Origin of the sequence: Paenibacillus sp. BIHB 4019, from assembly GCF_002741035.1 — a bacterium.
Taxonomy (GTDB): Bacteria; Bacillota; Bacilli; order Paenibacillales; family Paenibacillaceae; genus Pristimantibacillus.
On sequence record NZ_CP016808.1, the window covers coordinates 345894 to 461236 of the forward strand.

The window sequence follows — 115343 nt, forward strand, 5'->3', positions numbered from 1 at the left end:
TGAGCGTTCGCTTTTACCCTTGAATTTCCCCCTTAAGGGGGTATTCGAAGAAATTCAAGGGTAATGGCGATCGTAAACCAACCTTTTCATGCAACGCAGCCTCTTTTTCATCACCTTCCTAGAACAATGCGTATTCGTCGTTGATTTTTCGAATAATATAGTTGACCGTCATAATCAGGATAAAGCCGAACAACGATTGGTAAAGCCCCGCAGCAGTCGACATCCCAATATCAAACGTTACTTTCAGCGAGCGGTACACATACGTATCCAGAATGTCCGTCGCATCATACAGCACGCCGTTGTTGCCGATTAATTGATAGAACAAGTCGAACTGTCCTTTCATAATGCTGCCGAGAGCGAACAGCAGCAGGACGACGAATGTCGTTTTCAGCATCGGAACCGTAATGTACCAAATCCGTTGAAAAATGTTGGCGCCGTCAATTTTGGCCGCTTCGTAATATTCATCGCTGATGCCTGTAATAGCAGCCAGATAAATAACCATGCTGTAACCGAGGTTTTTCCATAGATAGAACAAAATAATGAGCGGTATCCATACCCAAGGCGTGTTGTATACATCAACCGGCTCAATGCTGAGCTGCTTGAGCAGCGTGTTCAAGAATCCGCTTTCATAGTTGAACAAATTGTACACGATAACGCTCAGGATAACGAAAGATACGAAATAAGGCAAAAACATAACAGATTGCGTCAGCTTCTTGAACCATTTCGATTTAAGCTCGCTTAGCAGAATAGCCAGCGCGATGGCAAGCACATTGCCAAGCCCGATGAAGGCTATATTATAGCCAATCGTATTTAAGGTCAGTTTAGTCAAAATGCCGGATTGCCATAAAAACTTGAAGTTTTCCAGCCCAACGAATTCACTATTGAATAAGCTCGTATTATAATCGAACCTCGTGAAAGCGTAATAGATGCCGACCATCGGTAAATAGGAATTGATGATGAAAAATAAAATCGTCGGCAGCAGCATGAGAAATAAAATGCGGTTGGTGATCAGCTCGTGAAAAAAACCTCTTCTCGTATTCATGCAGGCTATGTCTCCCCTTTCAGCTTTCAGCTTTGCTTTTTCTTTTTTCATTTGTACGATGCGAGCTGCAATTGCCCTCATGCTCACTTGCTCATTTCTAGGCGACTGCTGCTGCTTGCGTCGTTCGTTGTGCCCTCAGTGTATAGCAGGCTCGAAACGCTCAGCTAGAGCAACATCAGGCAATTAGTGAAAAATGCTGCGAAAACACAGGTGAACGAATTGTACCTCTATGCATTTTTCAGCTTTTCACAGGCTGTCCACTAACGCTGCAAGATGTTAAAAACATAGAGAAAAAGCCGCTTTTCCCGGTGTGAACAGGAAAAACGGCTCTTCTATTGCAGCACCGCCTATGTCGATATCTGCAAGATCATGACGCCATATGGTTCGATTGTTACTGCGCCAGACAAGTGTTCACTGGTCAGCAAATCGGTGTATTCTACTTCTCCCAGCTCAAGCTTGGACTCAAAAGGATTATGATTCAGCACGAAAGTGTAAGCTTCCTCCCCTTTTTGACGCTGCGCAAGCTCGACTCCGGCATCCGCCAGGAGCGGTGCCCCGATGCCATGCTTATCGCAAAGCGTCTGCACAAGTCCGCTTAGCAGCTTCTGCTCAGGAACCGTCGCCACATAATAGGCTTCGCCTTCCCCGTAGCGATTGACGGTTAACGCTGGCATCCCCGCATAAAAATCGGACCCATAGCTGCCAAGGGCCTCTGCGCCCTCCAAATGAAGCAAATCGCATAGCAGCTCACACTCATAAGTGCCCCCGGCTATATGCCCAAACTGCTCTCCCACTTCGATTGTGTTGCGCATATCCGGCGTCAAGCTGTCGATTTCTTCGACCCATACGCCAAGCAGCTTTCTTAACGCGCCTGGATAGCCGCCCAGCGTGACTAAATCATTTTCATTGACGATCCCGCTGAAAAAGGTCGTTATAAACGTGCCGCCAGCCTGCACGAACGCTTCGATGCGCTCGGCTACGCCTGGCTTCAGCATATACATGACGGGAGCGACGACGATTTTGTACTTGGAGAAGTCGCTGAGCGGGCTAATGACGTCCATTTGAATGTTTTGGTCGTAAAAAGCTTTATAATAGCGCTGCGCCTGCTCCAAATAGTTCAAGTCCACGCTTGGCCCGCTCGTGATTTCAACCGCATTCCAGTTGTCGATATCAAACAGCAGCGCCGCTTCCGCCTGTACCGTGGCATCCAGCAGCTTGTCGCCAAGCTTCTCCAGCTCGCGCCCCAGCTGCGCGCATTCGCGGAATACGCGCGTATGCTCATGCCCGACATGCTCGATGAGCGCTCCATGATATTTCTCGCAAGCGCCGATCGAGCGGCGCAGCTGGAAGAACATCACCGTGTCGGCGCCATGCGCGACCGCCTGGTAGCTCCACAGCCGCATGACGCCCGGGCGCTTGAGGCTGTTGTAGGGCTGCCAGTTTTGCTGGCTTGGCGTCTGCTCCATCAGCATGAACGGCTTGCCCTGCTTGAGGCCCCGCATATAATCATGGCGCATCGCCACATTGCCCATCGGCTCATTCATTTGCGGATAGCTGTCCCAGGACACGATATCCATCGCATCGCCCCATTTTTGCAAATCAAGGCCGTTGAACAGCCCCCAAATATTTGTCGTAATCGGCAAATCCGGCGTAATACGCTTCAGCTCCTCATACTCACCCTTATAGCAGGCTAGAAGGGAATCGGACATAAACCTTTTATAATCGAGTGCCATCGGCTGAAAATGGCGGTTGTCTCCGTTAAGGTTAGAGGGCGGCACAATATCTTCCCAGTCATACACCGTATGGCCCCAGAAGCTCATGTTCCACTCTGCGTTCAAGCGCTCGGTGGTGCCGAATTTTGCCTGCAGCCAGATACGGAAAGCTTCCGCGCAATGATTGCAATAGCAATGTGTGCCATACTCATTGTTAATATGCCAAATGAGCAGCGCGGGATGCTCTTTGTAGCGCTCGGCTAGCTTCGCCGCAAGAGCACGGGAGAAACGGCGGTATGTCTTGCTATTCGGACAAAAATTAGTACGGGAGCCATGCGTCCGCTTCCGTCCATCTACATCAACCGGCAAAATATCGTCATACTTGCGTGACATCCATGCAGGCTGTGCAGCCGTCGAGGTGGCGAGGCAAGCGTAAATCCCATTTTCAGCAATAAGATCCAGCAGCTTATCCAGCCATTCAAACTGATAGACGTCCTCGGAAGGCTGCAGCTTCGCCCAGCTAAATACCGGAAGCGTGACGACATTAATGCCCGCCTCCTTAAACAAACGCATATCCTCCTGCCAGATCGCCTCTGGCCATTGATCAGGGTTATAGTCACCGCCATACCAAATTTTTGGAAGCTTGGAATGAATCATTTTGTCACTTTCCCTTCGACTTATCCATATTGCACTGCGAATTCGAGGAAAAGTCTAAAGGAAAGCATTAGCTTTGTCATCTGAACGTATTGGTTTTGCCAAAAAGTTCACTCCAGTTCGGTTTGTTCACAGCGATCAGAGCAAGGTCGTTCAATTTTATGCATAGAATACATTGTACGGTTGGCAAAGTGAAGTTTATAATATGAACAGAGATGCATGAGGGATCAGGTGAACAAACTGACATATGCGCATAATCAGGCAACCGATATCTAAACCAATTAGAGACTTATAAAAAGTAAGCGCTTACTAAGAAAAGAGGGGGACAGCTATGAAAGCAAACGCATGGAAAAATAACGGAAAGCTCTACAGCAGGTTTCTGCTCAGCATTACATTATGTATCGTATTGACGCTGCTTATTTCGTCCTTCTTCTATTACCTTGCTTATACAAGACTGGATCTAAAGCAGGCCTATTTATCCGACGTCAGCAGCCTGACCCGAACGAGCCATGAAGTGAATAGCATGACGGAGAGCGCCCAGTCGCTCACCTTCCAGCTGTACCGGACGTTTACGATTTCCAAGCTGCTTTTTTATACGAAGCCTAATATTTATGATGTGACGGCAGCAATGAATGACTTGACCAATTACTTGAGCTCCATGCCGTTTATTGAGTCGATATATGTATACAATTCAGCCAACAATCAATTTTACATTGCCAATCGTTCGGGGCAAAGCGGGATTTTTACCAAGGAGGAAATTTCCGATAAAGGCATTTTACAGACGTTAGACGATTTCCAGACGTATAAGCCGTTTACGCCGATTCCACGCTCCTATGTGCCAGAGGATGCAGACAGTCCAGTATTGCCTGGACAGCCGTCACCCGTACATCATGTATATACTTATTTAGGCTATGATGCGGTCGGTAAAAATCAAACGATTAACTCGGCAGTCATCGTCAATATTTCATCGTCGTGGATTAATAAAGATATTGGAAGCGTCGCGAGCGAGTCACTCGGCAAATCGTTTATTATCGATGATCGCCAGCGCATGCTTTCGCGCGATACACTCGCCCCCAAATCGTTGAATAAGCAAGATAATGATATGCTTTTATCGCAAATTTTCGGACAACAGCAGCCGGGTTATATTGTGGCGCGATTTGACGGACAAAAATCGCTCATTTCCTATACGTCCTCGGATGCGCTCGAATGGCAATATGTTCGCGTCACGCCTTATGGAGAAATTACAGGAAAAGTAAGTGCCATTCGCAATACGACGCTTGCTATTGCCGCCGCGATTTTGGCTATCGGCCTGCTTATTTCCTGGCTGCTGTCACGTATGCTCTACCGCCCGATCCATCATATTATGGATAAAATGAATATGCTCGAAACAGAGCGGCGCAACAGCTCCTATACGATTAGACAAAATATTTTACGCAACTTGCTGGAAGGCGCGCAGCAGTTGCAGACGAAAACCCAGCTCGACAAGCTTGAGCAAAGCGGCATTACGTTTGATTTCACAAACCATTACCGCGTCGTATTAATTAAAATTGATGACCTAGAAGCGCTCAGGGAAACGCGGGGCAATGATCTGCTCGCTTATAAATTTGCCATTATGAACATTAGCTGGGAAATTGGGCTGAAGCATTACCGCGTCGAAACGGTTGATATGAATGAAGACAGCGTTGTGCTCATGCTTGGGCGCCTCGAATCGACGGAGCAGCCGGATGATGAGCTGCTGCGGACGATGCTGCTGCAAATTCAGCATTCGAGCCTGGAATATTTGCGGATAGGCATTTCTATGACGTACAGCCCGGAGGCGAACCAGCCTCAGCAGCTAGCCTCCCTCTATAAGCAGGTGAAGGAAGCTTCGCTGCACCGCTTATTTTATGGGCAGGGCTGCTTGATCTATTCGCAACAGATTATGGAGCTGAAAGCGAAGGAATATAAATTCCCCGTCGATAAGGAGAAAAAACTGACCGATGCGCTGATGGCTTCCAAAAATGTCGATGCCAAGCAGATTTTCGCCTCTATTGTAGAGGAGACGGCTGACTATCCGATTCACGTCGTGCAGCTCGCTATCTCGCATTTAACAATGACGGTCAATACGATTTTGTACACCATTCATAAAAATAACAGTCTAGAGGTCGAAACCGGGCTGAATACGAACATTCCATCACTCGATAAATTCGAGACGGTGGAGGAAATGAACGCCTTATTTTTCACCTTATTTGATGATATTCAGGCTAGGCTTATGGAGAAACGTACGGTTAAGCAAAGCGATCTCATTCGTAAAATCAATGAGCTGATTGAGCGCGACTTCGCGAACTCCAATCTATGCTTGAATTGGATTGCTGAGGAGCTGGATATGTCCTCCATCTATATTAGCCGGGTTTACAAGCAGCAGACGCTGACCGCTGTCGTCGACGTCATTAATCAGGTGCGGCTGGAGCATGCCAAAGATTATTTGGAAAATACGGATTGGTCCGTCGTCGATATCGCCGACAAAAGCGGCTATACGAGCAGCTCTTATTTCCATCGCATGTTCAAGAAAAGCTTCGGCGTCACCCCCGCCGACTATCGCAAAACAAGACTCGCCCAGCATGGCTGAGCGGCATAGGCGAAAACTATAAACTTTATCTCCATTATATATTAGACCAATAAGTGAATTTATCCTATGATGGGTTGTATAGCGCCGAAGGGAGCGAGCAACTTGTCCATCTATGACTTTCAAGTTAAAACGATAAACGGAGATTGGTTGGATTGGTCAGCCTATCAGGGGAAGGTTGTCCTCATTGTTAATACGGCGAGTAAATGCGGTTATTCCAGCCAATTTGCCGCGCTCCAGCAGCTTTACGAAACCCATCACCAACAGGGACTCAAGATACTGGCTTTCCCCTGCAATCAATTTAATGACAAAGAACCAGGCAGCGATGCTGAAGTAAAAGCCTATTGCCAACAAAACTTTGGCATTACGTTTCAAATGCTCAGCAAGGTGGACGTTCGAGGCGAAACGGCTCATCCTTTATTTCACTATTTAGTGAGTGAAGCTCCGTTTCACGGATTTGATATGCAAACCCCGAACGGCAAGTGGCTGGACCAGTTTTTACGTGAAAAATACCCCGATCTGCATGCTGGAGATGGAATTAAGTGGAATTTCTCCAAGTTTCTCATTGATCGCAGCGGTCGAGTCGCAGGCCGTTTTGAGCCGACTGTACTACCGCATGAGCTTGATTCAGCGATAAGTGCTTTGCTTAAAAAAAATGAAAAGCAAGGCATTTAGCTCGTCCATCCGAGCTAAATGCCTTGCTTTTTCACAATCCTTCGACCTTCGAGCCGATCCGTCTATGTACCATCGTTTGATCACTTTGGAATAAACTGATTAATCCAGCCGCCGAAGCTTTTCGGATTTCTCGTTTGAATCAAGACGACGCCTTCGCCACGGAATCGGCACACAACGCCTTCGCCACTTGTAATGCTGGATAACCAGCCGTTAGCAGCCTTCTCGATCCGGTAATCCATATAATCAGGCCATGCAACCAGATGTCCGTTATCAATGATAACTTCCTCGCCTGCAGCAAGCTGCACGGCATGAATCGTGCCGTAGGAGGAAAGAAACACCGTTCCTTTGCCGCTAATTTCAACGATAAAGAAACCTTCGCCTGACAAGAAACCTTTCGCCAGGTTTTGCATCTTCGTGTTAACCTCAATACCCGGCGTCCCAGCCAAGAAACCATCCTTCTGCACATACAGCTTGTACGACCCATCAAGCTCAATCGATTCAATATCGCCAATCGCTGCAGAAGCAAGCAAGGCTTCGCCTGGGCCCCGTGTGGCAGACAGCTCTTGAAAGAAAAACTTCTCGCCGCTCAGCATCCGTCCAAGGCCGCGCATAATGCCGCCATCGAGCGTACCTTTCAGCTCAAGGTTTGGCGACATCGATACCATCGCACCCGACTCTGCTTTAATCGTCTCGCCGCGCTCCAACTGCACCTTCAATAAGGGAAAAGCGCCGCGATATAAAATTTCATGTCTCATTTCAATATATTCCTCCGATCATTCGTACTGCCTCAAGCTTGCCGATGTTGGGCCGCTTTCTAAAAAAGCGGTCCACTCATCATCATGCTGCTAAGAAACTTCAAGGAAGCACCACGCAAATTTAGTATGCTCCATTTTTTCTTCAATAGCTGACGCACGCGAAATAACCGTGACTTAATGGTGCCGACAGGAACCTGTGTTTCTTGGCTAATTTCATCAAGCGACATATCGTAAAAATATCGCTTCACAACCAGCTCCCGATCCTTGTCAGACAGTCCCTTCATCACTTCGGATAGCTCCTCGGACAGCTCCTGCTCCAAATACACATGCTCAGGCCCTTTATCCAAGCTCGGCAGCGTTTCCTTGAGCGGCCATTGCGACATAAAGTAATCCGGCTCTGCATCCAAAGAGACGCTTCGGCGCGTCTTGCGTTTTCTGAGCGTATCAATACATAAATTAATCGTAATTTGAAAAATCCAGGTCGTGAAGTTTTTCGAAGGGTCGAACTTATCGATATTCGTCAAAAGGCGAATAAACGTCTCTTGCAGAACATCTTCGCTTTCCTGACGGCTGCCAAGCATCCTATAAGCAGTTGAAAACAGCCTATCATAATAGACCTTTGTAATTTCCGCGAAAACCAACGGGTCCTTCTCTTTGATCCGAACCGCTAACTGGGAAGCATCCATAATTTCTCTCCAAACTTAAATAGGATAATAGACTTTAACATTGGCATTACCGAATTTTGGCGATATCCTCGCCCGCCCTCTTATACGCCTTCACAAGCTCCTGAATTTGATTAAATTCACTGTCTCCCGGCCCAAGGCCATCCATAAACATTTTCTGCAGCACCGATTTGAAAAGGGTTGTCCGCTCTTCAATGAAGCTGCGTTCCAGCTCCAAAATTTCATCCAGTGTATGGCTGTTAATGAAATCATCCAGCTCGCTTCGCTCCGCGCGGCCGCCGCCCCTATCACCGCCGTAACGCTCACCGCGCAGCCTCTCCGGCTCCGGCATAGGCTCCTCTTCCTCGTAAGGATTCAGATTAACCGAGGAACGAATCGACGATAAAATAATATTTTCTTTCGCGAGCATGATTTGGAACGACTTGTTTTGAAATAAATCGCTCATAACGCTGCGACACAAATCTCGATTTTTAAGTAAGATGCCATCGAAGGGATGAATGGTCCAATTATCATTCGAATAAAATAAATTAAATATAAATTTCTCGCTGCCAAAAACGTATTCTACGTTTATTGTATGTTCATCCAGCATTTCAAATGAAAAATCCAACATTATCGTTCCCTCCATACGAGCAGCAGGCCCGAATTCTTCCGATAAGTCAATTTTACCAAATGATCCGCCATTACGCTAATATTATATAAAATTCGACTCTATTCTCGTTTTCCATAGAACGATAACAATGGCCGCATCTTCCTGTACTACAGAAAATACGGCCCTGCCCACGATTATAATTGGTTATGCTGCTCTAAAATGGCCTCTACCCGTTCGCTGGTGGCAACGATAATCAACGTTACAATCAATAAGCCGAGCGTGCCTACTGCAATCAAAGACAACCATCCTCTCATTCCATCGCTTTTGTTAAGCCTATGAATGAGTGGCGCCATCTATGTGTGTCCTTGCTAAAATAGAACGAGCCTCCTGCTATATTTAGCTGAGCAGCCTGTCTATATCGTTTCCGCCAGCAGCTCCGCTGCTAATGGCCGCTTGCGATTGTCCGCCTGTATCCAAGCCTAGACGCTTCGACATGCTTTGGTTAATTTGTGCCAGCTTCTCCGTATGGGTTTTGCAGGTCGCGATAATGTCGCGATTGGATTTCTCCGATGTGTCGAGCGCTGTAATCAGGTCGGCAATCGCCGTGTTGACAGCCTCCAGCGACATCGCTGGTTTTTTGAGCAGCTCCGCCGACTTTTCCGTTGACGTTTTGAGCAGCTCAGCATTGCGCTTGAACTGGTCTTCAATCGTGCTGTTTACACTCTCGACTGCATTTGCGATTTTTAACTGATCCTCAATAGCGAGCGTGATCATTGCCGAAACCGTAATCAGATTAGACGCTTTATAAATGCTGTTGTTGACCGCATCAATCAGCTTGTCGCTGTTGTCATTGACGATGTCCGTCGCAGCAACTGCCTGATTGAACAGCAATATATCCTCGGTCATCGACTGGATGCGGGTGACGACTTTACGCAAGCCGCGCTCCAGATACGTTTTGCGTTGTTCATTTTCCGGCTTGGCAATTTCCGTTTCGAATAACTCCTTGAGCTTGTTGCCCATGGCGATCTTCTCTTGCAGCGAATAAATTTCCTCAAGCGAGCTGCGCTTGAGCGTACGCATATTCACAATGCTCTCCTCAAGGCCATCCTTGCCGTCACGCAGCCCCTGTACAATCGCATCAATATTCGTCCGCACGGACTGATATTTATAAACGTAATTTTTCACAGGGGACTTGCGGATCAGCTTGCCGATAAAGCCGACGTTTTTACTTTGCTGCAAAGATTCGCATTCATTACGCAGCGACAAAATCAGATTCGATACTTGGCTGGACCCGCCTGACATGAGGGTGGCGACCGGACGTTCCAGCTGCTTAAGTGTCGCGCCCGCACGCTCCTGCGTCTTGGCGCCCAGCTTGCCCATCTCGTCCATTAAGCCATCGAGTGAGAGCGTATCGGCCTGCGCTACCTTCTGAATAATGACGGCCGCTTCCTGGACGGCCTTCTGCTCGTCTTCTTTTTTCAATTGAATCGTTTGTATGGACACTTAAGTTCCCTCCCCACGGATTTTCAATCTAATAGGCCATTAAAACTCCGAGTAGTTGTAGCGTTTGTGAATAACCTCCGCCTTGGTTTGCAGCTCCATCAAATCCTTGTGTTCAATCGTTGCAACAATTTCAGAAATTTTGGTATTAATATCTCTCAGGCCATTTAGCAAAATGCGGCGGTTTTTCGTTTTGGCATCGCCGCTCAGCCTTAAGAAAGGATTGATGACGCTGTTCAGCTCCTTGAGCACCAGCCGTCTGACCGTATGATTAATTTCATCATTATTCAGTTCAGTCAGGAGCGGCAATACTCGGTGCAAACGGAGAAAAAGCGAACAGGACTTTTCCACAATTTCATTGTCCAGCGTATTTTTCTGCCCTTCGGATATAACCATATCCTCCAGCACTTCCAAATACTCCAGCACGGGATCAAATATCGGGCTAATCGCCGGTGCTGGTGCAGATGCAAATGCCCCGCCTCCGCCAGAGGAAGAAGGCTGCACAGCTTCTGGCAGCTGCCCAGGCTCAGAAGAAGCACGGGCTGGCGACGGAATTGCATCGATAATATTGGTTTTGCGCAGCAGCCGCTTCTCATCGAGCACGACACCCACGAGTGTAGCTGCGACTGGAATAAGCACTGTAATAAATTCTGGCAGCAGCCAGCTTGTTGCAGCGGCAATAACAAGTCCGATTGCCGCTCCGATAATCGAGCGTTTTTGAATCACTCTCTCACCCTCCAACCTGCTGTGCCACTCGCTTCTATTCGAATGCTGTCATTCGCATCGGCTGCTCAACGTGGCTCGCCAGTACGCCATACTCAGGCGTCAGCTTGTCCACCTCTCCTCCAAGCGCCAGCTTGACCGCCAGATAAGGAAAGTTGATGCCGCTCAGACAGGAAACATGGAGACCGCCAGACATCCGCGGATTAATCTCCAGAAGCTTGGGCACTCCATTTTTATATTTCATTTGTATATTATAATTGTAAGGGATTTTGTACGTTTCTGAAACCCTTTGGGCAATTTCCAGTAATTCTGGCACATTGTCGAGCAGGCGCAGACGCCCGCCGGCTTTGCGGCGCGGAACTGCAGCAAGCAGCTCGCCGTTCGGCGCAGCTAGGCAATCGATGCTGTATTCAAACCCGTCAAGCAGCTCCATCACCATCAAATCTCCAAACTGCGGGACAGTCGATAAGGTACGGTACACCTCTTCAAACGGCAGCGCGCGTGAAACCGAGCCGAACAAATCCGCCAGCTTGTCGCGCTCATTGTCAATGATGCGGAAGCCTTGTCCACCTTCGCCATCCGTTGGTTTAAAGCAGACGCGATGCCCCTTGGATACCAAATCGTCATAGGCCGCCTTAAACTGCTCTGCCGTTGAAACCACATGATAATCAGGAATGACCATAATGCCGCTCTCGCTCACCGATTCATAAAACTGATCCTTGACCATCAGCTTGCCGAGCAGCTCCTCATCCTGGATAGCGACGACTTTAACGCCTATTTCATCAAAACGCTTGATGCTCTTCACTATATCCAGCATATTCAGTCTTGGGACGAACACATCTATTTTATACCTTAAACAGAAATCAATGCAAAAATCAACATAAGCCTCGCCTTTGACAGAAGGCTCAACCTCCGCCACATCGCAAGCTTGCAGCGACATATGCTTCGGATCGGAATGCGTGCCGTACAGCTCAAAGGCTGCTCCGTCGCTATTGTTACGAATCGCATTCATATAATGATAAGCGACCGAAAACCAGCGGTTGAACCATACTTTTGTTACGTTGCTCATACGTTTGCCTTCCTTTCGACTGCTGCTGCTGTCTTAAATTCAGCCATGACGGTGGACACAAAGTCCAAAATTTGCTGCGAAGCCATAATGCCCGAATGCGTTGTAAACGTGTAAGCCAAATTTCCCGGCTCGCGCTGCTCCTGGCGAAACAGCTCGCCGTGCCTTGGGGCAATCGCATGACTTGCCGCGTCTAGCAGGCACTGGTCCAGCAAGGAATCGCCGGAGGCAGCAACGACCGTCGCTCCAAGCTGCTGCTTCAAATGCAAGAGCGCCGCGCTTTTGCTCACCTCATTTGGCACGAGATAAATTTTGCGTCCTTGTACCGACACTTTCCAGCCAAGCGCCGTAATTCGTTCCACAGCCCGGCTCACCTGCTCGGTTGGCATCCGCTCGCGATCAATGACGTAGGCGAAAAAAAGCTCATCGCAATAACGCTCGCCATGAATCCAATCCGTGCTCGCCACCTCATCGAAGATCGCTTTAATTTCCGACGCCGGAGCCGCACTAGCCGCAATAAGCGTCTGGATATGCGCGCTCCATTCTTCATTCCTTACGCCATTTACCAAAATATTGCCGCCATTGCTCGTGATCGCATAGGTTGGCGCTATATGGTCGCGGAACAGCTCAATTCGGTTGTACTGCTCCATCGTCCGGGTCGTCACTGGAATAAAATGAACCTCCTGTGCAATAGCTTGCAGCAGCGGCAACATTTCCGTCAAAAAATACGACAGCACTTGACCATCCTTCGTTTCTGCGGGCATCACGAGCCCCGAGCCCTCCGCGCCATCCAGTCCCATCGATCTCGTGGAATAAATGAGCGTCTGATCAAGATCACTGGCGAAAATCATACAGCTTCCTCCTCGGCAGAAGCAGCAATATCCGCCTTTTTATTTTTCGGTTTAATAATGCCGCAGCAGGAATACGTCAGTTCAGGAAATACTTCCACTGGAACGCCGCGATCGCTGGCCAGCAGCAAAATATGCTGAAGCCCCTGGTTGTCCAAGCGGTCCACGAGAATCTTCCAAGGCACGCGCCGCAGCAGCACCCGTGTCGTCTCTCCAACGCCCGGCTTCACCAAATTAATATCCTCGATGCCGTAAAGTTTTTGAATCGCTTTAATATCCTTCAGCCCCTGCCAAGTTACCTCAGCCTTCTCGTTCATCAGCTTCACAGCTTCCTGCTTCGCCTGCTGTGAGATTTGGCTGAAATACGCGGATACCGTATCGATGAAATGATTCGACAAATCATCCTTCATCCATTCCTTATAAAACTTCGCCCCGTGAAAATCATCCGGCCCAATGATATCGCCGCGAAGTACCGTGCGGCTCATCAGCCCGGACACGGTAGAATTAAGGCAAGCACTCGGAATGAGGAAATCTTCGCGGGTGCCGAATATGCTTGAGCTGCAGGCAGGATCTGCCAGTACCGCAAGCTCCGCATCCAGCTGGGTGCCGTACTTCTGCTTGAATGTGTTGCAAGCTTCAATCAGCACTTGAGTAATGGCGCCTTTGCCTGTCCAGCCATCCACGAATTGAAGCTTTGCCTCCGGGCCATGCTGCTGCAAAATATAAAGCAGCGCATTTTCATCAATGCCCTTGCCGCGAATGATCGAGATGCTGTAGTGCGGCACATCAAGCCCGCATCGCTCTGCTATGTAGCGCTTCATCAGAATGCCAATTGGCGTCCCCGCTCTCGCTAAAGAAACGAGCACCGTCTGCTTGCCGCTGCGCGCTACTACCTGTTCGGCTACGATGCCAGCAGCCAGTGCTACCCGCTTTGCCGATTCCGTCAATGTCTGGTGAAACAGCTGGATGTATTCCGGCGTCGGCTGGTATTCTACAGGCAGCATTTCCGAATAATGCACACCGGATTGGATCGCTTCCTCGCGATCCTCGGTTCCCCGCTCCAGCTGCACATCACTCAAATCCTTCAATAGAAAAACGACGTCGGACGGCTTATAGCTGCCAAGCGGCTTTGGAGCCCCGATCGGTTTTTGCAACCGTTGTTCAAGCAAGCTTCTGCTCATGCCTTTTCCTCCTTATGACTGCCCATTGATGGACCGCAAATAATGACATTGATTTGCTGGAATCCGCATGCTTGCAGCGCCGACAGCAATGGAGCAAGACGATCCTCCGGCCAGTCGCGCTCTGCAAAAATAAAGCAATCGTCGTATTGCAAGGCACCGACATTATAAAAAAAGTTCCTCACCTGCTCATCTTCCGGCGATGGAAACGCTTGTCCCGATTTAATCGCATAATCTGGCTTGTCAATGGGATGAACCGGGCTTCTCGTCGTTGAGTGGTAGCTTACACCTTGCCCCAGCTCCGCCGCTATTCGCATCGGTATATACATAAACTCGCCTGTGCCTAGGCATAACGTACGCTCACCCGCTCTAAAGCTTCTCAGCTTGGCCCCAGCCTTTGCAATGCTTGCATCCAGCGTCCTATTCTCGCAGGAACGAACGCCGAAGCGCCCCGTTCCTGCCACATAAGGCGAAGCATTCACTGCTCCTGCTGAATCAACCGAGCTGTAGGATGCGAGCTCGAACAGCTCGTCCAAATACACTTTATTCAGGCGACCGCTCGCATGTGTTTCAGCCTGAGTCTGAGCGCTGGCCGCTACCTGCTCGGGCGAGCTGCCTTCCGCCCTAATTGCGCCTTTCATCAGCGACAATACTTCAATCGATACGCCAAGCTCCTGTGCGGCTTCCGCAAAACGCTGCTCATCCGCTTCAGTTCTCCAGTCGAGCAGCGATGCTACTATATATTGTTGACGGGGAAATTGCCTTTGGATATCCCGTATTATGTTCAAGGCTGTTTTACCAGTCGTGAGCTCATCATCGACGAGAACGATCGGCTCGTTACCGTTAAAAAAGGCCGTATCTAAAGCGTAACAGCGATGTGCAACCGCGTGGGAATGCTCCTCTTCAAAGCTAATGAGCGATTCCATCGCCGGAATCTGCTCTCTAGTCGTATGAAGATAGGTACAGTCCTCACTGAACACGCGATACATGCTATGCCCAAGTGCTGTTGCTGTTTCTGCAAAACCGATAAACAGCGCTTGCTCAGGGAGCTTTAGATTAGCTTCAATCACTTGATGATACACCTGCTCTGAACGCCCCGGGTTAGTCAAGCCTTCGATAGCAGCATCCAGCAGTTCATTAGCCAGAGCATGCTGCTGTTCATCCGCAGCGTACCTTTTATAAAGCAGCAGAGACAATGCCGCGCCGCTAAGCAGCGAAGTATAAGGATTAACAGGAAGATGCTTGCCCAGCACTTTGCTGACAAACAGAAAGGCCCGCTTCTTGTTCATGCGCGCTGCCATGGCAAACAGCGTATCCGGGGATAAGCCGAATGGATTTGCTGTTACCGTTACCGATACTTTAAGATCATCTACAATGTTATACGTATGCTTGCTCCTGGCTTGCGAGTAAGGCGATAAAATGTTGTTCTTCATGCAGCACCCCGTATATTTTTGATCTTGCAATTACGCGATTAGCCCAATTCATATGGGGTTTCACTTCATTCATTTTGTTGGCATAATCGCTCTTGAGTACGCCGACATAGCCGTTATGGCTGGCAATAATGCTTTGAGCATCAATATATTCTTCATACGTCACCGCATAGAGCGATTGCACCGGCCGAATATGCGACGGGTGGATAATCGTTTTGCCAATAATGCCGTTTTCCTTGTCCATCATAACTTCGCGCAGCAGGCCATCCGTTTCCGGTGCTGCCGAATGCCGCAGGGGCCACCGCTCTCCTCTTCCAGACAGCTGCTCCGGCTGTAGAGGAAACAATGATGGGACAGGAGCCTGCTTGCTGCTCGAAAAATATTCCCATACGGGTCCCGAGATGACATAAGAGGCGTCCATTCGCCCAAATATATTTATAATATCCGCCATACAATCGCGAACAGGAAGAATATCGTATATGGTCATGGTCTTGCTGCGGCGCAGGCCAAATAAGCTGGAGAAGTCTGTCGCTCCAATACGCACATTGAGCACATAACGCTGATAACGATCGAGAAGCTGCTTAATGGCCAGCAATTCCTCCAGGCGTGTCTCACGATAAATGATAGCAGGCGTTTCTAGTATGGGCAGCCCATAAAGCACCGGCGAGCCAACACTTTGCTGACGGTTAAATGCAGCGATTTGACTAAAAAAGGCTTCGCCATTTGCTGTTGTAAATTTCGGAAAAATAAAGCCGGTAATCAGGCTGATCTTTTCTTCCAGCCGCTCGATCATACGGGCAAGCTGCTGCGCGCTGCGAATGCGAATAAATAGTAGAGGAAGATGATCGCGCGATAACGAACCAATTTTCAAAAAAGAGGATAAACGAAAAATTTGCTGCAGCAGGGACTCCTCTGCCATCTCCACCAAATGGTCGCCAACCGCATCCTCCAGGTCAATGACCATCGTCGTCAAACCTTCATGCTTGCGGTTTAAAATATCTTCGGAAATCGTTGGGCGGGTAGCCGGACAATACAAAGCAGCTCCGACGGCATAAGCGAGAAGTTCCCGCTCCGTCGTATGATCAAATGGGGTAGGTGCCGAGAAGAAAACCGCTTCTTCTTCCTCCCAGGTAAAATAATCAAAGTATCGCATTCCGGTTTCCTCCTGATTCATTCCAGTAATCGACACTGTTCCAATTACTCGGCCCCGATCGCCAAATACGCGATCTACTCATAAAAAAATAATCCCCCCTTTAACCAGGAGGGATTAAGGGATCATTACCCGCATAAACCGCTATTTAAACATGGTCTAGTTGCTGTTTGAAGTACCCTTCTTTTGTTTCATCAGGCTTAGTACGATCGTACCGCCAAACAGAAGGCCAATTAGGCCAAAGAAGTAGAGGTGTGGGATCTCGATATGGAAGGCCCCTAAAATCATTTTAATTGCGATTAACGCAATGAGGAAAAATGCCGTTTTTTCCAGCTCAGGAATTTTCTCAATCAGCTTGAGGAATACTTGGGCCACGCCGCGCATCATCAGAACGCCGAGAATACCGCCAAGGAACAATACCCATACTTCCTTGCTGACGCCAAATGCCGCGATAACGCTATCGATACTGAATGCAATATCCATTAATTCTACAGCGATAACCGTTCTCCAGAACGATTGCCCTTTGTTTTCAACACTGTCTTCGCCGCCGCCCTTGAACAATCCTTTATAAGCGATGTACAAGAGATAAGCCGCACCTAGGAATTTGACGGCTGTGAACGTAACCAAATACGTTCCAAAGCCAATCGCCAGAAACCTGAAAATATATGCGCCCAAAATACCGTAAAACAACGCTCTCTTTTGCTGTTCCTTCGGTAAATGCTTAACCATAACAGCGAGCACGAGCGCATTATCGGCGGACAAAAGTCCTTCCAATATAATCAGTGTTCCTATAATTCCCCAGCTGACAGGGTCGGAGAGGGTATTTACTACTTCATTCCAATTAAAGAAATGTCCGTAGTTCTCCACAATGCTTTGAAAAAAATTCGTTAGCCAGTCCACTTCATTCTAACCTCCATTTTATTTGCTTCCTGCAACCCAGCTGAGACCCCAATCGAAAGCACTATCAAGCTTCCGATGCCCTTCAAAATAACGAACAATCCGCTCAATGCTGAACGTTTCATTGTTCACATTCGTAATCATGGCAATTGCACACATCGCCTGTCCATTGTCGTATTCATCCAGCTTAACGACAATATCCGGGCCGCCTTGCTGGCTAAGCGTAACGACTCCATCAGCCTCGGACCAGCGCGTCACCCCTTTGTAAATAAAGGTGAAGATGAGCAATCGCTTGATTTCCTTAATTTTCTCTCCGTTAATCCGGATATTTTCACCCGTCGTCACTGAGCCTGTCCGATCATCGCCATCCAGCATCACGTATGGCGCTCTGTTCAGGGAACCGAAGCTGTTGCCAAGTGCTTGGATAACGCCTTTGCTGCCATCTTTCAACTCATACATGCAAGCGAGGTCAAGATCAATACCCGTACGTTTGAACAATCCGCCGCCGGCTTTCTGGTTCCAATTGAGGTTAACCAAAATTTCGCCCAAGCCGCCGTTTTGCTTCGTCAAATTAATGACGTCGCCCTTCTTCTTCAGCTCAATTTTGGAAAAATTGATTTTCGGCGCTTCTGAAGTCGGCTGCTGCGACGCAGCAGGAGCAGATGGTGCAGGCGCTGGCGTAGAGCCAGGCCTTGGCGGAATGACAATACGCGACCCATGCGTCTCCTGTGGTTTAGGAGGCGCTGGCGGAATCAGCGGATTCCGTGGTGCAGAAGACGTCTGCGGTGCAGGCGGTACTGGCGGCGCAGGAGGAGGCGTAGGAGCAGCAGGAGCTTTGGGCTCGTCCTTCACTTCAATGCCGTAGCTTCCGCATAAGTCTTTCAGCCCGCCAGAATAGCCGGCCCCAATTGCATTAAATTTCCACTCCTGATTGTACCTGTAAAGCTCGCCGATAACAATTGCATTTTCCACCGAAAAAGGCTCGCGCAGATCATAACGAATGATTTCCTGGCCCGTACTTTCATTCAGAAAACGTATGTATAGGCCGTTTACCCCGCTGAACTGCTGATTCCGTTTTTCCCCATCATAAATGGTCAGCGTAATGGCGATTTTCTCAACTGCAGCGTCGGTACGGGAAAGATCAATCTTGAACTGCTTGCGGTCATTGCCGCCCGGCGATTCGATATAGGATAAGAAAGCGTTCGATGGATTGCCGTAAAACAGCAAATCATTGTCGCTTCGCACCTTGCCGCCTGCAGCTAGCATAAAAGCGGAAGTATCGATTTCGAAGGAGGAAGGGGCTGACCATCCCAGAGCAGCCGTAATCCGGGTCAAACCCGGATTAGACTTGGTTACATCAGCTTTCTGCCCCTTTACGAGCGCTACCGTCATACCTCTAGGCCGTAATTGCGGCAAAGATCGGCTAGACCGCCGGCGAAGCCACTTCCAATCGCCTGGAACTTCCAATCGTTCTCATGACGGTAAAATTCGCAGAATACAACTGCCGTTTCCGTCGAAAATTCTTCGCCAAGGTCAAAACGGAGCACTTCGTTGTTATTCGCCTCATTGACTACTCTTACGAAAGCGCTGCTCACTTGACCGAAGTTTTGTTGGCGAACAGGAGCATCATGAATCGTAACTGTTATGCCGATACGCACGATATGTGCTGGAACCTTGCTGAAGTCGATAATGACTTGCTCATCGTCGCCTTCACCTTCGCCTGTCCGGTTGTCTCCTGTGTGGAATACCGCACCGCCATAAGTTTCTCTATTATTATAGAAAATAAAATCCTCGGCTCCCTTGGCCTTTCCATCAGCATGGAGCAAAAATGCAGAAGCGTCAAGGTCAAATTCGCTGCCGCCTGCATATTTATTCGTATCCCAGCCTAGACCGACAACGACCTTGGTCAACCCCGGATTTGTTTTTGTGAGATCAATACGTTGGCCTTTAGACAAGTTAATAGACATATGATTTCCCCGCTTTCTAGAAGAGTTAGGTTATAGAGGTTGGATAGGTAGAAAAAAAGCTGTAAAGGGGCTGGCCCTCCCCTCCCGCCCTATCGCATGCGAGAAAAAAGGACCTGCCCCTGCTTGTATGCTTTTAAACGTTAGTTCAAGCCGTAGTCGCGAGCCAGTCCGCCCAAGCCGTCTTTATAGCCGCTGCCGATTGCGCTGAACTTCCATTCGCCGCTGTGACGGTACAGTTCGCCGACAACAACGCCCGTTTCGATCGAGAAATCTTCGCCTAGATCGAATTTAATCAATTCTTCGCTGCTTGCTTCATTTACAATGCGGATATATGCATTGGAAACTTGTCCAAAGTTTTGGTTGCGCGCCTCAGCATCGTAGATTGTAATAGCGAAAGCAACTTTTTCTACATTAGCAGGCACAGCCGCCAGTTCTACTTTGATTTGCTCATCGTCTCCGTCGCCTTCGCCCGTGCGGTTGTCGCCTGTATGTACGACGGAACCGTTCTCATTGGAAGTATTGTTGTAGAATACGAAGTTTTTCTCGCCTTCTACTTTACCCGAAGCTGCCAAAAGAAATACCGATACGTCGAGGTCAAATTGGCCGCCGCCGTCATATTTATTCGTATCCCAGCCTAAGCCTACCAAAATTTTGGAAAGCCCTGGGTTTGATTTCGTCAAGTCTACTTTTTGGCCTTTGGATAAGTTAATTGCCATTGTCAAAAACCTCTTTTCATTTGAATGGGATGGGTATTACTTATATCGCGCCGCTAAAACATCAATATGCGGAGCATGGGCTCCTTCACCGATGGCGTTGAATTTCCATTCGCCATTGTGGCGGTAGAGCTCGCCTGTAATCAGGGCGGTCATGCCTGCGTAATTATCCGATAAATTAAACTTTACCAGCTCTTGCATATTATTCGCATTCAAGACCCGGATATAAGCCGAGCGGATCATGCCAAAATCCTGCTTTCTTGCTTCCGCTTCATAAATGTTGACAACGACTAAAATTTTCTCCACATCGGCTGGCACTCTCGCCAAATCGATGCCAATTTGCTCGTCATCGCCATCGCCCTCACCCGTAATGTTATCACCCGAGTGAATGACCGAATTGCAGGCACTTTGCTTATTATAGAAGCAGACGAGGCTTTCGCGGCTTGCCAGCTTTCCGTTAGCATTCAGCATCAGCGCCGAAGCGTCACAGTCAATGTTAGCCGCCTGCTTCCGTCCCATTCCGAAGAAGCTTTTCTTCTCTTGCACCGCTGGGTCCCAGCCAAGACCAACCATAAGCTTGGTAAGACCGGAGGTTCCTTTGGTCAAATCGATTTTCTGTCCCTTAACCAGATTAATACTCATGTTCGAGGTCACCTCCTTCCCACATCAGGCGAAGCAGCTTCGTCATCCGTGGCTTTCGTTTTGATTCTACCTTTTCTACGGATGTAGCGCCCAACAAGTTTCAGAGAATTTTGGCGAATCGTATAAAGATTTTATTAAGGGAAGGATATGCTGGAGTAACATGTCTTTTTTTAAAATAATTGCTTCGCTTTAGCTTCCTGAAGCCATGTCGGAAATTCAATAAGCAGGCTGTCATACAAGTCGTCATCGGAAATTTTATCGAGGTTTTGGACCTTGAGAAAATTCGCATTGTCGATATAACGGCCATCCAGATTGTCCAGCTCGTCCAAGAAATAGAAGCGCTCATTGCCTATGCCTACAAACTGGAAGAATATCCCCAGGCGTGACAAGCCGCGAATCAGCTCGCGCGTCTCCTCTTTGTCGGAGTTGTCCCCATCTGTGAAAAATAGGACATAAACGGGCGGGTCATTTTTAATTTTGGATGCATCAATTTCATATTCCGTCCGGCCGCCCAAACCGAGAAAACCGCCCTTGCGGGTAAGCTTCAGCGCCCCTGGATAATAAAAATCTGCGATCTGCTTCATGACACCCGCATATTGCGTGCCCATCTCAAGCTTATGCTTGCTCGTAATTTCCCGCTCTACGAATTGATAAAAATTCGCTTGATAAATTTCCCCAATTTCATGATTGCTCAGTCCAAAAGCGAATACATCTGCCGCACCGTTATCATCAAAATTCATCGCAAGCGCAAGCGCGCGCTCCGCCGTTTTTTGGATAATGCCGCTTCTGTACAAATTCGTCATCGAACCGGAAATATCGAACACGGCTGCCACGCGAGCAACCTGCCCACCTAGCCCCCGCTTGGTTAAGGAAATCGTTGCTTTCTTCTTCAAATCAATCAAATTGTCTTCCGCTTGCTTCCTTAGATCAATACTCAAAGAGATCCCTCCTTAGCTTGATACTGTTAACTATATCAAATCTAATATAAAATGACAAAAATCCCAAAGTACATTGCTAGTTTTTTGCTTTTTTCGACAAAAATGCATACCCGCTATCATTACCCATTTTTTGCTTCATTAAATCAGCTCAAGCGAATACTTTGCCCCGCGAATGGCGATACAGCTCTTCGTAGTACCCGTGCCGTCTCACCAGCTCTGAATGCGTGCCCTGCTCGGCAATTTCGCCCTTGCGCATCACAATAATGCGATCAGCCTTCATGACGGTAGAAAGGCGGTGGGCAATAATAATCGTCGTCCGTCCTCGCGATACGATCGCAAGCGCCTGCTCCAGCAGCTGCTCGCTATATGAATCCAGATTCGCCGTCGCTTCGTCAAGAATGAGAATTTTCGGCTGAAATACGATAATTCGGGCAAATGAAATCAGCTGCCGCTCGCCGGCAGACAAGCCGCTTCCCCGCTCGGACAGCCGCGTATTATAGCCATCGCTCATCCGCTTGATAATAGCATCTGCCCCAACTAGGCGGCACGCCTCCATAACCGTTTCCTCATCAATGTCCATATCGAACAGCCTCACATTATCCAGCACGCTGCCAGAATAAAGATAGGGCTCCTGTTGAACGAGCCCGACAATGCGGTGCAGCTGCGCTTGCTCGATATCACGTACATCCGTGCCGTCGATCCTCACGCCGCCAGAGCGAACATCGTAGAAACGGCAGAGCAGGCTGATCAGCGAGCTTTTGCCTGCCCCTGTCGTGCCGACGATGCCAATCCGCTCCCCTGGCCGGATATGCAGCGACAAGCCCTGAATAACAGGCGTCCGATCGCCGTAACCAAATACAACATGATCAAATTCAATATCGCCACGTACTTGCGCTTTCGCAAGCGCACGGGGCTTCTCCTTGTTTTCCACCTCTGGCTTAAGCGCAAATATGCCCCAGATGCGAGACACCGCAACCGTTGCCGATTGCAGCGTATTCCACTGCTGCGTAATCGTATTAAGCGGCTGGAAAAACTGGCGGATATACGTTATAAATGCGTAAAGGACGCCGAACTCGATTTGCTTGTCCAGCACCGCCATGCCGCCAAGCCACGTAACGAAAGCAATCGACAGATTACTTAATATATCGAAGGAGCAGCGAAACCATACCTGCGTCTTTACTTCCTTCATATTAGCCCGGAAATAACCTTCATTGCGCTCCGTAAATTCCCGCTGCTGCTCCTTCTCCTGATGAAAAACCTGGATCAGATTCATTCCGGCTAAGTTCTCAGCAGTAAAAGCTATGAGCCGGGAGAGCTGCGTCCGCGCCCGCTGATAGGTCCGGCGCATATAAGAGCGGAAACCGATGGCGATGCCCGCAATAATCGGCAGCAGAAGCAAGCAATAAAGCGCCAGCTGTGCATCCAATTGGAACATCAAAAATATAATGAACACCAGCGTCATGCCATCGCGCAGCACGCTCATCAGCACTTGGCTGAACAGCTGATTCAGCGATTCCGTATCGCTGGAAACGTGGGTAATCAAGCTGCCGCTTGAGGTGCGGTCAAAATAAGACATCGACAGCTTTGAAATGTGCTCGAACAGCTGCTTGCGGACTTTCGCCACAATGCTTTGCCCTGTGTATTGCAGCATATTGTTCTGCAGGTAGGTGAACAGCAGGCTCATAGCTGCTAACCCCAAATACAAGGCTCCTATACCGATAATGGAGCGATATTCCCCCTTGCCCGCCATCAAATGATCATCAATAATCACTTTCACGAGATAGGGCTGGAGCAAATCCGCCGCTATAGCAAGCAGCGTACAGAAGAAGATTAGCGTAAAGCTCCATTTATGGGGTTTAGCAAAGGCGGATAATGCCCGAAATGCCGACATATATTTTATATCTGGCTTCGGCTGGTTTGGACCCATTTGCTGATCAGCCCTCTGGTCAGCCTCCCAATTGCGAATGGAATTAGCCATCTGCTTCTCCCTCCTCCTGAATCGCGCACAGCGATGCGTATAAGCCCGGCTTCGCCGACAGCTCGGCATGGGTTCCTTGCTGCGCAATCGTCCCTGCCTTCATGACGATAATTTGATCGGCATGCTTGATCGCGCTAATTCTATGGGCTACAATAATCGTCGTTTTCCCTTTGCGCATCCTGCGTACCGTATTCATAATTTCCGTCTCGGTTACAGCATCGACAGCGCTGACACTGTCATCCAGGATCATAAGCGGCGCCTGCTTAATAAAGCCTCTCGCAAGACTCGTTCGCTGGCGCTGCCCGCCGGACAGCGTCACCCCGCGTTCCCCAAGCTTCGTCTCGAACTGCTCGGGAAATGCCATAATATTTTCAAAAATTTGCGCCTGCCTTGCCGATTCCTCAACAGCGTCCATTTCACGCCCCCGATCCGAAAAAGCAATATTATCGCGAATGGAGGTGCTGAATAGAAAGCCATCCTGCGGCACGTAGCCAATTTGGCTGCGCAGGCTCTCAAGCGTAATGTCGCGAATATCCGTCCCATCAAAACGAATGGTGCCCATCGGCGCTTCATATGTGCGCAGCAGCAGCTTCATAAGCGTCGTCTTGCCGCTGCCGGTCGCTCCCACGATGCCAATCGTCATGCCGGGCCGAATGTCCAGCTGAATATCGCGCAGTGCTGCTTCGCGAGCCCCCGGGTAAGTAAAAGACAGTCCCGCAACATGAATGCTCTTGCCCTGCAAATCAAGCGAAGCAGCCGCCTTGCTTTCCTGAATATCCGGCGTTTCTGACAGCAGCTCGTTCAGCCGCTCCAATGAGGCCCGCGAGCGCTGCATCGTATTAATCACGGTGCCGATTTGCTGAAGTGGGTTCATGAGCATCCGTATGTAAAGCGTCAATGCTACAAAATGCCCCAGCGACAGCTCGCCATTCACCGTTAAGTAGCCGCCTAACGAAATGGCTATAATTAAAGACAATGCGCCGAGAAAGGGGATAATCGCCTGAAAAATCGAAGATACCCGGACCAGACGAAGCTGGTTGTCCTTGATTTGATCTACGGTTGTGAAAAACCGCTCATTCATTACCGATTCAACAGCAAACTTCTTCGTTACGCGTATGCCCCCGAACTGCTCCTCCGCTGACTCGGTCATCGTAGCGAGCGAGGCCTGCACTTTTTTGGAACGCTGCATAATGACTGGCCCGAATCTCGTTACGATGAACGGAATCAGCAGCAGCGGCACGATGGAAGAGGCGAGCAAAAACAGCGGGATGCCGCTGTAAAGCATCATCGTCACGACGGCGAAAAACAGCGTCACCGCACTGGCCGTCTGATTGACGCCCATCGAGATCGACTCCCTCACCCCGGTGACGTCATTGACGACATAGCTCAGCAGCTTGCCGACGCCATTTTTCGAATAAAAACGTTCGCTTAGTCCGGTAAAATGCACAAACAGCTTGCCGCGCGTCAATCGCTCAAAACGTCTGCCAATGTACATAATGAGAAATTGCGCCACGCAAGCCAGCACAACATAGCTCGCGCCAATGGCGAGCAGCAGCAGGCTATAGTTTTGAATAAGCCCGCTCGATAAACCGTTATTTTGCAGCGCATCCGTAAACCTTCCCAATACCTGCGGGAAGAATACCTGAATGATACTGGATGCGACATGCAGCAGAACGGCAACCGCATACAAAGGCCAGCTTTGTCTTAGAAAATCGACTAAAATCCGCCCTTTTTTCATTCTGCATATCACTCCTTTGCCGGCTAACTATTTACTGCTATAGTATCCATTGTAACAGTTTATTCCCCTTTTGGGTCGAAAATGACGAAAAGACGGCTCGCTTGAGCCGCCTCCGCCCAGCGTTCAGCCTCTGACTGCCGCCTACAGCAGCCCTTTGCGATACAGCACGGTCAGCACGCGATAAAAGTCCAGTGATCCGCCTTCCGGCGTATCGATGACACCAGCAGCTACCGCAGCCGCAACTGCTGCTTTCGCCCATGCTGGCACCGCCATGCTGTGCTTTGCTTCTAATTCGGTTACCCGCTTCACCAGCGCATCAAACTGCTGGCGCTCCGCTTCTGTCATGGGTTCCCCCTCCTCTTCCGGCTTTCCCGGTTCTGGCTCAGGCTCTGGCTCCACTGGATCGCCCAGCAGCACTTTAATTTGCTGCAAAAAGCTTTCCCAACCGCCCGGCCGGCTCCGAAACGTATGCGGACAGTTTTTGCCGCTCCAGTGGTTATGCTGGACGACTGCCGTAATCGGCAGTCCGAGCTGGCGCAGCACCCCGGCAATGAGCGCCGCTGCATTCGCCTCCGCCTTGCTGCGGATGCCATCGGCATTTTCACAAATTTCGATGCCGATTGAGCTGCGGTTGCCCGGCCCATTGCCATCGCCTGCATGCCAGCCATGCTCGGTTACAGGCAAATGCTGCACAACCCTCGTATCATCCACCGTAAAATGCCAGGACACGGGCAAAGCTGCGGCAGCACTGCCTTTTAAATATTTGGCATGCGAAAGCGCATCCGCTCCCTTCGAGCTGTTCGCTGTATCATGTACCGTCACATATTTCGGCCCTTGAATGGCGATGCCGGGCCGATTGTTCCTGCCCGCCGGAATAAAATCCTGTATCCTTTCAGCCATCGTTCACCCTCCCTTCGGGTGCGAGCATCATTCACTCGCTCCTATTAGGAAGTGCAGCAGCACCATAATTGGTTTGTACACCTGCCTGAGGGCGGCAAAAAAAGGCGGGGAGAAGAGTGCTGCTTCACTCTTTTCCCCGCCCCGTTATTCAGCCACAAGCTGGCTCTTTATTTGCCAAGCAATATTTTCGCATATGGCGAGTCGATTGGCAGCATGATGACCGGCTCATTTTTGAGCGTCGTCACATAGCTGTCCAGCGTCCGGTAGAAATTATAGAACGCCGGGTCCTGCCCGTATGCTTTATTATAGATTTTCGCCGCCTGCTGCTCGCCCTCGGCAACGATTTTTTTCGCGTCGGCCTGCGCTTGCGACATCAGCTCGCTTGCGGTACGGTCAGCCTTCGCCGTAATTTTGCGCGACTCCTCATCCCCCTCGGACAAATAACGCGCCGCGATGGATTGACGGTCGGAAATCATCCGATTGTACACGCTCTGCTTATTGCCTTCAGGCAAATCCGTCCGCTTAATGCGCACATCAATTACCTCAACGCCATAATCGTCGCGCTTCAGCGCCTCAGCTACGTCGCGCGTAATTTCATCATTAATATTGCCGCGCTCCGTCTGCTCGCTAATAATATTATCGTAATTGACCTCAGACAGCTTGCGCCGCACCGAATTGTAGACCGCCTCATCAATACGCTGAACGCCAGCGCTTACCGTCTGCGCCGTTTTCAGAAATTGCTCCGGGTTCGTAATGCGCCATACGGTGTAATTGTCCACGATGATCGGCTTCTTATCCTTCGTCAAAATCGACGTTGGATTGCTCTCATACGTCATCTGGTATTTCGGCAATGGCGATACATTTTCGATAAATGGAATTTTCAGCTTGAGGCCCGGCGTTTCGGCAACCCGAACCGCTTCACCAAACTTCAGCACGACCTTGTACTCGCCTTCCTTTACAATGTACATCGAACCTGCGCCAAGAATGACGACGACCACAAGGCTGACTAGCAAAATCAATTGGTTTTTCTTCATGGTGTTACGCCCCCTTCCGCCTGCGGTGCAGGGGTTTGCGAACTGCCAGAGCTGCTGGAAGCGCTTTTGCTGCGAAGCAGCTCATTAAGCGGCAAGTAATTCACCGTATCTCCATTGCTGTTTGTAATGAAAATTTGCGCGTTCGGCAATATTTTTTCCAGCGTCTCAAGGATAAGACGGCTTTGCGTAACGTCCGGATTGTTTTTATATTCGGCAAAAATCGCATTGAACTTCGCCACGTCGCCCTCGGCGTTCAAAATCCGCGACTTTTTCTCTGCCTCGGCATTTTCGAGCAGTGCCTGTGCTTCCCCGCGCGCTTTCGGAATGCGATCGTTTTCATATTTTGCCGCGTTGTTGATCTTTGTGTTTTTCTCCTCGCGGGCATTCGTGACTTCCCGGAACGCTTCCTCTACCTGGCCGCTTGGCGGCTCAATATCCTGGAACTTAATGTCCATAATTTGAATGCCGGTTTGATATTTCGTCTGCAGCTCCAGCAGCTTCTCCCGCACCTTATCCTGAATAACGGTTTTCCCGTCCGTAATCGCGTAGTCGAGCTTCTCTGAACCGATAACCGAACGGATGGAGGAGCTTGCCGCATTGCGCAGGAAGCGCTCCGGATCATCAATATTGTACAAATAATCATGCAAATTGCTTATTTTCCACTGGACGACGGCATCGGCCGATACGATATTTTCATCCCCGGTAATCATAAGCGCTTCGTCGTCAACGGGTGTCACGCTATCGCCATTTTGGCGGTACCCGATATGAATGCGCTGCACCAGCTCAGCTGGCACCGTAACAACTTGCTGAATCGGATATGGAAACTTAAAATGCAGCCCCGCCGTCGATTCCCCCGTATACTGTCCAAATGTCAAAATCGCTGCCCGCTCCTGCTCCTGCACCGTATAAAAAGATGAAAATCCGAGCGTAACGGCTGCGATGCCGATGGCTGCTCCGATGATCGCCTTTTTTACCGTTTTTGGATTAAGCGGCTTCTGGCTTCCTTGCGGTCTGTTTATTTCAGTGTTCAATTAAACCTCTCCCTTCTATTTATATGAACAAAATGAGAACAAACCTAATCTGTTCATACGTGAAGGGAGCCTATTAGGTGACAGTTTTTTCCCATCGATTATAAATCCGCACGACGATGATCTTCACAAGCAAATAAACCGGGATCGCAACCATGATGCCGATGATGCCGCCGAGCGCCCCTGAGACGAGAATAAGCAGCAGCGTTGTAATGGGATGAACGTCCAGCTTCCGCCCATAAATATACGGGGACAAAATGTTGCCTTCAATCTGCTGGGCCAGCATAATGACGACGACAACCCAGATGACGGACGAAGGCTCATCGATAAACGCCACAATCACACAAGGGATAAGCCCCAAAATTTGCCCTATATACGGAATCATGTTCATGAAAGCAATGAGGAGCGCGAGCACTAGCGGATACGGCAAGCCGATTAGAAGGAAGCCGACCAGCACCATCCCGCCAAGCAGCAGGCAAAGCGTAACCCGGCCGACTATAAAGCCGCTCAACGCTTTATCCATCTCCTGAAGTGTCTCTTTTAAACCGTTTTCATACCGACCGGGTACCCGATCCAGCAGCTTATGGACCGCGGCCCGGTCATCCATCAGCATGTAATAAAGCAGCAATGGCGCCGTAGATACGACAATTATAAAATTGGAGAGCACAGAAAAGGCATTTTTCATATAGTCGGTTGCCGATGCAATGCTTTTCGTTAAATAGGGCCCCGCTTTATCCATTAAATCAAAACCTGCAAAATCGAATTTCGACAGATCAATCCCGAACAAGATTTGATTTTTCTGAAGCTGGTCCAGCTGCCTTCGAAAATCATCCGCCAGCTTTGGCAGCTGCTCAAGCAAACCCGTCAGCTGGCGCTGCAATATCGGCCATACGACGATGCCAAGCAGCGTAATGAGCGCAGCCGCAAGCACATATAGAAGCAAAATGCATAGCGGCTTCGGCAGCTTCCAGCAATGCAGGCGCGCGACCAATGGGCGGAGCAAATAATACAAAAATACCGACAGCACAATCGGTACAAAGATGATTTTCAGCGCAAGCATAATCGGGTCAAAAAAGGCGGAGTTGCGCGCAAACAAGTACAAAATAAGCAGCACCAAAATGATGCTGACGAAAAATTGGTTCAATCGGGTTAAACGCATAATAAAGCTTCCCCTCTGTCGCTTAGTCGTGCCTATCATCTATGCTTACCCATTCCCCTGCTCCTGAAACCAATTGACAAGCTTGGCCTGAGCGTTCGGTAAACAGACCGTCTATTGAAAAAGCCGCATTTTTCGCGGCTAAAACAACATGTGAGGTAATGATTATTGCTGGAATCGCTTTCAATCCTTACGATGTGTCCAAGGAGGTTAATTGGAATAAAATACAATTTGAGCGACTACAAAGGAGGAAATACACGTAATGTCCACTATGCTATTTAAGAAAAAGGGGATTAAACCACTCGCCTTCCTGCTCTGCTTTTGTCTCGCGCTTCCTTTTACATCCATGCTCGGCAAAGTTCAGGCGGCTACGCTTTACAGCGCTGATTTTGAAACGGGCACAGCATCCGGCTGGACGTCGACAAGCGGTACATGGTCGGTCGTGCAGGATAGCGGCTCCTACACCTATGCCCAAACAAGCTCCGAAGAGGGCCGAACTTCCGCAGGAAATCAGGCCTGGACGGATTACAGCGTTGAAGCCAAAGTGAAAATTGATAATTTTAATGGAACAAACCGTACTTATGTAGCCGGACGCTACCGGGATGGCAATAATTTTTATGCGGCATCGCTTTATAACAGCGGCAGCGGCAAGCTTGAACTGCGCAAAAAAGTAAGCGGTTCCACAACTACTCTTGCAACCGTCGACTACCCCGTTGCTGCCGGTACATGGTATACGGTTAAACTCACAATGTCTGGTTCAGCAATCACCATGCATGTGAATGGCACGCAGGTGCTGACGGCCGCTGACTCCAGTTTGACCTCCGGCGCTGTTGGTCTCGTCAGCTTTAAGACGGCTGCTAAATTCGACAATGTCATCGTGTCGGATTCGGCATCGACGCCAACGCCAACACCAACAGCGACAGCAACTCCAACTCCTACAACTACAGCAACTCCGACTCCTACAACTACACCAGCACCATCCGCAACACCAGCTACAGGCGATCTATTCGTAGCAGCGAACGGCTCCGCCAGCAACAGCGGCACGATCAGCAGCCCGCTTACGCTTGCAGCAGCACTAACGCAAATTCAACCGGGCAAAACGATCTATATGCGCGGCGGCACCTACGCTTTTTCCGAAACGGTAACGATTGATCGCACGAATAGCGGAAGCTCTGTTAGTGCACGCAAAGGACTTGTCGCATATGGCAGCGAGAAGCCTGTGCTGGACTTTTCCGCACAAGTTTTTGCCTCTACGAACCGCGGTCTGCAAATTAACGGCCATTACTGGTTTGTGAAAGGACTTGAAGTGAAGGGCGCTGGCGATAACGGCATCTACATTGGCGGCAATTACAACCGCATTGAAAATGTAGAAACGCATCATAACCGCGATACGGGTCTCCAGCTTGGACGTTATATATCCACGGTCGGCTACAGCGAATGGCCAGCTTACAATGAAATTATTAATTCTTACTCCCATGACAACTACGATCCGGATAACGGCGAAGATGCAGACGGCTTTGCCGCGAAGCTGACGGTTGGTCCGGGCAATGTTTTCGACGGCTGCATTGCGGCGTATAATGTGGATGATGGCTGGGATCTGTTTGCAAAAACCGAAACCGGAGCCATTGGCGCTGTAACGATTCGCAACAGCATCGCCTATCAAAATGGCCAAACGTCCGATGGCACAACGACATCAGACAGCGATGGAAATGGCTTTAAACTCGGTGGCGACAAAATTGCCGTTAACCACATTGTAGAAAACAACATCGCTTTCCAAAACAAAAAGCATGGCTTCACCTATAACAGCAACCCAGGCTCCATTTCCATGAAAAACAATACTTCGTGGAGCAATGGACAAAGCAATTTCGCTTTTGATTTAGGCACGCACACCTTCACCAACAACTTGAGCTTCAGCGGCAGTTCTAGCGATAAAACTAGCGGCACCGACGTTTCCAATACCAATGTTTGGTGGAAAAGCAATGCTAGCGTGAACGGCAAAGGTCTGCTTGCAAGCGCTGCTGACTTCGTAAGCTTGACCCCAACCGTTACCCGAAATGCAGACGGATCGCCGAATCTTGGCAACTTCCTCAAGCTGGCTACTGGCAGCGATTTAATCGGCTCCGGCACGCCGTCTGGCACAAATATTGGTGCCCGCTAGACATCAATAAGAGCAGGAATTTACGGCCGCCCCTTGCCTGAATGCTTCAAAACCGCTACCATGGTAAGGGTGCATAAGCGAATGCCGCCCCTTGTGGCTCCTTATGTGCGATTAACTTTTTGCCTAAGGAGACTTAACATGTTAAAGCCAGGAAGAAATGATGTATGCCACTGCGGCAGCGGCCGTAAATATAAAAAATGCTGTATCGAGCTTGACCGCGAGGAAGAGCGCCGCTTGGCGGCGGCGCAAGCTTCCGGCGGGCTGCAATCGTACGCGGATATCGAGCGCCTGCTGGATCAAGAGCTCGTGTGGGAAGCACCGTCCTATGGAGAGCTTGCCCGTGAGCTGGCTGGACAAATGAAGGACGGCTACACGCCTGCCCAAATTAGCCTTGCTCTGTTTATGTGGAAAGAGTATACGGATGCGAATAAACCTTCCTTCCGTAAATCCGGCGTTTACTGCGCGGCTTTGGAGTATTTGATTTGCGAAATTCAAAGCATTCCAAGCTCGAAAGCCGAGCTTGCCGAGAAGTACAGCGTATCCGTATCTACTCTATCGAAAAAATGCACCGAGCTGACCAGCTTCTTTATGGAGCAATATGCAGAGCTGCAAGCGGAGCAGCCTGAAGCCGCTGGCGATGCTGAGAACGCGGAGCAGTCGCAGCAGGAAGAGCTTGTGAAGGCATAGGCAAGGGCTGCCGGGTTTCGCCTTAAGCAGCCAGCTTTTTCACTTCTAGCTACGGTTTGCCTATTGCAGCAAAAGAGCCCGCCGCCTTCACATAAATGTGAAAGCAGCAGGCTCTTTTCGTTTGTTTTTTCCATGCACGGGTCTAGTTAATTGCTGGCGTTATTTGATGCTATTGCAGCCACACCTTGGTCTCGCCACCGTCGCTCGAGTATTCAATATACTCCGGGAACGCTTCTATAATAATGTATTCCGGGTCGTGTGGTCCATCAAACCACTGCTTAAAGTTTTCATTCCATAGCTTCTCGCGCAGCTTGTCGTCCGCACATAACTCGGCACGAGCCTGAATTTGAACAATATCGGTAGATGGCTTGCCATCGTATCCGACAAGAATATGAACATTCGGGTTAGCCCGCAGTTCATCTACCTTGCTCGTATCACGATTTGTCGCCAAATATAAGTTAAGCCCATCATGGAAAAGTGCCATATAACGCACCATCGGCTTATCGCCATTTACGGTAGCAAACGAGCAAATATGGTTCGCTTGCAGCACATCAATAATTTCCTGCTCCAATTGTTTTGTTGTATTCGGCATCGGTATCTCTCCTTTAAAGGTTCATCTTTTGCCAGACTTTCTGGCATCGCGCTTGCCATAGATTACCCCTTTTGCCGTTTTTTTAATCGGAGCTCTGTTTTGGTGTTACTCCGGTTTTATGTTTCAGAAAATGATTTATTTTTCTACGGCATCATTTGCCGCAAAGCGGTAAGGCTTCTTGGAATGCCGATTCGCATAGGAAGAAGCGACAATTGCTTCCGGTTTCAGACGAGCTTTCATCCCCATAGCTTCCACACGCAGTACCATTTCCGCCACATAGGCAGCCGTCTTGCTGACAGCCGGATCGGTTCCGGCATCGACGTCAATATACGCTTCAAAGGACGCGCCCTTGTATATAAAAGGAAGCACGATATCCTCCATTTGCGCCCTGCGTTCGCCACCGAAAAACAGCGCGACCTCCTCGCTATATGACGTCTCCAGCGACAGCTTCTCCTTAATGGATTTCAGTTCCCGCGGTATGACGACCTGCCGATAGCAGGCCCATGCCCCTTTGCCTTCACGCTGGATAACGACGCCCGTAATCATCGTCGTATGTCCTGCATGCACCTGGCAGTCGGTACCGATCATGAAATTGTAATTTGCATGTGGATCAAGCGACATAAAACGGACAATGCGATCATGCACCTGCTCCAGATTTAGGCGTCTTTCCGATACATTGTGAAACTCCATGTCGTGAATCAATTGAAGATGTTTTCTTATTTTCATCATCGTCACCTGTAAAGCAATTAGGCTTCTTCCCTTCTTTAGTTGGATTAGTGTGCTTCAAGGGACTCGAACCCTTAGTTGTCCAATGAACAGCGGATTTTAAGTCCGCCGCGTCTGCCAATTCCGCCAGAAGCACAAAGTGATGGTGACGCATGGGGGATTTGAACCCGCCGTATCCACGAGTGAAAGTCGTGTGGCTTAACCGCTTGCCGAATGCGCCTTAATTAATAATTGCTTTAAAACAAGGGGCGCGGGTATCGAACCCGCCTCATTCGGATTTGGACTCCGAATCGCCTGCCTTGGACATGTCCCCCTCTATCGATTGGCTGCCCCTCTTGGAATCGAACCAAGACGCACGGTGTCAAAGACCGTTGCCCTACCGTTAGGCGAAGGGGCATTGTTGGGGAGATTAACCGGACTCGAACCGGTACTTATCAGGACCACAACCTGACGTGTTTGCCTTTTCACCATAATCTCCATGGTGACGCATGGGGGATTCGAACCCGCCGTATCCACGAGTGAAAGTCGTGTGGCTTAGCCGCTTGCCGAATGCGCCTTAATTAAATTACTATTGAATCGAACCAAGAAAAGGAACGTTTGTTCTTATTTTTGCAATAAAAAAACTACTTTCTCCCTCTAGGCTCCGCCTTGCCACCCCGACTTCAGCCTACTTCAGCTAAGTTACGAGAAAACACAAACGGACCACTCACCTAGGGTGCAAGTAGTCTTCACGTATACAGATAGTGACTCAGCGGAATGTATTCTACCCCGCGCTTCAAGATCAGGCTGCCGCTTCTCCCCCTTTGTTCAAGATGGAGCAGTCTGGCTGCGATACGCAAAAACGACGAATATTCGGTTCGATGCAGGCAACATGTAAGTTTTCATTTATCTCTTCTAAAGCTGGATGCTGCTGTTCATCCGCCTGATGCTTAACTGTTCCGCTCTGCACTTGCTCATATTGATGTAAATCAAGCTCCGCTTGCCAATTCATAAGCTGTTCTGCTGCGTTTTTCATTTCCTGCACCTTCCTTTCCTCTTCGTTATTGGTCTCGCAATGGAATCGGCTTGCCGATCTCGCATCACACTTTAACACTTTAACGCTTTAATTTATGTTCGACTTGATGCTTCTCATACTAGCATATCGACTTTTAATAAGTCAACCCTTTTTGTTTCAAAAAATGAAAATTGTTAATTTTATTGATTTTATTACCTTATATTCATGAATACTATACGGAAAATCGAATCATTTTTCGTTATTGAATGATTTTCTCCACCCGAAATATTCCTTTAGAAAATAAAAAAAGGACTACTGCGCAGCGGCAGTAGTCCTTCATCTCCCCTTCAATAACCAACCCATTCAGCGGCTCAGGCGAATACCTGGTTCCCTTCCGGTTGGCGTCGAAAGCATATAGGAGAAAGGCTGCTGCACGGGCTGTTCGCATTTTCGGCCTGCACAAAAAGATGGCTGCTCTGTTCAGAGCCCCACGGTTGTTCAAGCTTGCTATCATGATTGAATAATAAAATGGTTAACATGCGCCGTGCACTTCCTTTCCTTCAATTGATTCAAATGATGCACATTCATAAACATAATAGATACTGCTTATTGAATGACCATTAATTGTTTCCCATCTTATAGCAAATAATCCTGTCTTGTCAACAGCACATCTGCCGCTGACCAGCTAGGCTTGCAAAATCCAAACATCATACGGTCTAATCACTATATCACCAACAAGCGGATGACCAGAAATCCGCTCCGTCAGCTCGCGTTTCAAATGCATGGCCACGGGCTGTGAAGAATAGTTCAACAGCATATAGTAAAGGCCTGCTGCTCCTTGGCGCGACACAACCTCAATCGCTTCCGGAATATGAGCCCATTGCTCCAGCGGATCGGCGATTTGCAGCGAATCAAGCAGCTTGCTCGTGCTCTCGCGTGTAAAGAATGTACCGAAATAAACAACCTTGCCTTTACCTAGCTTTCTGATTGTAACCGCAGGCTGTCCCGCGTAATAATCGTCCATATATGTGGCCGCAATTTCCACGTTGCCAAACGCATCGGCAGCAGGCTCCAGTATTTCGTTAAATACATGGGCTGGACTCTGACCTCCGCCATTTGTGAAGGACAATCCATTCGTCTCGCCCGGGTTCAGCATCGTAAAATCGCTTACGCTCACGCCAGCAAGCTCGCGGAGCACACCTGGAAATGGCTCCATATAAGCCTGATTATGCCTATCCTTATAGCCGCTTCTCGGTCCAAGCACGAGCGTTCCGCCTTGCTCCACATATATACGCAACTTCTCGGCATCTTCCGTGGTCAGCAGTTGTGCATTAACATAAAACAGCAACTCATATTGGCTCAGAGCTTGGGCCTCCGCCAAATTTTGCTTGGATAACATGTCCGCAGCCAAATGACGCTCCGAAAGCGCCAAATAAACCTGCTCTTCGCTATTCCAATAATCAAAGCCAATATAACGCTCTATTTTCACATTGCTATCGTTCGCATAGTCATACATAATGGCTGCTTTCGCCACCACATCAGTACCGATAATAACGTCCTCTAGCATCCGTGTTTCCTTCGCCACCCGCTTCGCTTCCTCCAGCCGCCAATGCGGCTGATCGCCATACAAATTAAGCCCATGCCAGAGCGATTCTGCCCCATAAGGACATGTCCGCCAGCGGAAATAAAGCACGCCGTCTGCGCCATGGGCAATCGACTGCCACGTCCACAGCCGCATCTGCCCGGGCTTTGGCGTCGCCTGCAAATAATCACCCCGGTCGTTGTTCAGCACATTCCCGATCTGCCCGCCCGGTCCCGCCTGCTGCTCCAGTACCGTAAACTTGGAAGACAACCCCCGCACCCTGCTAAGCTGCTTGCCGCTAAGCCGATCCTTATGCGGATATTGCAAATCTGTGCGCATGAGTTGGAACGCCGGATATGAATCATAGGACATAAAATCAACGGTGCGAGCCGTCAGCTCATAATTATCAATATTGCCGAACAATCCATTATGGGTAATGAATTGCTCCTCAGGCAGCAGGCGCTTCAAAATTTCATATTGCAGCTCTGCAAATCGAATCGTTGAGTCCGATGTAAATAAATAAAAATCGAGCAGTTGGCTTGGGCTATGGTAGGTCACCGTTGGCCTTGGCAAATGAATTTGCTCCCACGCATTGTAGGTCTGAGCCCAGAATGCCGTTCCCCAAGCCGCATTCAGCACATCCAAGCTATCCTTGTATTTCTCCTTGCACCACTGACGGAAAGCCTTATGATCGCTCTCAGCAAAGCTGACATCTGAATGGCAGTTCAGCTCATTGTCAATTTGCCAGCCAATGACTGCATCATGCCCTTTGTAACGCTCCGCCATCATCGTGACAATGCCAGCGCAGAGACGCAAATAGATCGGCGCTGTGTAGTTGTAGTGCCTTCTGGAGCCATGCTCCATCCGCACACCGCGAAAATCTACGCGCAGCACCTCGGGATATTTTGTTGTGAGCCACGCCGGGGGCGCATAGGTTGGCGTGCCGAGGATGACTTTAAGCCCTTCAGCAGCAGCCATTTCAATTGCCTCGTCGAACATTTCGAACTGATAGCGGCCTTCTTCCGGCTCCATCACATTCCAAGCGGTTTCGCCCATACGCACGACATTAAAGCCCATTTCCACCATCCGGCGAAAATCCTTCTGCCACATTACACGGTCCCAATGCTCCGGGTAATAGCAAACACCAAGCAAAAACTGTCCGCCTTCGTATTTTTTCTGATCCTTCAACATGACTTTCCTCTCCCCTCATCCTGTAGACACAATTAGGCGGCAGCCAGATCATGCTGGCTGCCGCTCCGCACTACCCTTTTACCGCACCGCCGGTCAAGCCTTTAACCAGCGTTTTTGAACCAAACATAAAAATAATAATGAGCGGCAGCGTGCCCAGCGTCAGACCCAATATACTAGCCGAATAATCGGTTCGGAACATCGTCGATAAATTCGCGATACCCAGCGGCAGCGTGTACAACGACGGCTCGTTTAGCGTAACGAGCGGCAGCAAATAGTTGTTCCATGAGCCGAGAAAAGCAAGCAGCCCCAGTGTGCTGAGCGCAGGCATCAGGAATGGCGTTACGATCCGGAAAAATATCGTCAGCTCGCCACAGCCGTCAATCCGTGCGCTTTCGATGACCTCGGTCGGTACGCTGGATTCACTGAACTGCGTCATGAAAAACACGCCGAACGCATTGTTTAGCGCCGCGAGGAGCAAAGGAATATGCGTATTGTTCAGATGGAAAAACTTCATTTCCATAACAAACGCTATGAGGCCAAGCTGGCCAGGTACCATCATCGTACAAAGAATGACGAGGTACAGCACTCTTTTTCCTGGAAACTTGAATTTGCCGAAGGCATAACCCGTAATGGACGACATGACTACCGAAATGGCAGTAAAAAGTACGGCAACATAAAAGCTGTTCCAGTAATTAAGCAGAAAATCGCCGGACAGCACCGTTTTTAAATTTTGGGTAAAATAGCTGCCGGGCAGCAGGGGAAGCTGCTTAAACAAATCCTCGGAGTAATACGTCCCCATGACGACCATGATGTAGAACGGAAGCAGGAACAGAATCGTTGTCAGAGACAATACGATGATGACGGACCATTTGGATATTCTCATGCTAGCTCTCCTTCCGATTCAGCCATTTGATGCCGGCTAGTGAGAACAAGGCGATAAACAGGAAGGTCGAATACGCGATCGCTGCTCCCTTGCCATATTTAAAGGACGAGCCGTTGAACGCGGCATCGAACATGTACCAGATTGGCGTAAACGCTGAGCCCTCTGGACCGCCGACGAGCGCCGAGCCCGAAGCCCAACCGCTGAACATCAGCATCGGCTCCTCAACGAGCTGCAAGCCCCCGATGATCGAAGTAATAATCAAGAAGAGATTGATTGGTTTAAGCAGCGGAATCGTAATGTGCAAAAATACATCCTTTGGCGAAGCGCCGTCTACAACAGCCGCCTCATAAACCGAAGGCTCCACACTCGCCATGCCCGCGCAATAGAACATAATGAAATAACCTAAGTTTTTCCAAAACATCATTAAAATAATGATCCATCTCGCTGTATCCGGCTCGCCCATCCAGTTGATTTTTTCACTGATGAGGCCAATTTGGACGAGAAAATTGTTCAGCATCCCGCCCTGCCAATCGAATACCATGGCAAAAATGATGCCAATCGCGACCGGAGTCGTCATATAAGGGGTGAAAATGCCCAGACGAAAAAAACCTTTGCGGCGGATAAATTTGCTTTCAATCAGGCTTGCACACAGCATGCCCACAATAATAAGCGCAGGCAAATACGCCACTAAATAAATGAGTACATTACCGAGTGATTTCCAAAAGTAAGTGTCATGCAAAAATAATTGCTTATAGTTGTCCAATCCAACAAAATCATGGTTGCCGAACAAATCCCAGTTCGTAAAGCTGATATACAGCGTGAACAATAGCGGGAACAAGCCGAATACGGCATAGCTTAAAAAATACGGAGCCACAAACAGATACGGCCATTTATGTTTCGTTAATGCTTTCATTCTCTCCCACTTCCTCTCTCTGCTGCCCTAAATGAACGATAACCGGCGAGCTTGTCCGCCGGTTATCCATGTCCGTACTGCTGCTTAAACGAAAAACCTATTTAAACTGGATTTCCGGGTGATTTTTCTGCAATTCCTGCTTCCAGTTCTCAAGCGCCTGCGCTGCGGTATAAGAAGGGTCCTTCGTATACGTCTGCATAGCCAAGGAAGAAGCATTATAAATATCTTGGTCGAATCTCGTATAAGGCTTCGTCTTCATAGCCGGAAGCACTTTTTCTGTCCAGAACAGCCCCAAGTCTTGACCGCCATAATAGGAGTTTGCTCCAGAAGAGAACAACGCTTTATCTTCAAACAACGACTTGAGCGGCACTAATGATTCATCGATTTTCATGTTTAACTCGCCGCCCTCTTTGCTTGCTACAAACCACTCTAAGAACTTCCATGAAATTTCTTTGTTTTTCGAATCTTTCCAAATGCCGAGCGATGTTCCGCCATAGCTGTAAGCGCCGCCTGGCGGAACCATCAGCCCCCATCTGCCATCGCTGCTTTTGTCATTTGGCTCAATAACGAATTTCGGCGTCCAGTTCGCAGCCGGATAGAACAAAACATTGTCTTGCGCATACGACGCGTTCCATGTCGGCGACCACATATCCAGCTTCGCTGTAATATCGGCATTGCGAATATTTTCAAGCGTGGAGAAAATCGATGTTACGCCATTCGTATCCACTTCATCGCCTTTAATGAATTGCTCGGGATATTGCGGATACACAATCGTGTAAGCATCCATCATGCCAGCAAGCATCGCTGTTTTGCCGCCGCTTTTCTCTTTAAGCTCTTTGCCTTTGGCAATGAATGCCTCCCAATTCGGGAACATGGCTGCCAGCTCATCCGGATCATCTGTTCCAAAATATTGCTTCGCCAAATCACGCTTATAAGCCATCGCCCCCGGTGATACCGACCACTCCATCGATACGAGCTGTCCTTTGTCATTTTGCAGCTGAGGCACTACCGCATCAAGCAGCAATGACTTTTCGAAATTGTACGGTGCTCCGCCCAGATCATCGAGAATATTTAGAGCGAACAATGCGCCGCGGAAGCCAGCCTCGCCCCAAATAATATCAGGCAGATCGCCGCCAGCCGCAACGGACGTTTGAATCTTTTTCAAGTAGTCCTTGGCCGCAACCTCTACGAAATTGATTTTAATATTTGGATATTTTTTGCTAAAAGCTTCAACTGTCGGCTCATAAAACGCTTTGTTCCAGCCCCACATCGTAATGGTGCCGGAATCCGCTGCTGCGCCTTCCTGCGCTCCCTTATCCGAGCCGCCGCTGTTTGAGCCACAGCCTGCCAGCAAGGCCAGCACGATAACGAGCGACAGCATCATCGCCCAAGGTTTTTTTCTCATTTTGCTTTGCATGATTGTACTCCCCCATTTGTTATTTCGTAATCTGCTGCTCTCATTGCTTGTTCTAGGGCTCGCGCTGGATTTCGTCCCGATGCCTTAGCACTTCTTCAGTGTATAGGGCGTACAATAGCCACACAACGCAACAAATCGATGGTTTTGTATAAAATCCGATGGTCGACCGACTATATCGAACCTATTGGACTACAACGCTGGATGCTCGCTGGTGAAAGGCAAACGAAGGACTAACTCCGTTCCCGCACGATTCGCACTTCCCATTTCTAGCCCATAGGTCTCTCCACATAAGTAACGGATGCGCTGCTGAATGTTGCGAATACCGATGTTTTTTGTCCCTCTGCCGCTTGCTGCTTGTATAAGCTCCGCATCCTGATCACGTAGCAATCCTTCTAATACCCCCGCATCCATCCCGATGCCATTGTCCGTTACTGCAAGCAGCAGCGTGTCCGCCTCTCGCCTCGCCCCAATTCGAATTAAGCCGCCGCCTTCCATTTCCGACAAACCATGAAAGATTGCATTTTCCACCAATGGCTGCAGCAGGCTCCGTGGAATCCACACCTCAAGCAGCTCTTCCGGGACATCCCACTCCAGCTCAAAGCGCCCCGCATAACGATATTGCTGAATCGTAGCATAATGCTCGATTAATCCCTTTTCTTTGGCAAGTGTCGTATACAGGTCATGCCCGCCGACATGGACGGCATCCTGCATAATGCCGATAAATGACTCCACCATGCTTTCGATTGCCTCAAAGCGACGCTTGCGCGACAAATAAACGACGGTATTCAGCGTGTTGTATATAAAATGGGGATTAATTTGGGCAAAAAGCAGCTCGGCGGACATGCGCCGTTTCCATTTTTCCTGCTCCCGCTGCTCCTCCATTTGCCGTTTAATGCTGTGTGTCATCGATTCGAACCCATTTTTCAAAACCATCAGCTCATCCCCGCTGTTGAAATTAAGCTGCACATTATAATTGCCCAGCGACACCTGCTTCATCGCCCGCGACATCGACGAGATCGGACGTGTCATGCTCGATATAATCGGCGTAAACATGAGGAAGCAAAGCACGATACATATCGCAATGAACACGAAAAAATAAACGCTCGCCGTCTGAATCGAATCATAAAAGCGGTCACGCGAAATAAAGGTAATGATAGACCAATCCGCATTTTGCAAGCTTTTGCTCAAATAAAAGCCCTTCTGCTCTACCTTCTCGGGAAGCGCCTGGCTTGCCTGATCAAAAATAATGGCATGCTCCTCAGCGCCGAAGCCATAGTTTTGCAAAAAGCTCGTTCCGCCGCTCACCCAGGCATAGCGGTCAAAGCTCAGCTCCAAATAATCCAAAATGCTCGTAAAAGCCTCTTGTTTAATATTAAGCAGCAGGATGCCGCCGCCCGCGGATTCATTGACCCGGATAAAAAAGCTGATGACCTGCTTGCCCTCAGATAGCGGGGAATTATGGGGCGCGGTGAAGCCGCTTTTAACGGACGGCTTGATCGCATCCTGGAACCACGGCTTATTCAGCTCTTCCTGGTAATAGGAATCGAAGGAAAGAGAGGACATGAATACTTTGCCGTCCGAGCGGACAATGGCAGAGGAATCTAAATAATCTCTTAGCACATTAAACTTTCGGAGCTGCTGCACGACATCCGAATAAGCGGAAAGCTCGCTGTAAATCGAATCATAGTGCGTCTTGGCAATAAAACGCTGAATCATCTCATCATTCGCCATATTGGCGGAATATTTGCGAATGTCGTCAATGAGCTGATTCATCTGCACCTCAGTCTGCTGTAGATGAATTTCGCCGTCGTGGACCGTTTGCCGCTCCAGCAGCGAATAAAAATACCCGAATGCCAGCAGCCCGCACGCCGTCAAAGATAAAGTGACAATAATAATAACGCTGCCTAAAATTTTATATTTAATTCTGCGCTTCACCTTCGGCTCATCCTTCCTCTACATGTAATCTTTCGGATGCTTGGAGGTTGCCTTCTTGAACACTTGGGAAAAATATTGGCTTGATTTGTAGCCGACCAACTCCGACACCTCATAAATTTTATATTGCCCCCGCTGGAGCAGTTCCTTCGCTTTCTCCATCCGGTATTCGGTTATATAATCCGAGAGGGTCTGTCCCGTCTCTTTCTTGAACACAGCCCGCAAATGAGCGCTGCTAATTTGCAAATGCTGAGAGAGCAGCTCCAGTGACAGCTCAGAATTACTGTAATGCTTTCGCACATACTCCATAGCCTTTAGCACCCAGCGAGAGTAAGCCTGCCTTGCAGCTACAGCTGCCTGAATGAGCTTTAGCATTTCGGCTTTAACCTCTCCGCTGCTGCGTCCTAAAGCATAGCTCATCTCCACTTGGTAACGCCCGCTCAGCTCACGCCCCAGCTCCCGCAAAACATAGCGAAGCGCCTTCTCATCTTGATTTTTCTCAATTTGCTCGTTCCAAAGCTTGTCCAGCTGGCGCGCAGCCTCTTCTGCCTCTCCTTCCGCAAGCGCCTGAAGCACCCTCCTTAACGCCGATTGCAACAGCAGCCCAAATAAAGCCCCCTCGTCTGTGCGCTGCGGAGCTGGCGGAAGCTGAGAATTCGATTGTATTTGAGTCGCTATGATGGCACCCGGAATCTGAAAAACACCGCTCATAGACATTTGGCTCAGCATGCGGAAGCTGCTCTGCAGTGCATTTCGCTCGGTTTGCAGCACCATATACAGATTCGGTCTTGCAGCCTCCTGTTTAAACGCTTGCAGTTGATTTAGCAGCCAACGCGAAAAAATCTGCACCTCATTCCAACAAAATAAATAGCTTTGATGGCTAGGCAGCTTAAGGATAAATACCAGGCCTTCCTCATCAATTGTAAAAGCAGACAGCCACTGCAGCTCCATGCACTGCTCCGCATGCGCATTTTCTATAGCTTTTAGCTGATCATCATCTAGCGGAGGCCGTTCAGGCAGCGTCTCTCCTCCTAACGTGTAAACAGGGGGAGTTTTCATATACAGCATGGCAAGCGAACCTCCCAGCTCCTCCAGATAAGGATGCAGAGCCTCAATGGCATCGATATCGTTCACTTGCTCTTTGCCCAGCACAACATCCGAAATGACACTGCGCTTTGATCGGCTTATCCTCGTGCGCTCTGATTGCAGCTCCTCTTTAATGCGCAGCAGCTCGCCGAGCAGACGGTTCTGGCTTATTTCATGCTTCAGCACATAATTGGCTGCTTTCATTTCCAGAGCCTGCCGCACATAATCAAAATCACGATACGCTGTCAGAAAAAGCAACCGGGTCGCCGGCTCAGCCTCCTGTATTTTCCGTCCCAACGACAGTCCATCCATATGGGGCATCGAAATATCGGTAATGACAATTTGCGGGCGGTGCTTCAAAAAAAGCTCAAGCGCTTTCAAACTGCTTGTCGTTCTTGCGGCAACACGAAAGCCATGCTGCTCCCACGGCACCATTTCATATACATTTTCTAAAGCCAACGGCTCATCATCTACGAGTAATATATCCATTACGTTCACCTTTCTTCTCCAGCTCACGCATACGCGGAGCCTTCCTCATACTTTGCTTACATTCAAACATACTAACGGGATATATTCAAACCGCAATAATGTTTTTTTGCAACCTTTTTTTATTTGTCTCGTCTGATACGGTATAAACGGCAAGAAAAATTTCACATTGAGGTGATGTACAATGAGAATTAAACATAAATTTGTGATGATATCCGCTACTGCCCTGCTGGCGCTGTCTTTTGCTGGCCAAAGCTTCGCGGCTTCCACTCCGTTCACCGACGTCAATCAGTCTTATGTTAAAGATAAAATCGCTTCATTACAGGAAAGGGGAATCGTTAAAGGCGTGAGTAACGACGAGTTTAAACCGGATGCATCCATCACAGCTGCCCAAGGCATTCAATTGATTGTGAATGCACTGAATTTGAATATCGATAACATTAGATTTTTCAAAGCGCCGTTAGCGACCGACTACTTCGCTAAGGCTAGCAATGACGCCTGGTATGCAGACGCTTTAATCATTGCCGCGAATAATGGACTTGAGCTGCCAGCCGATCTCGACCCCGCCAAGCCATGGACAAAAGAGGAGTTTATCCAATATTTGATGAAGGCTGCCGAAGTTACGAACAATCTGCCGCTCATCAACATTAAGCCTTTGGAATTTGCCGATGAAGCCGATCTGGACGTACAGTATCAAGGAGCTGTTCAACGGGCGCTTGTGTTGAAAATCGCGGATCTTGATGCGGAAGGCAAGCTCAATCCAAAGGAGGAAATTTCCCGCGCCGAAGCAGCGGTTTTGACCTATAATGTGCTGGAGTATATTGCTGCGCATCCTGCTCCTGCTCCTGCTCCAGTCGAGCCGGAAACGGGAGCTTCCGAGTAGACGCAAGCCAGCTCCCCGCCTACCAGCCCGTTGTATCATGAATATTAACTAGCAAAACGAATTATTTAAGCAGCCCATTCTTTCAGGAGAAGCGGGCTGCTTTTGCATTTTCTTTTTCAAATAGAAGCCGACTATTATAAGCGTGGAATATTTTTCCGATATACATATAGGGTTTAGACAGCTTTAGGAGGGATAAGGAATGCAGGAGCCCGCTTATAAAATGCCAACGGACGAAGCCGTCCAACAAATGAGCAAAGCGGAAAAAAAGCAATTTTATAAAGATTATTATAACGGACGTTATGCAGCGGTTGGCTATAAACCTACACTCAAACGGCAAATCGCTTATCGGATCGGCGGCAAAAAAGGGCTTTTTATTGCCATTGGTGCCATGATTATATGGTTTTGCATCAGTCAGTCCATCATCGATCGCTTCTCAAAGGAATCCATGATACAAGAACAAATGCTTGAGCTTGAAAAGTCCATTAATTGGTCACAACAGCAGCTTAGCCAATACGAGAGCCGCGTCCAAAACGGGGAGTTGACCAAGCTGGAGCAAAAAAATTACAACGAGCTAATAACTAAATATAATCAGCAGGTCGAGCAATACAATTCGTGGGCTGACGGAATAACGAAGCATTTCTATTTCGATGATTGATCAGCTAGTTGATTCTTTTTCAAACACCAGCAAGTTAAAAAGCCTTGATGCTTCCGCCCCTTATAAAAAGGTGCAGAAACTATCAAGGCTTCTTTTACATGTACATTGTATTAGCAATAAGCCTGCATTCTTCGCAAGGACACAACGGGCTCCAGCGTAATTTCAAAAGCGCGATCCCAAATGAATTTTGGATTATCCTGCTTCAAAACGACACGGGTATATGGAGCAAGCGACCACCTTCCATCACGGATTTGACGGATCGCGCAGGCGGGGGACGCTGAGCCGATGCCGAAAGCCGTTTGCTGGGCAAGAGTTGTCGTATTTGTCTGCATTCGGCCCTGCAAAAGCGCAGTCAACAGCTCAAAGTCGCTGGCGGAATTGAACAGCCGCATATTTTGATCCGCTGTCACATTCGTATATGGCGAGCGCCCGCGAGACTCCGTGCGTACTTCCGCGATTGTAACAACCTTATAATAATAGTCCTTCAGAAAACGCTTGAACAGCAGCGAGCCGTGTGCATCCATAGCCGTATCGAGCACAGCCGCATGCGTCTCCATCGTCAGGCAGGCATAACGTGAATGAGCCATGCCAAGTGCCATGCCGATTTTATTGCCGGCCGTATTCCAGCCGCTATAGCCAAGCAGGCTGCCCGTGTATTTGCTGCCTAGCAGCGCCGTCGTAACGACCGCATTAGCCGCGCCGCCGCCTGTAAAATCAATCACAATCGTCGGCCGCATATTCGCCGCATTTTCAGCCTCACGGCTCACCGCATTACCCGCTTGGTCAACCGCCGTAATCGCAATGATTTCCATATCGCTCTCGCTGCCTTCGCCGCTGTCCACCGCTTCCCCGCCCACAATATCGATATGGCGCAGCAGGTTTTGGTGTACATCCATATATTCATAGGGATTCACAATCGTCCGGCCATCCGGGCCAAAATAACGGATTGCAAAGCGCGGCTTGCCGTTCACACAATATAGTTTTTTTGCCATGCGAGCCAGCAAGGAATGTCCTAATCCATCAGCATCCGGCAAAATAATAGCCCTTTCCGGATTTTGTCCATCTGTGCCGCCCAGCCACTCATTAATCCGCTCTTCCACAAAGGCGATCTCATTCGCCTGAATTCCATCAATATAAGCATCGTCAACGCCAATAGCAACAAAATCGATGTAGCCCTCCCGTGCGAGCTGATCCAGCATGTAATACGTCGTCGTCAATTTATGGCGCTTCGCATTATAATATTGCTCCTTATCCACATAAACGGTATCAGGGAAGTTCGTGCCATCCGGCTGAATATCATAGCCATTCAAAATAGCCAGCAGCTCCGTCTCCGGCTTACGCGGCTTCTGCATGAGCGTACGCGTCTCGGTATAGGCTGGCATCGCCAGACCGTCTACGAAGACGGTAGATGCAAGCCGCATAATCGTATCGAGCACATAAACAGGCTTATACGGATAAGCCTGCTTGACCTCGCGAATGACATCAAGCAGCTCAGCCGTCTGCGAGTCATATGCAGGATACGTGCCTTCAGCAGTAGCGCGCAAGCGCCTGCTCCCAATAAGCCCGCCGTATACAAGCATATCCAGAGAGATAATAAAACCGTCCACCTTGGAAGCATGATGAAAAATAAAACGGCGAATATGCTCCGGCTTGCCGAACGTCGGGCCAGAGGTACCGGTCACAAGCGTTCCGTCTGTCGTCATGTGGGAATCGAGGCGGTTGCGAATATCTCCTACTGGCGGCACAATCACTTGAATACCAGCGGCTTTGCCTTGCAAAATAATATCGTCCAAATTCGCTGGACGGTCGTCGAGCGGAATGTATAATACCTTTTTCATTTCAATCACTCCAACAAATAAGGGTAGGCACTTCTTATTGAAATATCTTGTACCTTCACTTATGTAGGTAACCTTTTCGATAGAATAACAACCATAAAAATATTTTAATTCTTCAGTACCGTTTTCAATCGCCCCGAGAGGACGCTTAAAAAACCGCATCTGAAAGTGCGGCTGTTCCCTTAAGTAGAAGAGCGTGCGCCTTTTGCAGCCTTAATTGCTTTTGGAATTGCGGAAGGCTCATCGCCGTTATTTCCTTTTGCTAAAGCGATCTTGCTTGCAATTGAACAGCCATCTGATGTTAATGTGAATGAGACCCCTGCATAAAGTAGCTACAATTCAAAATGATTCAAGAGTTAAGTAATAAAAATATGATTAAAATACCAATTTTTCATTTTATTTTGTGACTTTTTTGGTCGAAAATGCCCCGAAAAAGCATGTTTCAAAGTTACACATCTTTTTCATTTTAGAGCGACTAATGTAATATCGTGAATCACGATTTTAGAAAATTTAATAATAATAGTGTGAGTATAAAAAACCCTGTTTGCTATGTACTATTTCATAATATAGAAAAATCGAGAGCTGTTGAATAACTCATATTTTGTATAGGAATTTTCTTCTTTTCCATTTTCCTAATTACACTGCTACTTGAAGGAATGGATACTTCAGTCGAATATATAATGATGTGTCAAAGAGCAGTAGAACTTCAAACAGCATGGAATCCAGTGAAAGGAGACTTTTTTACCACAACATCAAGCTATTGTGAAAACTGTCTTGATAAACGAATGTGTAAGGGTTGCGTAGGTATGGCAAACGTATACGTTGTTTCTGGAAGATTTGATTACCATGAATCAATTGGAGGAACACGTTGGTATTTTGGTGGAGGCAATTGTGTTAGAGGTTATGGAAATAGGATAAACAGCACATCTTGTTTTGTTATGAACCGAACTGGAGAATCAGATGGCGACAAAGATTATCAGACCAGTAACATAAAAGATATGATATGGCTTCCGAGGCAGGATCAACTACAAGAATTATTTTGGGATGACCTTACAAAAGAAACAAAAATACATAATTTTATATAATACCTAGATAGTGAGGTTAGTTACAATCCTTGGAATGATTCTTTAGAATCTCTTTGGATTAGTCTATATATGAAAGAGACTCATAATAAAAAGTGGAATGGAATTTCCAATATTAAAGAATGGGAGTTTGAGTAGATAAAATTTGTGTTTTAACAGGAGGAGAGGAGATCGAATGAATAAAGTGAGTCCCAATCAAGGTGGTTGTTGGTTTTGTTCTACAAAGACAGATGATATGGTTTTTGATACTGAATTTGATACTTATCTACATGAAAACTGTCGGAGAAAAGAATTGGAAAACGATCCAGATAATATAGAAGCGCAGATTATGAGCTATTTATTGAAAGATTAAAAAAACAAGTAGTGAGGGGGATTTGTTTGGATGCATATAGGTTATATACGCTTGGCTTATTGGTTAAAAAGAAGGAGAAATTTGAAAAGAAATTAGAAGCACTGTTTGATGATATAAAGGATGAGAACAACCACAGGGTTCGGTGGGTTTATGAAACTAATAAAGAGATGGAAAAATTAGCTGCTGAATTAGCAAATACAATTCATCAAATTGAAATGTTAAACAAATAAAACTCGTCTTTCGTGAGAAATGAGAGGCTCACTAACTATTAAGATGCATTTTTTAATCAATACCTAAGAAAAAAAGCACCATTGCTGGTGCTAATGTTGAACCTAATATTTTACCTAGTTTGAATCGCAAGCCCACTAAAAGAAATAGGTCCAACAACATCAGCTCTCGTATTTGCAGTTTGGTTTTCCGCAGTAACTGTATAAACGTGATTTCCTGCTGATAAATTTTTATCAATTGATTGGAATGTAACAGCATAGTTTTGTTCTGAAGCTGCGGATTCAATACCTACTTTTGTATTGAAAATTTCCTTTCCATCACGGAAAATTCTAAAAAGAATTTGAGCGATGCCAGTGATTCCTTGAACACCGACAGTGGCTACTAGTTCTACTCGATTAGGTTGAGAATTTACGGGGATTTTTAAACGAATTTTTGCGAGAGTAACTCTTTTGGGTGATCGAGGGATAATAAAAGACTTTGATTGATTAAATCTACTTCGGGGTTGAACTGCTTGTTTATCGAGAATACGCGCCAAACTAACCATCTCCTTTGTTCGATATCGTTCAGAATATGCTGAGATTAAGGACAGTGATTGTACTGTTTATCTATGTGCGAGAAGTTTGGTAATTACTATGGAAAAATCCGATAAATCACAGCAGATCAAATTCGTATTATAATCTGAAAAACATAATAGGAGAGTGTTGAAAATGTCTGAAATCAACCCATTAATCAATCTATACGGAAGTGACGCGTTTGATCTAACTTTAAAAGAAATACAGGAATTAGCTACAAATTCAAATATCCCATTCGATAAAAATATGTTGATTTAGGAATCTCTTTCTTAATGATGAAAGCAAATGAAATAGTCGCAGGAAATAAGGCTGGATCTTTGCTTGTTTCTATAGTTCTTCTTTATTAACTCTATGATTTCTTTGAAGTATTGCTCCTCATTATCCTCGATTTTTTTAGCTGATGAATTAAATTGAAGATGAGCTATAACTGAATTACTATGATCAATAATCTTACTCTGCTTGTTTAAAACGAATTTTAGTGTACCGTTATTAAAGAAACATTTATCTGCATAGAGAACTTCTAACGTATCCATAAAGCTTTTAGCTTCGTTATAGCCTTTTTCTCCATGCTCGACACTAATTTGATGAAGGTTGTTACCTACAACAGAAAAGAATTTATCTAATAAATACTCTTGTTTCTTCCTAAACTTTGGAGCAGCCTTCATAATCTTCTTGTTATATAGCTTCTTGCCGTTTTCATCGGTCAATGACAGTATATTGTCCATCTCGTTAAATAGCGGTCTGCACACATTGACTAGATCACCATGCAATGACACAGGAAAAATATTCATCATGTCTTTATAGGTCTTTTTACTAAATGAATACTTAGGGAAATCAATACGTTCATCAATGATGAGTGTATGTCTGCCTTCAGTTAGCAAGCTTCTATTTGCTATGTCAGAACATAGGATTTTGTATCTAGCATGCGTAATTATTATTACATCCGCATTAATCATTTTCCCTCGTCGAACCTTAATTCTTGCCAGTTGTCTTTTGTAATTCCGACTATACTTTGACTCCAGTGATTATTAAGTATTCCATCGTCACCAGCTTTAACTTTTTCAGTTTCAACAACATCTCTGCTAAAAGGCTTAACAATAAGAAACTGCCTATTTACTTTTCCAAAATGTTCATGACCAAATTGAAACCTAACCAAGTAATCATGTATGATCCTATTAGTCTCAACTGACTTACCTAATCCTGCCTCAATATTAATCACTTTAAATGTGTCATTATCTGTTTCATTATGTACAATTTGATTTTCTAAATTATCAATTTTTCAGTGTATGTTTCACCGTATCGATCCTCATAAATCGTGATCCCCATATATTATGAACTCTTTTAATCCTACTTAATTATGGATTTGAATTCAGAGTATTTTCCCATGACTTCTCGTAGTAAAGGAGTATCTTTGAATATGTAAATGTTGCGAGTGACATCTTTAAAATCTGGTTTTTCTGATATCTTATGAAACTTGTTAAACATAAGCCAACCTGCCAATCGTTCCTGTGTAATTACTATAGTATTGTTCAAATCTAATATTTCCTCCATTTGATTTAATATTAGCTACCCACTAACATCGCAGTTAATGGGTATCCTTTTTGATTGCTTACGAGTCTCCACAAGTACACTTTACTTCTCTATGAATTTAATCTATATTTTTGATTTAAGCAGATTTTAGAGATTCAATATAAGACACACTCGCGCCCCAAATGTTATCCAGATCCCCATCGAAATATGAAGACCAATTCTGCACATCCAAATCAATCTTAATTTGCTGTGTTTGAATTATAATTTCTCTTTCAGCTCTCAAGCCCCCAATTTCAAGCAATATAGCCCTTCTGCGTTCTAACCCTTCCTCTATCGCTATATTCCTTAACAAGCGCTATATGCCGTTTACAGATGGCAAATAGCTTGTCACAGTGTTCATCAGACATTATCCAAATAAGACGATTAAATGATAAGGTGGCATCGAGTGATTCTTTGTTCATGATGCTCATAAATCAATACCATTTAGCGGATTGTGCTTATTATTTAATTCCTTCAGCTCAGTAGCAAATAAGTTAACGTACCTCTGAGTCATGGCGAGCTGCCGATGACGGAGCACCTTTTGTAAGCTCAAAACATGATCCCCAGATAATAAATATCGCTTGGCGAAAGTGTGGCGAAAGGTATGAGCCGATAATCGGACATCTTTAAAATTCAGATCCTCTTTAAGTCTTTTGAATATAGACTTGCCAGCATCAGAAGAAAGTTGGCCATTCTTGTCCTCACTCGTGAACACATATTCAGATAATACTCCAAAATGCTGCTTGCAAAAAATTTTGTATTCGGCAAGTTCCTTTATCAGTTTATCTGTAATAGGAACGGATGATTGTTCCCTCTTCTTGCCGAATAAAACTACAGCTCCGTTGACCAGGTCTACATCGTTCCATTTTACGTTTAGCATCTCCCCTAGCCTACAAAGAGGAAAATAATAATGGTGTGGTTTCGGTAGGCATTAAACGAGCGAGAGCGCTCTTTGATGCGTCTGTAGTAGTTCAACATTTGCTTAATGTGATTATCGCTAAAAGTTTGGATTTGAATCTCTTCTTTGACGAACATTAAACCTTTAATCGGATTTGCTTTTGCTTCAATGACCTCTGTTTCCTGAAGGTGGTTAAACATGATCTTAAGGGTATGTAATTTCGAATTACGAGTCGTGGGGTTATTGTTTCGTTCTTTTTGGCAATGCAAGAGGTACGATTTTATTGTGCTCTGCCTAACATCATGAACGTTAACAATTTCATGGACAGACGCGCAATATGCTTGAAACTCATTCAGAGTCAGCAAATATGAGCCAATCGTTTTCGGGGATAAGTTTCGGTACTCTCGATCATCTTTGAAGTCCGAAATAGCAAAACGTAATAGCACGAAAAAACCACTCCCTAATCAGATTTGTGGTCTGATTAGAAAGTGGCTTCATTTATAAGAAACGTGTGAAGGTAATCACACTATCTAAATTCACCTTGATAAAACCGGAAGTTTTAAGTTATGGTGCGGTAGACAGGATTTGAACCTGCACGTCCATTGGACACTACCCCCTCAAGATAGCGTGTCTGCCGTTCCACCACTACCGCACATTTAGGGAAGTCTTACAAGAAAAAATGGTGAGTCATGTAGGATTCGAACCTACGACACCCTGATTAAAAGTCAGGTGCTCTACCAGCTGAGCTAATGACTCGCATTAACAAAAAATAAATGGTGACCCGTAGGGGACTCGAACCCCTGTTACCTCCGTGAAAGGGAGGTGTCTTAACCACTTGACCAACGGGCCTTAATTGTCGCACACAGTGATATTAGGCGTAAAAAAAAGACCGGCATGTTGAACGGCCTTCCGTTACAATCACTTTGAGAAAAATATGGCGGAGAGGAAGGGATTCGAACCCTTGCGGCTGTTACACCCTAACGCTTTAGCAAAGCGCCCCCTTCGGCCTCTTGGGTACCTCCCCATATGTGGCTCCCCGAACAGGACTCGAACCTGTGACAACTCGATTAACAGTCGAGTGCTCTACCAACTGAGCTATCAGGGAATACTTTGTTTTTCTCAGTGTTGCCTGTGAACCGCGGCGACAAGTAATAATTTATCATGTATCTGATTTTAAGTCAAGCGTTTTTAAAAATAATTTTCCGCGACATTTTCCGCACGCATATTTAGCGGGATTTATCCGCCTTTTTCGCATGTATTCCATCCCGCATTCCTTGCATACAAGCTTGTACCGAAATGGCTCTACACGGCGCTCCGGCAGCGATTGGCAGTACCTCGAACCGCCCACCTGAGCAAGCAGCCGCTTAAAATCCTCATCCCGGTGACGATAGCCTCTTTTCAAAATATGCAGATGATAATGGCATAGCTCATGCTTAATTATTTTTTCTGTTTCGTCCGCTCCGAACGTCGATAGTTGATAAGGGCTAATTTCAATATTATGCGACTTCATAAAATATCGTCCGCCCGTTGCTTTCAAACGACCGTTAAAAGTTGCCAGATGTTTGAATGGCCGTCCAAAGCTTTCCAAGGACACCCGCTCCACCCATTGCTGGAGCTCCTCGTCTTTCATCGTCTGCACCATAAATCTTGATTCTCCCTTGTTCATTTGTTCTCTTGCACTCTAGTTTGCCAAATAAAATAACAACCGTAAAGAGGGCCAAAAAAGTGCAGCAAATTCCGATTCGTTTTTCTGGCATTTTTGCAGCCCATACGCTACACTGTCAAGTAGTGATGCACTTTTATGGCACAGCAGCAATAAACGGCTGCATGATGCAGCGAATGTTTTGAGGGGAGAATCCAATCATCTTATGCCAACGATGCGTTTTGTACTAATGAAAAACAATGATCAGGTGTTCTTTGTAGAAATGCCTGATACGCATGCCTATCAATTAAGCGCCCTTAACTTGCGCCTGCACAAGGAGCTGGACAAGCTTACTGCAGAGCAGGTGCCCGCGCTTCCATATGCGATTGCTGAATGTGACCGCGTAGAGCTCCATGACAGCTCGATTCGCATTGCTTCGGGCTTAGACTACATTAACGAGCTGGAACGCGAATTTGCCGCTGTTAAAGAGTCTGCTTACCCGCTTATTGCGCTGCTCACGGAAATTCGTGCGCTGCAAGCTCAGCTTGAGCAATGGTACGAAGATGAAATCGGCTAAATAGGACCTGCACGGACATTCGCCCTTCCCCATATGGTAGTAATACATCAGGGATGACCGGGAGGAGGGCGATCCACAATGCCGCAGTGGCTGTGCAATCAAATGATGCGTGCGTTTCATAAGAAAGATCGCAGGCAAATTAAGCTGCTTAATGAATGCTGGTATTTTTATCGCAGCAAGCAAAGCACCAAGGATACCGACAATAACAACGAATTGACGATTCGCCATTGAGCGTCTTAGTACAGCAATGAAGCCTCCGGCTCCCACTATTTGCAGTGGCTGCCAGAGGCTTCTTCGTTTATGATTATGAATTACATTTTGTTGAAAAATGCAATGTCGTTGATCGGCAGACGCGTACTCGGATGTCCGGTTTTGGAAGCTTTGCCGATTGGCAGCAAAATGTTCAAAGCATAACGCTCTGGAATGTTCAGCAGCGCTCTTACTTTATCGCGATCGTAGCCGCCCATAGGCACAGTGTCATAGCCTTTGGCTTTTGCTACTTGCATAATTTGCATCGATACGAGGCCTGCATCAAATACAGTCACTTCATGCAGACGTTCCTTTGGAATGGATGTGTACAGCTTTTGCGAGTTGGCAGCGAACGATTCGCTCATCTCTTTGGTCATAAGGCCAGCTTCCGCCATTGAACCGTAAATCTTTTCAGCATTCTTATACATTTCCAGGTCGCCCAACACGACGATAACAGCTGCTGCGTCCACAACCTGCTGCTGGTTGTTCGAGATAGGAAGCAATTGCTGCTTGAGCTCCTCGTCCGTTACAACTAGAAAACGCCAAGGCTGCATGTTCGACGATGACGGTGCTTTTGCGGCAATTTCCAAAATTTCCGTAATTTCCGCTTCCGTCATTTTTGCAGTGTTGTCATAGTGGCGCACCGAGCGGCGATCGCTTAATACTTGATAAAAAGATTGATCCAGCTGTGTTTGTACAGTCATGATAATTCCCTCCAAATATCGTTTATATAAGTGCAATTCTTACTGTGCTTAATATAACACAGTTAATTTCAAAAAAACATCTGCTACACAAGCAATAGTATAGTCCTCCATCTATCCACTTGTCAATCGTATATTTCTAACTATTTTATAGTTGGTTATCTGTTGCCTTTTTAAGGTCGCAAACCCGTCTCGTCAGCTGTTCAATGGTCCCTTTACCAAGCATTTCGAGCGCGCTATTTTTGACTCCCTCCGAAATTTCACCAAACGCCTGGCGCATCTCCTGCCCAAATTCATGCTCTCCAGTCGTCTGCTCCAGCCCTTTGCATAAAGGCTCGCCTAGTTGAAGCGCCAAATACACATCTGCGAGCGTAATTGCGCCTGCAGCACGGCTTAGCTTGTAGCCTCCGTCCTTGCCTTCCTTCGTGTCCAAAAGCCCCTCGCGGGCAAGCTCCGACATCACGCGGCGCAGCAGCGTTGGCTCGACCTGGAGCCGTTTTGAAATTTCTGCGCTTGTGCATGGCTGATCCTTATGAGCAAGTACGACGAGCGCCTGAAGCGCTATGCCAAACCATTTATGATGGGGAAAAGTGCTGCATTTCTCGGCTTGCATAGATAGTCATCCTCTCTGTCACTTAACAGGGTCATTCCTTATATTCCTTGTTAAGTATGACGGACTTGCCGGCAATCGGCAAGTCCGTCTTTCAAGCTTTTATTAACCTGGCTTGCGCATCGTAAGGCCAACGCGCCCTTTTTTCACATCTACGGTCAGTACCCAGACGGTAACGGTATCCCCTACAGAAACAACATCCATCGGATGCTTCACGAATTTATCGCTCAATTGGGAAATATGGACGAGCCCGTCATTTTTAAGCCCAATATCGATAAAAGCGCCGAAATCGATGACGTTGCGCACCGTGCCCTGCAGCTCCATGCCCGCTGTCAAATCCTCCAGATTTAGCACCTCGGTATGAAAAATAGGAGCGGGAAGCTCCTCCCGCGGATCGCGTCCGGGACGCAGGAGGCTGTCCACAATGTCGCGCAGCGTTGGAACCCCGACGCCAAGCTCAGGAGCAACGGAAGCCACATCAAGCTCTGTCAGCTTCTGCTTCAGCTCCTCCGAGCCAAGCTGGTTCAGCTTAACGCCCAAATGGGCAAAAAGCTTGTCCACGACCGCATACGACTCGGTGTGGATTGGTGTCCCATCCAGCGGATTGGCCGCTTCAGGAATGCGCAGGAAGCCGATACACTGCTCGTACGCTTTCGCGCCAAGACGCGGCACCTTTTGCAGCTGCGCCCGCTTCACGAAACGGCCATTTTCCTCGCGGTATTTGACGATGTTGCGAGCTGTTGTTGCATTAATGCCCGCCACATAGGACAGCAGCGACGCTGAGGCCGTATTTACGTCTACACCAACATGGTTAACCGCTGATTCCACGACAGCGCCCAGGCTTTCATCCAGGCGCTTCTGGCTCACGTCATGCTGGTATTGGCCGACGCCGATTGCCTTTGGCTCGATCTTGACCAGCTCGGCCAGCGGGTCCTGCAGCCTGCGTGCAATGGACACGGCGCTGCGCTCGGCAACGTCAAGAGAAGGGAATTCCTCGGCTGCCAGCTTGGAAGCCGAATACACACTCGCCCCTGCCTCGCTGACGATAATATATTTCAGCTCGAGACCAGGCGCAGCTTGGCGGGCTTTAATCAGGTTCGCAATAAATTGCTCCGTTTCCCTTGAAGCCGTCCCATTGCCAATGACAATCAGCTCGACTTTATAATTATCAATCAGGCCATTAATTAAACGCTCCGCTTCCACTACTTTATGATGCGGGGCAGTCGGATAGGATACGGCCACCTCCAGCAGCTTGCCTGTATCGTCTATGACCGCCAGTTTGCAGCCGGTGCGGAAGGCGGGATCGACGCCAAGCACAACATTGCCGCGAACAGGCGGCTGAAGCAGCAAATTGCGCAGATTTTCCGAAAAAATCGAAATCGCATGCTCCTCCGCTTTATCCGTCAGCTCGCCGCGCACCTCGCGCTCAATGGACGGCGCTATCAAGCGTTTATACGAATCCTCAATGACGGCAACGAGCACGCTTCGCACCGCTTCAGCTGTATGATTCCGTAAAATTTTACGGCCAACATGCTCATGAATCCGCTCTGTGGACAACTCGAACGCTACCTTCAGCACATCCTCGCGCTCGCCGCGATTAATCGCCAGTACGCGATGAGGAGGCAGCTTGCGCAGCGGTTCATTGTAGCTGTAGTACATTTCGTATACAGACTCCGCTTTCGCATCACGCGCTTCGGTACGAATAAGCGAATGATCAAACGTATGCTTTCGCACCCAGGAGCGAATCGACGCGTCATCCGCTATATTTTCAGCCAAAATATCCATTGCCCCTTGCAGCGCTTCCTGAGCGCCGGGAACACCTTTGGCCTCATCGATATATTTAACTGCCTCGGCGAGCGGCTCCCCTTGACGGGGCTGCGACCAAAGCCACTGGGCAAGCGGTTCTAATCCCCGTTCCTTCGCCACGCTCGCCCGCGTCTTGCGCTTCTGGCGATAAGGCCGGTATAAATCTTCGATTTCCTGCAGCTTTACGGAAGCATTGATGGCTAAGCTCAATTCCTCGGTTAGTTTGTCCTGCTCGTCAATAAGCCGAATGACCTCACGCTTGCGCTCTTCCAAATTACGCAAATATTGCAGTTTTTCCTCAATCGCTCTAAGTTCGGTTTCATCCAGTTCGCCTGTCATTTCCTTGCGGTATCTGGAGATAAACGGAATCGTATTGCCTTCATCCAGCAAGGCGACAGCCGCTTTCACTTTAGTAAGCGGGATAGACAGCTGCGCGGCTACGCCTTTAATAATCCGTTCATTTTCCGCAGCTATTTGCTCCGCTGTCCGTTCCACCTTGCCAGTTGGTCCATCAAGCGCTTCACTCGTTATATTCGTCGTCGTATTTGCCAAGCGGCACGCACCGTCCTTTTGCATTTTCATAGCCTGCTTGTATTGCCGCAGGTGGGCTTCTCCCTATTTTACCATTATGTTGGGCAAGTGTTCAAAATCATTGGACTGCCTATACATTTTAGATGTGCACAGCCTCCATAATCAGCACAAAAAACCGCCAGCCGCAGGCGGCAAATGCCACGCTGGCTGACGGTAATATTGCCATTCTCTTGTACAATGCCTAAGCGATTATCGCGTAAAAGGATTATTCGCCTTCTCAAAGCCAATCGTCGTCCGCGGGCCATGCCCCGGATATACTTTAACCTCATCAGGCAGCTTGTAAAGCTTGCCTTGAATGGAATCGTACAAATCCCGCTCGCGGCTGCCCGGCAAATCTGTACGTCCAACGGAGAGCCTAAACAGCACGTCGCCGGAAAAAAGATCGTTGCCGCGCAAAAAGCTCACGCTGCCCGGGGAATGGCCCGGCGTATGCATAACGCGAAATTTCTCGCCCAGCAGCTCCAGCGTCATCCCTTCATCCAAGGCGTATTCCGCTGGATCGGTCGTCAGCGGCGGCGTAACTTCCTGCCAGCGCATGGAACCATTTTTCCCAGCATCCGTCAGCCAGTCGGCCTCCAGATCGTGAATATAAACCGGGCAGCCTGCCGCTTTGCGAACCTCGTCCACACCGCCCATATGATCGAAGTGGGCATGCGTCAGCAAAATCGCCTCAATATGCGTATCGGCAATCCGCTTCAGCACGCCTTTCGGGTTCATGCCCGGGTCAATGATAAGGCCCCGTTCCTTGCCTGTTTCCTCATCCTTTACCGTGAGCAGGTAACAATTGGTCTGGAGAGGTCCCAGCGCAAATGACTCAACTCGCATTTCACTCATGATCAGCGCTCCTATTCTTCTGTTTAGAACGACTCCAGCAGGTCGCGCAGCTCTTTCACAATAACCGAATGATAGCCTGTGCCTTCGCCGTAACGGCGGCCCATTTCTTGGCGGACAAGTCCAAGCTTGTCTTGATAATCTGCTGCTTCACGGTCTGGATTTTCCAGCTTGAATGCGGTCATCGCTTCTTGAACATGCTTAGGACGCGGTCCCCATTGTCCGAGCACATGGCCGCCTGTATCTGCAATAATAACGATCGGAACCGCGCGGCCGCCCATGGTCAAAAACTGCTCCATCGTATCGAGATGCTCCTCCATAATGAGCACCTCTGTTGGGACGCCGCTATTTTCGAGCGCACGGAATACAACCGGAATATTGCGAATGACATCGCCGCACCACTCTGCCATCAAGATCAAGCAGCGCAAATCGTCGCGGTTGTTCAGCGATTCGAAAAATTCGCGATCGCTTTCATCCGTCCAAGCAAACTGGTTGTACCAGTCTTGAAAAGCCTCTTTATTTTTCTCCATGCCGTCGATGAATTGCTGCGGGGTAATGCCTTTATTCAATTTCTCTGCTACGCTTTTGCTCATAATTAATGACCCTCTTTCTCCTGTTATATGTATCGTAGATTCATACGGATCAGGCTGCATTACGCCGATTTTTTACGTGATTTTCTAAATTTATAAAGCGAATAAACAATGATTAACAATACTGCGAGAATAATAGCTGGAAGCACATAATCCTTCGCCTGCTCATGAATGTTTTCCCAATTTTCGCCAAGCGAGCGGCCCAAATGGACGAACAATAGCGCCCATGGCAGGGAAGCAGCTGCGGTAAGTGCAGTAAACAGCCAGAAATTCATCTTCGCCATGCCCGCGGGAATCGAGATGACTTGACGCATGACGGGAACGAAACGGGCTGTAAATACTATGCCGGAGCCATATTTTTTGAACCATTCTTCGGCTAGGTCGACATGCTTCTTTTTAATTTTAATATATTTTCCGTATTTCTCCACCAGGGGACGTCCGCCGAATCTGCCGAAAGCATACAAAATCCAGTTTTGACCAACCGCGCCGAGCGTTCCAAAAAAGACGGCGCCCGCGTAAGAAATTTCGCCTTTGTACACCAAGTAGCCGCCAAAGCCAAGTACAATCTCGCTTGGAATGACCTCCATCAGCAAACCGATCAAAATCCCAAAGTAGCCAAGGCTTTCAATCCATAAAAGCAGGGTATGCAAAATCTCCGAAATGCTATCCATCACGCTTGCCTCTCACATCCTCTCTAAACTACTGCTTCGCTTGTTATTCTACCACACCGAAGGAAGGCTCATCCAGTCGAAAGCGTGCAGGTGACGTTCATGCGGGCGGAAGCATACATATAGAGGAAAGAGAGGAGCGGGTCTGCCATGAAGCCTACTGCCCAGAAGCATGACTCAAGCCTGCCTACCGCTCGCAAAATACGGCGTGCCTGCAGCAATGAGCTGTACCGTACGGCCAAACGTTTGAAGCTGTGGGTGTCCAAAGAAAAGCTTGATCAGGCGGAAAATTTGTATTTTAAGAAGGTAGCAGTCAATCTGCTGTGGATTCACGAGCATAAGAGCAATCGCAAGCTGCTCGCGGATTGGTGGGATGAGAACGTCTCCGCTGAAATCGCCGAGCTATGGGAGACGGACCGGGAGAAGCTAAGCGAAGCTTTCCGCGAGTCGTTTGGCGGATAAGAGAAAATGCCCGGCCTGTGCGGGTACGAAAAAAGCAGGATTTTTCTATGGGCCGCTGGCCTGAGAAAATACCCTGCTTTTCATCATATGCTGAGGCTGCCTCTTGAGGCGGGAATTACTCTTCCCGCAGCCGCTCCACCGATACCGTTTCCGTATTCAATGGATTGGAGCCCACCTGTACGGTTGCCATGCTGTTCGCTACGTCGACATGCTCGATCCATACGGCTTTCCCATCAAGCTGCACTCCAATTGTTTGCGATGAATCATAGATCTGCTTGGCGCGCGAAACGTCCATCAGGATCCCTCCTTAAGCTTAATTGCTATCTGCCTTCTTCCTCCATCGTATCGGTCGTCGATTCATCAATAAGGCCGTTATGAGGCGTTACATTGCCTCCTCCAAGCCCTTCGTTCACCATACGGTCAATATCCATAAAATAATCGGAGCGCCCTTCATGCTGGGCGTCAACGCCTGTACCATTAGTCGTGTTTTCGCCTGCTGGTTGCTCATTCATATCTGTCATTGCCTTCCCTCCTTTCTTTAAACAGCTCCTTGCCTACTTGCAAAATATGCCCGATCGGACACTTGTTCATTCACTCCTGCCGTACAAGTGCCCGCTTATAATAACGGAGACAGCAGATGCGCAGCAGCTTCCGCCATTTTCTGAAGGACTGGCCGCTCCGAAAAACGGTTTAAGCTCAGCTCCTCGCTATCCCGCTCATCCTGCCGAAAATCCCGCTTCAGCTGCGAAATAGATCCCGCATCAAATAAAAGCGCATTTTGCTCATAATTGTTGTAGAAGCTGCGCATATCCATATTCGCCGTTCCCACTGACGCCAGCATGCGATCAATGATGAGCACCTTGGCGTGTATAAATCCTTTGCGATAGCGAAACACCTTAATCCCCGCCTTAAGCAGCGGCTCTACATAGGAAAGCGTAGCCCACAATACAAGCTGGGAATCCCCTTTGCCCGGAATAATAATGCGCACATCGACGCCGCTCAGCGCCGCTACCCGCAGCGCCATCAGCAATCCCGGATCAGGTATAAAATAGGGCGTTGACAAGCTTATGCTTTCTTTCGCAGCCATTACCGAAGCAACGACTGATTCCAATATCGGCTCCCCGATTTGATCAGGGCCTCCAGGCGTAATCAATACGGGATCGTTGCCTTCACAATGATGAAGCGGCATATAGAGCGCTCCGCTCAGCTCTTCTTTTGCTGCAAAAGCCCAATCGCTCCTGAACAGCTGCTGTAAAAAATAAACCGCATCTCCCTCCAGCTGCACATGGGTATCCCGCCAAAATCCAAGCCTCGGATTTTTGCCCAAATATTCATCGCCTATATTAATACCTCCAACGAAGCCGATTTTGCCGTCTATGACTGCGATTTTACTGTGATTGCGGTTGTTCAGCCGCCGCTCGTACCAAGCATGGCGCGGCGGTAAAAAGCAGCTTGTCTGAATGCCGGCCATATCAAGCTCATGAATATAGGCTTGGCTTAGATTCATGCTGCCGATGCCGTCATACAGCACGCGAACTTTCACGCCTGCCTTTGCCCGCTCGATTAAAGCATGCTTGAATCGCTGCCCAATCCCATCATCCCGTATCGTATAATAATCAAGATGAATATAGCTTTGTGCCCGGCTTATAGCCGCCAAGATCGCCTCGTAGGTATCGTGCCCATTTTGGAGCACATGGACCTTGTTGCACAGCGTAATACAGTGGCCCTTCGAAGCCGTCAACAGCCGGAATAACTGTTTTTGCCCATCAAGCTCCGGACTTGCCTTCAAATCAGCAAAGCTTTGCGCATTGTGCGTTAGCTTCCCGGCTTGGAGAAGCTTCTCTTGAGCCAGCCGTTTATGAGTATGGCTGCTTTGGCGATTCACCGGCCGTGCAAGCAGCAAGTAAAGCGCAATTCCCAAAATCGGCAGCAGCATCGTAATCGTCAGCCAAGCAGCTAGGCGGGCAGGCCTACGATATTCCATTGTGAAGATAAATACAAATTGCAGTAAATATAGCCCTAGAACGATGGCTAGGGCAATGATAATCAACCAAACGGACATGAAGGTCCCCCTTGTTGTGTGACGCGTGTTTAAAGCGGAGCATAACCTACCAATTTTTCTAATGTATTACAAACAAGCAACTTGCGGCTAGAATCCTGCTTATTTAGTGTCCACGGTTCATCGTTCCATTATGCGCTTGTTTCTGTATAAACAAGCTGATTTGATATGCAGTAGATTAAAAACACATAACAAAACAGCACGCGCTCCCGATTACCGAATCGGGGCGCGTGCTGTTCATTGCACAACAATGCTATCTGCTGGAAGGTTTACTAAGTATCGTTGCTACAATCGCTACTAACATAAGCAGCTTCATCTTTAATTTAGCGAATATCTTTATCTGCTAATTAGGCTAGCCTGTTCGTTTCATAGGAGTTGACGCGTCGGTAACGCGATGCATTCGGTCCCAAATCAGCTTATGCATGCTGAAATACCTGCACAAAAACACCGGAAGACGTTTATGTTTTATACCCAGCTTGTAGCCGATAAGCTTAGCTGCTGATTCCGCAAAAAGCACAGGTATCAAATGATAACGATGCTCTTTCAGCAAGCATTGCAGCTGGGTTTTGACAAGCTTAAAGCCGGGCTTGCCCACTTTGCTAAAAGGGATAATCCATTCATTACGGCACATCGATACTCCATTGTCAAAAAAACGCCTGAACTGCTGCATTAGCGTATAATCATGAGAATGGTAAACGCCAGCTTCCGCCGCATAAGCAATGCTGTATCCGTTCATGACACAGGTTGCGGCCATGAACATATCCTCATTAAAAATAACAGGAGCATCAAAGCTGCCCATTTCATAAAAGGTTTCTCTGCGATAGGCCGCGCATACATTCGAGCAAATAAATGTTTGAATGCCCATTTGATCAATATCTGCTTTAGATTTCAATCGCGGCTCAGGCGGATAATTAGATGCTCTCGCCAACCGCTCCAATATACCTGCATGGGGATATGGTATTTGCCTTGCGTAGGAGCAGGAGGTACTAGCATCATCAAGCAGCGGCTGGACAAGCTTTTCAAGCAGTTGTTCATCATAGGGCAGCGCATCCTGCGTCATAAATACGAAAAAATCGCCTTTTGCTTGGGCAGCAGCCGTATTGCGCGTACCGCCATGATCAAATTCGCTGCGCAGCACCGTCATCACACGCGTCCCCAGTTGAAGCGCCCGCTCAGGTGTACCATCCTCGGAGCTGGAGTCCATAACGATAATTTCGTAGGGCAGCAGTGTTTGTTTCTGCAGCCTTTGAATAAGCTCAACAAACTCCAAACCTGCGTTTAATGTAGGAATTATTACCGAAACCTTCACATTTGTACTGCCATCAGTAAGCATTTTTATTGACAAACCCTCTCACAATCGTCATTACGATGATTTTCAAATCCAAAATAAAAGTCCAGTTTTCAATATAAAATAAATCATGTACGATTCGATCCTCAATGGAAGTATCACCACGAAGCCCATTCGTCTGCGCCCAACCGGTAATGCCGGGACGAATCTGATGCTTGATCATATACTTCGGAATCTCTTCTTTGAACTGGTTAACGAAGTACGGACGCTCCGGGCGTGGCCCGACAACGCTCATATGTCCGAACAGCACATTAAAAAACTGCGGCAGCTCGTCAAGGCTCGTGCGGCGCAGGAAGCTGCCAAACTTCGTACGGCGCGGATCATTTTCCACTGTCCACTGAGTATTGGACACTTCGCCAGTCGACACGCGCATCGAGCGAAATTTATACATGAAGAAATTTTTGCGGTTTAACCCCATCCGCTCCTGCTTAAACAAAACCGGTCCAGGGGATGTCAGCTTGATGCCAATGACCGTCGCCAGCATAATAGGTGAAGTAATAAGGATAGCAATCAGCGAAAAAATAATATCAAAGCCGCGCTTCAGTACACGATTACTCAGCTCATCTAGCGGAACATCCCGTACATTTATAAGCGGAATACCAGCAAAATTATCAAAAAATGGCCTAGCGGGCAACAAATCAAAAAAATCAGGGATAATTAGCGTCTTCACGCCAGTCTTCTCGCAAGTCTCAATAATCTGCGCATATTTCTTATGCGCTTCGAGCGGCAATGCGATAATAACCTCGTCAATCGTAAGCTCATTCAGCTTCTCTTCAAGATCGTCTAGCTTTCCGATGATCGGCTGCATGAACTGATGCTCCTCCGCATGCTCACCCTGATAATCGTCTAGAAAACCGACTGCTTCATAACCTAGCTCAGGACGCTTCTGCAAATTGTGATAAAAGCTACGCCCCACTGAGCCAGCCCCGACAATTAGCACATAACGCTTGTTATAGCCACGTCGACGGAAGGAGAACAGCATTGATTTTACAATATAACGATAAAGGGCTATTGCAGCAATATTCATCAGGAAAAAAATTAATAGTAATTCCCGGGAAATATGTACTTCACCTGTGAAGTAAAATAAGCTGAGCAAGAACAGGAAACTGATCGTCTGAATCTGTATAATCTTCAGTACTTCATATGAATAATTTTTACGCCGTTTAGGCGAATAAAACTGCAAATAAAAACCGACTACGACAGCTGAAAATGAATAGACGGTTCCCCAAACCAAATAGGTGGAAAAAGGAACGGAATTCACATAGGACAACCAGTCGCTATAAAATTTAAGCCAATAGGCGGCGAGAAATACGATTAACGTACATAACAGATCCGCAAGCATATATAACTGGGACAATATCCTCTGGTTTTGCCGGATCATAAATGCAAATTCACCCACATTCTATCAGATTTCGACTCTAGTAATATTGTATCAAAATAAGGATGCAAAAAGAACCCCATATGTTTCCACATGGGATTCTCAATAAACGACTAATTAACTACCTACGCTTTTCCTTCATCTTGCGATTGACTTGCTTGCGCTTTCGCAGCATTGCAGGCAGCATTTTGAAAATAACGGGCCAAGAACCAAGCAGCCCCGGTTCTCTAAGCAAAATATAAGCAAGCTTTGCAGCTTCCACAAAAGTCAGCAAGGGAATCAACCAGATCAGCTGCCAGCTGACAGGTTCATTTTTTATAAGCGTGAACCAGCGGTTTTGATACGAATGTCTACGGATGAACAAAGGGACAGAAAGGCGGCCGCCCTGCTTCCATCCTCGGTGATGCAGCGCACCCGCCGAAGGCACATAACTGGCTTTCCAGCCTAGCTTCTGTGCCCGCCACGCCACGTCCACATCCTCTTTATAGGCAAAATAGTCCTCATCAAAAAACTGGCCTTCGATTTGAATATCACGGATCATTGCCATGCGATACACTGCCGCTGCTCCGGATACCCCGAATACTTCCTGCGGTTTGCTCCAATTCACGACAGACTCGTGGGTGGCCAAATCATAGGCTTGGCGTGTCGGTCGCATGCCAAGTCCCGCACTGTCCATCTTTTTAGGATCGGAACCGAGTACTAGCTTCCCCGACACGCTGCCAACTTGCGGATGACTTTCCATGAAATCTACCGCTTCCAGCAAAAAATCTTGATCCAACATCACATCGGGATTAAGAACCAGAACGTAATCAGCATCGGTTTGAGCGATCGCCTGATTTTGCCCGCCAGCAAATCCATTGTTTAAGATATTGGCGCTAAAATGAATATTTCCTTTCAAGTCCTCATTTGCGGCATAACGCTGCACAATCGCTTGTGTTCCATCACTGGAAGCATTATCAATAACAATAACCTGCTCTGGCCGCAAAGTCTGACGCAGAACTGCATGTAAGCACGCTTCAATATCCAAAGCACTATTGTAGGTCACGATACAGACGCTTGCTGTAGCCATTGCAACTCATCACTCACTATCTTTCAAATAATGTTGCAGCGCTTCCCTCCATGGACGCAGCGGCTGTAAATCATTGCTGCGGATAGCACTGTGATCCATGACTGAATACGCTGGTCGTGGAGCGGGACGAGGAAACTCAGCAGTTGTACAAGGTTCTACCTGAATTTTCATCCCGCTCTCCTCAAATATCGCCTGAGCAAATTCATGCCAAGAACAAACTCCCGTGTTAGAAGCATGGTAAATACCATAGTTTTCTGTCTGTACAAGCTTTAGTAAAAAATGGGCCAAATCATACGTATATGTTGGCGAGCCTAGCTGGTCTGAGACGATGTTCAAGTTGGCTCGTTCCGTTCCCATTTTCAGCATCGTCTTTACGAAGTTATTTCCGTACTTGCCAAATACCCAAGAAGTCCGAACAATAAAAAAACGATTATGAATCGTCTGGACCGCATATTCGCCTGCCAATTTGGATTTGCCGTATACCGTTTGCGGATTCGTATTGTCATATTCATTATAGGGCACAGTACCTGTACCATCGAACACATAGTCTGTACTGATGTAGCAAAGCTTAATCCCCACCGCAGAAGCTGCAACTGCAAGATTCCGAGTTCCTGCCCCATTTACTCGAAAAGCCTCATCCGGCTCGGATTCGGCTTTATCAACGGCTGTATAAGCTCCACAGTGTATAATTGCGTCAGGGCAATGCTTCGCGAGCACTGCACGACATTGCTCAATGTCTGTAACATCGAGTTCAGAGCGGCTAAGGGAGATAATCTCTATGCCCTCAGCCTTAGGCAAATGCGCAAGTTCTGCCCCTAACTGCCCTCCCGCACCAGTAACCACAATTCGCTGCGGCTTCCTAGGCTGCTGGGTAATCATGACTGTTCACCCAAACGATCCTTATATTGCTTATCATAATATTGCTGGTAAGAGCCGGACACAACCTGCTCCATCCATTCCTTGTTGTTTAAGTACCACTGAATCGTCGCTTTAATCCCGCTCTCATAGGCGAACTGCGGCTGCCAGCCCAGCTGGTTGCGAATTTTATCCGCATCAATCGCATAACGGCGATCATGGCCGAGTCGATCTTGTACATAAGCAATGAGAGATTCTGGCTTACCCAGCTCTTGCAATATCTTTCTTACAACATGAAGATTGTCACGCTCGTTGTTGCCTCCAACATTATAAACCTCGCCATTGCGTCCTTTATGCAATACGAGATCTATGGCACTACAATGGTCTTCGACGTAAAGCCAATCGCGAACATTGAGACCATCTCCGTAGACTGGCAGCTGCTTATCCTGCAGCGCATTTTGAATCATTAGTGGAATGAGCTTTTCCGGAAATTGGTACGGTCCATAGTTATTGGAGCAGCGCGTAATATTAACTGGTAGGCCAAACGTTTCGTGATAGGCTCTTACGAGCAGATCTGCTCCAGCTTTACTCGCCGAATAAGGGCTATTTGGGGCAAGCGGTGTTTCTTCTGTAAAGAGGCCAGTCGCACCAAGTGTTCCGTATACTTCGTCGGTAGACACTTGAACAAATTTAGAAATCTGGTATTGCTTAGACAAGTCAAGCAGCATCTGGGTACCCAAAATATTCGTCTGCACAAAAATTTCCGGATGTAAAATGCTTCGGTCCACATGCGACTCCGCTGCAAAATTCAGCACGGCATCTAAACCAGCTGCAAAAAGCGGCTCGATTGCCGATTTATCTGTAATGTCCGCCTTCACGAATGTATAGTTCGGATGCTGCTCAATGCTGCGCAAATTTTCTAAATTTCCAGCGTAAGTGAGCGCATCTACATTAATAATGTGGTACTCCGGATACTTATTGATCATATAAAGTATAAAGTTGCTGCCAATAAAGCCAGCACCGCCGGTAACTAATAATTTCACGAGTTAAGCTCACCCTTCATATACAAAATTAATTTCCGCATCGGCAAGAACGGGATGCTTGCCATCCTTGTCAGAAAGAATCGGCTTGGATGTTGGCCAATCAATACCAAGTGCCGGATCATTCCAGGCTATGCCTCTGTCATGCTCTGGGGAATAAAGCGCATCGACTTTGTATTGTACTTCGGTATTAGGCACGATTGTACAGAAGCCATGTGCAAATCCTTGCGGTACAAGAAGCTGACGCTTATTGGCTGCACTTAGAATAAAGCCCTGCCAATCTCCAAAAGTAGGTGAACCTTTGCGAATGTCGACAACGACGTCGTAAATAGCTCCGGCGGTTACTCGTACCAGCTTGGTTTGAGCCTTTGGATTCAACTGGTAATGAAGGCCACGTAAAACGCCTGCTTCAACAGATAGGGAATGATTGTCTTGGATAAATTTACTGTTAATCCCTACTTTACGAAACGTTTCAACATTGTAACTTTCATAAAAAAAACCACGTTGATCACCATATAAGTTCGCTTCAATTATTTTGAGTCCTTGAAGAGCTTTACTCGTTACTTTCATTAATTACTCACCGCCAATTACAGTTTCAAATTACCAAACTCCTCACCATAAATAATGTCTTTTGCCAATTCGTTAGCTCTATGGTAAGAGTTATGAGTACCAGCATCAGTCCACCAGCCAGGTAATACATCATATGTTAGAGAATTGGAGGAAATGTATGCGTTATTAACATCTGTTATCTCTAGTTCACCTCGGTCAGAAGGTTTTAGAGAACGAATTATATCAAAAACACGACTGTCATACATATATATTCCAGTCACTGCGTAGCTGCTTTTAGGTGTACGCGGTTTTTCTACAATAGAAGCTATCTTTCCTTCACTTAGTTCTGGCACCCCATAACGATGTGGGTCATCAACCTCTTGAATCAGAATTTTTGCACCATGCTTCTGTTCATGATAATTTGATACGAATTCGCTAATTTTTTCGGAAAAAACATTATCTCCAAGAATAACAATCATTCGGTCCTGATTAACGAATTTCTCGGCCAAACCTAGCGCCTGTGCAATACCTCCAGCCTCATCTTGAACCTTGTATGTAAAAGACAAACCAAACTCTGAACCACTCCCAAGTAGACTGACAACATCACCCATATGTTCTCTTCCTGTTACAATGAGGATTTCCACAATATTTGCTTCTCTCAACTTTGCAATAGCATGAAAAATCATCGGGTATTTCCCAATTGGAAGAAGATGCTTATTCGTTACTTTGGTTAACGGGAATAGCCGTGAACCATTCCCGCCAGCCAATATGATTCCTTTCATAATTTATTCCCCCATTTATTCAAATAAACAATTGACTTTTTCTAAATCGAATAAACAGAACAATGAATAACAAAAAAAATGCTACATTCACAAAAAATATAATTGGCTGTTTTTTTAAAGGAGATTTTATTGCCGATATAGCCCGTTTTAACGGATCCTTATCCATAATAATCTCTTCTGTAGACAGCTTCACCTTCGGATTAGTAGAAAACCAATAGAGGTTTTTCTCATCAACTAAATCAAATCTTACCTTAAGATGATTAACTTCTGTTTGACCTAATTCAGTACTTACATTTAAAAGAAGGTTTATATTCGCGACTCCTTGGCTATTTATTGTTAACGGAAAGCGTTGCCCTTCCCATAACAATTCGGTATCACTTTCATCGTATATATGATAGCTTAAAAAGGTTTGACTATTATATAGATCGTTATTATGAAACTCAACAGTTACATCCATATCTATTTCTTTATCGTACTGCTCTTTATCAGAATTAACAATAATACTCACATCACTTGATTCATTGGCGCTTGCCGCTAAGCCATTCACAGCTAATAAAACAAGCAATAATGAAATAACCATCCATTTTTTTTTCATATATCCACCTTATTTAGGACATGAATTTTTCAAATACAGCATTGTATTCTCCTACAACTAATTTCCAATCTCGTTGTGCAAATTTTTCATATAAACCAGCTTGCGCTTTATACAACTCATCTTTATGCTCCATTGCATACTCAATTTTCTGCGCCATTGAATAGGGATTATAGGGATCAAATAACATTAGATCCCTTAATTCTATACTCTCAATCTCCGCTTCTACAACAGGTATGCTGCTCATAACCGAAGGAGTACCTACAGAATAAGCCTCTGAAAAAGTAAACGGGAAGCCTCCCTCAAATAATGTTGGATTCACTGCGCAAACAGCCATTTTATTAAACGCCGCTAGCACTTCAGAGGAAAGTCCTCCCATAACAAAAATATCGTTCTCTAAATGGTTTTCTTTGATATAATCCTGCATATATTCCAAATTAGAGATATCACCTGTTACTATAAGTTTAATGTTTTTATACTTCTCCATATTAATAATTTTAATCGCTTTTATTAGATTAAAGATATTTTTATGAGGTCTTGCTTGAGATGAATAAATAACATAATCAATCTGGCTAATATTAGAGTTAAACCAAACATTATTAGGAGAATATTTGGATTGAATATAACTATTTATTATTAGTTTCGCATTCTGTACATCGGTCAAATACTTAGAAACGCTAACGGACAGTTTCAAATGTTCCCTCATATTGATATTTGCATGCTTGATTACAGTTACTTTACTTTCATCAACACCACATTTATCTATTAAATGACCATATTTCACATGATTACTATAACAAATCAGATGATCCGCACTATCTATACTTTTTCTGATTCGCTTGTGGGCTGTAATAGTATCCGAATATTGCGTAGGAAAGTCATAAAACAATATATCTGGTGCCGCCAAAACTTTGCTACATTGAATCGATTTTACTTGTGGCCAAGCCATTGATGGAATAAAACACACCTTTACTTCTTTGCGACTGTTTATAAGCTTTACTATTCTATTCAACTCATTATCCAGAACAATATGGTAAAATCTACCGCGCATCTTACCACTAAAAGAATCTGCATTTTCAAACAAAGAATGAACAAATGAGATATTTTTAACTCTCCTCAAACCTTTTTTAGCTATTAAACTAACTGACTTATATAAGAAAAAAATCACCAAAAATGAAAGAATTATTGGAGACATAATCAAGCCAATCAGTAAATATAAAATTGATTTACTAAACAATAACAACCAAGAAGAAGTACTCATAAATTCTACAAATAATTTCTCTAATACTTCATATACGCTCTGTTTTAACTTTAATAAAATTCTTTTAAACGGAGATATTTTTTTTGTGCCAGTTCTTCTATTTATCAAATAGTTTTTAATTTTAACGCCTATCGGAATGGATTGCGTAGAAACAATTTCACATTTTTCCAATGGTACCTTATTATCTTTTAATAAAGATTTAACCGAACCAACTAACCATTCCGGGCAAAATAGAACAATACCAAAATTATTAGATTTTTGTTCTTTTAAAATAAAAGCTAAAAGCCTGCCAATACCTTCAGTTGAAAGATTAGAACCTGGTTGAAAACCTAAAAAAACACCTAATTTTTTCACAACAACTTCCTCCATACTTGAGCTATTTCATTCATTGCATTCATATGAATATGCTCAAGCTTAGCATCTACCTGTTTATCTTCTATTGACTCTGAAAATACTTCGAATAGCACATTATCATTTGAAGCAAAGTTTTTGTAATTAAATGTATAATTAAGGGCGTTCTCAAAATCTTTATAGAAAGGGAAGTTATGGAGTATTGTTTCTTTTTTGTATTGCATAGCCTTTGCAAGTTTAAAGTATACATGCTTCAAATCATGAATAATAATAATTTTCTTGGCATGCGAATACAAAGCGTTATACTCGTTGCTCTTCAAATCGAAATACATTGTTACTTTATTTTTTAAAAATTTAGATTCTTTAATCATGTTGCTAAATATAATCCTTGCATCATAATCATCGTTACCATCAAACTTATAGTTATTTAAGTGTATTTTCACTTTTTCCGTTCGCCCACTTAATCTATAATATTCCTGAAGATCGGTAAGTAATCGTTTTATATGATTTATTTTCTTACTATCTACCTCGAGAAGATAATATGATTCAATGCTAGGACTTTCTTCTGCATGACTATCTGAAAAAACAAATGGGATAATACTTATCTTTTCTTCTGCTATGCCTACATGTTTCACTAAATCTATTTTTGTTTGTAGAGAACTAGTAAATAAGAAGGATGCATTTTTATAATTCGATATCCTGAAATCAGAAATCGTATTATAAAACCGTTCTCCCAAATTATCAATATAAATACCATATGGCTTGATTGGCGCAATAGGTTCATCCAACTCGTGATTTAAAAACAACCAGTAGTCTGCATCTACATAATTTCGCGCATAATCAACTGGCATTATATAGCTGTTATGCCATAACTGTTCATTTTGGAATAAGAGCGCTAAGGACTCAATTGTACTTTTCAATGAAACTTCCTGAAGCTTGAAATCTCTAATCGATACACCATCTTTGAGCAATTCCATAAAATCGCGATTTGTATCAAATTTATTACCTAATATATTAAAAGTAATAGAGTTTTTTTCATCTAACTTCTTTAAACCTGCATTTAACATCTTAACTACTTGAACATAATCTTCTTTGTAAATACTCCACTCGCTTTCCGTTAGAAATAACGCAATTTTTTTAGCGCTTTCCTTTAAAACAGGAGCTGGAGCATTTACTATCGGTATAAAGTTTTGTTCCCATAAGAGTTTATTATATTCATACGAGAACTTATGCAATATTCCTTTCTGATCATTAATAATATTATTTATTAGCTCTTTATCTCCCCCAATAATTTTCTTGATTTTCATTCTAGCTTCTTTTATATTATTACAGCAGCCTGCTTGTTGTGTATCTTTAGCCAGATTACTAAGTAAGCTACCTTCCATATAAACAACAGGCATTCCTGCAATCATGGCTTCCAACGGGTGATAATGCAAGTGACGAGGATGAGTTGAGTGATAATACATTACTTTGCAATTTTTATATAGCTCATTTAATTGCTCTCTTTCCAAGAACCCCGTAACTTTCTCGTCATCTACAGGAACTGGTTGATTACCCGCTATAATATAATCAAAACCTGAAAAATCCTTTTTAAATTGATTATAAACTTTTTCAGATTCCGCAATATACTTAATTCTTGTACAAAAAAACAAAATCTTATCTTGATTACCTATCCATTCATTCTCAATCTCATAAAATTCATTTGGTAATCCCAATGGCATATAAACAGCATTTTTTTTATAAAAATCGTCTTCTATTTCTAAAAGATTAGAATAGCACTGAGAAAACCAAAAACGTTTACTGATTTGTTTGAGTTTATGATGGTCATTTTCAGTAAAGTAGAAATTTATTAAGTCAGTGTAATTTTTAAACTTTGAAGGCCCTACACCAAAAGCACGAAAAAAAATCTCTCCATTAAAATTATGAATCAGCTTGCGCAGCAATACGAAAGCAGTATCGGTATATGTAATAGCCGTATGAAAGTGCTCATTAATAATCTTTTTAATATATAAGGGCATATTTGTTGTAGAAAAAAAGTCATATTCATTCAACAATTTCAAATCTTCTTCTGGAATAGTTAATGTATGGTCGTATTCAAATGTAATTGAACCACTTGACTGTAAAATTTCTTTTATTGTACTTTTGGGTGTGTAAATTTCAAAACCTAAATTTTTAATGAGTGGCAATTCGAACTTACTCAGTGTGTCGTGATTTAATAGCCATAACAACCTTCTTACTTTCATGCCAACTATCCCCCGGAACTTAATTATATTGAACTTTTATAATAACTAATCACTTCATCAGGAGCGCCATCTTTAATAATTTGTCCTTGTCGAACAAGAATTACACGATTACAAACATCTCGTATTGTGGCAAGATCATGCGAAACCAATACTAAAATTTTTGCCCGGCTCATAAGCCCTGTCATTCTTTCTTTTGCTTTCAATGCAAAGGATGCATCTCCAGCCCCAATAACCTCATCCAGTAAAAGAATCTCCCCAGAAATTGAAGTAGAAATCGCAAATGCAAGCCTAATCAACATTCCTGATGAGTAAGATCTTATAGGATAATCAATGAATTCACCTAACCCTGCAAAATCAATAATTGCCTGTTCTTGTTCCTTAATACGTCTTGGAATTTCCCCAAGCAACAATCCACGATACATAATATTTTCTCGACCCGTCGATTCGAGGTCAAAACCTAAGGCTAAATCAAATAAGGATCGTATTTCTCCCTTTACCTCAAGTGACCCCGATTTAATAGGATATATTCCCGCAATAGTCTTCAGTAATGTACTCTTGCCCGCACCATTGTGACCAATTATGCCGAGTTTATCTCCCTCTTTTACTTCTAAACTGAAATTTCTAAGTGCATGTACATTGTCTAATGTTTCTTTTTTTTTCTGCAACTTTAGTAAAGAGAATACTTCTTGCTTTAAAGTAGTTGCATTATATATGTGTGATGGGTAATAAAGATTGACATCATTGAGCCTTATATAGCACTTTTCCATATTTATTATCCCTCTTATTTCTTATAGATAAAATATTACTTTATTGTGATTGTTTTTATTAACCCACACTGCTATTCCTGCAAACAAAATAATAGTTCCAATTGTAAAGGTGTAATTGCTAATTGTCGGCATTGCGCCATATAAAAAGGGCTCTCTAACAAGAGCCAAAATATGTGTTATAGGATTGAGATTAAACAGTGCTCCCAAAGTAGGATTTGAAGTAAACATTTCTTTCTTAAAAAAGACAGGTGATACATACCATACCGCTTGAATTACGAGAGCCATTACTTGTGGGTAATCACGATATTTCGCATTAGTAAACCCTGCAATCGTTGTAATCGACCACGACAAGCAAAAATACAACATGATTGTTAAAGGCAATGTCATGATACCCAATACCACATGCTCTGGCCTAGTGAATAACATCCAAACAGCCAATGAGGTCATCGCTAATACAAACGTAACTGTAGTTACTAAAGCTGATCTAAGAGTATATATAATAACAGGATGATTAAATTGACGAATGTATTGCTCTCCTGTCATAATCGAATAGCCTCCACCAATAAAAGAGGCGCTAATTAAGTCCCAAACAATTAATCCAGATAATACATATGGAGCATAGTCGGTAAAAGACATATTAAATACGGTGCCGAATACAGCTGACATCAATAAAGTAAGCAACAAAGGATTCATAAACGTCCACAAGATTCCTAATTTTGATCGTCTAAACTTATTTTTAAGCTCGGCGTTTACAAGATGCATCCAAAAGTATCTTGTTTGATATATTTTCTTCATATAATCACTCACTATTTAACCTCCACAAAACTAGCTTAAAGCCACTTGACAGAAAGTTAGCCATTTGCTTTACAATGAAAAACAATTCTCTCACAAATATAATTCATATCCATCTCACTGAGTAAAGCATTTGTTGGGACATTAAATCCTCTAGCAGATACATCATCTGCTACTGGATAGTTGTCCGTATCATAGTATGGAGGCATTTGATGCATAGGATAAAAAAGTGGTCTTGTTTCAATTCCATCTTCGTCTAATAATTTCATCAAATCATCTCTGCTAATTTTAACTTTAGCTTGAAGTAAAATGGAAACCATCCAATAAGAATGTTTTGCCCAAGATAGTTCTGGTTGAATAGTAAACCATTCTGAATAAGGCGCAAAAAGCTCAATATAATTATTTGCTACACTCCTACGCTTGTCCAAATGCCACTCTATATTTTCTAATTGCCCTAAGCCAATTGCGGCTTGCATGTTTGTCATTCGGTAATTATACCCCACAACTTCAAACCAATATCTTCTCTTAGGATCCATTCCTTGTCCTCTAAGCAATCTCATTTTATCAGCAAGTTCCTTATTATTGGTCGTAATCATTCCACCTTCTCCTGTAGAAATAATTTTGTTACCAAAAAAACTGAATGTACCAACATCCCCTATAGAACCAACAATTTGTCCGTTACACTCAGCACCATGTGCTTCCGCAGCATCTTCAATGACAAATAAATTATGTTTTTTAGCAACTTTCATAATTTGCTCCATATTTGCAGGATGTCCATATAAATGAACTACGATTATGCCTTTCGTGTTTGCTGTGATTTTTTCTTCAAGCTTTTGCGGGTCCATATTCCAAGTATCTGGTTCGCAATCAACTAAAACAGGAGTAGCGCCACAATACTTAACAGCATTTGCTGTCGCTATATATGTAAAGGTTGGTACAAGTATTTCGTCACCAGCCCCTACTCCATAAGCAAGCAATGGCAAATGCAACGCTACAGTCCCATTCGCACAGCTTAAAGCATGATCTACACCGCAAAATTGTGCAAACTTTTGTTCAAACTCATTCACATATTTTCCATTTGAAGAAATCCAACCAGTATCAATACAGTCCATAACATATTTTCTTTCATTGCCATTCAAAACTGGTCCTGCCAATGGAATACTTCTAACTGCTTTCATATTTCTTCATCCTTTTATATGAATTTTTTTGCGGGGACACCTACAACTTTAACATTTGAAGGGAGTGCAGAAATGACTGTTGATCCTGCTCCAACTACTGTCCAATTTCCTATAGTTATTTCCGGAATCACACTGCATCCAGTACCTATAAATGTGCCCTCTCCTATGGAAACACTACCAGCTAAAGTAGCACCAGGAGCGACATGAGCATGCGCACCTATTATACAATCATGATCTATCCCAGCCCGTGTGTTTATAATGACATTATCATTTATTTGTGAAAAAGAGTTGACGACAACTCCTGGCATAATTGCAACCCCTTTACCTATCTGGGCAGAAGTAGAAATAATGGCGGAAGGACTTATCGCATTCACAGGTGTAAAACCAAGCTCAAGCATTTTATAATATAGCTTTCTGCGTAAATTATTATCACCTATCGCAATAATAAATGAAGTAACACCTTGTTCCAAAAGTGCTGGCAATACAGAATCATCACCAAGATACGGAATATCATACAAACTTAAAATGTTACTCTCTTGTGCAGTAAAACCTACTACATCTATATTTTCAATAGTATGCAAAATGTCCAAGATAACCTTTGCATGGCCCCCGCCACCTACAACGACCACTTTATCACGTTCTAGGATATTCATCTTTATCATCACCTACTTGAGCTTGATAATCTCTCCAATAGTCAAGCAAATCCTTCATCGTTTCTAGGAGCTGGATTTCAGGTTTCCACCCCGTATGAAGCCTAAGTTTTGTATTATCTCCTGCTTTAATCGCAACATCTTTTACTCTTAGCCTAACAGCTTCTATTTCAATAATTGGGTCTTTGAGAGACGACGTTGAGAGCAGCATATTTAACAGCTCTGAAATAAATACAGGCTTATTGGAAGATACATTATATGCTTCTCCATTTTCCCCATACTTCATTAGCTTTAAATAGGCATTCACTACATCTCTAACATCAAGAAAATCACGTTGTACATTAATATTTCCCACGGAGATGCAGTTGTCTCCATTAACTTCCATCTCGGAAATCTGTTTTGCAAAATTAGAGCAAACAAAATGCGGCGATTGTTTAGGTCCGGTATGGTTAAATGGACGAGCTCTTATAATTCTCATACCGAAGGTTTTGAAATATTGTTCACTAATTAAATCAGCACTAGCTTTTGCACCTGCATACGGATTGCTTGGCTGCAATAGATCACCTTCGTTATAGGAACTTCTTTTATCCTCGCCATAAACCTCTCCAGAGCCTACGAATAATACCTTGCAATCAATATCCAACTTACGGATCGCTTCATATAAAACTAAAGTCCCGTTAACAATAGTGTCATACGTCTGCATCGTATTAGTATACGAGGAGGGAATAAAAGAAGAGCCTGCTAAATGATAAATTTCATCAGGCTGTATTTTTCTAATAATCTCTTCTACATTGGAGCTATCAGTAATATCACAAGGATAATATTCAATATTTTTATGGCTTGTTGCCCTCCTTGAAAATCCAGATACCTCATATCCATTTTCAATGAGCTTCTCACTTAATAGAGTTCCAACAAAGCCGCTTACTCCAGTTATAAGAGCTTTCATTTAAACCTCTCTTTCTTTAAACTTTAGGCCCGGCCACTAGTATTTCACTATGTTTATGTTTTTCTTTTTTCAAATCTGTATCTACCATTAGCTGTACTAGTTGCTTAAATGTTGTCTTTTGTGGGTTCCAACCCAATTTACTTATCGCTTTAGCCGGGTTGCCAAGCAACAGGTCTACTTCAGCCGCTCTGAAGAATTTAGGGTCTGTAACGACATAATCTTCATAATTCAAACCTACATAGCTGAATGCTATTTCACAAAACTCTCGGACAGAGTGCATTTCCCCAGTAGCAATAACATAATCATCTGGTTGTTCCTGTTGAAGCATCAGCCACATACATTCAACATAGTCCTTGGCGAATCCCCAATCGCGCATCGCATCAAGATTTCCCAACCGTAGCTCTGTCTGCAACCCTAACTTGATTCTTGCGACAGCATTTGTTATTTTCCTTGTTACAAATTCAATGCCCCGACGTGGTGATTCGTGATTAAACAATATACCTGAGCATGCAAACATATTGAAGCTTTCACGATAATTTACAGTCATCCAATGACCATATACTTTTGCTACACCATAAGGGCTTCTTGGATAAAAAGGAGTAGCTTCTGTCTGGGGAGTTTCCACAACTTTACCAAACATTTCACTGCTCGATGCTTGATAATAACGGGCATCAGGCTTCACAATACGCACGGCTTCGAGCATATTACTTACGCCAATAGCAGTTACTTGCCCTGTTAAAATAGGCTGATCCCAAGAAGTCCCTACAAAAGACTGTGCGGCCAAATTGTATACTTCATCCGGATTAGAAATATTCATCGCATGAATAAGTGAACTCAAATCAAGCAAATCACCATCAATGATTTCAATTTTATCTTGAATATGTTCGATGTTCTCCAGAACAGGTACACTAGTCCTTCTTCTTAGTGCGAATACCTTATAGCCTTTTTCTAATAATAAATCTGCTAGATAAGATCCGTCTTGTCCAGTAATTCCTGTGATAAGTGCGTGTTTTTGTGTCATTTTCTATTTCCCCTTATTAATAATGTTTAAGATGCTTATTATATAAATTCATTATAAGTATCGCTCTAATTTTTGAATTTTAAGCTCTTTAATGAGAGATTTTATCTCTTGGGCCTTGTCTTTCTTACAAATCAGGGTTACATCTTCAGTCTCTACAATAATTAGATCCTCAACACCTAAAGTAGCAATGAGCTTACCGTTACTTTCAATAATACATCGTTTGGTATCGATATTTAATGTGTTGCCATTGGTCACATTACCATTATCATCAACATCATTTATACGTTCCAATGCGGTCCAACTGCCCACATCATCCCAGCCGAAAATGCAGGGAATCACATGTATATCGCTTGCTTTTTCCATAATGCCGTAATCAATTGACTGATCAGGCATTTTTGGGAATTCAGCTTTAATAACCGTATTTCTATCATTTTCTTTAAACGCCATTTTCATTGTCTCTAATAAATCATGCATTTCAGGCATAAGCTTTCGAATATAATCTCTGACAACAGCTACTCTCCATACGAAAATTCCGCTATTCCAATAGTAATTTCCTGCTTTTAAATAATCATTCGCTTTTTCTTCATTTGGTTTCTCTACGAATTTGTTCACTTTATGAACATTCAAACCATTTAATTCGAAAGTTTCATCCGTACTCTCTATATACCCGTATCCTGTTTCTGGATAAGTAGGAGTAATGCCTAAGGTAATTAAGTTCTCTCCTTCTTTGCTGGCCAATACTGCTGTTTGCAATATATTCACAAATTCAGTTTCGTTTTTAATGATATGATCGGATGGAATTACAATCATTGAGCTGTCAGGATACTTCTCTTCAATAATAATTGAAGCAAGCCCTACACAAGGAGCAGTATTGCGTCCGATAGGCTCTATAATAATGTTATCCGCAGGTAGATTAGGAATTTGAGCCTTAATTAATTCAGCATATAACTCATTCGTAATAATAAAAATTTGCTCGATAGGTATAAAAATTTGCAACCGATCAATAGTTTGCTGAATCATCGACTTGTTGCCCGATATATTCAGAAACTGCTTTGGCAAGTTCACTCGACTTCTAGGCCAGAACCTTTCGCCTTTTCCACCCGCCATAATCAAACAAGTTGTTGTCATTTCATCCTCCAAACTGCCAGTTATAAATATAGTCCAGTCTTTTTTGAATTAGCTTCCCAATTACAACTGGAGAGTGAAACTCTTTTATGTACCTTTCCCCTCCAGCAGCAATCCTCTCATAATATTGTTGATCGTTCACCAACTTCTTCATATATTCTGCTGCATGGAGCACGTCAGGCTCCGCCCAATGCTGATCCGACTTATATGGCCCGTAATCTTGTCCTAATTGCACTAATTCATAATCGACAAGACATGCATTTTTATCATTCATGAAATCTACATTAGAGGACCAATTCGTGCCAATCACTGGTTTACCGAGATACATGGCCTCTGCGAAGCCCAAACCAAATCCCTCGCTGCGATGTAACGAGATAAAACAATCTGTTATGCTAATTAAAGCATTGACATCATTTCTACTAATCGTTTCATCTAATAAGTAAATATTTTGATACTCGCCAATTAACTCTTTAAGCAAAATCAAATCGTTGTCATTGCTCTTATAACGGTTGATTTTAACTACTAATCCAACCTTTAAATTATTCGGTTCAAAAGCTAATTTAAATGCAATAATGGACGCACGGGGATTTTTACGTTCCTGAGAGCTTTTCACATCGTACATTGTAAGGAAAAGAAAGGCTGACTCTGGTAATTCGAAATATGAACGGTCGCGATTTTCCTTTATTCTCACTTCTATTGAGTGCGGAATTTTTACAACCGGAACAGGACTTTTTAGTGCTATGGCATCCCCAACAAAGGTAGAGGGAACCCAAATCTCATCCACATATCTAAAGCTATTAAGCCACTCGTCAGGAAACTCCGACAACTCCCAGTGCCAATAACCAATATTGTATTTCCCCTCAAATAATTTATTACCATATAACACATTTATCTCAGGCATCTGTTCCGCATTGATATGAAATACATTAACATCGAAGATTGGCTCTGATACTTCTTTATGCATCCAAGTTGTGTCAGCCATCCTTGAGCTGCTAGTACCTGTAAAGTTAAGAACTCCAAACGGTATATTGGCCGCGTTTAAGCTGTTTGCAGCTAATCTGCAAGATTCACCAACTCCCATTTCAGCTCTAGCATAACCAAGTAGATTAACTCCCTTAAGAGCACCATTATTATGAATTTTAAATGTGCTTTTATTTAAAGGTTCAGCTGTTGCTAATAACTTTTCCTTAGCATAGCGCCTGATAGTAGAAGGAACTAGACGAACCAACACCGGTTTAAAAAAACTGGACGTTTTATATAAAAAACGATAAATTATTCTTTTTATTACAGACACCACCAAAGATATTATTGTAAGGATTTGTATCACAATCAATTGGATACCTTGTCGATTTATTATGAAAGGAAGAAAGCTTTGTCGAAATAAGTATACGGTAAATCCATTCCTACGTCGAGCATAACCCAGCGAAAACTGCTGTTCATGGCTAACCAAATCTTCTCATTTATAGATTGCCCATAATAGCTCAATGAATATTAAGAGCTAACCTACTCTGTTCACTTGGCAAATATTTTTGGAGAAAGTGTCGTTTAGCATATAGATTTTGATGAAATCTTAATTTTGATTAGAATTATTCTTTGCCATACAAAAGAGGTGCAATTGCATTAGGGTTAGGATATCATTCTTAGTGTGATATAATTTTATTAATTAATTAAAACGTTCTGTTCAACTTTGTTTAATTGGGGATGATGATTTGAAAATTTTTAAAAAAATTTATTACAAACTAGCGAATCCTATTTTGAATCAGATAGCTTCTAATCTTCAACAGCATATGACATCTATTCAGCACCAAATGACATCACTAGAACAATCGCATGCAACCTCAACTAACAAGCTAGTAGCTCTAGAAGAAAAACTAAATACCCTACAACAAATCGGGCAGTCAAATGAAGATAGAAGGCATATTGAAAAAACAAATATATTAAAATTGATATTGGACAGTCTACCTCAACAAAACATACCAAGGATAAGTCAATCAGCACTTAATAATAGTTTTAGCCACCAGATTGAAAGCACATCTAAAAAAACAGAATATGAAGTATTTTCATATGTAAGTATTGATCAACTTATTTCAGCATTTAATCAGGGTACAAATATAGCTGTAATATCTCATTGGCCGAAATTGTATAACGACTTGTCCCCTAATATCAAACTAATTAACCCAATGTCCCTAGAGAACCTGCTATCCCTCTATGTAGCGGATTCCAACAATATTTACTTCATATCCAGCTATCCGTCCGCTTTACCGCAATTAGCACAAAACTCAGATGTGGTATTTGTTGGTAGTCCTGTACTCTCCAAATATTTATTGAACTCCGGAGCCATAAAGGATTTTGCTGAAGCAGTAACAGAAAAATTGGTTCTTTCCGTCTTTGCGAGTACTACTCCTATATTGGTTTCATGGGAGTATGGCTTTAGCAGCGTTGAAATTGGAGATACTTATTACCGCTGGATTGAAAGCACAAGTAAGGAAGCATGCATTAATATCCATAATATTACCGATGAAACTTATTCCTTTCAACTGGAATGGACAAGCCATAGTCTAAGCCATTTCGGTACAGAATTTTTCACAATCAACGGTTGTGGTTTAAATAAGACCTATAATTTAAATGAGCAATTCGTATTTTCAGAAAAGATCACTGTTGTTCCTGGTGACAATAAACTCATCTTCAATTACTTAGGAGAGACGATTGTACCAGAAAACGGATCTAGGAATCTCAGCTTTTGTATAATGGACATGAAGTTGAATGGGATAGATAGTAAACATAATCTGTTTGGAGAAAAGGTTTATAATAGCTCCCAAAATATTACCCAACATCTTGTAAATGATTCGAAAGTTAGAGAAATTCTGCATACAAATGGTTTTTTTGAAGTTTCATCAACCCTATTTTATAATAACGGGCATTACAGTACTCTAGGACCGACAAGTAGATATTTTCACGCAACGAACAGCTATTACTACCTAGAAGGCAATGAACAGATTCTTAATGATGCTTACGAAGCTGGCTTGTCTACTTTATTAGTTGTCTACACAGCAGAAAGACGCGTCATGAAAGGATTAGAAAATGACTAACAATAGAATCTATCTTTTTTTTGGATTTGGCGAAGGTTCCGAATATGTTCTACATCCTTTATACCAATATATGAAAGACTTAAATTATAATTGTATCGAAATTGATATGATGAAGCAACAAAATGCTATCGACGTTATTAAACCGCTCCGAGGCAAGGATATTATTTTTATAACATCTGCTCATTTGTTTATGGATAAAAAAAACTTCTCCCCTTATTACCAGGACGATGGAATCATAAGTGCGCTGGAGATTATTGAATATTTAAAACCTAAAAAGTGCATTTATTATCCGCATGATCTAGTAACACCTGTTCTTTCACAAGATAGTATGTGGCTTTCTTTGTTTGATGTTTTTCTCTCCCCCCTGCCTAATCTTAATCATTTAAAACGATATGCTGAGGTGGTTGAGGTTGGTTGGATTAAAAAGCAAAAAAACACCCCGCCAAGTCATTATGTAGCCGGGGAAGATTTGCGTGTAGCTTTTGCAATGTCCTCAATAGGCTATTATTTCAAAAAAGGCTACGACTTCACTTATGAATTTTGGAAACCGCTATTTGATGAAGGTATAGGGATCAAGCTTCCTTTTTGGCCAAACGTGATTGAATTCGAGTCCTATTTGGAGAAAAAAGGGGTTAATATCTTTCCTTCTCATACGAATATTTTAGACTTGATTCATTCAAACGATATTATCATTACCAACTCAACAACCTCTGTAACTATTGAAGCTGGATTAAGCGGGAGAATGGTTCTAAATGTATTGGACAATGTCGTTCCCCGCCAAGAACAATTGTCTTATGGCATAGGTATCTCAAGTATTTCGTCTCTCCCCTTAGAAGACTGCATGAAGACTATAGAACAAATTAAAGCTGGGGATATGCCGGTCCGAAACGCTCCCGAATTCATACTCCCTTTTAACTTTGAACTCGCAACTAAAATTTTAACTGTATAAATAGAAGGAGCATTTTATGAACTGGAAATTTTTATTTGATTTGGACGGTACACTTACCCAAAAAGAGTTGCTCCCGGAAATCGCTAAGGAAGTAGGCATATTTGAGGAAGTAAATGAGCTCACCTACAAAACAATAAACGGGATGATACCGTTCCATATTAGTTTTCAACAACGAGTTGACTTATTCAAAAATATAAAAATTTCAAAGGTCAGAGAAATTGTTGACTCTATTCCTTTAAATCCTCAAATTCTTGCTTTTATACAAGAATATAAGGAACAATGTTTTATCGTAACAGGAAATCTGGATGTTTGGGTCAAGCCACTTTGTGATCGTATTGGAGTTAAAAGCTATACTTCGATTGCAATCAGCAATAATGACTTCGTTACCGGAATAGAATCCATATTGGACAAAGAAACGGTAGCTTTGCATATTCCTAAGCCCTTCGTAGCCATTGGCGAAGGTAACAATGATGCAGGAATGATAAAAAATGCAACGATTGGAATTGGTTATGGTGGTGTGCATGCGCCTGCTGATTCCGTGCTTGCCTGTGCAACACATGCTATTTACGATGAGGTGAAATTATGTCAGTTTCTAAAACAATTGTTATAAGCTGTGCCGGAGTTGGCTCTCGTCTAGGTATGGGTACTACTAAAGCACTTGTAAAAATATTGGATAAACCGATTATTCAGTGGCAATTAGAGTTGTTAAAAGATTTTAAAGATATACGAATCGTAGTTGGTTTTCAAGCTAAGCAAGTGATAGAAACGGTATTAAAGATCCGAAAAGATGTTACCTTCATCTTCAATCATAATTACACTAATACAGGTACAGGAGCAAGCTTATCCCTTGGTGCCCAATATTCAAATGGAATGGTTGTTTCTTTGGATGGTGATTTGCTTGTACATCCCGAGGATCTTTTAAAATTTCTATCTATCAATGAAGAGTGCTTGGGCTACTGTATCCCATCCACAGAGGAACCTGTATATGTGGAGCTAGATGAATTCGACAATGATAAGAAAGTCACATCATTTTCCCGAAAAAATGGCAGCTTTGAATGGACTGGCTTACTGCAGCTAAATCATGAAAATGTAACTGCAACAAAGGGTCATGTATTCGAGATGGTAAATAATCTTCTGCCCATCAAGGGGGTTTTCGTTAGGTCCATTGAAATAGATACCCCCTCTGACTATGAGTCTGCTGTCAAATGGGTAAAAGAAAATTATTAATGGGGTGCCTCTCGAATGAATCAAAAGATAATCGATGATTTTTGGGAATCAAGAGCTAAAATTGAGGACCCTAGAGTAGCCACGCATTTTACAAAAAATGATCAAATGCTGGAATATGACTATCAATTCATTATTAAACAAGTTCCAGCTCAGTCAAAAATACTGGATCTAGGTTGTGGTACATGTACGCTAACCAACCTATTGGCTGATCACGCTTCTTTTATTAGAGGGGTAGAGAAGCATGAGGAATTACTGCGTTTCCGCTCGGATACACCCAATTTGGAAACAGTTGTTTCTGACATTACTAATTATAATGATGATATTAAATATGATGCCATTCTTCTATTTGGAGTATTACAATACATTGTTGATGATGAACTAGTTAGTAAAATATACAAAAACTGTGCAAGGATGTTGAAACCTTATGGCAAGTTAATTATTAAACATCAATCGGGCGTTAACGAGGATGTCATTATAAATAAATATTCAAGTGAGATTGGTCATAATTATTTTTCTATCTATAGGCATCAAAAGAAAGAGCTTCTTTTACTTTCTGAATACTTTAGTGTCGAAACCGTAGACATTTATCCTTTGGAAATGAACCGTTGGAGTAATACTCACTTCTATTCCTATATAGCTACTTTAAAATAACTAGTTTATAATCTATTAAAATGTGGTCATTATGGAATCAGCCCCCATCATTTGTTAAAATAGTACTATGAGGAAATCTACTACGCATACAAGGAGTACATATTAATGAGTGCAAGGAAAAAAGCAACACAAAACACAGCGGAATTGTCTAAAGAGCAGCCGCTGTTGCAAGGGTTACTGACACTTGGCTTGGCTTTGTTCGTCCTTATTTTCCCATACGAGAGGGGATTATTCAACGGCTACGAATATGCCTTCGAGTCTCCCATTTACAACGCGTCCATCTATGGCTACGTTCTACTCGCCGCAACCGCCTTGTACGCTTATCTTACGGGTTGGAAACTGAACAACCATCGCAGCGTGCTGTCGATTGCAGTTTTGCTGCTGCCGGCCATCTATTGGCTCTCATCAATGCAGGCCGTCTCCAGCTATTATGCCAAATTTATGACGTTTGTCTTCTTCCTGCTCGCTGCCCTGTTTCTGACCAGTCTATATGCTGCTGGAAAAGTACAGATGCGAAAATGGCTGGAATATGGCGTTATGCTCTCTGCCTATTTAATCGTATTTTTCGGCCTGCTGAACTTGTTCGGCCAGCAATATTACAAGGATGCAATGTGGCTCGCCCACGATGGCTACCGGCTTAGCTCAGTCTTTCAATATTCCAATACATACGCCGGCTTCCTAATTGCCATCTTTCTGATCGCCGCTTATTATGCCGCAACCTGTGAGCGCTGGTATATGCGCCTAGCTAATTCTATTATGCTCGTACCGATTTTAATTTCCTTTTTTCTCGCTTATTCGAGGGGCGCCCTCGTTATTATTCCAGTGATGCTTATTGTACTTCTGCCTTTTCTGAAGCTGGCTAGGCAATTTGCTTATGTCGTCTACGCTGGTCTATCCGCTTTGCTGACGCTCGTTATTTTGGGCAAAATCACGGCTAATACAGAAGCGATTTCCGCAATTGTACAGCCGACCGAAACGAAAGTGGCGACGACGATTTCGATGTTCGACAAGCTGCCGCTGCAAAGCTGGGCATTGCTTACTGGGGCAGCCGTTGTTAATGCAGGACTGATCATGCTTATTCACAAGAAGCTGTTCCCTTGGATCGAAAAGAAAAGTGCACGCCTTGCGCAGCGCAAATGGGCATTTGCTGCTTTTCCCGCTGCTATTGTCGTTGTCGGACTATTGGCAGCCGTATTGCTTATTACAAGCGACGGCATCCGTGATCTGCTGCCTGAGAAAATGGCTTCCCGATTCGAAAACATCAACTTGCAGCAGCACAGCGTTCTCGAACGCTGGACCTTCTATGAGGATGGCTTTAAGGTTGCCAAAGACTATCCGCTGCTCGGAGCTGGCGGAGGCAGCTGGCAGGCTCTATATGAGCAATACCAAAACAATCCTTATTGGAGCAGACAGGCGCACAGCTTCTTCATTCAAACGCTCGTTGAGGTAGGCTGGATTGGATTTGCTGCGCTTATCGGGCTGCTCGTTTATGTCTATTACTTATACATTCGCTCGTACATCCGTTACCCTGAACGTCGGGGCAGCCACTTGATCTTTTTTATTTTGGCAACGACGCTGCTGCTGCATAGCGCTATCGACTTTGATATGAGCTACGTCTATTTGAGCGCTTTGCTATTCATTAGCTTGGGCGCTATGATTGCGCCATTTGGCAAATCGCTTGCGTTTAAACAAGGGGCAGAACAACCCGTACAGGGCAGCGCAGTAAAATGGATCTATCCATCTGCCATCGGCGTGCTGGCCATTGTCCTGCTAGTCGGCTCCGCGCGCGCGAACGGCGCAAACAGCACGTTTCAGGATACGTATAATACGGCTGCTGCTGGGAAGGCGCAGCTCAGCCAGTTGCTGCCTTCACTCAATAAAGCCATTAAGACTTCACCTGATCATTCCGTGTTTAGCCTGACCAAATACGAATGGCTGATGCAGGCCTATGAGCAGACGCAAAATGCTTCAATGAAAGATGAAGCGCTGCAGACGCTTGCAAGCGGCAAAGCCCATGATCCTTACAACCGTTCGTTCATTATGGCCCAATATCAAAATGACAAAAAGGACGGCAAAACAACAGAGATGCTGCAAGTGCTGGAAGAAGGCATTAGCAAATTCCGTTGGGATATCGAGTTTTATGATCATGCCATTGTTGAATATGTTGCGGCTATTAGCAGTGATGCCGGAAATGCGGAAAGCTACCACAAGCGTGTGCTGGAGCTTAAAGCGGAAGTGGAGCGGCGTATCGCCCAACTTGCGACGCTGCCTCCAGAACAATCGCAGGGACGCGAATTCAGCTTCACACCTGCGATGCAGCAAGCACTAGCTTCTATTGAAACCAAATAAGCAATTGCCACACCAATAAGCGCCTTTCTGGCCTCGTCTTTGAACGGTTGAATCTATGCATGCGTTATGCATAAACCCGTTTTGAGACGTTCCCTAGGAGGCGCTTTTCCTATTTTTCTGACATGTTTCCCGCTGCGGCAGAATAAATTGCATTAGAACGTTCTAAATTCTCATACCGGCCGGAAGGAGAAACCTCTATTGAATCGATCGTCTAATTCAAAGTGGTCATTTGTAGTCATGCGCGGCGCTGACAAAACCGTCAAGCAGTTTCATGTCTCAAAGCGATCCGTCATTGCGGCCCCTGCCGCAGCTGCACTGGCCGTGTCGGGCTGCTTTGCCGCCCTCCAGATCAAATCGGTCTTCGAGATGCATGAGCTTGAGGCGCAGCTTCTAGAGCAGGCGGCACAGCAGGATGAACAATCGCAGCAATATCAGCATACCGTCGCCAATAAGGATGAGACGATTCTCGCCCTACAGCAGCAGCTGGCAAGCCTTGCTCAACAAACCGAGGACATGCAGATGCGTGTAGATGAGCTGCTCGCTCTGGAAAACAAGCTCAAACAGTTCATCGACAAATATGGCGGCTCTGACTCTGGGATAGACACGAGCAGCCACAAGCTTGGGCAACAATCTGAACAGTTGTACAAGCGCGAGCAGGCTTTGGCACAGCAAGCCGGTTATGATACGAGCGGTTCCTTGCAAACGAGCGGGATGTCCTTTCGGGCTTTGGCTTCCTCTACCTCGTTTGACGTTCAATCGCTAAGTGCGATGATCGACTCTTTGGAGGAAACGATGGCGCAGACGCTGCGGCAAGCACAGATAAGAAGGCAGCAGGTTGATTCCTATCCGTCAGGCTGGCCTACCTATTCGAAGAGGCTGACGTCCAGCTTCGGCTACCGCAAAGATCCTTTTACAGGGAAGGCCGTCTTTCATGCCGGCATTGATATTGGCGGCAAAGCAGGCGATCCTGTTTTCAGCGCGGCGGATGGAACGATTAAGGAAGTCGGTACTGGAGGCTCTGAGGGCAACTATATCATTATCGACCATCATAACGGGCTGAACAGCGTTTATATGCATATGCAAAGCATAGAAGCCAAGGAAGGAGAACAGGTCGTGCGGGGCGAGAAAATCGGCCTGCTGGGCTCTACAGGCAGAAGCACGGGGCCTCATCTTCACTTTCAAATTATGCAGGGCGACGAGGCCGTCAATCCTTTGCCCTACTTGCTTCAACCATCCTAAGCTGTTTAACAAGGAGGTTTTTCTATGTCTATTTTTAAGGAAAACAAGCGAATATCCCCCACGGATACACTGATTGGACAGGGTACCCATGCGGAAGGCAAGCTCATATGTGAAGCAGGCCTGCGTATTGAAGGCGAATATCGTGGAGACATTGAATGTGTTGGAGATGTCATCATTGGCGAATCCGGGGTAGCTCGTTCAAATATAACGGCGAAGGATTTGACTGTAGCAGGCAAACTTTTCGGGGATATTACGACAAAGGGGCGGCTCACGATTACTGCAACCGGGCAAATTACAGGAAACATTAATGCCCATTCCTTAATTATTCAAGATGGCGGAAGCTTTAATGGCAGCTGCCATATGGAACGGGGTCAGGCCCCGCTCACACGCCCTCTTTCGGAAACGGACAGCGCAGGCAAAGATAACGCCGCTAAAGACGGCAGCAATCGGGATAAAGCCCGTCAGGCCGTCTAGCAAGCGTCCAGTGTATGCCAATGAACCACATATAAGCATATAAGCAGCAGCTTGAAGCACTCAGCTGAAAACACATAGAACAAGCAATCGGATTGGATTAGGGGAAGCAGCCTGCTAACAGCATTTAGGAACATACTGTGCAAAAAGCGTCACTTATGAACAAGCGCTGCTTCTGGCTAACCGCTTACTATAAATTCTGATATTTAAACACACGAAAACAGGGCAGGCGAGTTATCGCCTGCCCCTTTACTTTTTGCTTGCTTTTGCTTATTTCTTGCTAATCCAGCTGTACGCCTTATTCAGGAGTCAGGCTGGCAAGGCTCCTTTTTTCTGCGAACTAGTACTAAGCCGGGGAGAGTTCCCTTCTCCCATCATGCTTATGAGGCTTCACTACGCGCCAACGTCACGCTTAGAGAATACAAACCAGGTGAGAGCTGCGAATATTGCATAATACACAGCAAGCACGCTTATCGCGAAGCCGAGCGTCCGGTCGCCAACGTTTCCGGTCAAATAAGGCACCAAATCCAATTGGACGAAAAACAAGTAATCCACCCATTTATAATTCATCAGCCCGATAAATGGACCGATGGAAATGGAGGAAAATACGAGGAAAATGGATAGCCCGATAGCAAGCCCGCCGCTCCGGAACACCGTTGACAGCATAAACGCTATCATCGAGGTCACAAGCAGGGCAATAAAGCGCATCAAATAATATTTCATATTATATACTGCCGCTGAGCCTTCAAATTGGCCATCATCAACGAATAAACCGTGAATTTCTGCAGCCGTTACATTCGTATGGTCAAAAAACAAAAAATTGAACGCAATAGTAAATGCATAGAGCAGCACAACCTGTAACAGCGCGAACAGCACGACTGAAATATATTTGGACAATAAAATTTTCCATCTCATCCACGGGCGAATAAGCAGCAGCTTGATCGTTCCACTCGTGAACTCCTCGGCAACGCTCCCCGCCGCAACGACGGATGTGAACATGGCAATAAGCAAATAACCTACTGCTGATTCATATTTTACAAGTGTCCACATCGATACCGCACTGTCTTTGGACATAAAATAAACGGGTACGGTCATAAATACAACCAATGCCAGCAGCAGGCCCGTCATAATCCAAGTTCTTGTGCGGAGGTATATTTTCATATTTTCATTCAATAGCAGCTTGCTGAAGTTATACAATATGACCGCCCCCCGTCTTCTCGAGGAACCGATCCTCTAAAGATTGATGCTGTGCCTGAATGCCGTATACTTTAATGCCTGCCGCTACGAGCTTTGCATTTAAGCTAGCGACCGCTTCCTTATCCGCCCCAATGGCAATGGCGTGGCCAGCCCGTTCCCCCGCTATTCCCTCATTTGCCGCAACAGCAAGCGCTGACTCTAAATCGTCTACTTCAAAAACGACCCGCTGCGTTGCATGCTGTTCCGACTCTCGGTTCTTCTCGACCTGGACGACCTCCACTAGCTTGCCCTGCTGGATAATGGCTACCCGGTCGCACATCAGCTCCATCTCGGCAAGCAAATGGCTGGAGACGAATATCGCCAGTCCCTCCTGCTTGGCCAGCCTTTGCAAATAATCGCGAAGCTCACGAATGCCCATGGGATCAAGTCCGTTCGTCGGCTCATCCAGAATGAGCAGCTTTGGCCGATGCAAAATCGCTTGCGCAACACCAAGCCGCTGCCTCATGCCAAGCGAATAGGTATTCACTTTATCATGAATGCGCGAGCCAAGGCCGACGAGCTCCGTCACCTCCTGAATACGCGAATGCTCAACACCCGGAACCATCCGGGCAAAATGAACCAAATTTTGATAACCAGTCATATATTTGTACATCTCGGGATTTTCGACAATGGCGCCGACATGGCGAATCGCTTTCTCAAATTGCTTTGAGATGCTGTGACCATCAATTTTGATCTCGCCTTCCGTTATAGAAATGAGGCCGACCATCATTCGGATCATTGTCGTTTTGCCGGCGCCATTGGGACCGAGGAAGCCGAATACTTCACCAGCCGGCAAGTCAAGACTGAGATGATCAATGATCGTCCGTTTGCCGATGCGCTTCGTTACATTTAGCATTTGTACGATTGGCTGCTCCAATTTTTATTTCCTCCTTCTCCAGTGGACCGCATGTCCTGTCCCATTTCTAATAGTGATCTAATAATGATCTAACATTAATCTAACTACAACTAACCTTACCTAGTATAATCGAATAAGGAAACGATTGGAATATGTACAAGAATCTTAGAAAAAGCCTCCTGCTACACAACTTCTGTAGTCAGGAGGCTTTGGGATGCCGGATAAAAGCTCGTTTGATAGGGATCAAAATCAGATTTAGCAGTTAACGGGATGACTCCGCCTGTTGCGCCTTGCATTTGTGCCTCCAACTTGTTAGTATGGCCAGCTTGGGCCTGAGCACAGGCTCTACAACAACCTAGCCGATTTACTACACGGAAAAATCCGGTTCGGAACAACACATTCGCTTGCCCAGTAGGTATCATGTTTTGGCATCCGACGCAATAAAACTGCTCCTGAGGCTGAATCACCTAATCACTCCTTGTATACTTAATGTATCATTATTTATGTAAAATGTTACGTAATGTATCTGTTTGTTTATATTTTATGGTATTTAGCGAATAATGTCAACAGAAAACTCAAATTTTGTCGCCTTACAGAAACATCGAACCCTGACAACGATTTGTCAGGGTCCTTATCCTTTTTTTATAACAGCCGAAAGCTTTAGACCGCATCCGTTTCTATGCTCATTTGTTTTTTCAGCAGCTCGTGAATTCGATTCCGCTCCTGATCGCCGACGATGTAATACCATACTTTATCAATCATCGTTCCGCTGCCGCTTATTTCAATGCTATCCACCTTTTCGATTCCGGTCCCATATTCTTTAAAAAAGGTTTTCATCTCGTCAAAAGATATATTCGTTCTTACATTGTCACCCAGCTCCGCAAGCAGATTGCTTATTTGCGTAGCTCCATATAAGGTAAATACATTGGAAATGAGCTGCTTTAGGACGGCGCGCTGGCGGTCATTTCTGCCCCTGTCCCCCTTCGGGTCCTCATATCTCATGCGAGAATAAAGCAGCGCCTGCTCCCCATTCAACTGAATAGGCCCTTGCTCAAACGTATAACCACTGAAATCAAAAGCATAAGGATTGTTGACGGTTACTCCGCCAAGCTCGTCTATAATTTTTGAGAAACCTTCCATATTGACCCGAATATAATAATCAATCGGATAATCAAGAAAGTGCTCTACCGTCTGCTTTGACATTTCTACCCCGCCAAAAGCGTAAGCATGGTTTATTTTATCCGTCGTGCCATGACCAATAATAGCCGTTCTCGTATCACGCGGAATGTTGAACATAAAGATCGAATGCTTGAGCGGATTCACCCCCATAACAATCATGGTGTCTGTTCGTCCCCGATCATTCGTTCTTTCATCTACACCCATTACTAATACGGTGAACGGCTTCTCCGCAGTAATTGCTTCTTCTATGCCGGATATTTGCAGCTCCGAATCTGAACTGACGTATGGTGTAGATATGATGGGCTCGAACATATCAGCAGCTGTTTTTTTGAATTTACCATAAAGATACCAGCTGTATAGGGCCGTTCCCAAGCCAGCGACCAGACATACGGTGCTGACGATTATAAGCGAGCGTTTCACCCATCGTTTCACCCGAAGAGCCTCCTCATTTGACAAAAGTGCTTCCTGCATTCAAACTGCGATATAGCTGATGGATTTTCCGCTGCTGCGGCTGTTGGGCGAGTAATTCTTCGTTTAATAGGCGGGTAATAATGGATTTGATAAGCAGTGGGGGCTGGAAATGCATACCGTACTCGAAAACATTATCCGTTCGTTTGCGCCAAACGACATTTCCCTGAAGCCGGATGTTTTTGCCTGAAAGCTTCATGCGGACTTCTACCATGTACATCCGATGTACGGGGAGCCTTAAGGAGGACCAAAAGCATAAACCCTCCTGGCTTAAGTTCAGCACTAATACCGTTCCAGTAGATGGACTCATTAAATGGCCATGCCGATTGAGCAGCCGTAATCCTGCTTTAATGCCTGGCCTCAGCTTTAAACGCACCTTGCTGCGTGAGTTTTCCTCTTTACCGTCCATTTATTTCTCCTTATAGGTATAAAGTGATAATGACTTGGAAATAATTTGATACGTTATGTATCAAGCTTTTCCTTCACTTTAAGATACAAATTGTATCATGTCAAGCAAAAAAAACGTCTAACAATATTTTTTGCGACATTTCGTTGCAACAAATGCAAATCTAACGTTTCCGTATTAATATAGGTGTAGCAGTTATAATCCAATAAGTGTGTATACAAACTAGGTTTTGCATAGCAAAACCTGCCGTTTATATGTTGTAAGCAAGTTTACGCTTACAAAGATGGTTTGCTACGCAAACCTAAGTTAATGCTTACGAAGTCAGTTTGCTACGCAAACCTAAGACTATGCTTACGAAGTTAGTTTGCTTCGCAAACTTTTAGGAGGGGTCATATGAACATAGGCAGCAGAATTGCTCAATTGAGAGATGACAGACACTGGACACAAGAGCAAACCGCAGCAAAGCTAGGCATTTCACGCGCTGCTTTATCTCATTACGAGAAAAATCGCCGGGAACCGGATTCCGAGACATTGAAAAAATTTGCCGATCTATACCAAGTATCCGTTGATTTTCTGGTTGGACGCACCCTTCATCCGCAAACGGTACTTAGCGACGATGTTCGCAATTTTGCCGAGCATTTGGAATTATCTGATGATGAAATATTGGAGAAGTTTAATTTGAGTATTGATGGGCGTAAGTTGACAGTGGAAGAAACGAAACGGTTTATTGCTTTTGTACGAGCGGAGAGAATGATGAATTAGACTATTTATTTGGATGGTGAATTCACTAGCGGCGGCCATTTCTCTGGAGGAATTCCCATTTGCCTAAGTATATCCTTTACATCTAGTTCAATACGGCCTGAATTTTTCTCTGCCATCTTCGTATCCGACTCCTGCCTTATGTATAGTTTGAACAATACTGTTATTATACCCAATACCTTACTGGGAATTTGTCGTAAGGTGGGAGCACGATTGTTCTTTTTTTGTTGTTTTTTTGTCGAATTACGTAGATTTAAGGTAAATATTTTGTGATTTTTGAAATACTTTTCATTTTTCCTAAATTAGTGAACAGTGCTTGTACGAAAAAGCAAATAATAAAACCTGCCGACTAAGCACTTTCTAGTAGTGGCGCAGCATAAAAAAAGCAATGAAAAACGGCTCTCCTTATCGGAGAGCCGTTTTTCATTTATCTATTGGGCAACATGGATCAGCCGCCTGTACGGGCAAGCTCTTTCATGCTAGCTTCAAATGCTGACAGCAGCGCTGCATCTTCCTTCAAACCGGAATCTTCAGCTTTGCGGATATACTCCAGCATTTTTTTGTAATCTTTCGGAATGACTTTTACGAATTTCTCAAGCGATAGATCCCAGTCATTCAATACACGTCCGCCAATGGCGCTATCTGTATAGGCAACATGGCGTTCAATCAAGCCGCGTAATTCAGCAATATCCGCTTCCTCTTCAAGACGCTCAAGCAATACCATTTCGATATTGCAATGCTTGTAGAAGTCGCCTTGCTCATCGTAGATGTAAGCAACGCCGCCGGACATCCCGGCTGCAAAGTTACGGCCAGTCTGACCAAGAATGACGACTCTGCCGCCCGTCATATATTCGCAGCCATGGTCGCCTACGCCTTCAACAACAACGCTCACTCCGCTGTTGCGAACCGCGAAACGCTCCCCAGCAATACCGCGAATATAAGCTTCGCCGCTAGTTGCTCCGTATAGTGCCGTGTTGCCGATAATGACATTTTCCTCAGCGGCAAAGGTTGCTTTCGACGAAGGTGCAACAATAACCTTGCCCCCTGAAAGTCCTTTACCTACGTAGTCATTCGAATCGCCTTCCAGCGATAGCGTAATCCCTTGCGGAACGAAAGCGCCAAAGCTTTGGCCTGCTGAACCAACGAAGTGGAAGGAAATTGTATCCTCTGGCAAGCCCTTCGCGCCATAACGACGAGTTACTTCACTGCCAAGCACTGTTCCAACAACGCGATTCGTATTCAAAATTGGGAATGTGCCGCGTACTTGCTCCCCATTTTCCAAAGCGGCTTTCGCAGCTGGTACCAGTTCCTGAACATCAAGCGACAAATCCAAACCGTGGTTTTGCTCTTGTGCACAGTAACGAATAGCATCCTGAGATACTTCCGGTTGATACAACAGCGGCGTCAGGTCAAGACCTTTCGCTTTGTAATGCTCAGCCAGATGCTTCGCTTCAAGAATATCTACACGGCCAACCATTTCCTGAATCGTACGGAAACCAAGCTCAGCCATAATTTCGCGCAGCTCTTCACCAACGAAACGCAAGTAGTTGACTACATGGCTCGGATCGCCCATAAATTTCGCGCGCAGCTCTGGATTTTGCGTGGCTACGCCGACCGGACACGTATCCAACTGGCAAACGCGCATCATTACACAGCCAAGTACGACAAGCGGTGCTGTCGAGAAGCCATATTCTTCAGCGCCGAGCAAAACAGCGATCGCAACATCGCGTCCGTTCATCATTTTGCCATCGGTTTCAAGCGTAACGCGATCACGCAGATTGTTGATCATCAGCGTCTGGTGCGTCTCAGCCAAACCAAGCTCCCACGGCAGTCCGGCATGTCGAATCGAGTTCATCGGAGATGCTCCCGTTCCTCCATCATAACCGCTGACCATAATAATATCGGCACGGCCTTTAGCAACACCTGCTGCAATCGTACCAACGCCAACCTCGGATACGAGTTTTACGTTAATGCGCGCGCGCGGGTTAGCATTTTTCAAATCATGAACAAGCTCAGCCAAATCCTCGATGGAATAAATATCATGATGAGGCGGCGGCGAGATCAAGCCTACGCCCGGCGTGGAGCCCCGAACCTCAGCAACCCAAGGGTATACTTTACGTCCTGGCAGCTGTCCGCCTTCTCCTGGCTTCGCGCCTTGCGCCATCTTGATTTGAATTTCATCCGCATTGACCAAATAGTTGCTCGTTACGCCGAAACGTCCCGATGCCACCTGCTTGATTGCACTGCGGCGGGAATCGCCGTTCTCATCCGGAATGAAGCGCGCTGGATCCTCGCCGCCTTCTCCCGTATTCGAACGTCCGCCAAGGCGGTTCATCGCAATCGCTAGGCTTTCGTGCGCTTCCTTGCTGATCGAGCCGAAGGACATAGCGCCGGTCTTGAAGCGTTTCATAATCGATTCCAGCGGTTCAACCTCTTCGATTGGAATCGCCGTTCTGCCATCCTTGAACCTTAGCAATGAACGAAGCATCATATGCTTCTTGTCCTCGCCTTGAACAAGATTGGAGAATTTTTTGTACAGCTTATAATCATTGGAGCGAGCCGCCATTTGCAGAGTGTGGATCGTCTGCGGACTAAACAGGTGGTCCTCGCCGTCTTTACGCCATTGGTATTCGCCGCCAGACTCAAGCTCCGTTACACGGCCTTCTTGGTCAGCGTAAGCCAAGTTGTGATATTTCAGCGTTTCTTCTGCAATTACATCAAGCCCAATACCGCCGATACGCGAAGGTGTCCAAGTGAAATATTCATTTATGAGTTCCTCTTTCAAGCCAAGCGCCTCGAAAATTTGAGCGCCACGGTACGATTGAATCGTGGAAATACCCATTTTGGACAATACTTTCGTAACGCCTTTAGTAGCAGCTTTAATGAAGTTTTTGACCGCTTTCTCATGCGAAATATTTCTCAGCAAGCCTTGGCGAATCATATCATCAAGCGTCTCAAATGCCAAATACGGGTTAACCGCACTCACGCCGTAGCCGAGCAGCAGCGCAAAGTGATGAACCTCGCGCGGATCGCCGGATTCAAGCAAAATTGCTACTTTAGTCCGCGTGCCTTGACGAATCAAATGGTGATGCAATGCGGATACGGCAAGCAATGCCGGAATCGCTGCATTTTCCTTATCGATACCGCGGTCGGATAAAATAAGAATGTTATGCCCTTTGTCGATAACGCGGTCTGCTGCTTCGCACATTTGCTTCAGTGCTGCGCGCAGTCCCTCTTCCCCTTCACTTGCCGTGAAGAAGATCGGCAGCGTAATCGACTTGAAGCCCGGACGGCGAACATGGCGAAGCTTCGCAAACTGTTCGTTGGAAAGGAGCGGTGTCTCCAGCTTAATGTGGCGCGCACTTTCCGGCTCCGGATTCAATAGATTGCGCTCAGGTCCGATTGTCGTGCCTACTGCAGTAATGATTTCCTCACGAATCGAATCGATTGGCGGGTTCGTTACTTGCGCAAACAGCTGTTTGAAATAGTTGTACAAACGCTGCGGACGATCCGACAATACAGCAAGCGGAGCGTCATAGCCCATTGAAGCAATCGGCTCCATGCCGCTGCTTGCCATAGGCTCAAGCACTTTGCGCAAATCCTCAAACGTATAACCGAAAGATTGCTGGCGCTGCTGTACCGTCGCATGATCAAGCTCAGGCAATTCAGGCGCATCCGGCAAATCTTCAAGATCGATCAAATGCTCGTTCAGCCACTCGCGATAAGGGTGCTCTGTCGCAATTTGCTTCTTCACTTCCTCATCGGAAATGATGCGGCCTTCCTTCGTATCGATCAGCAGCATCATGCCTGGACGCAGACGGTCTTTGTATAAAATGTCCTCTGGCGGAATGACAACGGTACCCGCCTCGGAGCCCAAAATGATATGGTCATCCTTCGTCACATAATAACGAGCTGGACGCAAACCGTTGCGGTCCAAGAAAGCGCCGATCTGCACGCCATCTGTAAAGGCCATTGCAGCCGGTCCATCCCAAGGCTCCATTAATGTGCTGTGGTATTCGTAGAAAGCTTTCTTGTCATCATCCATGCCTTCGTGGTTGGACCATGGTTCAGGAACCATCATCATTGCCGCATGCGGCAATGAACGGCCGGACAAGTATAGGAATTCCAGCGTATTGTCAAACATCGCAGTATCCGAGCCATCTGGATTAATAATCGGTTTAATTTTGTCCATATCGCTGCCGAACAATTCCGTCTCGAACAGCGTTTGGCGCGCATGCATCCAGTTCACATTGCCGCGGAGCGTATTAATCTCGCCGTTGTGAATTAAATAATGGAACGGATGGGCACGTTCCCAGCTTGGGAAAGTGTTCGTACTGAAACGGGAATGGACAAGCGCCATCGCTGTAACGACAGACTCATCATTAAGCTCCACATAGAAGGAGCCAACCTGTTCAGTCGTAAGCATGCCTTTGTAGACGATTTTCTTCGTGGACAAGCTCGGGAAATAGAACATTTCTCCGCCTTCTTTGCCCGAGAAGCGAATGGCGATTTCCGCACGTTTGCGAATGACATACAGCTTGCGCTCGAATGCCAAGACGTCCTTCAAGCTTTCGTTCTTGCCAATAAATACTTGGCGGACAAAAGGCTTAACCGACTTAGCAGATTGACCGAGCTTTGCATCATTCGTCGGCACGGTACGCCAAGCGATAAGCGACTGGCCTTCTTCACGAATAATAGTTTCAAGATCGTTCTCCAGCGAACGGCGAACGTTCTCATCCTGCGGCAGAAACACCATACCTACGGCATATTCGCCTTCGCTTGGCAGCTCCACTTCCATGCGTTTCAGCTCATTTGCAAAAAACGCATGTGGAATTTGAAGCATAATGCCTGCTCCATCTCCCGTGTTTGGTTCGCTGCCTTGACCGCCGCGATGCTCCATATTCTCCAGCAACGTCAGCGCCTGGCGAATAATCTTGTGCGACTTTCTTCCTTTGATGTTCGCCACGAATCCCATGCCGCATGCATCTTTCTCAAATTGAGGATCATACAGACCTTGTTTCGGCGGTAATCCAAAAATTTTCTCTTTCATTGTGTGCAACCTTTCTATCAGAAGATTTTTGGGGCGTGCATAACGGAACCAAGCCGATCGCTGTGAGAACAAGCAGTAATGCTTCATCAAACAGGCTTGTTGCTTGATAGCAAAGCGGGTAGCAGAGCCTATCCGCTTTGCTTATCACTTTGCATAATTACTCAAACGACTGTATCCGGCAGCGCGCCGAATAGGTGTACACAAACTTTTTAGCTGCACTCGCAGGGAAACGTTCGTGTTATGTTGAATAAAATTAAGCAGCGCTGCGGGGATCGTTTGAGGTTGACCATATTCCGGGCTGTATTCCGCCACTTGCGATTATTACAGTATTTTAACATCAGGCCAAAACGGAATCAATTTAATATTTTCATAATTGGGAGCAGAACGGCAATGTTCGTGTTCTTACTGCAAACTTTATACACAATTATGCAAATGAATGAAAACCCGCTGCTACTATTTTATCAAAAGGAAGTGTGTATGTTGTCTGGAAAGTGGAGGAAAGTGTCGTTTCTATTTATAATTATCGGTTTATTAATGGCTTCACCCGGCTTGAAAACAGCTGCCGCTGCAGAAGAAGATGCGGCTGCATCCTATCAGATCGTAGCGCTTGGAGATTCGCTTACGGCCGGTTATGAGTTTGGCTTTGATGCAAAATCTGTGCCCTATGGCTATGTGGAGCACGTATATGAGCAGGCACTATTCCAGGGGCTTCGCGCGGAATATGTCAATTATGGCCTGCTTGGGCTGACGTCAACAGGCTTTAGCCACTTGCTTGGAGCGGTTAAAGATGGCAAAAGCGCCACTGTGAGCGATGTGCAGCCTGGCCTGAAAGATCCGCGCGCCGCTAGCATTATTGGCGATGCCGCAAAAATCGGAAGCAGCATCCGCGGCGCCGATCTGATCGTCATGACGATTGGCGGCAATGATCTGCTTGGTGTAGCTGCACAAATCACTTCCACAACGACAGATGAGGAGAAGGCACAGCTGCTGCAGGCTGCACTGACTCAATATGAAACGGGACTGACTGCAGGGCTGCAGGCAGTAACGTCAATCGCGCCAAAAGCGAAACTCGTGATCGCCGATCAATATATGCCGATTCCGGCAACGATTACGGTTGGCAGCCTAAGCTTTCCTCTGCCTCCAGATGCAGCACGCCTGCGCGAATTTGAATTGCTGGCGCTGAGCCAGCTAAATGAAAAGCTAAAAACGATTGTTGCCGCTATAAAAGCGGAGGGCATCGATATTTCCATCACTGAAGTCAGCAAGCCTTTTGTCGGCAAGGAGCTGGAATATACGTCAATCGCCAACAGCGATGTCCACCCGACTCGCCTTGGGTACGCCGCTATGGGTCACACTTATTCTACCACAATATGGAATAAATATTTGAATGTTCGCACTCGCCCAGCGAATGTGCCCGTCTCGGTAGTTGTACGCGGCAAGGAACTGCCAGCTGCATCCCCTGCTACCATGAAGAGCAATCGCACCTTCGTACCGATGCGCGACATTACAGATGCCATTGGAGCGAAGCTTGTCTGGAACAAAACGAGCCAAACGGCAACCGTTTCCTACAATAAACATACGGTAGCGTTTACGATTGGATCGTCAACCATACTCGTTGATGGCGTGAAGAAAAAACTGAACAGTCCTGCCGCTTATTTGCAAAAGAACGGCAAAGAGCAAAAAACCTATTTGCCGCTAGCGGTCCTCTCCGAGGAGCTTGGCTTGCAGGTTACTTACCGCAGTACGCTTCAAGCTGTCTTCATCAACTAGCTTTACGCTGGGAAAGCAGGCAGGCGCAAGACTAGTCATAAATAAAACAAATGGCAGCCGTCCCAAGTGAACGACTGCCATTTGTTTTATCCGATTGGCGCAGCCCAATCCAGAGGCTGCATCAACGGCTACTTGTATTGCTTTCCAAGCTGCTCAAGCAAAGCAAGCCCCTGCTCGGACCAGCGCTTTAACCGGTCAAGCGTAGCTGCTTCGGCTTCCAAAGCCGCATGCAGCGATTCGCGGTAATCCGGCACATGGCCGCTAAAGGTCTGCAGCTGGCGCAGCGGAATCATCGTCTTCTCTGTATAGGCCAGTGCCGGCCGCTCATGAAATAGCGGTACATCCGGCTCATACGGATGATGCAGGTCACCTTGCTGTGGATGCTTAAGGACAGCCAGCACCTTGAACAAGGCACGGGGCCCATGCAATTCCATTACTTCTCCTACATATAATCCCGATCTTACTTCCGCTTTTACAATGGCTCCGACTTCAAACGTGCTTCTTGCTTCTTCCATTAAGCATGCCTCCTACTTATTATGCCCGTTATAAGAGTAATACTTATAACGGCTTATATTTTAAATGAAACGATCATAATGAATAATCTGCTTCCGGTTAATGCCATTCTAATCATAATGGACAATAGCACCGGCAGGCAAGCTCTGAACCCCTCTGCTTGCGACAGGTTGCTGCATCAGCATATTGAGCAAGCTGCTAATGAACGCAACAGGGGTGGCTGCTTGCATTTTAATAACCTGGAATGACTTGTGTTCCCAACCTTGGCGACGTATTATGGAATTAGAAAAGTAGGTGACATTATGCGTAAGAAAAGAGTGCTGCTGCTCTCCGAGGGCTTCGGCTCGGGACATACGCAAGCCGCATATGCTTTAGCGGCGGGATTGCGCCAAATTAACCCCGAGATTCAAACCCGCGTTATCGAGCTGGGCAAATTTCTTAATCCGGTTGTCGGGCCATGGATTATGTCTGCTTATCGCAAAACCGTAAGCAAACAGCCAAAAATGGTCGGCCTGATGTATCGCAGCAATTACAAGAAATCGCTTAACCGCTTTACGCAGCTTGCTCTTCATCGCATGTTCTATACACAAACGTCGCAGGTTATTTCCCAGTTGAAGCCGGATCTTATCGTATGTACGCATCCTGTTCCCAATGCAGTTGTAGGCAGGCTAAAGCGTCTTGGACTACATATTCCGCTTTACACGCTTATTACCGATTACGATGCTCATGGCGCATGGGTCAATCCGGAAGTCAGCAAATACCTGGTATCTACCCCGCTTGTGAGAAACAAGCTGATGGAGCGCGGCGTAATACCCATGAAGATAGAAGTGACCGGCATTCCGGTACATCCGAACTTCTGGACAACCTACGACAAGCAGGAGCTGCTGCAAAAGTTCAACTTAAAGCCGATGCCTACCGTGCTTATAATGGGTGGCGGGTGGGGATTGATGTATGAAGACAATCTCCTTGAATATATGACCAAGTGGCGCGACAACATACAGTTGATATTCTGCGTAGGCAGCAATGAGAAGGTAAGGGAGAAAATGCTCTCGAGTACGAAGTTTCAGCATCCGAACATTCAAGTGCTCGGGTTTACGAACGAGATCAGCAAGCTGATGGACATTGCCGATCTGCTCGTGACGAAGCCTGGCGGGATGACCTGTACCGAAGGCATGAGCAAAGGAATGCCGATGCTCTTCTATGAACCGATTCCGGGACAGGAAGAAGAAAACTGCGAATATTTTATCCGCAATGGCTTTGGTGAAATGCTTGATTCTGCTGCAATGGTAGATAAGTGGTTTGCCATGATTCAGGAACCGTATACCTCAGGCCAATTCCGAGAAAGCTTGCTAACGAAGCGCAACCAACAATACGACCCGAAGAGCTGCCCGAATGCCGTCCTGCGTTTAATGCAGTGACGGCGTTTTTGTCAGACTCATCGGCCAATCGATAAGGAGTGGAAAGCGAATGAAGGAACGCAGCATGGACGGTAAAACGATTATTTTACGGGTGGAAATCGATATTCAGCAAGCACAGTTCGGCAAGGCCGCGACGGCTATTGAAACTGCTGGCGGCGATATTATTGCGATTGACGTCATTCATACCGATAAAACAACGACCGTACGGGACTTAACCGTCAAGATGACCGAAGCAGGCACAGCCGATCGTATTTCCTCGGCTCTTGGCACGCTGCCCGGCATCCGCCTTCAGCACATTTCCGATCGTACCTTTCTGCTCCACCTTGGTGGCAAAATTACGGTTCAGCCAAAAACGCCCATACAGAACCGTGACGATCTCTCGCGCGTTTATACGCCAGACGTCGCAAGAGTATGCCAAGCGATTGAACAGGATCCGTCCAAAGCATTTACGCTCACGATTAAACGCAACACCGTCGCTGTCGTCTCAGATGGCAGTGCCGTGCTCGGGCTTGGCAATATCGGGCCATATGCCGCAATGCCTGTCATGGAGGGCAAGGCGATGCTGTTCAAGCAATTTGCAGACGTTGATGCGTTTCCCATTTGCCTCGATACCCAAGATACGGAACAGATTATTCAAGCCGTCAAACAATTAGCGCCGGGTTTCGGCGGCATTAATCTAGAAGATATTTCCGCTCCGCGCTGCTTTGAGATCGAACGCCGATTGCGTGAAGAGCTTGATATCCCTGTGTTTCACGATGATCAGCACGGTACAGCCGTCGTCCTGTTCGCCGCTATGCTGAACGCGCTCAAGCTGACGGGGAGAAACATTTCTAATACGCGCTTCGTTATATGTGGTATTGGAGCAGCGGGTACGGCTTGCACCAAGATGCTGCTTGCCGGCGGCGCAAAACATATTATTGGGGTCGACCGTGAAGGGATTTTAACCGCTGACCGCCATTATGACAATGGCATGTGGCAGTGGTACGCCGAACATACAAATGCAGAGAAGAAGTCGGGCCATTTGTCCGAGGCGCTTGCTGGTGCAGATGTATTTATTGGCGTATCGGCGGGCGGAATTTTGACCAGAGCGCATATTGAATCGATGAATGCAGAGCCGATCGTATTTGCTATGGCGAATCCCGAGCCTGAAATTCGTCCCGAGCTGGTCGAGGATATCGTTGCTGTGTTTGCAACAGGCCGATCCGACTATCCGAATCAAATTAACAACGTGCTGTGCTTTCCGGGCATTTTCCGCGGGGCGCTCGATAGCCGTGCAACTACCGTCAATGAAGAAATGAAGCTGGCTGCCGCTGAAGCAATTGCTTCTGTCATTAGCGATGACGAGCTCAGCCCGATGTATATTATCCCAAGCGTTTTCAATGCCAAAGTCGTCGAAGAGGTGCGAAAACGCGTCATCCATGCTGCTATCGAAAGCGGTGTAGCTCGCAGACATCCGCGCGAATAGCCTCACAGAAAGGAAGAAATGATACATGTCTACAGCATCCTTGCAGCGCCGGGAAGCGATTCCCGAGCTGCAGATTGTTCGTGCAATGGCCATATTAGGCGTATTATCGGTCCACTCGACCTCCTACGCTACGCTGAAAATGGTCAATTCCGGCTACTATTTCCTGTATAACTTTTTTAATATATTTATGAAGTTCGGCACGCCGACCTTTATTTTTCTAAGCAGCTTTGTGCTATTTTATAATTATTATACGAGGCCGCTGGACGCCAAGCTGATTGGCTCCTTTTATAAACGCAGAGCGCTGTATATCATTATTCCTTATTTGGTTTTTTCCATTATTTATTTCACCCTGCTGCATTACAACTACTATCCAAACAGGCCGCTTGATCAAACGCTAAGCAGCTTCTGGGACAAGGTGTTGACGGGCAACGCCTATACGCATTTGTATTTTGTATTTATCAGCATCCAGTTTTATTTGCTTCTTCCGTTGTTTCTATGGCTGCTGAAGAAGTTCCCGGCTCTAGTCAAATGGGCGATACCCGCTGGCTTTTCCATTCAATGGGCCTTCGTTCTCATTAATAAATACGCGCTGACGACGCCGATACCGAATAAGGGCAGCTACTCGCTTTCCTACTTCTCCTACTATTTGATGGGGGCAGCAATCGGTATTTATTTTCCTAAAATTAAGCATTGGATCATTATAAACAAACAAAATGCGAGCAAAACGCGAGTTGCGGCATGGCTTGCATTATGGTGCCTATGGCTTGCCGCAGGACTATGGCATGTAAGCATATGGTATGATACAAGACTTAAAATTGAGAACTACCACTCGCTGCTGTATGAGTTTTTATGGAATATGCATACTTTCTTCTCGGCGCTCGTGCTGCTTCAGCTTGGCTTTCTGCTTTACCGCAAGGCAGCGCCTTGGCTAGTTTCGCTGCTTTCTAAGCTTGGCGCTTTATCGTTCGGCATTTACTTGGTTCACCCGCTCATCCTGTTCTACTACCGCGAATACCCGCCTGTGACAGGCAATTCCTTGCTGCTGCACAGCTGGTATGTGGGCGGCTATGTAGCTGCGCTCGTCGGCTCTTGGATTATCGTTTCATTAGCCGCACGGTTTTTGCCTTTCTCCTGGGTGCTGTTCGGCAATTTGCCCAAACCAGGGAAACGGCCGCAAACGCCAATCGCGCCGCAGAAAGACTTTACAGCATAAACCTCAAGCTTGCTCAATGAGCAGCCTCCAGCATCATCGTCGCTTTGCGATGAATGCTGGAGGCTGTCTTTTTTTATAGCAGATGTTTCAAAATTGGTGGTTGTCCCTTGCCCGGCCTACAGCGCGCTGCCTCCATACAGGAACCGATATTCCCAATGGGTGCCTGCTATGCTGCTTATCGTTACGCCGCCAGCCTCATTGGAATATGTATGCAAAATTTTGCCGTCTCCTAAATAAATGCCGTCATGCGTAATCGTTGCTGATGCTTTGTTCGTGCCTGCATAGGCAGAAGCTTTACTTCCCTTATAAGACATAAAAAACATAAGATCGCCACGCTTAAGCTGTCGCCAGTCCGACACCGCTTTCCCTCGCTGCGCCACATACTCTCCTTGTCCCCTCGAATCAGCCGGCAGCTTAATGCCTACCCCATCCAGAAAAGCTTGCCTTACAAAATCCGAGCAATCAAATGTGGATGTCGTGCTGCGGCTTGAGCCGTATTCATAAGGCGTACCTAAATATTTAAGCCCCGCCGCAATGACGCTTTCCACAGAACCGGTCGATGGTGCTGAGGTGCCAGGTGATCCACCTGAACTGCCTGAACCGCCGCCACTGCCGTTGCTGCCTGATGAAACGTTTCCTGTGACGCTAATATATTGGGATTGCGAGCTGACAAAGCCAGCTTGTCCAGAAGAATCTTTTATTTCATACCAACTGCCGTTTGGCTGGGATACAATCGCTACCTGCTCACCTGCCTGCAAAAACCGGATACGGCTAGCCGACAGAGAAGCGCCCGTCCGAAAGGATACCGACTTCTGAATCGTGCCTGTTGCCGAGTTTGGATTCGCTGCGGATGACATTGAAAAATAGGAAGGCGAAGCATAGCCTGTCCGTCCAGAAGAATCCTGCAGCTTATACCAATACGCATTGGAAGCATCCAGAATCGTTACCTGTTCTCCTTTTTTAAGCATGCGAATAACGGGAGCTGATGCCGCTGGTGCGCTGCGGAAGTTCACGCCTGCATCTACGGTTGCGCTCTGAGCAGCCATCACTGTGGGAATTGAAGCCGAGACAGAACCGAGCAGTAGGGATGCGGTGAAAGCGGCGGTGATCATCCTTTTTTTCATGGTGTGTTTCAAGCTGTACGCCTCCTTGGTTGTTTGAAAATAAATAAATGGTGCTTCAACCATTGTAGGGTCGCCTTCTTGTTGCCAGCATCAACCTTTTTTCCTATTTGCCAATTTACCAAATTGGTAAATTGGAAGCATTAAAAATTCGCATTAAAAAACGAAGAGGCCTTCGCATTTGCGAATGGCCCCTTCATATAAAGCGCTGTAGCTACTGCTGTTACTCGCTTTATTGCTTGTTTAGCCCAGTTCAGAAAACGAGACTATAGTCGCGATAATCATTTGAGACTAAAGTATTAGTTAAATTGGTTTATTTTACCTTGGGAACAATTACATCCCTTTTATTCGACATCTCACTCGACATTTGGCTCGCGTTGGGCAGGCTCCAGCTCATGAGGCTCCACATGGACATGCACGCTCATAATATTATGCTTGCGCTCCATTCGATGCTCAATATCATCACATATGATATGGCTTTCGATCAGCGTGAGCTCTGGATCCACCTGTACAATGACGTCAACCAGCACGTTGCTGCCATGAACGCGGGCTTTAATATCCTTAATGGATTTAACCCCTTTCGTACGTTCAATCGTCGCTCTAAGCGTCGTCAGCTCCTTCTCGTCGAAGCCGTCCGTCAGTGCATGGGTCGAGCTGTAGAAAATTTCCCAAGCCGTCTTGCAAATGATAAGACCGACCACAATTGCCGCTACTGGATCAAGCCAAGGCAGGCCGAACTGCGCGCCGATAATGCCAATCGCTGCTCCTGTACTGACGAGCGCATCGGATAAATTATCTTTTGCCGCCGCCATCAGCGCCTGATTGTTAATCCGCTTCGCCAGTCTCCGATTGTAATAATAAACGCTCAGCATGACGACTGCAGAAAATAGGGCAATCCACGCCGAATTAAGGGAAGGCGCAGCTTCTTTGCCGGACCAAAGCGAACCGACCGCTGTAATCAGTACTTGAATGCCGACCGTTGCCATAATAAAGGACGCAATCAGCGCGGCAATCGTCTCTGCCCGAAAATGTCCATACGGATGATCTTTATCCGGCGGCTTCTGTGAAATTCGCAAACCGATAAGAACCGCAAGCGATGCCACGATATCCGTTAAATTGTTAAAGCCATCCGCAACGAGCGCTCCAGAAGCAAAATAATAGCCGCCTCCAAGCTTTAGTGCGGTAAGCGTCAAATAGGTGGCAATGCTAAGCCAAGCACCCTTCTCGCCCTGCTTGATTTTTTCATACTGATCCAAAGCGTCCTTACCTCATTTCCTAATGATCTCCAAGTAAAGGTATCATACCCGACTAAACCAGAGTGGGTCTAGAGAAACAGTGTTGACCTTATGCGTACTTTTATGCAGCAGGGCAACACTTTACCTGGAAAATCGCATAACGGCAAGGGCTGAGGCGGATCGCTTTAAAACGCTATTTCAGAAAAAAAATTTCGCGAAGCGGTTTTATCGGCTCGGCTTGCTCCAAATGAAATGATCCTTGAACCATTTTGGACGTAAGGGCATTCCAGCGGTTGCAGGCATCGCTTTCGGCAATATAGGCGAAGGCCGCTGCCACATCATCGCACTCAAAGCAATAGAAAAACTGCGTGCCATTTTGAAAAATAGAATAGTTGGAGATGCCGGCACTGCGATGCTCATCCATGATTTCCGGCCACGGATCAAGATGCATCCTGACATATTCCTCCAAGCATTCCTCCTTCACCTGCCAGCTCCAGGCATATTTATTGCTGAGTGCCATGCTGCTTCCTCCTTTTTAACCCGCCCTTATTTAGTAGACTTCCTTCCACTCTGCAATGTTCGCCGCGTCAAATTTGAATGGATCGCCGAGCATAATTTGCGTGCCGCCGACGTCAACGATCACTTCTTTATCACCGAGGCGTCCTGCTGTAAATTTGTCGCCTACCTCGCCTTTAATGGTGCCATTCACCAGTGCGTCAGCCGCATAGCCAGACAAGTAGCCCACATCAAGCGGATTCCACAAGTACATCCATTCACTTACGCCGCTTTCAATGTATTCCGCCATTTCGCTTGGCAGGCCCAGGCCCGTCAAATGAACTTTGCCCGTCAGCCCTTTGTCGGTAAGCACTTTGCCTGCCGCTGCAATCCCTACTGTCGTTGGCGCAATGATTCCTTTTAGGTCTGGATACGATTTGAGCAGCGCCTCTGTTTCCGATACGCTTTTGTCCCGCAGATCGTCGCCATATGCGACCTTCACTAGCTCGATGTCTTTATATTTCGGATCCTCCAGCTCTTTCTTCATCCATTCGATCCATGTGTTCTGGTTCGTCGCCTGCGAAGTTGCACTGAGAACTGCAATTTGCCCTTTACCGCCGATCATATCGGAAATGGCCTGTATCTGCACACGCCCAATACGCTCAGGGTCTGCTTGGTTAATGTGCACCATCCGGCTTTCCCCATTAACTGCGGAATCAAGCGACAGCACCTTGATGCCTTGATCCATCGCTTTTTTCAGTGCAGGCTGCAAGGCGTCGGGATCATTGCCGACGATGGCGATAGACGCAACCTTTTGCGAGATGAGCTCCTCGATCATTTGAATTTGCGCTTCTGCAGTCGGCTGATCCGGCGCCTTCAAAATCGCCTCATGCCCCAGCTCTTCAATCGCCTGCTTAAAGCCTTCCATTTCTTTCTCGCCATAAGGGTTGCCCGTATTTTTAAAGATGATGGCAAATTTCTTCTTGCCGCCGCTCGCACCGGTATCGCCGCTGGACTCCCCTGCTGGCTTGTTCGTTGAAGTGCTGCATGCAGCTAAAACCGTTAACATCATGATTACTGTCAAAAATGTCGCTAAAACCTTTTTCATCTGTATTGCCTCCCTTTTATCATTTGTATATAAAAAGCTGCGTCTTTCCCGGATGAGCCGGGCAGGCTGCCGCAAACGAAACGCTTTTCTCTCTCTGCTGCCCGCTCCAGTTAAAGATGCAGCCGTTTACCGTGGGTTGCGCTTAGCGGCTCTGCTTCTTTGCAGGAGAAGACAGCTTAAGCTTCGGCAGCATAACCGCTACGATGAGCAGCAGACCGAGAATAATGAGCAGCATTTGCGCAGGCACATTGACGAGCCCAAGGCCGTAGCGCAGGAAGCCGATCAGGAACACGGCCAAAATCGCGCCAATCATCCGCCCTTTGCCGCCCGCTGTGCTGATGCCGCCAAGAACAACCATCGCAATAACATCCAGCTCATAGCCTGTCGCTACATTCGGTCTCGTGCTGCCCATGCGCGAGGTGAGGAACAGCGCCGTAACTGCCGCCATCAGGCCCGCCAAGGTGAAGACGATAATTTTCATCCGATCGACGCGAATACCCGAGAAGCGGCTTGCTGTCAAATTGTTGCCCATCGCATAGATGCGCCGCCCGAAGGTCGTACGATGCAGCAGCACGATGAACGCCGCCGCGCATATGGCGAACACAATGAGGATAAAAGGAATCGGGCCAACGTAGCCCCAGCCAAGAAAGCTGAACCACTCTGGAAACTTGCCTGCCGCTTGATCCTCCAGCAAAATATAAGCGATGCCCCGATAAATAATCATCGTTGCCAGCGTCACGATAACCGAGGAAAGCTCCTTGAACTTGACGATTAACAGCCCGTTAATGAACCCGCATACGACGCCGACGCCGAGGCAAATCAGCATTGCCAGCGGCATGGGAACTCCCGAGTTATATAAGTCCGCCATGATGACGGAGGATAACGCGACAATCGACGCTACAGAAATATCAATGTCCCCAAGAATGATGATGAGCACCATCGGCAGAACGATAAACGCTTTATCAAGAAACGTCATCGTCGCATCCCGCAGGCTGTCAAAGCTCCAATAATACTCGGACAAATTTATATTCATAATGTTTACGGCAATAAATATCAGCACCAGCATCCATTCCCATTGCATAAAAAAGCGCTTCCATGAAAAGGCCCGGCTGCCCGAAATGACTCGTGTTTCCATCGTTAAATGTTCCTCCTCATGAGGTTATTGCGGTCAACGCCCCGTTTAACGAGCGCATTCGTAATAACGGCGATCAATATAATCGAGCCTTGAATGCCCGTCTGCCAAAAAGGCGATACATTAATAAGCGGCAGCGCATTATTAAGAATGCCAAGCAAGATCGAGCCTAGAATAACGCCGGACACTTTTCCCGATCCGCCCGCAATGCTAACCCCGCCAAGTACACAGGCCGCAATTACGCTTAGCTCATATCCCATAGCTGTGTCGCCTTGTGCAGAAGCGAACTTGGATACCCATAGCACACCGGCTAGACCAGATAAACCGCCCATAATCGAATAAACGAGCCATAAAATACGATCATTGCGAATGCCGCTGATTTTCGCCGATTCCGGATTGCTGCCCACCGCGTAAATCTGCCTGCCGGTACGGGTGTGATTGATGAAATAATAAAATACGATGTAAATGACGACCGCTATGACGATCAGCGTATTGATGCCGAAAATCGAGCCTGTGGCAATCGCTTTGAAGCTGACCGGCATTTGATGGGCGCTTACCCATTTGCCGCCGCTGGCCATAAAGGTCAGCCCGCGGAACACGTTCATCATGCCGAGTGTGGCGATAATCGGAAGAATGCCCATTTTTGCAATGAGAAACCCGAGTACGACGCCGCACACTAGCCCGACAGCCGTTCCAAGCACAATCGCAAGCAGCGGATTGACCTCCGGGAATGCATTTACCGTCAGGGCAGCAATCATGCCCGACAGCGCAAGCGTCGCTCCAATTGACAGGTCAATGCCTCTCGTAATGATGACGAGCATCATGCCCGCCGCCAAAATGCTCAAAATCGCCGTATTCGTAATCATGTCGTTCATATTTTCCAGCGTTAAAAAGCTTGGATTGCGCAGCTGCACGATAAGTGACAGCACAATAATAAACCCCAGCAATCCCAGCTCGCGAAACTTCGCGACCACAGCGCTCAGCGACTGCTTCTCTGCTGGCTTGTTTACTAGCCCCTTGGCAGCCATTTTTGTCTCGGCCATTGCCGTCCCACCCTTTTCGTTCATAATGGAATATTCCCCGTTCAAAAATAACGCTTGCGAATCGTCCCGTCTCAGCAGCGGACTGTTCTTGCTTTAGCTCGCCACCGCTACGCCAGCACAACACCCGGGCTGCGACTTTCCATCGCCGCCTGCAAAATATTTTCCTGCGTCACCTCATCCTTGCCGAGCATCGCCGTCATTCGGCCTTCGCGCATAACGGCGACCCGGTCGCACATCCCGATAATTTCGGGCATTTCCGAGGAAATCATAATGATGCCGTAGCCTTGCCCCGCCAAGGTGCTAATAATTTCATAAATGGCTGATTTCGCCCCAACATCTACGCCTTTTGTCGGCTCGTCGAGAATGAGAATATCAAGATCAGCCGTCAGCAGCTTGGCAAATACAACCTTCTGCTGGTTGCCGCCAGATAGCGAGCTGACCAGATTGTAAATGCTTGGCGCCTTGACGTTCATTTTTTGCGCCAGCCTGACCGCTTCCGCCTCTTCCTTTCCCGTATCAAGCGAGCCCTTGCTGACGAAGCGCTCCAATGCGGTTAGCGTAATATTGCGCGAAATTTCCCAGTCCAGCACCAGCCCCTGCTTTTGCCGATCCTCCGGCAAGTAGCCAATGCCAAGCTTCATCGCCTGCTGCGGATTGTCTATTCGCACCGGCTCGCCCTTCACGAACACATTCCCTTTGTCATACGCTTCAATGCCGAACAGGCTTTGAAATACCTCTGTGCGTCCTGCGCCTACAAGTCCGGTAAAGCCTAATATTTCTCCGCGCCGCAGCGAAAAAGAAATATCCGCAAAATAGCCTGTTCTGCCCAGCCCCTCTGCACGGAGCACTTCCTCCCCCAGCTTTGCCGCCGTCTTCGGAAACAGCTGGGTAATTTCCCGGCCTACCATCGCCACGATTAAATCTTTATTGTCAATTTCATCGACCTGCCAGCTGCCGATATATTTGCCATCGCGGAACACGGTCACCTTGCTCGCCAGGCGATACATATCCTCGAAGCGATGGGAGATGAAAATAATCGAAGCTCCCCGATCGCGAAGCCGCTCCGTAATTCGGTACAGCTCCTCGCTCTCCCGCTTCGTGAGCGCCGCTGTCGGCTCATCCATAATGATGATTTTCGCATCGGCGGATAGCGCTTTCGCAATTTCGACGATTTGCTGCTCCGCTACGCTGAGCGAGCCCATCAGTGTACGCGGGCTAAATTTTGCGCCAAGGTCATCCAGCAGCTTTTGCGCTTCCTTGTGCATCTCGCTCCAGCGGATGCGACGCGTGCCTTTTTGCACCTTTTCATGCCCCATAAAAATATTTTCCGTCACGCTAAGATCCGGATAACAGGTGACATGCTGGTAAATCGCAGCGATGCCGAGGCGCTTCGCGTCATTCGGATTTTGAAACTTCACCTTCTGCCCATTCACGTACATCTCGCCTTCATCGGGCGCGTGCACGCCGGTAATGATTTTAATGAAGGTGGATTTGCCTGCTCCATTTTCACCCATTAGCGCATGAATTTCGCCGGGTCCCAACTGAAACAAAACATCGCTCAGCGCTTTAACGCCGGGGAAGATTTTTGTAATCGCTTTCAATTCTAAAACATATGGCTCCATCGGCTTGCTCCTATTCATCAGCTTATTTAAAGCAAACATGAAATAGCTTTTTTGTGACGCTTTAGATGTTTATTTACTTTCTTTTGTGATTATTCATGTTCGTTGATTTATCATTTCGACATGTTGCGCGCAATTCCTTTTTTTGAAATCGGTTTTTTTCGGAAATTTTTTCGCGTCTGCTAGACCTGAATTGGGTAAATATGAGAGGATATGAGGATACATAC

Annotated in this window: 104 protein-coding genes, 11 tRNA genes and 2 pseudogenes (1 of these 117 only partly in view); 27 read left to right on the forward strand and 90 right to left on the reverse strand. The window is 46.0% G+C overall.

All coding sequences use genetic code 11. From position 1 onward, the window contains the following. Positions 1 to 118: 118 nt before the first annotated feature. Positions 119 to 1042: an ABC transporter permease gene (locus tag BBD42_RS01570; protein ID WP_172455356.1), complete on the reverse strand. Its 924-nt coding sequence runs from the start codon at positions 1040 to 1042 to the stop codon at positions 119 to 121. 347 nt (positions 1043 to 1389) lie between these two features. Then, positions 1390 to 3411: a beta-galactosidase gene (locus BBD42_RS01575; RefSeq protein WP_099516709.1), complete on the reverse strand. Its 2022-nt coding sequence runs from the start codon at positions 3409 to 3411 to the stop codon at positions 1390 to 1392. Between the two features lie 328 nt (positions 3412 to 3739). Between BBD42_RS01575 and BBD42_RS01580 the strand changes: the two genes are divergently transcribed. Together BBD42_RS01580 and BBD42_RS01585 are read left to right on the forward strand one after the other, a co-directional pair. After that, positions 3740 to 6016 carry a helix-turn-helix domain-containing protein gene (locus tag BBD42_RS01580; protein ID WP_099516710.1) on the forward strand — a complete coding sequence of 759 codons (2277 nt, stop codon included), beginning with the start codon at positions 3740 to 3742 and terminating at the stop codon, positions 6014 to 6016. A 102-nt stretch (positions 6017 to 6118) separates the two neighbouring features. Then, positions 6119 to 6688 carry a glutathione peroxidase gene (locus BBD42_RS01585; RefSeq protein WP_099516711.1) on the forward strand — a complete coding sequence of 190 codons (570 nt, stop codon included), beginning with the start codon at positions 6119 to 6121 and terminating at the stop codon, positions 6686 to 6688. An 80-nt stretch (positions 6689 to 6768) separates the two neighbouring features. On the opposite strand, the gene BBD42_RS01590 is transcribed toward BBD42_RS01585, so the two are convergent. The 22 genes from BBD42_RS01590 to BBD42_RS01695 form a co-directional block, all read right to left on the reverse strand. Continuing rightward, on the reverse strand, positions 6769 to 7443 hold the full coding sequence (locus BBD42_RS01590) for a TIGR00266 family protein (RefSeq protein ID WP_099516712.1): 675 nt from the start codon (positions 7441 to 7443) through the stop codon (positions 6769 to 6771). Positions 7444 to 7502: 59 nt separating this feature from the next. Beyond that, positions 7503 to 8129, reverse strand: coding sequence for an RNA polymerase sigma factor (locus BBD42_RS01595; RefSeq protein ID WP_056034011.1), 627 nt, complete (start codon positions 8127 to 8129; stop codon positions 7503 to 7505). A 46-nt stretch (positions 8130 to 8175) separates the two neighbouring features. Then, positions 8176 to 8736, reverse strand: a complete 561-nt coding sequence (locus BBD42_RS01600) for a hypothetical protein (protein ID WP_099516713.1) — start codon at positions 8734 to 8736, stop codon at positions 8176 to 8178. 375 nt (positions 8737 to 9111) lie between these two features. Then, complete coding sequence (locus BBD42_RS01605; RefSeq protein WP_099516714.1) at positions 9112 to 10218, reverse strand: toxic anion resistance protein; 1107 nt, start codon at positions 10216 to 10218, stop codon at positions 9112 to 9114. A gap of 39 nt (positions 10219 to 10257) precedes the next feature. Next, positions 10258 to 10938 (reverse strand): hypothetical protein, encoded by a 681-nt coding sequence (locus tag BBD42_RS01610; protein WP_481855958.1) that lies wholly within the window; start codon positions 10936 to 10938, stop codon positions 10258 to 10260. 37 nt (positions 10939 to 10975) lie between these two features. After that, positions 10976 to 12007 carry an ATP-grasp domain-containing protein gene (locus BBD42_RS01615; RefSeq protein ID WP_099516716.1) on the reverse strand — a complete coding sequence of 344 codons (1032 nt, stop codon included), beginning with the start codon at positions 12005 to 12007 and terminating at the stop codon, positions 10976 to 10978. Then, entirely contained in the window at positions 12004 to 12855 is an 852-nt protein-coding gene (locus BBD42_RS01620; protein WP_099516717.1) for an HAD family hydrolase, read from the reverse strand. The genes BBD42_RS01615 and BBD42_RS01620 overlap by 4 nt, the downstream gene beginning before the upstream one ends. After that, on the reverse strand, positions 12852 to 14033 hold the full coding sequence (locus tag BBD42_RS01625; protein WP_099516718.1) for a cysteine protease StiP family protein: 1182 nt from the start codon (positions 14031 to 14033) through the stop codon (positions 12852 to 12854). Before BBD42_RS01625 ends, BBD42_RS01620 begins: the two co-directional genes overlap by 4 nt. Further along, positions 14030 to 15463, reverse strand: coding sequence for a phosphoribosyltransferase family protein (locus BBD42_RS01630; protein WP_237163328.1), 1434 nt, complete (start codon positions 15461 to 15463; stop codon positions 14030 to 14032). Before BBD42_RS01630 ends, BBD42_RS01625 begins: the two co-directional genes overlap by 4 nt. After that, on the reverse strand, positions 15408 to 16613 hold the full coding sequence (locus BBD42_RS01635; protein ID WP_099516719.1) for an HpcH/HpaI aldolase/citrate lyase family protein: 1206 nt from the start codon (positions 16611 to 16613) through the stop codon (positions 15408 to 15410). The genes BBD42_RS01630 and BBD42_RS01635 overlap by 56 nt, the downstream gene beginning before the upstream one ends. 156 nt (positions 16614 to 16769) lie before the next feature. Beyond that, on the reverse strand, positions 16770 to 17510 hold the full coding sequence (locus BBD42_RS01640) for a TerC family protein (RefSeq protein WP_099516720.1): 741 nt from the start codon (positions 17508 to 17510) through the stop codon (positions 16770 to 16772). A gap of 18 nt (positions 17511 to 17528) precedes the next feature. Continuing rightward, positions 17529 to 18899, reverse strand: a complete 1371-nt coding sequence (locus tag BBD42_RS01645; protein ID WP_099516721.1) for a TerD family protein — start codon at positions 18897 to 18899, stop codon at positions 17529 to 17531. Then, the gene (locus BBD42_RS01650; protein WP_099516722.1) at positions 18896 to 19474 is read right to left on the reverse strand and encodes a TerD family protein; all 579 of its coding nucleotides are present in this window, start codon (positions 19472 to 19474) and stop codon (positions 18896 to 18898) included. The genes BBD42_RS01645 and BBD42_RS01650 overlap by 4 nt, the downstream gene beginning before the upstream one ends. 140 nt (positions 19475 to 19614) lie before the next feature. Next, positions 19615 to 20190, reverse strand: a complete 576-nt coding sequence (locus BBD42_RS01655) for a TerD family protein (RefSeq protein ID WP_099516723.1) — start codon at positions 20188 to 20190, stop codon at positions 19615 to 19617. A gap of 36 nt (positions 20191 to 20226) precedes the next feature. Continuing rightward, entirely contained in the window at positions 20227 to 20829 is a 603-nt protein-coding gene (locus BBD42_RS01660) for a TerD family protein (RefSeq protein WP_099516724.1), read from the reverse strand. Positions 20830 to 20999: 170 nt separating this feature from the next. Then, complete coding sequence (locus BBD42_RS01665; RefSeq protein ID WP_099516725.1) at positions 21000 to 21767, reverse strand: VWA domain-containing protein; 768 nt, start codon at positions 21765 to 21767, stop codon at positions 21000 to 21002. Between the two features lie 148 nt (positions 21768 to 21915). Further along, entirely contained in the window at positions 21916 to 23745 is a 1830-nt protein-coding gene (locus BBD42_RS01670; RefSeq protein WP_099516726.1) for an ABC transporter ATP-binding protein, read from the reverse strand. Beyond that, positions 23738 to 25483, reverse strand: coding sequence for an ABC transporter ATP-binding protein (locus BBD42_RS01675; protein ID WP_099516727.1), 1746 nt, complete (start codon positions 25481 to 25483; stop codon positions 23738 to 23740). The genes BBD42_RS01670 and BBD42_RS01675 overlap by 8 nt, the downstream gene beginning before the upstream one ends. A gap of 141 nt (positions 25484 to 25624) precedes the next feature. Further along, the gene (locus BBD42_RS01680) at positions 25625 to 26383 is read right to left on the reverse strand and encodes a peptidoglycan recognition protein family protein (RefSeq protein ID WP_099516728.1); all 759 of its coding nucleotides are present in this window, start codon (positions 26381 to 26383) and stop codon (positions 25625 to 25627) included. Positions 26384 to 26550: 167 nt separating this feature from the next. Next, a complete protein-coding gene (gene hflC, locus BBD42_RS01685) occupies positions 26551 to 27417 on the reverse strand; it encodes a protease modulator HflC (protein WP_099516729.1) in 867 nt (288 codons plus the stop codon). Next, a complete protein-coding gene (gene hflK / locus BBD42_RS01690) occupies positions 27414 to 28448 on the reverse strand; it encodes an FtsH protease activity modulator HflK (RefSeq protein WP_216364910.1) in 1035 nt (344 codons plus the stop codon). Before hflK ends, hflC begins: the two co-directional genes overlap by 4 nt. A gap of 73 nt (positions 28449 to 28521) precedes the next feature. After that, a complete protein-coding gene (locus BBD42_RS01695; RefSeq protein WP_172455357.1) occupies positions 28522 to 29604 on the reverse strand; it encodes an AI-2E family transporter in 1083 nt (360 codons plus the stop codon). Between the two features lie 343 nt (positions 29605 to 29947). On the opposite strand from BBD42_RS01695, the pseudogene BBD42_RS32050 reads away from it, so the two are divergent. The 3 genes and pseudogenes from BBD42_RS32050 to BBD42_RS01705 all read left to right on the forward strand — a co-directional run. Beyond that, positions 29948 to 30424: pseudogene (locus tag BBD42_RS32050) on the forward strand (LamG-like jellyroll fold domain-containing protein); the annotation flags it as partial. A 168-nt stretch (positions 30425 to 30592) separates the two neighbouring features. Beyond that, a pseudogene (locus BBD42_RS32055) lies at positions 30593 to 31759 on the forward strand (right-handed parallel beta-helix repeat-containing protein); the annotation flags it as partial. A gap of 138 nt (positions 31760 to 31897) precedes the next feature. Continuing rightward, positions 31898 to 32446 carry an SEC-C metal-binding domain-containing protein gene (locus tag BBD42_RS01705; protein ID WP_216364912.1) on the forward strand — a complete coding sequence of 183 codons (549 nt, stop codon included), beginning with the start codon at positions 31898 to 31900 and terminating at the stop codon, positions 32444 to 32446. Positions 32447 to 32615: 169 nt separating this feature from the next. On the opposite strand, the gene BBD42_RS01710 is transcribed toward BBD42_RS01705, so the two are convergent. The 15 genes from BBD42_RS01710 to BBD42_RS01780 all read right to left on the reverse strand — a co-directional run bounded on the left by BBD42_RS01710 (position 32616) and on the right by BBD42_RS01780 (position 44251). After that, positions 32616 to 33038 carry a pyridoxamine 5'-phosphate oxidase family protein gene (locus BBD42_RS01710; RefSeq protein WP_099516732.1) on the reverse strand — a complete coding sequence of 141 codons (423 nt, stop codon included), beginning with the start codon at positions 33036 to 33038 and terminating at the stop codon, positions 32616 to 32618. Between the two features lie 135 nt (positions 33039 to 33173). Then, positions 33174 to 33767, reverse strand: coding sequence for a ribonuclease H-like YkuK family protein (locus tag BBD42_RS01715; protein ID WP_099516733.1), 594 nt, complete (start codon positions 33765 to 33767; stop codon positions 33174 to 33176). A 48-nt stretch (positions 33768 to 33815) separates the two neighbouring features. Beyond that, positions 33816 to 33900 (reverse strand) — tRNA-Leu (locus BBD42_RS01720). A gap of 7 nt (positions 33901 to 33907) precedes the next feature. Continuing rightward, positions 33908 to 33984: transfer RNA gene (locus BBD42_RS01725), tRNA-Glu, on the reverse strand. A gap of 22 nt (positions 33985 to 34006) precedes the next feature. Further along, positions 34007 to 34079 (reverse strand) — tRNA-Trp (locus BBD42_RS31495). Between the two features lie 8 nt (positions 34080 to 34087). Further along, positions 34088 to 34161, reverse strand: a tRNA-Gln gene (locus BBD42_RS01730). A gap of 4 nt (positions 34162 to 34165) precedes the next feature. Beyond that, positions 34166 to 34241, reverse strand: a tRNA-His gene (locus tag BBD42_RS01735). Positions 34242 to 34243: 2 nt separating this feature from the next. Next, positions 34244 to 34320: transfer RNA gene (locus BBD42_RS01740), tRNA-Glu, on the reverse strand. A gap of 225 nt (positions 34321 to 34545) precedes the next feature. Next, on the reverse strand, positions 34546 to 34779 hold the full coding sequence (locus BBD42_RS01745; protein ID WP_150131494.1) for a hypothetical protein: 234 nt from the start codon (positions 34777 to 34779) through the stop codon (positions 34546 to 34548). Positions 34780 to 35443: 664 nt separating this feature from the next. Continuing rightward, the gene (locus BBD42_RS01755; RefSeq protein ID WP_099516736.1) at positions 35444 to 37531 is read right to left on the reverse strand and encodes a beta-galactosidase; all 2088 of its coding nucleotides are present in this window, start codon (positions 37529 to 37531) and stop codon (positions 35444 to 35446) included. A gap of 70 nt (positions 37532 to 37601) precedes the next feature. Next, entirely contained in the window at positions 37602 to 38414 is an 813-nt protein-coding gene (locus BBD42_RS01760; protein ID WP_099516737.1) for a carbohydrate ABC transporter permease, read from the reverse strand. 1 nt (position 38415) lies between these two features. Beyond that, positions 38416 to 39327, reverse strand: a complete 912-nt coding sequence (locus tag BBD42_RS01765; protein ID WP_099516738.1) for a carbohydrate ABC transporter permease — start codon at positions 39325 to 39327, stop codon at positions 38416 to 38418. A 97-nt stretch (positions 39328 to 39424) separates the two neighbouring features. Next, the gene (locus BBD42_RS01770) at positions 39425 to 40744 is read right to left on the reverse strand and encodes an ABC transporter substrate-binding protein (RefSeq protein ID WP_099516739.1); all 1320 of its coding nucleotides are present in this window, start codon (positions 40742 to 40744) and stop codon (positions 39425 to 39427) included. 189 nt (positions 40745 to 40933) lie between these two features. After that, positions 40934 to 42679, reverse strand: coding sequence for a cache domain-containing sensor histidine kinase (locus BBD42_RS01775; protein ID WP_099516740.1), 1746 nt, complete (start codon positions 42677 to 42679; stop codon positions 40934 to 40936). Positions 42680 to 42697: 18 nt separating this feature from the next. Beyond that, on the reverse strand, positions 42698 to 44251 hold the full coding sequence (locus BBD42_RS01780) for a response regulator transcription factor (RefSeq protein ID WP_099516741.1): 1554 nt from the start codon (positions 44249 to 44251) through the stop codon (positions 42698 to 42700). A 181-nt stretch (positions 44252 to 44432) separates the two neighbouring features. Here BBD42_RS01780 and BBD42_RS01785 point away from each other — a divergent pair, with 181 nt between their 5' ends. Both BBD42_RS01785 and BBD42_RS01790 read left to right on the forward strand, forming a co-directional pair. Further along, complete coding sequence (locus tag BBD42_RS01785) at positions 44433 to 45131, forward strand: S-layer homology domain-containing protein (protein WP_099516742.1); 699 nt, start codon at positions 44433 to 44435, stop codon at positions 45129 to 45131. Between the two features lie 199 nt (positions 45132 to 45330). Continuing rightward, the gene (locus tag BBD42_RS01790; RefSeq protein WP_099516743.1) at positions 45331 to 45786 is read left to right on the forward strand and encodes a hypothetical protein; all 456 of its coding nucleotides are present in this window, start codon (positions 45331 to 45333) and stop codon (positions 45784 to 45786) included. A 110-nt stretch (positions 45787 to 45896) separates the two neighbouring features. Here the strand turns inward: BBD42_RS01790 and BBD42_RS01795 are convergent, their stop codons facing one another. Then, the gene (locus BBD42_RS01795; protein WP_099516744.1) at positions 45897 to 47624 is read right to left on the reverse strand and encodes a DUF4127 family protein; all 1728 of its coding nucleotides are present in this window, start codon (positions 47622 to 47624) and stop codon (positions 45897 to 45899) included. Positions 47625 to 48427: 803 nt separating this feature from the next. Here BBD42_RS01795 and BBD42_RS32065 point away from each other — a divergent pair. The 3 genes from BBD42_RS32065 to BBD42_RS01805 all read left to right on the forward strand — a co-directional run bounded on the left by BBD42_RS32065 (position 48428) and on the right by BBD42_RS01805 (position 49285). After that, entirely contained in the window at positions 48428 to 48706 is a 279-nt protein-coding gene (locus BBD42_RS32065; RefSeq protein ID WP_237163329.1) for a hypothetical protein, read from the forward strand. A gap of 172 nt (positions 48707 to 48878) precedes the next feature. Next, on the forward strand, positions 48879 to 49055 hold the full coding sequence (locus BBD42_RS31665; protein ID WP_172455358.1) for a hypothetical protein: 177 nt from the start codon (positions 48879 to 48881) through the stop codon (positions 49053 to 49055). Positions 49056 to 49081: 26 nt separating this feature from the next. After that, positions 49082 to 49285: a hypothetical protein gene (locus BBD42_RS01805; protein ID WP_099516745.1), complete on the forward strand. Its 204-nt coding sequence runs from the start codon at positions 49082 to 49084 to the stop codon at positions 49283 to 49285. A 110-nt stretch (positions 49286 to 49395) separates the two neighbouring features. Here the strand turns inward: BBD42_RS01805 and BBD42_RS01810 are convergent, their stop codons facing one another. The 10 genes from BBD42_RS01810 to BBD42_RS01860 form a co-directional block, all read right to left on the reverse strand. Beyond that, positions 49396 to 49818 (reverse strand): exosporium protein C, encoded by a 423-nt coding sequence (locus tag BBD42_RS01810; protein WP_172455359.1) that lies wholly within the window; start codon positions 49816 to 49818, stop codon positions 49396 to 49398. A 306-nt stretch (positions 49819 to 50124) separates the two neighbouring features. Beyond that, positions 50125 to 50811, reverse strand: coding sequence for a hypothetical protein (locus tag BBD42_RS01815; protein WP_099516747.1), 687 nt, complete (start codon positions 50809 to 50811; stop codon positions 50125 to 50127). A 1040-nt stretch (positions 50812 to 51851) separates the two neighbouring features. Continuing rightward, positions 51852 to 52304: a tyrosine-type recombinase/integrase gene (locus BBD42_RS32070; protein WP_237163330.1), complete on the reverse strand. Its 453-nt coding sequence runs from the start codon at positions 52302 to 52304 to the stop codon at positions 51852 to 51854. 5 nt (positions 52305 to 52309) lie between these two features. Next, entirely contained in the window at positions 52310 to 52768 is a 459-nt protein-coding gene (locus tag BBD42_RS32075) for a phage integrase N-terminal SAM-like domain-containing protein (protein ID WP_237163331.1), read from the reverse strand. A gap of 121 nt (positions 52769 to 52889) precedes the next feature. Beyond that, positions 52890 to 52974, reverse strand: a tRNA-Leu gene (locus BBD42_RS01835). Between the two features lie 28 nt (positions 52975 to 53002). Continuing rightward, positions 53003 to 53078 (reverse strand) — tRNA-Lys (locus BBD42_RS01840). An 18-nt stretch (positions 53079 to 53096) separates the two neighbouring features. Next, a tRNA-Glu gene (locus BBD42_RS01845) sits at positions 53097 to 53171 on the reverse strand. 86 nt (positions 53172 to 53257) lie between these two features. After that, positions 53258 to 53346 (reverse strand) — tRNA-Ser (locus BBD42_RS01850). Between the two features lie 5 nt (positions 53347 to 53351). Beyond that, positions 53352 to 53427 (reverse strand) — tRNA-Asn (locus BBD42_RS01855). A 54-nt stretch (positions 53428 to 53481) separates the two neighbouring features. Beyond that, positions 53482 to 53964: a SprT family protein gene (locus BBD42_RS01860; protein WP_481855909.1), complete on the reverse strand. Its 483-nt coding sequence runs from the start codon at positions 53962 to 53964 to the stop codon at positions 53482 to 53484. 226 nt (positions 53965 to 54190) lie between these two features. Between BBD42_RS01860 and BBD42_RS01865 the strand changes: the two genes are divergently transcribed. Together BBD42_RS01865 and cmpA are read left to right on the forward strand one after the other, a co-directional pair. Next, positions 54191 to 54541, forward strand: coding sequence for a hypothetical protein (locus BBD42_RS01865; RefSeq protein WP_056034079.1), 351 nt, complete (start codon positions 54191 to 54193; stop codon positions 54539 to 54541). A 78-nt stretch (positions 54542 to 54619) separates the two neighbouring features. After that, complete coding sequence (gene cmpA, locus BBD42_RS01870; protein WP_099516750.1) at positions 54620 to 54772, forward strand: cortex morphogenetic protein CmpA; 153 nt, start codon at positions 54620 to 54622, stop codon at positions 54770 to 54772. A gap of 80 nt (positions 54773 to 54852) precedes the next feature. Here cmpA and BBD42_RS01875 read toward each other — a convergent pair whose 3' ends face one another. The 6 genes from BBD42_RS01875 to uptA all read right to left on the reverse strand — a co-directional run bounded on the left by BBD42_RS01875 (position 54853) and on the right by uptA (position 60590). Then, on the reverse strand, positions 54853 to 55494 hold the full coding sequence (locus BBD42_RS01875) for a nitroreductase family protein (RefSeq protein ID WP_099516751.1): 642 nt from the start codon (positions 55492 to 55494) through the stop codon (positions 54853 to 54855). Positions 55495 to 55639: 145 nt separating this feature from the next. Further along, positions 55640 to 56104 (reverse strand): RrF2 family transcriptional regulator, encoded by a 465-nt coding sequence (locus tag BBD42_RS01880; protein ID WP_099516752.1) that lies wholly within the window; start codon positions 56102 to 56104, stop codon positions 55640 to 55642. A gap of 102 nt (positions 56105 to 56206) precedes the next feature. Beyond that, a complete protein-coding gene (locus BBD42_RS01885) occupies positions 56207 to 58483 on the reverse strand; it encodes a Tex family protein (protein WP_099516753.1) in 2277 nt (758 codons plus the stop codon). A gap of 204 nt (positions 58484 to 58687) precedes the next feature. After that, positions 58688 to 59323: an MBL fold metallo-hydrolase gene (locus BBD42_RS01890; protein ID WP_081418765.1), complete on the reverse strand. Its 636-nt coding sequence runs from the start codon at positions 59321 to 59323 to the stop codon at positions 58688 to 58690. A gap of 32 nt (positions 59324 to 59355) precedes the next feature. Further along, the gene (locus BBD42_RS01895) at positions 59356 to 59922 is read right to left on the reverse strand and encodes a thioredoxin family protein (RefSeq protein ID WP_099516755.1); all 567 of its coding nucleotides are present in this window, start codon (positions 59920 to 59922) and stop codon (positions 59356 to 59358) included. A gap of 59 nt (positions 59923 to 59981) precedes the next feature. Further along, on the reverse strand, positions 59982 to 60590 hold the full coding sequence (gene uptA / locus BBD42_RS01900; protein ID WP_056034095.1) for an undecaprenyl phosphate transporter UptA: 609 nt from the start codon (positions 60588 to 60590) through the stop codon (positions 59982 to 59984). A 147-nt stretch (positions 60591 to 60737) separates the two neighbouring features. Between uptA and BBD42_RS01905 the strand changes: the two genes are divergently transcribed. Beyond that, the gene (locus BBD42_RS01905; RefSeq protein WP_099516756.1) at positions 60738 to 61049 is read left to right on the forward strand and encodes a dehydrogenase; all 312 of its coding nucleotides are present in this window, start codon (positions 60738 to 60740) and stop codon (positions 61047 to 61049) included. Positions 61050 to 61164: 115 nt separating this feature from the next. Here BBD42_RS01905 and BBD42_RS01910 read toward each other — a convergent pair whose 3' ends face one another. The 21 genes from BBD42_RS01910 to BBD42_RS02010 form a co-directional block, all read right to left on the reverse strand. Continuing rightward, complete coding sequence (locus BBD42_RS01910) at positions 61165 to 61344, reverse strand: H-type small acid-soluble spore protein (RefSeq protein ID WP_056034102.1); 180 nt, start codon at positions 61342 to 61344, stop codon at positions 61165 to 61167. Positions 61345 to 61369: 25 nt separating this feature from the next. Continuing rightward, positions 61370 to 61570 (reverse strand): hypothetical protein, encoded by a 201-nt coding sequence (locus tag BBD42_RS01915; protein WP_237163579.1) that lies wholly within the window; start codon positions 61568 to 61570, stop codon positions 61370 to 61372. A gap of 95 nt (positions 61571 to 61665) precedes the next feature. Beyond that, positions 61666 to 63111, reverse strand: a complete 1446-nt coding sequence (gene cls / locus BBD42_RS01920; protein ID WP_099516757.1) for a cardiolipin synthase — start codon at positions 63109 to 63111, stop codon at positions 61666 to 61668. A gap of 349 nt (positions 63112 to 63460) precedes the next feature. Further along, the gene (locus BBD42_RS01925; RefSeq protein ID WP_099516758.1) at positions 63461 to 64441 is read right to left on the reverse strand and encodes a glycosyltransferase family 2 protein; all 981 of its coding nucleotides are present in this window, start codon (positions 64439 to 64441) and stop codon (positions 63461 to 63463) included. After that, complete coding sequence (locus tag BBD42_RS01930; protein ID WP_099516759.1) at positions 64431 to 65837, reverse strand: undecaprenyl-phosphate glucose phosphotransferase; 1407 nt, start codon at positions 65835 to 65837, stop codon at positions 64431 to 64433. The genes BBD42_RS01925 and BBD42_RS01930 overlap by 11 nt, the downstream gene beginning before the upstream one ends. A gap of 118 nt (positions 65838 to 65955) precedes the next feature. After that, positions 65956 to 66903 (reverse strand): glycosyltransferase family 2 protein, encoded by a 948-nt coding sequence (locus tag BBD42_RS01935; protein WP_099516760.1) that lies wholly within the window; start codon positions 66901 to 66903, stop codon positions 65956 to 65958. Between the two features lie 9 nt (positions 66904 to 66912). Then, positions 66913 to 67782, reverse strand: a complete 870-nt coding sequence (gene rfbD, locus BBD42_RS01940) for a dTDP-4-dehydrorhamnose reductase (protein ID WP_099516761.1) — start codon at positions 67780 to 67782, stop codon at positions 66913 to 66915. Further along, positions 67779 to 68801, reverse strand: a complete 1023-nt coding sequence (rfbB, locus tag BBD42_RS01945) for a dTDP-glucose 4,6-dehydratase (RefSeq protein ID WP_099516762.1) — start codon at positions 68799 to 68801, stop codon at positions 67779 to 67781. Before rfbB ends, rfbD begins: the two co-directional genes overlap by 4 nt. A 9-nt stretch (positions 68802 to 68810) precedes the next feature. Further along, positions 68811 to 69368: a dTDP-4-dehydrorhamnose 3,5-epimerase gene (gene rfbC / locus BBD42_RS01950; protein ID WP_099516763.1), complete on the reverse strand. Its 558-nt coding sequence runs from the start codon at positions 69366 to 69368 to the stop codon at positions 68811 to 68813. A 17-nt stretch (positions 69369 to 69385) separates the two neighbouring features. After that, complete coding sequence (locus tag BBD42_RS01955) at positions 69386 to 70129, reverse strand: sugar phosphate nucleotidyltransferase (RefSeq protein WP_099516764.1); 744 nt, start codon at positions 70127 to 70129, stop codon at positions 69386 to 69388. A gap of 19 nt (positions 70130 to 70148) precedes the next feature. Further along, positions 70149 to 70724, reverse strand: coding sequence for a hypothetical protein (locus BBD42_RS01960; protein ID WP_099516765.1), 576 nt, complete (start codon positions 70722 to 70724; stop codon positions 70149 to 70151). Between the two features lie 13 nt (positions 70725 to 70737). After that, positions 70738 to 72336 carry a glycosyltransferase gene (locus tag BBD42_RS01965; protein WP_172455360.1) on the reverse strand — a complete coding sequence of 533 codons (1599 nt, stop codon included), beginning with the start codon at positions 72334 to 72336 and terminating at the stop codon, positions 70738 to 70740. Then, positions 72333 to 74576, reverse strand: a complete 2244-nt coding sequence (locus BBD42_RS01970) for a glycosyltransferase family protein (RefSeq protein ID WP_099516767.1) — start codon at positions 74574 to 74576, stop codon at positions 72333 to 72335. Before BBD42_RS01970 ends, BBD42_RS01965 begins: the two co-directional genes overlap by 4 nt. 23 nt (positions 74577 to 74599) lie before the next feature. After that, positions 74600 to 75343: an ABC transporter ATP-binding protein gene (locus BBD42_RS01975; protein ID WP_099516768.1), complete on the reverse strand. Its 744-nt coding sequence runs from the start codon at positions 75341 to 75343 to the stop codon at positions 74600 to 74602. 21 nt (positions 75344 to 75364) lie between these two features. Next, on the reverse strand, positions 75365 to 76150 hold the full coding sequence (locus BBD42_RS01980; protein ID WP_099516769.1) for an ABC transporter permease: 786 nt from the start codon (positions 76148 to 76150) through the stop codon (positions 75365 to 75367). A gap of 44 nt (positions 76151 to 76194) precedes the next feature. Beyond that, a complete protein-coding gene (locus BBD42_RS01985) occupies positions 76195 to 77313 on the reverse strand; it encodes a DegT/DnrJ/EryC1/StrS family aminotransferase (protein WP_099516770.1) in 1119 nt (372 codons plus the stop codon). 14 nt (positions 77314 to 77327) lie between these two features. Next, the gene (locus BBD42_RS01990; RefSeq protein WP_099516771.1) at positions 77328 to 77966 is read right to left on the reverse strand and encodes an acetyltransferase; all 639 of its coding nucleotides are present in this window, start codon (positions 77964 to 77966) and stop codon (positions 77328 to 77330) included. Continuing rightward, positions 77947 to 78909, reverse strand: a complete 963-nt coding sequence (locus BBD42_RS01995) for a GDP-mannose 4,6-dehydratase (protein ID WP_099516772.1) — start codon at positions 78907 to 78909, stop codon at positions 77947 to 77949. The genes BBD42_RS01990 and BBD42_RS01995 overlap by 20 nt, the downstream gene beginning before the upstream one ends. 16 nt (positions 78910 to 78925) lie before the next feature. Then, positions 78926 to 79930: a GDP-mannose 4,6-dehydratase gene (gmd, locus tag BBD42_RS02000; RefSeq protein WP_099516773.1), complete on the reverse strand. Its 1005-nt coding sequence runs from the start codon at positions 79928 to 79930 to the stop codon at positions 78926 to 78928. Between the two features lie 51 nt (positions 79931 to 79981). After that, positions 79982 to 81058, reverse strand: coding sequence for a mannose-1-phosphate guanylyltransferase (locus tag BBD42_RS02005; RefSeq protein WP_099516774.1), 1077 nt, complete (start codon positions 81056 to 81058; stop codon positions 79982 to 79984). A gap of 1 nt (position 81059) precedes the next feature. After that, positions 81060 to 82382 (reverse strand): glycosyltransferase, encoded by a 1323-nt coding sequence (locus BBD42_RS02010; RefSeq protein WP_348272603.1) that lies wholly within the window; start codon positions 82380 to 82382, stop codon positions 81060 to 81062. A 382-nt stretch (positions 82383 to 82764) separates the two neighbouring features. On the opposite strand from BBD42_RS02010, the gene BBD42_RS02015 reads away from it, so the two are divergent. From BBD42_RS02015 to BBD42_RS02050, 8 genes are all read left to right on the forward strand, one after another. Continuing rightward, positions 82765 to 84144 (forward strand): hypothetical protein, encoded by a 1380-nt coding sequence (locus BBD42_RS02015; protein ID WP_099516775.1) that lies wholly within the window; start codon positions 82765 to 82767, stop codon positions 84142 to 84144. Further along, positions 84137 to 85093 (forward strand): hypothetical protein, encoded by a 957-nt coding sequence (locus BBD42_RS02020; protein WP_099516776.1) that lies wholly within the window; start codon positions 84137 to 84139, stop codon positions 85091 to 85093. The genes BBD42_RS02015 and BBD42_RS02020 overlap by 8 nt, the downstream gene beginning before the upstream one ends. A 16-nt stretch (positions 85094 to 85109) precedes the next feature. Beyond that, the gene (locus BBD42_RS02025) at positions 85110 to 85703 is read left to right on the forward strand and encodes an HAD-IB family phosphatase (protein WP_099516777.1); all 594 of its coding nucleotides are present in this window, start codon (positions 85110 to 85112) and stop codon (positions 85701 to 85703) included. Beyond that, positions 85676 to 86320: an NTP transferase domain-containing protein gene (locus tag BBD42_RS02030; RefSeq protein ID WP_099516778.1), complete on the forward strand. Its 645-nt coding sequence runs from the start codon at positions 85676 to 85678 to the stop codon at positions 86318 to 86320. Before BBD42_RS02025 ends, BBD42_RS02030 begins: the two co-directional genes overlap by 28 nt. 15 nt (positions 86321 to 86335) lie before the next feature. Next, the gene (locus BBD42_RS02035) at positions 86336 to 86971 is read left to right on the forward strand and encodes a class I SAM-dependent methyltransferase (protein WP_099516779.1); all 636 of its coding nucleotides are present in this window, start codon (positions 86336 to 86338) and stop codon (positions 86969 to 86971) included. A 105-nt stretch (positions 86972 to 87076) separates the two neighbouring features. Further along, positions 87077 to 89320, forward strand: a complete 2244-nt coding sequence (locus tag BBD42_RS02040) for an O-antigen ligase family protein (RefSeq protein WP_099516780.1) — start codon at positions 87077 to 87079, stop codon at positions 89318 to 89320. Positions 89321 to 89518: 198 nt separating this feature from the next. Further along, on the forward strand, positions 89519 to 90559 hold the full coding sequence (locus BBD42_RS02045) for a M23 family metallopeptidase (protein ID WP_150131496.1): 1041 nt from the start codon (positions 89519 to 89521) through the stop codon (positions 90557 to 90559). A 24-nt stretch (positions 90560 to 90583) separates the two neighbouring features. After that, the gene (locus BBD42_RS02050) at positions 90584 to 91033 is read left to right on the forward strand and encodes a bactofilin family protein (protein WP_237163333.1); all 450 of its coding nucleotides are present in this window, start codon (positions 90584 to 90586) and stop codon (positions 91031 to 91033) included. A 390-nt stretch (positions 91034 to 91423) separates the two neighbouring features. Here the strand turns inward: BBD42_RS02050 and BBD42_RS02055 are convergent, their stop codons facing one another. The 4 genes from BBD42_RS02055 to BBD42_RS02070 form a co-directional block, all read right to left on the reverse strand. Beyond that, positions 91424 to 92227 carry an ABC transporter permease gene (locus BBD42_RS02055; protein WP_099516782.1) on the reverse strand — a complete coding sequence of 268 codons (804 nt, stop codon included), beginning with the start codon at positions 92225 to 92227 and terminating at the stop codon, positions 91424 to 91426. Beyond that, the gene (locus tag BBD42_RS02060) at positions 92220 to 93122 is read right to left on the reverse strand and encodes an ABC transporter ATP-binding protein (RefSeq protein ID WP_099521401.1); all 903 of its coding nucleotides are present in this window, start codon (positions 93120 to 93122) and stop codon (positions 92220 to 92222) included. Before BBD42_RS02060 ends, BBD42_RS02055 begins: the two co-directional genes overlap by 8 nt. A gap of 660 nt (positions 93123 to 93782) precedes the next feature. Beyond that, complete coding sequence (locus tag BBD42_RS02065; RefSeq protein WP_099516783.1) at positions 93783 to 94733, reverse strand: LCP family glycopolymer transferase; 951 nt, start codon at positions 94731 to 94733, stop codon at positions 93783 to 93785. A 13-nt stretch (positions 94734 to 94746) separates the two neighbouring features. After that, on the reverse strand, positions 94747 to 95178 hold the full coding sequence (locus BBD42_RS02070; RefSeq protein ID WP_056034155.1) for a PilZ domain-containing protein: 432 nt from the start codon (positions 95176 to 95178) through the stop codon (positions 94747 to 94749). Between the two features lie 390 nt (positions 95179 to 95568). Here BBD42_RS02070 and BBD42_RS02075 point away from each other — a divergent pair, with 390 nt between their 5' ends. Further along, entirely contained in the window at positions 95569 to 95937 is a 369-nt protein-coding gene (locus tag BBD42_RS02075) for a helix-turn-helix domain-containing protein (RefSeq protein ID WP_046228883.1), read from the forward strand. Between the two features lie 445 nt (positions 95938 to 96382). Here the strand turns inward: BBD42_RS02075 and gltB are convergent, their stop codons facing one another. Then, complete coding sequence (gltB, locus tag BBD42_RS02080) at positions 96383 to 100984, reverse strand: glutamate synthase large subunit (protein WP_099516784.1); 4602 nt, start codon at positions 100982 to 100984, stop codon at positions 96383 to 96385. Between the two features lie 501 nt (positions 100985 to 101485). Between gltB and BBD42_RS02085 the strand changes: the two genes are divergently transcribed. Further along, complete coding sequence (locus BBD42_RS02085) at positions 101486 to 102754, forward strand: SGNH/GDSL hydrolase family protein (protein WP_172455361.1); 1269 nt, start codon at positions 101486 to 101488, stop codon at positions 102752 to 102754. 128 nt (positions 102755 to 102882) lie between these two features. On the opposite strand, the gene kapB is transcribed toward BBD42_RS02085, so the two are convergent. Beyond that, the gene (kapB, locus tag BBD42_RS02090; RefSeq protein ID WP_099516786.1) at positions 102883 to 103269 is read right to left on the reverse strand and encodes a kinase-associated lipoprotein KapB; all 387 of its coding nucleotides are present in this window, start codon (positions 103267 to 103269) and stop codon (positions 102883 to 102885) included. A 300-nt stretch (positions 103270 to 103569) separates the two neighbouring features. Here kapB and BBD42_RS02100 point away from each other — a divergent pair, with 300 nt between their 5' ends. Genes BBD42_RS02100 through BBD42_RS02110 form a run of 3 tightly spaced genes read left to right on the forward strand, consistent with a single transcriptional unit; the run spans position 103570 to position 107363 of the window. Then, on the forward strand, positions 103570 to 104685 hold the full coding sequence (locus BBD42_RS02100; RefSeq protein WP_056034172.1) for an MGDG synthase family glycosyltransferase: 1116 nt from the start codon (positions 103570 to 103572) through the stop codon (positions 104683 to 104685). Positions 104686 to 104734: 49 nt separating this feature from the next. Then, entirely contained in the window at positions 104735 to 106150 is a 1416-nt protein-coding gene (locus BBD42_RS02105) for an NAD-dependent malic enzyme (RefSeq protein ID WP_099516788.1), read from the forward strand. Positions 106151 to 106175: 25 nt separating this feature from the next. Next, a complete protein-coding gene (locus tag BBD42_RS02110) occupies positions 106176 to 107363 on the forward strand; it encodes an acyltransferase (RefSeq protein WP_099516789.1) in 1188 nt (395 codons plus the stop codon). A 116-nt stretch (positions 107364 to 107479) separates the two neighbouring features. Here BBD42_RS02110 and BBD42_RS02115 read toward each other — a convergent pair whose 3' ends face one another. The 7 genes from BBD42_RS02115 to BBD42_RS02145 form a co-directional block, all read right to left on the reverse strand. Beyond that, positions 107480 to 108499, reverse strand: a complete 1020-nt coding sequence (locus tag BBD42_RS02115) for a C40 family peptidase (protein WP_237163334.1) — start codon at positions 108497 to 108499, stop codon at positions 107480 to 107482. Positions 108500 to 108840: 341 nt separating this feature from the next. Next, positions 108841 to 109740: a cation diffusion facilitator family transporter gene (locus BBD42_RS02120; RefSeq protein ID WP_099516790.1), complete on the reverse strand. Its 900-nt coding sequence runs from the start codon at positions 109738 to 109740 to the stop codon at positions 108841 to 108843. Between the two features lie 172 nt (positions 109741 to 109912). Then, positions 109913 to 110239, reverse strand: a complete 327-nt coding sequence (locus tag BBD42_RS02125; protein WP_099516791.1) for an L-rhamnose mutarotase — start codon at positions 110237 to 110239, stop codon at positions 109913 to 109915. Between the two features lie 30 nt (positions 110240 to 110269). Next, complete coding sequence (gene rhaS / locus BBD42_RS02130) at positions 110270 to 111322, reverse strand: rhamnose ABC transporter substrate-binding protein (RefSeq protein WP_099516792.1); 1053 nt, start codon at positions 111320 to 111322, stop codon at positions 110270 to 110272. A 142-nt stretch (positions 111323 to 111464) separates the two neighbouring features. After that, positions 111465 to 112457, reverse strand: coding sequence for an ABC transporter permease (locus BBD42_RS02135; RefSeq protein ID WP_099516793.1), 993 nt, complete (start codon positions 112455 to 112457; stop codon positions 111465 to 111467). A 2-nt stretch (positions 112458 to 112459) separates the two neighbouring features. Next, on the reverse strand, positions 112460 to 113497 hold the full coding sequence (locus tag BBD42_RS02140; RefSeq protein WP_099516794.1) for an ABC transporter permease: 1038 nt from the start codon (positions 113495 to 113497) through the stop codon (positions 112460 to 112462). Positions 113498 to 113604: 107 nt separating this feature from the next. Further along, on the reverse strand, positions 113605 to 115119 hold the full coding sequence (locus tag BBD42_RS02145) for a sugar ABC transporter ATP-binding protein (RefSeq protein ID WP_099516795.1): 1515 nt from the start codon (positions 115117 to 115119) through the stop codon (positions 113605 to 113607). Positions 115120 to 115329: 210 nt separating this feature from the next. On the opposite strand from BBD42_RS02145, the gene BBD42_RS02150 reads away from it, so the two are divergent. Beyond that, positions 115330 to 115343 carry the 5' portion of a DUF6688 domain-containing protein gene (locus tag BBD42_RS02150; RefSeq protein ID WP_172455363.1) on the forward strand. The gene runs 1195 nt beyond the window's last position, so 14 of the gene's 1209 nt are visible here — the first part of the coding sequence; the start codon lies at positions 115330 to 115332; the stop codon falls past the right edge of the window.

What these genes read in the sequence shown, in the direction of transcription:
- BBD42_RS01570 (WP_172455356.1), bottom strand. Translation starts at nt 1,042, where the DNA reads ATGAATACGAGAAGAGGTTTTTTTCACGAGCTGATCACCAACCGCATT.
- BBD42_RS01575 (WP_099516709.1), bottom strand. Translation starts at nt 3,411, where the DNA reads ATGATTCATTCCAAGCTTCCAAAAATTTGGTATGGCGGTGACTATAAC.
- BBD42_RS01580 (WP_099516710.1), top strand. Translation starts at nt 3,740, where the DNA reads ATGAAAGCAAACGCATGGAAAAATAACGGAAAGCTCTACAGCAGGTTT.
- BBD42_RS01590 (WP_099516712.1), bottom strand. Translation starts at nt 7,443, where the DNA reads ATGAGACATGAAATTTTATATCGCGGCGCTTTTCCCTTATTGAAGGTG.
- BBD42_RS01595 (WP_056034011.1), bottom strand. Translation starts at nt 8,129, where the DNA reads ATGGATGCTTCCCAGTTAGCGGTTCGGATCAAAGAGAAGGACCCGTTG.
- BBD42_RS01600 (WP_099516713.1), bottom strand. Translation starts at nt 8,736, where the DNA reads ATGTTGGATTTTTCATTTGAAATGCTGGATGAACATACAATAAACGTA.
- BBD42_RS01615 (WP_099516716.1), bottom strand. Translation starts at nt 12,007, where the DNA reads ATGAGCAACGTAACAAAAGTATGGTTCAACCGCTGGTTTTCGGTCGCT.
- BBD42_RS01620 (WP_099516717.1), bottom strand. Translation starts at nt 12,855, where the DNA reads ATGATTTTCGCCAGTGATCTTGATCAGACGCTCATTTATTCCACGAGA.
- BBD42_RS01625 (WP_099516718.1), bottom strand. Translation starts at nt 14,033, where the DNA reads ATGAGCAGAAGCTTGCTTGAACAACGGTTGCAAAAACCGATCGGGGCT.
- BBD42_RS01630 (WP_237163328.1), bottom strand. Translation starts at nt 15,463, where the DNA reads ATGAAGAACAACATTTTATCGCCTTACTCGCAAGCCAGGAGCAAGCAT.
- BBD42_RS01635 (WP_099516719.1), bottom strand. Translation starts at nt 16,613, where the DNA reads ATGCGATACTTTGATTATTTTACCTGGGAGGAAGAAGAAGCGGTTTTC.
- BBD42_RS01645 (WP_099516721.1), bottom strand. Translation starts at nt 18,899, where the DNA reads ATGACGGTAGCGCTCGTAAAGGGGCAGAAAGCTGATGTAACCAAGTCT.
- BBD42_RS01650 (WP_099516722.1), bottom strand. Translation starts at nt 19,474, where the DNA reads ATGTCTATTAACTTGTCTAAAGGCCAACGTATTGATCTCACAAAAACA.
- BBD42_RS01655 (WP_099516723.1), bottom strand. Translation starts at nt 20,190, where the DNA reads ATGGCAATTAACTTATCCAAAGGCCAAAAAGTAGACTTGACGAAATCA.
- BBD42_RS01660 (WP_099516724.1), bottom strand. Translation starts at nt 20,829, where the DNA reads ATGAGTATTAATCTGGTTAAGGGACAGAAAATCGATTTGACCAAAGGA.
- BBD42_RS01670 (WP_099516726.1), bottom strand. Translation starts at nt 23,745, where the DNA reads ATGGCTAATTCCATTCGCAATTGGGAGGCTGACCAGAGGGCTGATCAG.
- BBD42_RS01675 (WP_099516727.1), bottom strand. Translation starts at nt 25,483, where the DNA reads ATGAAAAAAGGGCGGATTTTAGTCGATTTTCTAAGACAAAGCTGGCCT.
- BBD42_RS01680 (WP_099516728.1), bottom strand. Translation starts at nt 26,383, where the DNA reads ATGGCTGAAAGGATACAGGATTTTATTCCGGCGGGCAGGAACAATCGG.
- hflC (WP_099516729.1), bottom strand. Translation starts at nt 27,417, where the DNA reads ATGAAGAAAAACCAATTGATTTTGCTAGTCAGCCTTGTGGTCGTCGTC.
- BBD42_RS01695 (WP_172455357.1), bottom strand. Translation starts at nt 29,604, where the DNA reads ATGCGTTTAACCCGATTGAACCAATTTTTCGTCAGCATCATTTTGGTG.
- BBD42_RS01705 (WP_216364912.1), top strand. Translation starts at nt 31,898, where the DNA reads ATGTTAAAGCCAGGAAGAAATGATGTATGCCACTGCGGCAGCGGCCGT.
- BBD42_RS01710 (WP_099516732.1), bottom strand. Translation starts at nt 33,038, where the DNA reads ATGCCGAATACAACAAAACAATTGGAGCAGGAAATTATTGATGTGCTG.
- BBD42_RS01715 (WP_099516733.1), bottom strand. Translation starts at nt 33,767, where the DNA reads ATGATGAAAATAAGAAAACATCTTCAATTGATTCACGACATGGAGTTT.
- BBD42_RS01745 (WP_150131494.1), bottom strand. Translation starts at nt 34,779, where the DNA reads ATGAAAAACGCAGCAGAACAGCTTATGAATTGGCAAGCGGAGCTTGAT.
- BBD42_RS01755 (WP_099516736.1), bottom strand. Translation starts at nt 37,531, where the DNA reads ATGTTGAAGGATCAGAAAAAATACGAAGGCGGACAGTTTTTGCTTGGT.
- BBD42_RS01760 (WP_099516737.1), bottom strand. Translation starts at nt 38,414, where the DNA reads ATGAGAATATCCAAATGGTCCGTCATCATCGTATTGTCTCTGACAACG.
- BBD42_RS01765 (WP_099516738.1), bottom strand. Translation starts at nt 39,327, where the DNA reads ATGAAAGCATTAACGAAACATAAATGGCCGTATCTGTTTGTGGCTCCG.
- BBD42_RS01770 (WP_099516739.1), bottom strand. Translation starts at nt 40,744, where the DNA reads ATGCAAAGCAAAATGAGAAAAAAACCTTGGGCGATGATGCTGTCGCTC.
- BBD42_RS01780 (WP_099516741.1), bottom strand. Translation starts at nt 44,251, where the DNA reads ATGGATATATTACTCGTAGATGATGAGCCGTTGGCTTTAGAAAATGTA.
- BBD42_RS01785 (WP_099516742.1), top strand. Translation starts at nt 44,433, where the DNA reads ATGAGAATTAAACATAAATTTGTGATGATATCCGCTACTGCCCTGCTG.
- BBD42_RS01790 (WP_099516743.1), top strand. Translation starts at nt 45,331, where the DNA reads ATGCAGGAGCCCGCTTATAAAATGCCAACGGACGAAGCCGTCCAACAA.
- BBD42_RS01795 (WP_099516744.1), bottom strand. Translation starts at nt 47,624, where the DNA reads ATGAAAAAGGTATTATACATTCCGCTCGACGACCGTCCAGCGAATTTG.
- BBD42_RS32065 (WP_237163329.1), top strand. Translation starts at nt 48,428, where the DNA reads ATGGCAAACGTATACGTTGTTTCTGGAAGATTTGATTACCATGAATCA.
- BBD42_RS31665 (WP_172455358.1), top strand. Translation starts at nt 48,879, where the DNA reads ATGAATAAAGTGAGTCCCAATCAAGGTGGTTGTTGGTTTTGTTCTACA.
- BBD42_RS01815 (WP_099516747.1), bottom strand. Translation starts at nt 50,811, where the DNA reads ATGATTAATGCGGATGTAATAATAATTACGCATGCTAGATACAAAATC.
- BBD42_RS32070 (WP_237163330.1), bottom strand. Translation starts at nt 52,304, where the DNA reads ATGCTAAACGTAAAATGGAACGATGTAGACCTGGTCAACGGAGCTGTA.
- BBD42_RS01860 (WP_481855909.1), bottom strand. Translation starts at nt 53,964, where the DNA reads ATGGTGCAGACGATGAAAGACGAGGAGCTCCAGCAATGGGTGGAGCGG.
- BBD42_RS01865 (WP_056034079.1), top strand. Translation starts at nt 54,191, where the DNA reads ATGCCAACGATGCGTTTTGTACTAATGAAAAACAATGATCAGGTGTTC.
- cmpA (WP_099516750.1), top strand. Translation starts at nt 54,620, where the DNA reads ATGCCGCAGTGGCTGTGCAATCAAATGATGCGTGCGTTTCATAAGAAA.
- BBD42_RS01875 (WP_099516751.1), bottom strand. Translation starts at nt 55,494, where the DNA reads ATGACTGTACAAACACAGCTGGATCAATCTTTTTATCAAGTATTAAGC.
- BBD42_RS01880 (WP_099516752.1), bottom strand. Translation starts at nt 56,104, where the DNA reads ATGCAAGCCGAGAAATGCAGCACTTTTCCCCATCATAAATGGTTTGGC.
- BBD42_RS01885 (WP_099516753.1), bottom strand. Translation starts at nt 58,483, where the DNA reads ATGCAAAAGGACGGTGCGTGCCGCTTGGCAAATACGACGACGAATATA.
- BBD42_RS01890 (WP_081418765.1), bottom strand. Translation starts at nt 59,323, where the DNA reads ATGCGAGTTGAGTCATTTGCGCTGGGACCTCTCCAGACCAATTGTTAC.
- BBD42_RS01895 (WP_099516755.1), bottom strand. Translation starts at nt 59,922, where the DNA reads ATGAGCAAAAGCGTAGCAGAGAAATTGAATAAAGGCATTACCCCGCAG.
- uptA (WP_056034095.1), bottom strand. Translation starts at nt 60,590, where the DNA reads ATGGATAGCATTTCGGAGATTTTGCATACCCTGCTTTTATGGATTGAA.
- BBD42_RS01905 (WP_099516756.1), top strand. Translation starts at nt 60,738, where the DNA reads ATGAAGCCTACTGCCCAGAAGCATGACTCAAGCCTGCCTACCGCTCGC.
- BBD42_RS01910 (WP_056034102.1), bottom strand. Translation starts at nt 61,344, where the DNA reads ATGGACGTTTCGCGCGCCAAGCAGATCTATGATTCATCGCAAACAATT.
- BBD42_RS01915 (WP_237163579.1), bottom strand. Translation starts at nt 61,570, where the DNA reads ATGACAGATATGAATGAGCAACCAGCAGGCGAAAACACGACTAATGGT.
- cls (WP_099516757.1), bottom strand. Translation starts at nt 63,111, where the DNA reads ATGTCCGTTTGGTTGATTATCATTGCCCTAGCCATCGTTCTAGGGCTA.
- BBD42_RS01925 (WP_099516758.1), bottom strand. Translation starts at nt 64,441, where the DNA reads ATGCTTACTGATGGCAGTACAAATGTGAAGGTTTCGGTAATAATTCCT.
- BBD42_RS01930 (WP_099516759.1), bottom strand. Translation starts at nt 65,837, where the DNA reads ATGATCCGGCAAAACCAGAGGATATTGTCCCAGTTATATATGCTTGCG.
- BBD42_RS01935 (WP_099516760.1), bottom strand. Translation starts at nt 66,903, where the DNA reads ATGGCTACAGCAAGCGTCTGTATCGTGACCTACAATAGTGCTTTGGAT.
- rfbD (WP_099516761.1), bottom strand. Translation starts at nt 67,782, where the DNA reads ATGATTACCCAGCAGCCTAGGAAGCCGCAGCGAATTGTGGTTACTGGT.
- rfbC (WP_099516763.1), bottom strand. Translation starts at nt 69,368, where the DNA reads ATGAAAGTAACGAGTAAAGCTCTTCAAGGACTCAAAATAATTGAAGCG.
- BBD42_RS01955 (WP_099516764.1), bottom strand. Translation starts at nt 70,129, where the DNA reads ATGAAAGGAATCATATTGGCTGGCGGGAATGGTTCACGGCTATTCCCG.
- BBD42_RS01960 (WP_099516765.1), bottom strand. Translation starts at nt 70,724, where the DNA reads ATGAAAAAAAAATGGATGGTTATTTCATTATTGCTTGTTTTATTAGCT.
- BBD42_RS01970 (WP_099516767.1), bottom strand. Translation starts at nt 74,576, where the DNA reads ATGAAAGTAAGAAGGTTGTTATGGCTATTAAATCACGACACACTGAGT.
- BBD42_RS01975 (WP_099516768.1), bottom strand. Translation starts at nt 75,343, where the DNA reads ATGGAAAAGTGCTATATAAGGCTCAATGATGTCAATCTTTATTACCCA.
- BBD42_RS01985 (WP_099516770.1), bottom strand. Translation starts at nt 77,313, where the DNA reads ATGAAAGCAGTTAGAAGTATTCCATTGGCAGGACCAGTTTTGAATGGC.
- BBD42_RS01990 (WP_099516771.1), bottom strand. Translation starts at nt 77,966, where the DNA reads ATGAATATCCTAGAACGTGATAAAGTGGTCGTTGTAGGTGGCGGGGGC.
- BBD42_RS01995 (WP_099516772.1), bottom strand. Translation starts at nt 78,909, where the DNA reads ATGAAAGCTCTTATAACTGGAGTAAGCGGCTTTGTTGGAACTCTATTA.
- gmd (WP_099516773.1), bottom strand. Translation starts at nt 79,930, where the DNA reads ATGACACAAAAACACGCACTTATCACAGGAATTACTGGACAAGACGGA.
- BBD42_RS02005 (WP_099516774.1), bottom strand. Translation starts at nt 81,058, where the DNA reads ATGACAACAACTTGTTTGATTATGGCGGGTGGAAAAGGCGAAAGGTTC.
- BBD42_RS02020 (WP_099516776.1), top strand. Translation starts at nt 84,137, where the DNA reads ATGACTAACAATAGAATCTATCTTTTTTTTGGATTTGGCGAAGGTTCC.
- BBD42_RS02025 (WP_099516777.1), top strand. Translation starts at nt 85,110, where the DNA reads ATGAACTGGAAATTTTTATTTGATTTGGACGGTACACTTACCCAAAAA.
- BBD42_RS02030 (WP_099516778.1), top strand. Translation starts at nt 85,676, where the DNA reads ATGTCAGTTTCTAAAACAATTGTTATAAGCTGTGCCGGAGTTGGCTCT.
- BBD42_RS02035 (WP_099516779.1), top strand. Translation starts at nt 86,336, where the DNA reads ATGAATCAAAAGATAATCGATGATTTTTGGGAATCAAGAGCTAAAATT.
- BBD42_RS02040 (WP_099516780.1), top strand. Translation starts at nt 87,077, where the DNA reads ATGAGTGCAAGGAAAAAAGCAACACAAAACACAGCGGAATTGTCTAAA.
- BBD42_RS02050 (WP_237163333.1), top strand. Translation starts at nt 90,584, where the DNA reads ATGTCTATTTTTAAGGAAAACAAGCGAATATCCCCCACGGATACACTG.
- BBD42_RS02060 (WP_099521401.1), bottom strand. Translation starts at nt 93,122, where the DNA reads ATGCTAAATGTAACGAAGCGCATCGGCAAACGGACGATCATTGATCAT.
- BBD42_RS02070 (WP_056034155.1), bottom strand. Translation starts at nt 95,178, where the DNA reads ATGGACGGTAAAGAGGAAAACTCACGCAGCAAGGTGCGTTTAAAGCTG.
- BBD42_RS02075 (WP_046228883.1), top strand. Translation starts at nt 95,569, where the DNA reads ATGAACATAGGCAGCAGAATTGCTCAATTGAGAGATGACAGACACTGG.
- gltB (WP_099516784.1), bottom strand. Translation starts at nt 100,984, where the DNA reads ATGAAAGAGAAAATTTTTGGATTACCGCCGAAACAAGGTCTGTATGAT.
- kapB (WP_099516786.1), bottom strand. Translation starts at nt 103,269, where the DNA reads ATGGAAGAAGCAAGAAGCACGTTTGAAGTCGGAGCCATTGTAAAAGCG.
- BBD42_RS02100 (WP_056034172.1), top strand. Translation starts at nt 103,570, where the DNA reads ATGCGTAAGAAAAGAGTGCTGCTGCTCTCCGAGGGCTTCGGCTCGGGA.
- BBD42_RS02105 (WP_099516788.1), top strand. Translation starts at nt 104,735, where the DNA reads ATGAAGGAACGCAGCATGGACGGTAAAACGATTATTTTACGGGTGGAA.
- BBD42_RS02110 (WP_099516789.1), top strand. Translation starts at nt 106,176, where the DNA reads ATGTCTACAGCATCCTTGCAGCGCCGGGAAGCGATTCCCGAGCTGCAG.
- BBD42_RS02125 (WP_099516791.1), bottom strand. Translation starts at nt 110,239, where the DNA reads ATGGCACTCAGCAATAAATATGCCTGGAGCTGGCAGGTGAAGGAGGAA.
- rhaS (WP_099516792.1), bottom strand. Translation starts at nt 111,322, where the DNA reads ATGAAAAAGGTTTTAGCGACATTTTTGACAGTAATCATGATGTTAACG.
- BBD42_RS02135 (WP_099516793.1), bottom strand. Translation starts at nt 112,457, where the DNA reads ATGGAAACACGAGTCATTTCGGGCAGCCGGGCCTTTTCATGGAAGCGC.
- BBD42_RS02140 (WP_099516794.1), bottom strand. Translation starts at nt 113,497, where the DNA reads ATGGCCGAGACAAAAATGGCTGCCAAGGGGCTAGTAAACAAGCCAGCA.
- BBD42_RS02145 (WP_099516795.1), bottom strand. Translation starts at nt 115,119, where the DNA reads ATGGAGCCATATGTTTTAGAATTGAAAGCGATTACAAAAATCTTCCCC.